114 protein-coding genes and 1 tRNA gene (1 of these 115 only partly in view) are annotated in these 115,343 nt (G+C 30.5%); 60 read left to right on the top strand and 55 right to left on the bottom strand.

Annotation, left to right across the window (positions count from 1 at the left end):
* The 3 genes from der to F7018_RS10145 form a co-directional block, all read left to right on the top strand.
* Nucleotides 1–220, top strand: partial view of a ribosome biogenesis GTPase Der gene (gene der / locus F7018_RS10155; protein WP_150899956.1) — the final stretch only. It extends 1,085 nt beyond the left edge of the window; 220 of the gene's 1,305 nt are visible here — the last part of the coding sequence; its start codon lies off the left edge, out of view; its stop codon occupies nucleotides 218–220.
* Between the two features lie 76 nt (nucleotides 221–296).
* Nucleotides 297–3,071, top strand: coding sequence for an outer membrane beta-barrel protein (locus tag F7018_RS10150; protein WP_150899955.1), 2,775 nt, complete (start codon nucleotides 297–299; stop codon nucleotides 3,069–3,071).
* Nucleotides 3,072–3,214: 143 nt separating this feature from the next.
* Complete coding sequence (locus F7018_RS10145) at nucleotides 3,215–5,605, top strand: GAF domain-containing protein (RefSeq protein WP_150899954.1); 2,391 nt, start codon at nucleotides 3,215–3,217, stop codon at nucleotides 5,603–5,605.
* Nucleotides 5,606–5,621: 16 nt separating this feature from the next.
* Here the strand turns inward: F7018_RS10145 and F7018_RS10140 are convergent, their stop codons facing one another.
* Nucleotides 5,622–6,830 carry a Pycsar system effector family protein gene (locus F7018_RS10140; RefSeq protein WP_150899953.1) on the bottom strand — a complete coding sequence of 403 codons (1,209 nt, stop codon included), beginning with the start codon at nucleotides 6,828–6,830 and terminating at the stop codon, nucleotides 5,622–5,624.
* Nucleotides 6,831–7,019: 189 nt separating this feature from the next.
* Here F7018_RS10140 and msrB point away from each other — a divergent pair, with 189 nt between their 5' ends.
* From msrB to F7018_RS10055, 17 genes are all read left to right on the top strand, one after another.
* On the top strand, nucleotides 7,020–7,481 hold the full coding sequence (msrB, locus tag F7018_RS10135; RefSeq protein WP_150899952.1) for a peptide-methionine (R)-S-oxide reductase MsrB: 462 nt from the start codon (nucleotides 7,020–7,022) through the stop codon (nucleotides 7,479–7,481).
* Nucleotides 7,471–8,010 (top strand): peptide-methionine (S)-S-oxide reductase MsrA, encoded by a 540-nt coding sequence (msrA, locus tag F7018_RS10130; RefSeq protein ID WP_150899951.1) that lies wholly within the window; start codon nucleotides 7,471–7,473, stop codon nucleotides 8,008–8,010. Before msrB ends, msrA begins: the two co-directional genes overlap by 11 nt.
* A 1-nt stretch (nucleotide 8,011) precedes the next feature.
* Nucleotides 8,012–8,251, top strand: a complete 240-nt coding sequence (locus F7018_RS10125; protein ID WP_150899950.1) for a glutaredoxin family protein — start codon at nucleotides 8,012–8,014, stop codon at nucleotides 8,249–8,251.
* The gene (locus F7018_RS10120) at nucleotides 8,230–8,751 is read left to right on the top strand and encodes a peptide-methionine (S)-S-oxide reductase (protein ID WP_150899949.1); all 522 of its coding nucleotides are present in this window, start codon (nucleotides 8,230–8,232) and stop codon (nucleotides 8,749–8,751) included. The genes F7018_RS10125 and F7018_RS10120 overlap by 22 nt, the downstream gene beginning before the upstream one ends.
* Nucleotides 8,748–9,971: a bifunctional alpha/beta hydrolase/OsmC family protein gene (locus tag F7018_RS10115; protein WP_150899948.1), complete on the top strand. Its 1,224-nt coding sequence runs from the start codon at nucleotides 8,748–8,750 to the stop codon at nucleotides 9,969–9,971. The genes F7018_RS10120 and F7018_RS10115 overlap by 4 nt, the downstream gene beginning before the upstream one ends.
* A 6-nt stretch (nucleotides 9,972–9,977) precedes the next feature.
* Nucleotides 9,978–10,247 carry a hypothetical protein gene (locus tag F7018_RS10110; protein WP_150899947.1) on the top strand — a complete coding sequence of 90 codons (270 nt, stop codon included), beginning with the start codon at nucleotides 9,978–9,980 and terminating at the stop codon, nucleotides 10,245–10,247.
* Between the two features lie 5 nt (nucleotides 10,248–10,252).
* Nucleotides 10,253–11,110, top strand: coding sequence for an alpha/beta fold hydrolase (locus F7018_RS10105; protein ID WP_150899946.1), 858 nt, complete (start codon nucleotides 10,253–10,255; stop codon nucleotides 11,108–11,110).
* Complete coding sequence (locus F7018_RS10100) at nucleotides 11,100–12,665, top strand: protein adenylyltransferase SelO (RefSeq protein ID WP_150899945.1); 1,566 nt, start codon at nucleotides 11,100–11,102, stop codon at nucleotides 12,663–12,665. Before F7018_RS10105 ends, F7018_RS10100 begins: the two co-directional genes overlap by 11 nt.
* 181 nt (nucleotides 12,666–12,846) lie before the next feature.
* Nucleotides 12,847–13,452, top strand: coding sequence for an SRPBCC family protein (locus F7018_RS10095; RefSeq protein ID WP_150899944.1), 606 nt, complete (start codon nucleotides 12,847–12,849; stop codon nucleotides 13,450–13,452).
* A 100-nt stretch (nucleotides 13,453–13,552) separates the two neighbouring features.
* Complete coding sequence (locus F7018_RS10090) at nucleotides 13,553–14,329, top strand: SDR family NAD(P)-dependent oxidoreductase (RefSeq protein WP_150899943.1); 777 nt, start codon at nucleotides 13,553–13,555, stop codon at nucleotides 14,327–14,329.
* A 50-nt stretch (nucleotides 14,330–14,379) separates the two neighbouring features.
* On the top strand, nucleotides 14,380–15,288 hold the full coding sequence (locus F7018_RS10085) for a helix-turn-helix domain-containing protein (RefSeq protein ID WP_150899942.1): 909 nt from the start codon (nucleotides 14,380–14,382) through the stop codon (nucleotides 15,286–15,288).
* 5 nt (nucleotides 15,289–15,293) lie between these two features.
* Nucleotides 15,294–15,965 (top strand): NAD-dependent epimerase/dehydratase family protein, encoded by a 672-nt coding sequence (locus tag F7018_RS10080; RefSeq protein ID WP_150899941.1) that lies wholly within the window; start codon nucleotides 15,294–15,296, stop codon nucleotides 15,963–15,965.
* A gap of 3 nt (nucleotides 15,966–15,968) precedes the next feature.
* A complete protein-coding gene (locus F7018_RS10075; protein ID WP_246175139.1) occupies nucleotides 15,969–17,099 on the top strand; it encodes an MBL fold metallo-hydrolase in 1,131 nt (376 codons plus the stop codon).
* A gap of 26 nt (nucleotides 17,100–17,125) precedes the next feature.
* On the top strand, nucleotides 17,126–18,145 hold the full coding sequence (locus F7018_RS10070) for an XdhC family protein (protein ID WP_150899940.1): 1,020 nt from the start codon (nucleotides 17,126–17,128) through the stop codon (nucleotides 18,143–18,145).
* A gap of 4 nt (nucleotides 18,146–18,149) precedes the next feature.
* Nucleotides 18,150–18,728: a nucleotidyltransferase family protein gene (locus F7018_RS10065; protein ID WP_150899939.1), complete on the top strand. Its 579-nt coding sequence runs from the start codon at nucleotides 18,150–18,152 to the stop codon at nucleotides 18,726–18,728.
* 95 nt (nucleotides 18,729–18,823) lie between these two features.
* Nucleotides 18,824–22,528: a ShlB/FhaC/HecB family hemolysin secretion/activation protein gene (locus F7018_RS10060; RefSeq protein ID WP_150899938.1), complete on the top strand. Its 3,705-nt coding sequence runs from the start codon at nucleotides 18,824–18,826 to the stop codon at nucleotides 22,526–22,528.
* Between the two features lie 64 nt (nucleotides 22,529–22,592).
* Complete coding sequence (locus F7018_RS10055; protein ID WP_150899937.1) at nucleotides 22,593–22,964, top strand: DUF423 domain-containing protein; 372 nt, start codon at nucleotides 22,593–22,595, stop codon at nucleotides 22,962–22,964.
* Here F7018_RS10055 and F7018_RS10050 read toward each other — a convergent pair.
* The 3 genes from F7018_RS10050 to F7018_RS10040 form a co-directional block, all read right to left on the bottom strand.
* On the bottom strand, nucleotides 22,947–23,807 hold the full coding sequence (locus tag F7018_RS10050; protein WP_150899936.1) for a hypothetical protein: 861 nt from the start codon (nucleotides 23,805–23,807) through the stop codon (nucleotides 22,947–22,949). The genes F7018_RS10055 and F7018_RS10050 overlap by 18 nt on opposite strands.
* Before the next feature lie 98 nt (nucleotides 23,808–23,905).
* Nucleotides 23,906–24,235, bottom strand: coding sequence for a MerR family transcriptional regulator (locus F7018_RS10045; protein WP_150899935.1), 330 nt, complete (start codon nucleotides 24,233–24,235; stop codon nucleotides 23,906–23,908).
* A 20-nt stretch (nucleotides 24,236–24,255) separates the two neighbouring features.
* Nucleotides 24,256–25,224, bottom strand: coding sequence for a M23 family metallopeptidase (locus tag F7018_RS10040; protein WP_150899934.1), 969 nt, complete (start codon nucleotides 25,222–25,224; stop codon nucleotides 24,256–24,258).
* A 153-nt stretch (nucleotides 25,225–25,377) separates the two neighbouring features.
* Here F7018_RS10040 and alaS point away from each other — a divergent pair, with 153 nt between their 5' ends.
* Nucleotides 25,378–28,023 (top strand): alanine--tRNA ligase, encoded by a 2,646-nt coding sequence (gene alaS, locus F7018_RS10035; protein WP_150899933.1) that lies wholly within the window; start codon nucleotides 25,378–25,380, stop codon nucleotides 28,021–28,023.
* A 66-nt stretch (nucleotides 28,024–28,089) separates the two neighbouring features.
* Nucleotides 28,090–28,728, top strand: coding sequence for a hypothetical protein (locus tag F7018_RS10030; RefSeq protein WP_150899932.1), 639 nt, complete (start codon nucleotides 28,090–28,092; stop codon nucleotides 28,726–28,728).
* On the opposite strand, the gene F7018_RS10025 is transcribed toward F7018_RS10030, so the two are convergent.
* From F7018_RS10025 to F7018_RS09920, 22 genes are all read right to left on the bottom strand, one after another.
* On the bottom strand, nucleotides 28,723–30,018 hold the full coding sequence (locus F7018_RS10025) for a cryptochrome/photolyase family protein (protein ID WP_150899931.1): 1,296 nt from the start codon (nucleotides 30,016–30,018) through the stop codon (nucleotides 28,723–28,725). The genes F7018_RS10030 and F7018_RS10025 overlap by 6 nt on opposite strands.
* Nucleotides 30,008–30,493, bottom strand: coding sequence for an SRPBCC family protein (locus tag F7018_RS10020; RefSeq protein ID WP_150899930.1), 486 nt, complete (start codon nucleotides 30,491–30,493; stop codon nucleotides 30,008–30,010). The genes F7018_RS10025 and F7018_RS10020 overlap by 11 nt, the downstream gene beginning before the upstream one ends.
* 1 nt (nucleotide 30,494) lies before the next feature.
* A complete protein-coding gene (locus F7018_RS10015; RefSeq protein WP_150899929.1) occupies nucleotides 30,495–31,037 on the bottom strand; it encodes a glutathione peroxidase in 543 nt (180 codons plus the stop codon).
* Complete coding sequence (locus F7018_RS10010; RefSeq protein ID WP_150899928.1) at nucleotides 31,038–31,562, bottom strand: CIA30 family protein; 525 nt, start codon at nucleotides 31,560–31,562, stop codon at nucleotides 31,038–31,040.
* Nucleotides 31,563–31,573: 11 nt separating this feature from the next.
* Nucleotides 31,574–32,251 carry an SDR family NAD(P)-dependent oxidoreductase gene (locus F7018_RS10005; protein WP_150899927.1) on the bottom strand — a complete coding sequence of 226 codons (678 nt, stop codon included), beginning with the start codon at nucleotides 32,249–32,251 and terminating at the stop codon, nucleotides 31,574–31,576.
* Nucleotides 32,248–32,472 carry a hypothetical protein gene (locus tag F7018_RS10000; protein ID WP_150899926.1) on the bottom strand — a complete coding sequence of 75 codons (225 nt, stop codon included), beginning with the start codon at nucleotides 32,470–32,472 and terminating at the stop codon, nucleotides 32,248–32,250. The genes F7018_RS10005 and F7018_RS10000 overlap by 4 nt, the downstream gene beginning before the upstream one ends.
* On the bottom strand, nucleotides 32,469–33,164 hold the full coding sequence (folE, locus tag F7018_RS09995) for a GTP cyclohydrolase I FolE (protein ID WP_150899925.1): 696 nt from the start codon (nucleotides 33,162–33,164) through the stop codon (nucleotides 32,469–32,471). Before folE ends, F7018_RS10000 begins: the two co-directional genes overlap by 4 nt.
* A complete protein-coding gene (locus tag F7018_RS09990) occupies nucleotides 33,127–33,543 on the bottom strand; it encodes a 6-pyruvoyl trahydropterin synthase family protein (RefSeq protein WP_150899924.1) in 417 nt (138 codons plus the stop codon). The genes folE and F7018_RS09990 overlap by 38 nt, the downstream gene beginning before the upstream one ends.
* A 2-nt stretch (nucleotides 33,544–33,545) precedes the next feature.
* On the bottom strand, nucleotides 33,546–33,812 hold the full coding sequence (locus tag F7018_RS09985) for a TIGR03643 family protein (RefSeq protein ID WP_150899923.1): 267 nt from the start codon (nucleotides 33,810–33,812) through the stop codon (nucleotides 33,546–33,548).
* Complete coding sequence (locus F7018_RS09980; protein WP_150899922.1) at nucleotides 33,809–34,228, bottom strand: hypothetical protein; 420 nt, start codon at nucleotides 34,226–34,228, stop codon at nucleotides 33,809–33,811. The genes F7018_RS09985 and F7018_RS09980 overlap by 4 nt, the downstream gene beginning before the upstream one ends.
* A 1-nt stretch (nucleotide 34,229) precedes the next feature.
* Nucleotides 34,230–35,690 (bottom strand): cryptochrome/deoxyribodipyrimidine photo-lyase family protein, encoded by a 1,461-nt coding sequence (locus tag F7018_RS09975; protein WP_175578706.1) that lies wholly within the window; start codon nucleotides 35,688–35,690, stop codon nucleotides 34,230–34,232.
* A gap of 81 nt (nucleotides 35,691–35,771) precedes the next feature.
* Nucleotides 35,772–37,184, bottom strand: a complete 1,413-nt coding sequence (locus F7018_RS09970) for an SDR family oxidoreductase (RefSeq protein WP_150899920.1) — start codon at nucleotides 37,182–37,184, stop codon at nucleotides 35,772–35,774.
* Nucleotides 37,185–37,796 (bottom strand): flavin reductase family protein, encoded by a 612-nt coding sequence (locus F7018_RS09965; protein ID WP_150899919.1) that lies wholly within the window; start codon nucleotides 37,794–37,796, stop codon nucleotides 37,185–37,187.
* Entirely contained in the window at nucleotides 37,796–39,106 is a 1,311-nt protein-coding gene (locus F7018_RS09960; protein WP_150899918.1) for an ABC1 kinase family protein, read from the bottom strand. Before F7018_RS09960 ends, F7018_RS09965 begins: the two co-directional genes overlap by 1 nt.
* Nucleotides 39,103–39,756, bottom strand: a complete 654-nt coding sequence (locus F7018_RS09955) for a TetR family transcriptional regulator C-terminal domain-containing protein (protein ID WP_150899917.1) — start codon at nucleotides 39,754–39,756, stop codon at nucleotides 39,103–39,105. Before F7018_RS09955 ends, F7018_RS09960 begins: the two co-directional genes overlap by 4 nt.
* Nucleotides 39,757–39,761: 5 nt before the next feature.
* Nucleotides 39,762–40,241: a TspO/MBR family protein gene (locus F7018_RS09950; RefSeq protein ID WP_150899916.1), complete on the bottom strand. Its 480-nt coding sequence runs from the start codon at nucleotides 40,239–40,241 to the stop codon at nucleotides 39,762–39,764.
* A complete protein-coding gene (locus tag F7018_RS09945; RefSeq protein WP_150899915.1) occupies nucleotides 40,231–40,929 on the bottom strand; it encodes a lycopene cyclase domain-containing protein in 699 nt (232 codons plus the stop codon). Before F7018_RS09945 ends, F7018_RS09950 begins: the two co-directional genes overlap by 11 nt.
* Nucleotides 40,926–41,372 carry a sterol desaturase family protein gene (locus F7018_RS09940; protein WP_150899914.1) on the bottom strand — a complete coding sequence of 149 codons (447 nt, stop codon included), beginning with the start codon at nucleotides 41,370–41,372 and terminating at the stop codon, nucleotides 40,926–40,928. Before F7018_RS09940 ends, F7018_RS09945 begins: the two co-directional genes overlap by 4 nt.
* Before the next feature lies 1 nt (nucleotide 41,373).
* Nucleotides 41,374–42,216 carry a phytoene/squalene synthase family protein gene (locus F7018_RS09935; RefSeq protein WP_150899913.1) on the bottom strand — a complete coding sequence of 281 codons (843 nt, stop codon included), beginning with the start codon at nucleotides 42,214–42,216 and terminating at the stop codon, nucleotides 41,374–41,376.
* Nucleotides 42,200–43,681: a phytoene desaturase family protein gene (locus tag F7018_RS09930; protein WP_150899912.1), complete on the bottom strand. Its 1,482-nt coding sequence runs from the start codon at nucleotides 43,679–43,681 to the stop codon at nucleotides 42,200–42,202. Before F7018_RS09930 ends, F7018_RS09935 begins: the two co-directional genes overlap by 17 nt.
* A gap of 77 nt (nucleotides 43,682–43,758) precedes the next feature.
* On the bottom strand, nucleotides 43,759–44,721 hold the full coding sequence (locus tag F7018_RS09925; RefSeq protein ID WP_150899911.1) for a fasciclin domain-containing protein: 963 nt from the start codon (nucleotides 44,719–44,721) through the stop codon (nucleotides 43,759–43,761).
* Between the two features lie 210 nt (nucleotides 44,722–44,931).
* Nucleotides 44,932–45,825, bottom strand: a complete 894-nt coding sequence (locus F7018_RS09920) for a MerR family transcriptional regulator (protein WP_150899910.1) — start codon at nucleotides 45,823–45,825, stop codon at nucleotides 44,932–44,934.
* 113 nt (nucleotides 45,826–45,938) lie between these two features.
* Here F7018_RS09920 and F7018_RS09915 point away from each other — a divergent pair, with 113 nt between their 5' ends.
* Complete coding sequence (locus tag F7018_RS09915; RefSeq protein WP_150899909.1) at nucleotides 45,939–46,889, top strand: GSCFA domain-containing protein; 951 nt, start codon at nucleotides 45,939–45,941, stop codon at nucleotides 46,887–46,889.
* A 9-nt stretch (nucleotides 46,890–46,898) separates the two neighbouring features.
* On the opposite strand, the gene F7018_RS09910 is transcribed toward F7018_RS09915, so the two are convergent.
* A complete protein-coding gene (locus tag F7018_RS09910; RefSeq protein ID WP_150899908.1) occupies nucleotides 46,899–47,180 on the bottom strand; it encodes a rhodanese-like domain-containing protein in 282 nt (93 codons plus the stop codon).
* Between the two features lie 47 nt (nucleotides 47,181–47,227).
* Nucleotides 47,228–48,970, bottom strand: a complete 1,743-nt coding sequence (locus F7018_RS09905; RefSeq protein ID WP_150899907.1) for an aromatic amino acid hydroxylase — start codon at nucleotides 48,968–48,970, stop codon at nucleotides 47,228–47,230.
* A 113-nt stretch (nucleotides 48,971–49,083) separates the two neighbouring features.
* On the opposite strand from F7018_RS09905, the gene F7018_RS09900 reads away from it, so the two are divergent.
* The 7 genes from F7018_RS09900 to F7018_RS09870 all read left to right on the top strand — a co-directional run bounded on the left by F7018_RS09900 (nucleotide 49,084) and on the right by F7018_RS09870 (nucleotide 58,326).
* Nucleotides 49,084–49,857 (top strand): M48 family metalloprotease, encoded by a 774-nt coding sequence (locus F7018_RS09900; protein WP_150899906.1) that lies wholly within the window; start codon nucleotides 49,084–49,086, stop codon nucleotides 49,855–49,857.
* Between the two features lie 95 nt (nucleotides 49,858–49,952).
* Nucleotides 49,953–50,210 carry a hypothetical protein gene (locus tag F7018_RS09895; protein ID WP_150899905.1) on the top strand — a complete coding sequence of 86 codons (258 nt, stop codon included), beginning with the start codon at nucleotides 49,953–49,955 and terminating at the stop codon, nucleotides 50,208–50,210.
* Nucleotides 50,211–50,562: 352 nt separating this feature from the next.
* On the top strand, nucleotides 50,563–54,495 hold the full coding sequence (locus F7018_RS09890; protein ID WP_175578705.1) for a GEVED domain-containing protein: 3,933 nt from the start codon (nucleotides 50,563–50,565) through the stop codon (nucleotides 54,493–54,495).
* A gap of 146 nt (nucleotides 54,496–54,641) precedes the next feature.
* Entirely contained in the window at nucleotides 54,642–56,159 is a 1,518-nt protein-coding gene (gpmI, locus tag F7018_RS09885) for a 2,3-bisphosphoglycerate-independent phosphoglycerate mutase (RefSeq protein ID WP_150899903.1), read from the top strand.
* Between the two features lie 10 nt (nucleotides 56,160–56,169).
* A complete protein-coding gene (locus tag F7018_RS09880; protein WP_150899902.1) occupies nucleotides 56,170–56,706 on the top strand; it encodes a thioredoxin family protein in 537 nt (178 codons plus the stop codon).
* Between the two features lie 29 nt (nucleotides 56,707–56,735).
* Entirely contained in the window at nucleotides 56,736–57,554 is an 819-nt protein-coding gene (map, locus tag F7018_RS09875) for a type I methionyl aminopeptidase (protein WP_150899901.1), read from the top strand.
* 1 nt (nucleotide 57,555) lies between these two features.
* Nucleotides 57,556–58,326, top strand: a complete 771-nt coding sequence (locus F7018_RS09870; protein WP_150899900.1) for a class I SAM-dependent methyltransferase — start codon at nucleotides 57,556–57,558, stop codon at nucleotides 58,324–58,326.
* On the opposite strand, the gene F7018_RS09865 is transcribed toward F7018_RS09870, so the two are convergent.
* A complete protein-coding gene (locus F7018_RS09865) occupies nucleotides 58,323–59,297 on the bottom strand; it encodes an FAD:protein FMN transferase (RefSeq protein WP_246175137.1) in 975 nt (324 codons plus the stop codon). The two genes, F7018_RS09870 and F7018_RS09865, sit on opposite strands and share 4 nt — an antisense overlap.
* A gap of 132 nt (nucleotides 59,298–59,429) precedes the next feature.
* Here F7018_RS09865 and F7018_RS09860 point away from each other — a divergent pair, with 132 nt between their 5' ends.
* From F7018_RS09860 to F7018_RS09810, 11 genes are all read left to right on the top strand, one after another.
* Entirely contained in the window at nucleotides 59,430–60,278 is an 849-nt protein-coding gene (locus tag F7018_RS09860) for an OmpA/MotB family protein (protein WP_150899899.1), read from the top strand.
* A 169-nt stretch (nucleotides 60,279–60,447) separates the two neighbouring features.
* Nucleotides 60,448–60,903, top strand: a complete 456-nt coding sequence (rplM, locus tag F7018_RS09855; RefSeq protein WP_150899898.1) for a 50S ribosomal protein L13 — start codon at nucleotides 60,448–60,450, stop codon at nucleotides 60,901–60,903.
* A complete protein-coding gene (rpsI, locus tag F7018_RS09850) occupies nucleotides 60,903–61,289 on the top strand; it encodes a 30S ribosomal protein S9 (protein ID WP_150899897.1) in 387 nt (128 codons plus the stop codon). The genes rplM and rpsI overlap by 1 nt, the downstream gene beginning before the upstream one ends.
* Nucleotides 61,290–61,409: 120 nt before the next feature.
* On the top strand, nucleotides 61,410–62,174 hold the full coding sequence (gene rpsB / locus F7018_RS09845; protein WP_150899896.1) for a 30S ribosomal protein S2: 765 nt from the start codon (nucleotides 61,410–61,412) through the stop codon (nucleotides 62,172–62,174).
* A gap of 90 nt (nucleotides 62,175–62,264) precedes the next feature.
* Nucleotides 62,265–63,233 (top strand): translation elongation factor Ts, encoded by a 969-nt coding sequence (gene tsf, locus F7018_RS09840; protein ID WP_150899895.1) that lies wholly within the window; start codon nucleotides 62,265–62,267, stop codon nucleotides 63,231–63,233.
* Between the two features lie 110 nt (nucleotides 63,234–63,343).
* Entirely contained in the window at nucleotides 63,344–64,054 is a 711-nt protein-coding gene (pyrH, locus tag F7018_RS09835) for a UMP kinase (RefSeq protein WP_150899894.1), read from the top strand.
* Between the two features lie 47 nt (nucleotides 64,055–64,101).
* Nucleotides 64,102–64,656, top strand: a complete 555-nt coding sequence (gene frr, locus F7018_RS09830) for a ribosome recycling factor (RefSeq protein WP_150899893.1) — start codon at nucleotides 64,102–64,104, stop codon at nucleotides 64,654–64,656.
* A gap of 97 nt (nucleotides 64,657–64,753) precedes the next feature.
* On the top strand, nucleotides 64,754–67,117 hold the full coding sequence (locus F7018_RS09825) for an efflux RND transporter permease subunit (RefSeq protein ID WP_150899892.1): 2,364 nt from the start codon (nucleotides 64,754–64,756) through the stop codon (nucleotides 67,115–67,117).
* 77 nt (nucleotides 67,118–67,194) lie between these two features.
* The gene (gene asnS, locus F7018_RS09820; RefSeq protein WP_150899891.1) at nucleotides 67,195–68,628 is read left to right on the top strand and encodes an asparagine--tRNA ligase; all 1,434 of its coding nucleotides are present in this window, start codon (nucleotides 67,195–67,197) and stop codon (nucleotides 68,626–68,628) included.
* Nucleotides 68,629–68,711: 83 nt separating this feature from the next.
* Complete coding sequence (gene rpoN, locus F7018_RS09815; protein ID WP_150900133.1) at nucleotides 68,712–70,175, top strand: RNA polymerase factor sigma-54; 1,464 nt, start codon at nucleotides 68,712–68,714, stop codon at nucleotides 70,173–70,175.
* Entirely contained in the window at nucleotides 70,175–70,777 is a 603-nt protein-coding gene (locus F7018_RS09810; RefSeq protein WP_150899890.1) for a hypothetical protein, read from the top strand. The genes rpoN and F7018_RS09810 overlap by 1 nt, the downstream gene beginning before the upstream one ends.
* Here F7018_RS09810 and F7018_RS09805 read toward each other — a convergent pair.
* The 6 genes from F7018_RS09805 to F7018_RS09780 all read right to left on the bottom strand — a co-directional run bounded on the left by F7018_RS09805 (nucleotide 70,772) and on the right by F7018_RS09780 (nucleotide 75,103).
* On the bottom strand, nucleotides 70,772–71,446 hold the full coding sequence (locus tag F7018_RS09805; protein WP_150899889.1) for a porin family protein: 675 nt from the start codon (nucleotides 71,444–71,446) through the stop codon (nucleotides 70,772–70,774). The two genes, F7018_RS09810 and F7018_RS09805, sit on opposite strands and share 6 nt — an antisense overlap.
* An 83-nt stretch (nucleotides 71,447–71,529) precedes the next feature.
* Complete coding sequence (locus F7018_RS09800) at nucleotides 71,530–72,000, bottom strand: ExbD/TolR family protein (RefSeq protein ID WP_150899888.1); 471 nt, start codon at nucleotides 71,998–72,000, stop codon at nucleotides 71,530–71,532.
* An 18-nt stretch (nucleotides 72,001–72,018) separates the two neighbouring features.
* Nucleotides 72,019–72,645, bottom strand: coding sequence for an ExbD/TolR family protein (locus tag F7018_RS09795; RefSeq protein ID WP_150899887.1), 627 nt, complete (start codon nucleotides 72,643–72,645; stop codon nucleotides 72,019–72,021).
* Between the two features lie 6 nt (nucleotides 72,646–72,651).
* Nucleotides 72,652–73,089: a hypothetical protein gene (locus tag F7018_RS09790; protein WP_150899886.1), complete on the bottom strand. Its 438-nt coding sequence runs from the start codon at nucleotides 73,087–73,089 to the stop codon at nucleotides 72,652–72,654.
* Between the two features lie 8 nt (nucleotides 73,090–73,097).
* A complete protein-coding gene (locus F7018_RS09785) occupies nucleotides 73,098–73,817 on the bottom strand; it encodes a MotA/TolQ/ExbB proton channel family protein (protein ID WP_150899885.1) in 720 nt (239 codons plus the stop codon).
* Nucleotides 73,818–74,071: 254 nt separating this feature from the next.
* Nucleotides 74,072–75,103: an asparaginase gene (locus tag F7018_RS09780; RefSeq protein ID WP_150899884.1), complete on the bottom strand. Its 1,032-nt coding sequence runs from the start codon at nucleotides 75,101–75,103 to the stop codon at nucleotides 74,072–74,074.
* Between the two features lie 97 nt (nucleotides 75,104–75,200).
* Between F7018_RS09780 and F7018_RS09775 the strand changes: the two genes are divergently transcribed.
* The 5 genes from F7018_RS09775 to F7018_RS09755 all read left to right on the top strand — a co-directional run bounded on the left by F7018_RS09775 (nucleotide 75,201) and on the right by F7018_RS09755 (nucleotide 80,643).
* Nucleotides 75,201–75,899: a zinc metallopeptidase gene (locus F7018_RS09775; protein ID WP_150899883.1), complete on the top strand. Its 699-nt coding sequence runs from the start codon at nucleotides 75,201–75,203 to the stop codon at nucleotides 75,897–75,899.
* A gap of 208 nt (nucleotides 75,900–76,107) precedes the next feature.
* A complete protein-coding gene (locus F7018_RS09770; RefSeq protein ID WP_150899882.1) occupies nucleotides 76,108–78,480 on the top strand; it encodes a TonB-dependent receptor domain-containing protein in 2,373 nt (790 codons plus the stop codon).
* A gap of 69 nt (nucleotides 78,481–78,549) precedes the next feature.
* Complete coding sequence (locus F7018_RS09765) at nucleotides 78,550–79,557, top strand: sensor histidine kinase (RefSeq protein ID WP_150899881.1); 1,008 nt, start codon at nucleotides 78,550–78,552, stop codon at nucleotides 79,555–79,557.
* A gap of 4 nt (nucleotides 79,558–79,561) precedes the next feature.
* Nucleotides 79,562–80,326, top strand: a complete 765-nt coding sequence (locus tag F7018_RS09760) for a LytR/AlgR family response regulator transcription factor (RefSeq protein WP_175578704.1) — start codon at nucleotides 79,562–79,564, stop codon at nucleotides 80,324–80,326.
* Between the two features lie 44 nt (nucleotides 80,327–80,370).
* Entirely contained in the window at nucleotides 80,371–80,643 is a 273-nt protein-coding gene (locus F7018_RS09755) for a hypothetical protein (RefSeq protein ID WP_150899879.1), read from the top strand.
* 55 nt (nucleotides 80,644–80,698) lie between these two features.
* Here the strand turns inward: F7018_RS09755 and lepA are convergent, their stop codons facing one another.
* On the bottom strand, nucleotides 80,699–82,495 hold the full coding sequence (gene lepA, locus F7018_RS09750) for a translation elongation factor 4 (RefSeq protein ID WP_150899878.1): 1,797 nt from the start codon (nucleotides 82,493–82,495) through the stop codon (nucleotides 80,699–80,701).
* A 103-nt stretch (nucleotides 82,496–82,598) separates the two neighbouring features.
* Between lepA and dusB the strand changes: the two genes are divergently transcribed.
* Entirely contained in the window at nucleotides 82,599–83,600 is a 1,002-nt protein-coding gene (gene dusB / locus F7018_RS09745) for a tRNA dihydrouridine synthase DusB (protein ID WP_150899877.1), read from the top strand.
* A gap of 3 nt (nucleotides 83,601–83,603) precedes the next feature.
* Here dusB and F7018_RS09740 read toward each other — a convergent pair whose 3' ends face one another.
* The 6 genes from F7018_RS09740 to F7018_RS09715 form a co-directional block, all read right to left on the bottom strand.
* Nucleotides 83,604–84,806, bottom strand: coding sequence for an ABC transporter permease (locus F7018_RS09740; RefSeq protein WP_150899876.1), 1,203 nt, complete (start codon nucleotides 84,804–84,806; stop codon nucleotides 83,604–83,606).
* A 37-nt stretch (nucleotides 84,807–84,843) separates the two neighbouring features.
* Nucleotides 84,844–85,239, bottom strand: coding sequence for a 30S ribosome-binding factor RbfA (rbfA, locus tag F7018_RS09735; RefSeq protein WP_150899875.1), 396 nt, complete (start codon nucleotides 85,237–85,239; stop codon nucleotides 84,844–84,846).
* 21 nt (nucleotides 85,240–85,260) lie between these two features.
* A complete protein-coding gene (locus tag F7018_RS09730; protein ID WP_255689061.1) occupies nucleotides 85,261–85,905 on the bottom strand; it encodes a response regulator transcription factor in 645 nt (214 codons plus the stop codon).
* Nucleotides 85,906–85,974: 69 nt separating this feature from the next.
* A complete protein-coding gene (locus F7018_RS09725; protein WP_150899873.1) occupies nucleotides 85,975–86,727 on the bottom strand; it encodes a sensor histidine kinase in 753 nt (250 codons plus the stop codon).
* 616 nt (nucleotides 86,728–87,343) lie between these two features.
* Nucleotides 87,344–87,994, bottom strand: coding sequence for a hypothetical protein (locus F7018_RS09720; RefSeq protein WP_150899872.1), 651 nt, complete (start codon nucleotides 87,992–87,994; stop codon nucleotides 87,344–87,346).
* Nucleotides 87,995–88,262: 268 nt separating this feature from the next.
* Nucleotides 88,263–88,889: a hypothetical protein gene (locus tag F7018_RS09715; RefSeq protein ID WP_150899871.1), complete on the bottom strand. Its 627-nt coding sequence runs from the start codon at nucleotides 88,887–88,889 to the stop codon at nucleotides 88,263–88,265.
* A gap of 96 nt (nucleotides 88,890–88,985) precedes the next feature.
* Between F7018_RS09715 and mce the strand changes: the two genes are divergently transcribed.
* The 6 genes from mce to F7018_RS09685 all read left to right on the top strand — a co-directional run bounded on the left by mce (nucleotide 88,986) and on the right by F7018_RS09685 (nucleotide 92,658).
* Nucleotides 88,986–89,387 (top strand): methylmalonyl-CoA epimerase, encoded by a 402-nt coding sequence (gene mce, locus F7018_RS09710; protein ID WP_150899870.1) that lies wholly within the window; start codon nucleotides 88,986–88,988, stop codon nucleotides 89,385–89,387.
* Between the two features lie 62 nt (nucleotides 89,388–89,449).
* The gene (locus F7018_RS09705) at nucleotides 89,450–90,328 is read left to right on the top strand and encodes a cell division protein FtsX (RefSeq protein WP_150899869.1); all 879 of its coding nucleotides are present in this window, start codon (nucleotides 89,450–89,452) and stop codon (nucleotides 90,326–90,328) included.
* A 6-nt stretch (nucleotides 90,329–90,334) separates the two neighbouring features.
* Nucleotides 90,335–90,577, top strand: coding sequence for a DUF3098 domain-containing protein (locus tag F7018_RS09700; protein WP_150899868.1), 243 nt, complete (start codon nucleotides 90,335–90,337; stop codon nucleotides 90,575–90,577).
* 2 nt (nucleotides 90,578–90,579) lie between these two features.
* Nucleotides 90,580–91,389 (top strand): undecaprenyl-diphosphate phosphatase, encoded by an 810-nt coding sequence (locus F7018_RS09695; RefSeq protein ID WP_150899867.1) that lies wholly within the window; start codon nucleotides 90,580–90,582, stop codon nucleotides 91,387–91,389.
* The gene (truB, locus tag F7018_RS09690) at nucleotides 91,389–92,084 is read left to right on the top strand and encodes a tRNA pseudouridine(55) synthase TruB (RefSeq protein WP_175578703.1); all 696 of its coding nucleotides are present in this window, start codon (nucleotides 91,389–91,391) and stop codon (nucleotides 92,082–92,084) included. The genes F7018_RS09695 and truB overlap by 1 nt, the downstream gene beginning before the upstream one ends.
* 34 nt (nucleotides 92,085–92,118) lie before the next feature.
* A complete protein-coding gene (locus F7018_RS09685) occupies nucleotides 92,119–92,658 on the top strand; it encodes a hypothetical protein (protein ID WP_150899866.1) in 540 nt (179 codons plus the stop codon).
* A 3-nt stretch (nucleotides 92,659–92,661) separates the two neighbouring features.
* Here F7018_RS09685 and F7018_RS09680 read toward each other — a convergent pair whose 3' ends face one another.
* The 3 genes from F7018_RS09680 to F7018_RS09670 all read right to left on the bottom strand — a co-directional run bounded on the left by F7018_RS09680 (nucleotide 92,662) and on the right by F7018_RS09670 (nucleotide 94,899).
* A complete protein-coding gene (locus F7018_RS09680; protein ID WP_150899865.1) occupies nucleotides 92,662–93,138 on the bottom strand; it encodes an ABC transporter ATPase in 477 nt (158 codons plus the stop codon).
* A gap of 91 nt (nucleotides 93,139–93,229) precedes the next feature.
* Entirely contained in the window at nucleotides 93,230–93,820 is a 591-nt protein-coding gene (locus tag F7018_RS09675) for a thioredoxin family protein (RefSeq protein WP_150899864.1), read from the bottom strand.
* A gap of 110 nt (nucleotides 93,821–93,930) precedes the next feature.
* On the bottom strand, nucleotides 93,931–94,899 hold the full coding sequence (locus F7018_RS09670) for an NAD-dependent epimerase/dehydratase family protein (protein ID WP_150899863.1): 969 nt from the start codon (nucleotides 94,897–94,899) through the stop codon (nucleotides 93,931–93,933).
* 182 nt (nucleotides 94,900–95,081) lie between these two features.
* On the opposite strand from F7018_RS09670, the gene F7018_RS09665 reads away from it, so the two are divergent.
* Nucleotides 95,082–95,609, top strand: coding sequence for a hypothetical protein (locus F7018_RS09665; RefSeq protein WP_150899862.1), 528 nt, complete (start codon nucleotides 95,082–95,084; stop codon nucleotides 95,607–95,609).
* On the opposite strand, the gene F7018_RS09660 is transcribed toward F7018_RS09665, so the two are convergent.
* From F7018_RS09660 to F7018_RS09650, 3 genes are read right to left on the bottom strand one after another with little or no spacing between them, the layout of a single operon-like run.
* The gene (locus tag F7018_RS09660) at nucleotides 95,593–96,066 is read right to left on the bottom strand and encodes a regulatory protein RecX (RefSeq protein ID WP_150899861.1); all 474 of its coding nucleotides are present in this window, start codon (nucleotides 96,064–96,066) and stop codon (nucleotides 95,593–95,595) included. The two genes, F7018_RS09665 and F7018_RS09660, sit on opposite strands and share 17 nt — an antisense overlap.
* 17 nt (nucleotides 96,067–96,083) lie before the next feature.
* Complete coding sequence (locus F7018_RS09655) at nucleotides 96,084–96,797, bottom strand: LytR/AlgR family response regulator transcription factor (RefSeq protein ID WP_150899860.1); 714 nt, start codon at nucleotides 96,795–96,797, stop codon at nucleotides 96,084–96,086.
* A 6-nt stretch (nucleotides 96,798–96,803) separates the two neighbouring features.
* Complete coding sequence (locus F7018_RS09650) at nucleotides 96,804–97,883, bottom strand: sensor histidine kinase (protein WP_246175135.1); 1,080 nt, start codon at nucleotides 97,881–97,883, stop codon at nucleotides 96,804–96,806.
* 211 nt (nucleotides 97,884–98,094) lie between these two features.
* Between F7018_RS09650 and F7018_RS09645 the strand changes: the two genes are divergently transcribed.
* On the top strand, nucleotides 98,095–100,422 hold the full coding sequence (locus F7018_RS09645) for an outer membrane beta-barrel family protein (protein ID WP_150899859.1): 2,328 nt from the start codon (nucleotides 98,095–98,097) through the stop codon (nucleotides 100,420–100,422).
* 84 nt (nucleotides 100,423–100,506) lie between these two features.
* On the opposite strand, the gene F7018_RS09640 is transcribed toward F7018_RS09645, so the two are convergent.
* From F7018_RS09640 to F7018_RS09625, 4 genes are all read right to left on the bottom strand, one after another.
* The gene (locus tag F7018_RS09640; RefSeq protein ID WP_150899858.1) at nucleotides 100,507–103,968 is read right to left on the bottom strand and encodes an efflux RND transporter permease subunit; all 3,462 of its coding nucleotides are present in this window, start codon (nucleotides 103,966–103,968) and stop codon (nucleotides 100,507–100,509) included.
* A 23-nt stretch (nucleotides 103,969–103,991) separates the two neighbouring features.
* Nucleotides 103,992–105,173 (bottom strand): efflux RND transporter periplasmic adaptor subunit, encoded by a 1,182-nt coding sequence (locus tag F7018_RS09635; RefSeq protein ID WP_150899857.1) that lies wholly within the window; start codon nucleotides 105,171–105,173, stop codon nucleotides 103,992–103,994.
* A 13-nt stretch (nucleotides 105,174–105,186) separates the two neighbouring features.
* On the bottom strand, nucleotides 105,187–106,509 hold the full coding sequence (locus F7018_RS09630; protein WP_150899856.1) for a TolC family protein: 1,323 nt from the start codon (nucleotides 106,507–106,509) through the stop codon (nucleotides 105,187–105,189).
* Between the two features lie 132 nt (nucleotides 106,510–106,641).
* Nucleotides 106,642–107,247: a TetR/AcrR family transcriptional regulator gene (locus F7018_RS09625; RefSeq protein ID WP_150899855.1), complete on the bottom strand. Its 606-nt coding sequence runs from the start codon at nucleotides 107,245–107,247 to the stop codon at nucleotides 106,642–106,644.
* A 126-nt stretch (nucleotides 107,248–107,373) separates the two neighbouring features.
* Here F7018_RS09625 and F7018_RS09620 point away from each other — a divergent pair, with 126 nt between their 5' ends.
* The 5 genes from F7018_RS09620 to F7018_RS09600 all read left to right on the top strand — a co-directional run bounded on the left by F7018_RS09620 (nucleotide 107,374) and on the right by F7018_RS09600 (nucleotide 110,630).
* A complete protein-coding gene (locus F7018_RS09620) occupies nucleotides 107,374–108,345 on the top strand; it encodes a polyprenyl synthetase family protein (RefSeq protein WP_150899854.1) in 972 nt (323 codons plus the stop codon).
* A 51-nt stretch (nucleotides 108,346–108,396) separates the two neighbouring features.
* Nucleotides 108,397–108,470: transfer RNA gene (locus F7018_RS09615), tRNA-Ile, on the top strand.
* A 168-nt stretch (nucleotides 108,471–108,638) separates the two neighbouring features.
* The gene (locus F7018_RS09610) at nucleotides 108,639–109,094 is read left to right on the top strand and encodes a nuclear transport factor 2-like protein (RefSeq protein ID WP_150899853.1); all 456 of its coding nucleotides are present in this window, start codon (nucleotides 108,639–108,641) and stop codon (nucleotides 109,092–109,094) included.
* Between the two features lie 46 nt (nucleotides 109,095–109,140).
* A complete protein-coding gene (locus tag F7018_RS09605; protein ID WP_150899852.1) occupies nucleotides 109,141–109,806 on the top strand; it encodes a DinB family protein in 666 nt (221 codons plus the stop codon).
* Nucleotides 109,807–109,808: 2 nt separating this feature from the next.
* Nucleotides 109,809–110,630, top strand: coding sequence for a hypothetical protein (locus F7018_RS09600; protein ID WP_150899851.1), 822 nt, complete (start codon nucleotides 109,809–109,811; stop codon nucleotides 110,628–110,630).
* Nucleotides 110,631–110,747: 117 nt separating this feature from the next.
* On the opposite strand, the gene F7018_RS09595 is transcribed toward F7018_RS09600, so the two are convergent.
* The 3 genes from F7018_RS09595 to F7018_RS09585 all read right to left on the bottom strand — a co-directional run.
* The gene (locus F7018_RS09595; protein WP_150899850.1) at nucleotides 110,748–112,676 is read right to left on the bottom strand and encodes an OmpA family protein; all 1,929 of its coding nucleotides are present in this window, start codon (nucleotides 112,674–112,676) and stop codon (nucleotides 110,748–110,750) included.
* A 10-nt stretch (nucleotides 112,677–112,686) separates the two neighbouring features.
* Nucleotides 112,687–113,607, bottom strand: coding sequence for a PorP/SprF family type IX secretion system membrane protein (locus F7018_RS09590; RefSeq protein ID WP_150899849.1), 921 nt, complete (start codon nucleotides 113,605–113,607; stop codon nucleotides 112,687–112,689).
* Between the two features lie 23 nt (nucleotides 113,608–113,630).
* Nucleotides 113,631–115,343 (bottom strand): T9SS type B sorting domain-containing protein (locus tag F7018_RS09585; protein WP_175578702.1); only part of this gene is annotated, 1,713 nt, incomplete at its 5' end.

Here is a 115,343-nt window from a genome sequence, read left to right as displayed (position 1 = left end):
GCTGGAAATTATGGAGCACAACCCTCCTCCAGCAACGAAAGGAAAGTATATAAAAATCAAATATTGTATGCAACTACCTACGCACACACCACAATTTGCATTTTTCGCCAATTTACCTCAATATATTAGAGATCCTTATAAACGTTATTTAGAAAACCAATTACGTGAACACTATAACTTTAATGGTGTACCTATTAGTATCTATTTTAGACAAAAATAGGTTTAACATAAATTAACTTTTTTAAAAGTAGTTTTTTCATTCCTTTGTACATAGCTCATAACTTGCTACAAAAACTATGAAAAAACTACTTTTTATTTTGAGCTTATTTCTTATTGGAAATATTTCGGCTCAATCTTATCAATTTAAGATTACAGGAAAAATTAATTCTTTTAAAGAAAAGAAACCAATAGAAGCAGCAACTATCCATTTAGAAAGAGTTAAAGATTCTTCCGTTATTTCTTACACGATTTCTAACGAAAAAGGAAACTTTTCCCTAAAAGGCAAATCGTTTCATAAAGATTTAAAACTGTTTATTTCTTTTGTAGGAATGGATAATTACACCAAGCTAATTTCATTAGATAAAAAAACAGACTTCAACCTAGGACTTATCAATATAAAAGAAAGTAGCAATTTATTAAACGAAGTTATTGTTAAGTCTAGAGCTCCTATTACAATAAAAAAAGATACTGTAGAATTTAATGTCAAATCTTTTAAAACAAAAAAAGATGCTAATGTTGAAGATTTATTAAAAAAACTACCTGGTGTTGAAGTTGATGAAGAAGGAAAAATAACTGTAAATGGAAAAGAAGTAAATAAAATTTTAGTTAATGGAAAACCTTTTTTTGGAAATGACCCTAGTATAACAACCAAAAACTTAACTAAAGAAATTATTGAAAAAGTTCAAATTACTGATACAAAATCGAAATCTGAAGCATTCACAGGGGAAAAAGGTGATTCAGAAAGCAAAACAATTAACCTTACCATAAAAAAAGAGAATAATAAAGGTTGGTTTGGTAGAATATCAGCCGGTGGAGGAACAGATAAACGCTATGAGGCAGCCACAATGGTTAATCGCTTTGACAATAATAAACGATTTAGTGTTCTTGCTAGCTCAAACAACATTAATTCACCTGGTTTTAGTTTTGGTGAGATTCAAAAAATGTTTGGAGGCGGTGGTAGTACATGGATTAACGGAAATGGAAGCTTTAGCATCAATGGAAGAAATTTTGGTGGTGGAAGTGGAATTATAAAATCAAAAACTGCTGGAGCTACATATGCAGATGAATATGGAAAAGAACTAGACATTAATGCTAATTATTTTTATTCAGGAAGTACCTCTAATAATAAATCGAGAAATAATAGAGAATACACTTTACCTGACAGAAAATATTTTACAACATCTTCATCAAATTCAGATAATGAAAATCATAACCATAGCATAGATACTGAATTGGATATAGAAATAGATTCTACTTTTCTCATAAACATAAAGCCTTCTTTTGTTTATAATAAAAGAGAAGGTAACAATAGTACACAAGAAGAATCTTTAGACGAAAATAAAATACTAACTAATAGTTTTACTAGTAACTCATACTCAAAATCTGTAGCTAATAATTTTAGGAATAAAATAGACATCACAAAAAAGTTAGGAAAAAATGGTTCATTCATTAAAGCCTATATTATTAATCAAGTAGATAAATCTGATTCTAAACACTTTAATAGATCTACAATCAATATTTTGGGAACTAATCCTAGTATAGAAAATAGAGATCAAAAAAGTACAACAACTAACAATTTAAATAGATTAAATTCTAAAATTACCTATAGGCTTCCTATAATAGCTAAAAAGTTCTTTTTAGACACGAAATATACTTTTACACAAGATGAAAGAGATAATAAAAGAGGAACCTTTGACTTTAATAACACAACTCAACAATATTCAGATTTTAATCAAGATTTAAGTTCTGATTTCACATATAATAATATTGTTAAAACACCAGCCTTAGAATTAATATACAATACAAAAAAATGGCGTTTTAATATTGAAACAGGATTAGTAAATAGAACCCTAGAAAACAAGGATAAACTTCGACCAAATTTAAGCTTAAAAAGGGAATTTAATAACTTATCATTAAGATCTAACTTCAGATATAGGTTTGATTCTAAAGCCTCATTGTCTTTTAACTACCGTATAAACAACAGAGTCCCAAACCTTAATCAACTACAACCGTTTTCTAATGTAAACAATCCTTCAAATATTATTACAGGAAACCCAGAATTAAAACCTACACAAAATCACAGAATGTATATTAATTTTAACAAATTTAATTGGCAGGCTGGGACAGGAATTTGGTTTTATATTAGTGGTAGTGTATTTAAAGACCAAATTGTTTCTAACACAACAATAGATGCTGATTTACGTAGAAATACCACTTACGAAAATATTGATGGAGGTTACGATATTTGGAGTGGTGGTAATTATACTAAAAAAATAAAACTAGATTCTATTACTAGCTTAAAACTTAGAGCTGGTGCTAACATAAGCGCTTATAAAAACTTTAATATTTTAAACAGTGTAAAAGAAGGAGCAAGAACTACAGCACTTAGACCAAATCTTGGAATTACCTTAAACTGGAACAAGTTAGTTTCTATAGAAACTAGATATGACATCTCTTTTTCAAAAACAAAATACGATATCAACACCAATCAAAATCAAGACTTCACTAGACATTCATTACGAATATTAACAAGGACAAATTTCCCCAAAAAGCTTGAATGGAGAAATGATATTAGATATACTTATAATCCAAATGTAATTGACTTTAATAAAGCTGCTTGGTTTTGGAATGCAACATTAGCATACTCGGTTTTAAAAGACAAGGGTACCATTAGTTTAAAAGCATATGACTTACTAAATCAAAACACAAATGCACAACGTAGAGCAATATCTAATTATGTAGAAGACTCACAAAGTACCGTTTTACAACAATATTTTATGTTAGGGTTTAGTTGGAAATTTAATAGCCTAGGTAAAAAAGGAAAAGTTAGAGAATATGATTTTCATTTCTAAAAAACAACTATAATTACAAGAGCCATTATTGTTGAAATAATGGCTTTTTAATGTTTTATATAGCATTTTCGAAAGCAAAACAACCAAAAAACGACAAACTGTATACAATTTCGTAAATTTGCATATAGAAAGAAAGGAAACAAATGAAAATAAGGCAACCAAAAGATTTAAAGAACGTAGAACTACCAATGCAACTTCAAGTTAGCTTTGAAAAGATCTACCAAATGATTAGTGGTTTTGCTAGTGAAGAACAGAAAGACCACCCTTATCATGCTTCGGCAAACATTATGGTAAAGGAAATTCAAAAGTACCCAGAACTTATTACCGGATTTTCTGACTTGTCTTTATTAAAAAAGTATGAAGACATCATAGATCTTTTATTAGAGAATTTATTCCCTATTATTTTAACTAATAATGAGATAAAAGCCGCTACAATGCCTTTTACTTTCACTTCTTTTAAATTCACTGAGAGATTTGAAAACATTATTCAAAACGCTGGGGAAGATTATGATTTAAGAATTAGAGATTTTGAAGAAGGTACCATGTATATTATGGCTTGTACTCTAATTTTAGGATTAGTGTATAACACTCACATTGATTTAAAAAGACCTTTTTTCTTTGATATACCTGATAAAACAGCAGGAATCACAAAACATTATCGTGTTGCTTTTAACGGCGATTTCATGGAAATAACCCCAACTGAAAAAGCACCAAAACTTACAGAAGAAGATATCAAAATATTGTTAGATAATTTTGACAACCCTGATGTTTGGAGAGAAAAATTCCCTCCGAATTCGTATATATTCAAAGGCTTTGGCATCATGAATTTGTTTGATGTAACTGCTGACGAAACAATCTCATCTATCAGAAATACTTTGTTAGAAAAGCATGACGATAGTATTAATGAAAAACTTCAAAAAGACTTACGTGAATTTTTCAATATTAAAGATTTAACTACTGGGTTTTCACTTTTTGATACATCTCATTCTAAATTAGAGTCAACACGTATAAAAAAATCTGAAAGCCTAATTTTAAATGACGAATGTGCAATTAATTGCGATCTTTTTTTCTGTGATTATATTTTAGAAAAAGTTTTTCATCAAACAGAAACGATAGCCATTTCAGATGTTGAAAAATATGGTAGACAGTCTGATCAAAATTTCTTTTACAAACGTTTAAAAGAAAAAAACATTGGAAGTATTTTACTAATCCCAATAAAAGCCTCTAACAGTAACGATCTTGCTTTAATAGAAATTGCTTCTCCAAGACCTTATGAATTAAATTCATTAAATCAACAAAAATTAAAAGATTTAATTCCAGTTTTCGAAGCTGCTATTGAGCGTTCTGCTGATGAATATCAAAATGTTTTAGAAGCAACCATTCAGGAACATTACACTTCTATTCATCCTTCAGTAAAATGGCGTTTTTATGAAGCAGCTGAAAATTATCAGACTGATATCTTCAACAAAGAAGAAGATATTAAACTAGACCAGATTGTTTTTGATAACGTTTATCCTCTTTATGGGCAATCTGACATTAAAGGATCGTCTATAGCTAGAAACAATGCTATAAAAGAAGATTTAACAACTCAGCTTAACTTAGGGATTTCAGTTCTAAAAGAAGCTTGTAAATCTGAAAAACTACCTATTTACAACGAATTAATGTTCCGCATTAAAGAATACTCACATGAGGTAGAAATTGGATTAAAAGCTGGAGACGAAATTGGTATTTTAGATTTTTTAAAACGAGAAATATATCCTGTTTTTAATCATATCAAAGAAATAAACAGTGAGTTACATTCCTTAGTAAACACTTATATGGATCGTTTAGATCCTAATTTACAGGTAGTATATGAAAAACGTAAAGCTTACGAACATAGTGTGACTTTATTAAACAATAAACTTGCTAAGTTTATAGACTCTAAACAAGAAGATGCACAAAAAATGTTTCCTCACTATTTTGAACGCTATAAAACTGATGGTGTTGAATACAATATGTATATAGGACAGTCTTTAACAAAGACAAGAAAGTACGACGACTTATATCTATACAACTTAAGATTATGGCAATTACAAGTTATGTGTGAAATGGAAAACGTTGCACATACTGCACGTAAATCTATGGAACACGATTTACAGGTAGCCTCATTAATTTTAGTGCATAGTAATCCGTTAGCTATTAAATTTAGAATGGATGAAAAGCAATTTGATGTAGATGGTGCTTACAACATTCGCTATGAGATTATAAAAAAACGTATTGATAAAGCACATATAAAAAACACAAATGAACGTTTAACTGTTCCAGGTAAGATAGCTATTGTATACTCTCAAGATAAAGATGCTGATGAATACTTAAAATACATTAAGTATTTACAGTCTAAAAATCAATTAGGAGAAATTGAAAAATTAGAGTTAGAAGATCTACAAGGAGTATCTGGTTTAAAAGCCTTACGTGTTGAAGTTATTTATCAAAAAGAATTTGACAGTCAAAAAACAATCACAATAGATCAATTAATGGATGAGTTTAAAGCATAAACTCATCCATTTTATTTTATGAAGCAGCAGCAGCTACTTCTTGTATTTGAAACGCTATTGCAAATGCCATTACACTTACTATGATACCAATCATAAATACAGTGTACGTAGTTCTTAACAATTTATACTTTCTGTTTAAAACCAATCCTAAAAAGTATAAGTCTTTGGTAAGTGAACCATACAAATAATCGCGATCTTTCATCATTTCATCCATAGCCCATTCAAATTCAGGTAATTTCATTTGATGAAAATTTCCAAAGAATAATAAATTCACCTTTTTATTCGCTACGTCTTCTTTTGTAAACTTGCCTTCAGTTACATTAGGTCTTGTTGCCATTACCGATAAAATAATAGACGCTACAGTAAATGCAATAAATACTATTGAAGGTATTATTAAATAATGATTTGACGGATTATCTAACTTAGGAATCAACGTAGATAATGCCATAGAAATAATAATAGCATTAACTGATAATAAAATATTAGCTTTTGTATCGGCAATATCACTTAAAGTTATATGATTTCTTAAAGCTACACGAAACATGGTCTCAATACCTCTTTCTGGTAACTCAACCTTATTTTTTTTAAAATCTAGCTCGTCTTTTTTCTGCTTAAGCTTAGTATTCTCTTGCTTTATTTTTTTCTGAGTTTTTAATAATTGAGCTAGGTTTTTACTTTCGGTCTTACTCCAATTTTTAGCAGCAAAATCTGTGTAAAAACGATGCTTAGTCATAAACTTAATATTTTCTTCATTCCATTCAATATCAGAAACAACATGATCCTTAGTTAACTCCCACTCTTTTCTTAATAAAGAAGTATAATCACTAAAGTTCTTACTTCCTAAATGCGCGCAGTCCGCATCGCGAATTATTTTTTCTCCTTCAGTTTTAGGCTTAGTTCCCATCTTGGTTGCCATTATTAAACCAGAAACCTCAGCAATAATAGCTTCAGAAACACTTTTCCCTTTAAGAAAACTTTCAGCTATTTTCACACTTTCTTCCTCATGATTATCCATAGATACAGTATATCCAGTATCGTGAAACCATGCTGCTAAAATTAAATTATTAGCAGAAGCCTCTTCAACTTTTAACCCTTCAATCAATTCTTTAGTTTTTTCAACTACGCGTTGCGTATGAAAAAGGTTGTGATATACAAATGAAGGTTTCAACTTTTCATTCAAAAAGTTTACTACAAAATTCTCCGCTTCAATTAATAAATTTTCCATCAAAAAGGTTTTTGCTAAATTAAAAATAATATTTAACTCTAGTTAAACGTAAGTTTATTGAGTTTAGTACGACTACCTTATTGTTAAATGCTTTAAAATATAGTACAAGATCAAAATTATAATTGATTATGTACTATATTTTTTGTTCAAAATTTTCATATTTTTAATTAAAACAGAAAGGACTATAATATGCTAACTTGGAACAACATTATTCATTTTGCTGTCAATGGAAATCCAACTCCAAATAAAAGAGTTGAAAAAACTGAAGCTGAATGGCAACAACTATTAACTCCAGAACAATTTAGAATTACACGTTTAAAAGGAACTGAACGTCCTTTTTCAGGTGAATTGTGTTCTGTTTATGACGAAGGACAATACAACTGTATTTGCTGTAACACTCCTTTATTTGATTCAACAATTAAATTTAACTCAAGTTCAGGATGGCCTAGTTTTACACAGCCTATTAAAGAAAACGCTATACAATACCATCGCGACACCACACTTGGAATGGTACGTGTAGAAGTTTTATGCAACACTTGTGACGCTCATTTGGGACATGTTTTTCCAGATGGCCCTGAACCAAGTGGATTACGTTATTGTATTAACTCAGAATCTATGCAACTAGAAATGGAGGACAACAATGGAAAATAAAGACATACAAATCGCCACTGTTGGTGGTGGTTGTTTTTGGTGTACTGAAGCAGTATTTCAAGAAATAAAAGGAGTTCTAAAAGTTGTGTCTGGTTATTCAGGAGGAAATGTACCTGGACACCCAACTTATAGAGAAGTTTGCTCTGGTTTAACAGGACATGCAGAAGTTATACAAATAACTTTTGATGCTGATATTATTTCGTATCAAGAAATATTAATCATTTTTATGACAACGCATGATCCTACAACACTAAATAGACAAGGTGCAGATAGAGGAACTCAATATCGATCGGTGATATATTATCATAATGATGAACAAAAAGAAATCGCTGAAGTAGTTTCAAAAGAGGTTGCTCCTTTTTATGAAAACCCAATTGTTACAGAGATAAGCCCTTTAGCTACTTTTTACGAAGCAGAAAAGGAACATCAGGATTATTACGCTAGAAATCAATCACAAGGGTATTGCAGTTTTGTTATTACACCAAAGTTGTCAAAACTCAGAAAATTACATGCAGATAAACTGAAATAGTATGGTTAAATTATACGGAGCACAACGTTGTCATAAGACACAATACTATCAAAATTATTTAAAAACGCGTAACATAAGTTACGCGTTTTTCGATGTTGAAAAGAACGAACTATATGCTGAAGAATTGCGCAATTTATACGAAAACAGAAGGTTAAACTTCCCTACAATTACCATTGGTAAGAAAAGACTTAGAAATCCGACAGATAAAGAGTTAAACAAATGGTTACAAAAACTAAAATAGCATTTGGAGGAGGTTGTCATTGGTGCACAGAAGCCGTGTTTCAATCTTTAGTAGGCGTAAATAACGTAGAACAAGGTTTTATTGCTTCTACTAATGAAGATAATACATTTTCAGAAGCAGTTATTGTACACTTTAATCCAGAAGAAATTTCCTTAGAAACATTAATTGAAATTCATCTTCATACACATAAGAGCACATCACAACATTCAATGAGAAAAAAATACAGATCGGCAGTTTATGTATTTTCAAAAGAACAAAAGTTAGATGCTACTCAAATAATAAAAAGTCTACAAAAAAGCTTTCATCAAAAAATAATTACACAGGTATTAGATTTTGTAGAATTTAAAGCTTCAGATGAAAGGTTAATAAACTACTACTATTCAAATGCTAAAAAACCTTTTTGTGAAAAATTTATCAACCCAAAACTAAAAACACTTTTAGCTAATTTTTCTAAACATGTAAATAGAAATAAGCTAAATCATGCAAGTCCATCATTATGAGAATAACAAAACTTAATATTACCAATAAAAAAGGTTACAAGCTACAGGCTTATTTAGAACTACCAGTAAATCAAAAACCTAATTACTATGCCATTTTTGCACACTGTTTTACTTGTAGTAGTACTTTAGGAGCTGTTAAAAACATTAGTCGTTCTCTAACAAAACACGGTTTTGGAGTCATCCGTTTTGATTTTACAGGTTTAGGAAGAAGTGAAGGAAACTTTTCTGAAAGTTACTTTTCAGCAAACGTTGATGATCTTATTGCTGTAAACAACTATATAACCGAGCATTTTGAAGCTCCATGTTTATTAATAGGACATTCATTAGGTGGTGCGGCCGCTATTGTTTCTGCTTCTAAATTAGAGAATATAAAAGCGGTAGCTACTATTGGAGCTCCTGCAGATGTAGCACATGTAAAACATTTATTTTCTCACGGAATTGAAAATATAGAAAATGAAGATTCAGTTGAAGTAAATATTGGAGGAAGACCTTTTAAAATTAATCAAGAGTTTGTTTCTGATTTCGATAAAATCAACCTAGCAGAGGTTACCAAATCACTCCGCAAACCTATATTAATTTTACACTCTCCTGTAGATACAATTGTAGGGGTTAATAATGCTCAAGAACTTTATTTAAACGCTCATCATCCTAAAAGCTTTATTAGCTTAGATAATGCTGATCATTTATTATCTGACCCAAAAGACAGTATCTATGCAGGTAATGTTATAGGGACATGGGTAGCTCGTTATTTTCCTCAAAAAGAAAATACAATGCTAGAAACTAAAGGAGAGCAGCTAGTTGGTCATTTAAATTTGGTAGAAGATAATTTTACAACAACAATTCAATCTAAGAATCATACTTTAATTGCAGACGAACCTGCTTCTGTAGGAGGTGATGATTTTGGTCCTTCTCCTTACGAATATTTAAACGCTGGACTAATTGCCTGCACAGCTATGACTTTGAAATTATATGCAGAACGTAAAAAATGGGATTTACAAGAAGTCTTTGTTTATGTTACTCATTCAAGAAAACATAGTGATGATTTAGGAATTGAAATAGAAAAACCTACATACCTAGATCATATTAGTAAAAAATTAAAATTTGTTGGCAATTTAGATGAACAACAAAAAGAACGATTAAAAGAAATTGCTTCTAAATGTCCGGTACATAAAACTTTAGCCAGCCAAGTAATTTTTAACACAACAATCATAGAAAATTAACAAATTATGAACTTAATAAACAATTTAAAAAGCTATTTTAAAACAAGAACAGAAGGAAATAACACCTTAAATGCTCCTGAAGGTGTATGCCCTAACTGCTGGGGAAAACAGGAGTGGGAAGGAGAATTTTACAAGAAGATTAAAGTAAATAATATTACACCAGAGCATAATACATATGATAATTTTATTCATGAAGTAGCCTCTAAACTTGATAAAATTACCTTAAAAGAAGATATTTTAATATGCGAAACTTGCAATGTAAGTTATAAAAATTAACAGCAATGGACTATTCTGATTTTAGAGAATCTCAACAATTTTTCAATACTAAAGATGGGAAAATAGCCTATATCGATCAAGGAACTGGACCTACCTTGCTTCTACTCCATGGAATTCCAACATCTGGTTGGTTATATAGAAAAATGATTCCATTATTAGTAAAAAAAGGATACAGAGTTATAGCTCCTGATATGCTAGGTTTTGGAACAAGTGATTCGCCCAAAAGCTATGATGCTTATATTGAAAAAAAGCAAGCAAAGCGAGTTTTAGCGTTAATGGATTTTCTAAAAATTAAAGAATGGACACATATTTTTCATGATGCAAGTGGTTTATGGACTTGGGAATTATGTAAACTGAGCCCTGAAAGAATAAAAAGACTTGTAATTTTAAACACAATTATATATACCGAAGGCTTCAAGCCTCCTATGCGATTTGGAAAAAATATTTTTACTAAAATAGTAATGTCATTATACACCTTTAAAATAACGAACAATCTTCTCATCAAAAATCTTTTTAAAATGGGACTTGTAGAGAACATACTATCCAAAACAGATTTAGAAGGATATCAAAAACCATTGTTAGAAGGTAAAAATAAAGCTATGTATTATTTTTTTTCTAGAACATGTCATAACCTTCCTAACTATAAAGAAGTATTAAACAAACTACAAATACCTACCATGGTTATTTGGGGAAAGGAAGATGAGTTTTTAAAATGGACTCCACAAGAAATGTTAGTTTCAAAAGATTTAAAAATTAATCGTAAGAATATTCATCAAATAGACGCTAAACATTTTATACAAGAAGAAAAACCAGAAGAAATTAGTAATTTTATCCATTCATTTATTCAAGATAATGAAGCTTAAAAACCACGATACTTTTAATACTGAATTGCCTGCTGATAAGATATTAGAAAATTCACGCAGACAAGTTTTAGATGCTTGTTTTTCTTATGTAGAACCTAAAAAAACGGCAAAACCACAATTATTGCATGTTTCCGAAGAAATGCTAGAAGCAATTGGTCTAACTTCAGAAGATGCTTCCTCTAACAAATTTCTAAATATATTTACTGGAAATGAAGTTATAGAAAACACACATCCATATGCAATGTGTTATGGCGGACATCAATTTGGTAATTGGGCTGGACAGTTGGGAGATGGACGTGCTATTAATTTAACTGAAGTTGTACACAATAATAAGCGTTGGGCAATTCAATTAAAAGGAGCTGGAGAAACTCCTTATTCAAGAACTGCCGATGGATTAGCTGTATTACGCTCGTCAATTAGAGAATATTTATGTAGCGAAGCAATGTTTCATTTAGGAATTCCAACTACTAGAGCTTTATCTCTAAGTTTATCTGGCGATCAAGTTTTACGTGATGTATTATACAATGGAAATCCTGCTTATGAAAAAGGAGCTATTGTTTCACGTTTAGCGCCAAGTTTTATTCGTTTTGGAAATTTTGAAATTCTAGCTGCACGCAAACAGTATTTAATACTTCAAGAGTTAGTTGATTACACTATAAAACATTTTTACCCAGAGATTACATCAACAGGAAAACAAAAATATCTTGACTTTTTAACGCAAATTCGCAATCGTACAATAGACATGATTGTACATTGGCAACGTGTTGGTTTTGTTCACGGTGTAATGAATACAGACAACATGTCAATACTAGGGTTAACTATAGATTATGGACCTTATGGCTGGTTAGAAGGTTATGATTTAGGATGGACTCCTAATACTACAGACAGGCAACATAAAAGATATCGTTACGGAAATCAATCACATATTGGACTGTGGAATTTATTCAAACTAGCCAATGCCTTATATCCTATTATTGAAGAAGTAGATCCTTTGCAAAAAATATTAGATGAGTATTCTGATATTTATAATGAAAAATATCTTCAAATGATGAAGTCTAAAATTGGAGTATTTTCTGAACATAAAGACGATAAAGAATTAATTGGTCGTTTAGAGGAAACATTACAACTAACAGAAACTGATATGACTATTTTCTTTAGAAAACTAGCCAATGTTTCTATTGAAGATAATGTTGATGTTGCTTTCAAAAAAGTTGAAAACACTTTTTATACACCCAATGAAATTACTCAAGAAATAAAAAATTATTGGGAAGACTGGTTTAATCGATATTTTAAAAGATTACAACAAGAAAACAGTTCTGACACTGAAAGAAAACAAAAAATGAATTCAGTAAATCCAAAATATGTTTTTAGAAACTATATGGCTCAATTAGCAATAGATGACGCTGATAAAGGCGATTATAAATTAATTGATGAATTCTACACATTATTTAAAAATCCTTATTCAGAACAACCAGAATTCGAAAAATGGTTTGCAAAACGACCTGAGTGGGCACGTCATAAAGTTGGTTGTTCTATGCTAAGCTGTAGCTCGTAAAACACTAAATTAATATTATTACAAAAACACCTCTTTGAATTATGAGGTGTTTTTTTATGCTCCAATTTTGCATCTGTAATATATATACAAGCATCAGTAAAATGTATACATACACCCTATCAAACCATTATAATTTTACACCATAAATAACTGAAAGTTAAAATCGTAAAATTTAAAATCAATGAAAAAACTAATAGCTTTTATATTCCTATTAACTACAATTAATGGAATTTCACAAAACAGAAACTGGAGTACAAAAACATCAAAAGATGGAAAAACTGTTGTTAAATATGACATTGTAAAAAACAATGGCAAAACACATATTTATTATACAGCAGAAACCAAAGGAGATGTTTCAATAGAAAAGATTGAAAACTATTTTTCCGTTTCAGAAAACCATAAACAATTTTTAGAAAACACTACAAAAAGCGAACAAGTAAAGAAAACATCCGATACCGAATGGACTACCTATTATTATTTTGATGCTCCTTGGCCAATGCCTAATAGTGATGCTGTCCTAAATTTTAAAACAACTAAAACAAATACTACAATTGCTTTTACAGGAACTTCAGCTCCTAAAAGTTATAAAACGATAGATGTAAAACGTATGGAAACATATAACATCAAATACAGTTTTGAAAAAATTAATGACAATTCCACTAAAGTTATCATCTCGGCAGATTTTGTTCCTATTGGCTCAGTACCAAAATGGTTATTAAAAGGTTGGTTTCCTAAAGGACCCGCTGGAATTGCAAGTAGATTACTAAAAGAAGCTTCTAAACAGTAAAATGTATACATCAATCTGTAATATATATACACCTAACCCACTCATGTACAATAATTTTGCATTGTAAACAACAATTAAATAAAACATAAAAACATATATCATGAAAAAAGTAGCATTAATCACTGGAGCTAGTAGTGGAATTGGGAAAGAATTAGCTATAATTCATGCTCAAAAAAAAGGAGATCTAATTCTGGTTGCTAGAAGGTTAGATAAATTAGAAGAACTTAAAATTGAATTAGAAGTAAAATTCGGCATCACCGTTATAACCATAGCTAAAGATTTAAGCATACCAAATGCAGCTAAAGAACTATATAATGAAATTCAAGAAATGAACGTTCAGGTTGAGTTCTTAATAAACAATGCAGGTTTTGGTTTACGTGGTAAATTCCATGAATTGCCTTGGGAACGTCAACAACAAATGATAAACTTAAATATGATTGCTTTAACAGAGTTAATGTATTTATTTTTACCAGCAATGGTAGCTCGCAATAGAGGTAAAATTTTAAACACTTCATCAACAGCTTCTTTTATGCCTGGGCCTTTACAAGCTATTTACTTTGCAACTAAATCATATGTTACTTTTTTAAGTAATGCTATTGCAGAAGAATTGCACGATACCAACGTTACTGTAACCAACTTAATGCCTGGCGCTACTGAAACTGAATTTGCAAAAACTTCTGGTATGGATGAAACAGGATTATTTGAAAAAACGGTAACTGCAAAATCTGTAGCTGAAGATGGTTATAAAGCAATGGAACAAGGGAAATTAGATGTTGTTTCTGGATTAACTTTTAGCCAAAAGTTAATGATGAAATCAATTCCTTTTACACCTAAAAAGACCATCTTAAAACAAATACGCAAAATGCAAGAAGTCTAAATAGTGTATATTGTATTATAAATTAAAACTTGATTAGCGTTTAAAGAGACATGAAAGAAATAATTCATATAAAATCTATTACTGAAATTAATAAAACCTTTGGTTCACCAGCTCCGAAACACCCATTAATTGCCATTATGTGGGCTAAAGATTTCCCAGATTTTAGTCAATTTTATGGTATTAAATACAACTCTGATTTATTTACAGTATCTCTAAAAGATGGTATTGAAGGTGTAATGGGATATGGACGTAACAATTATGACTTTCAAGAAGGAACAATGGTTTTCTCTAAACCTAATCAAGTAGTTTCAATAGAAGAAAAAAAAGTAGCCAAAGATGCTAAAGGATGGACCCTAATATTCCACCCAGATTTAATTAGGAAATCTGAATTAGGTAAAACGATAAATCAATATTCATTTTTTGATTACGAAGTACACGAAGCACTACACTTATCTGAAGAGGAAAAAGATATATTAACCGACTTAGTACAAAAAATTGAATTAGAAGTTAATCAAAATATCGATAAGCATAGTCAGAAGTTAATTATATCTACCCTTGAACTTATTTTAGATTATTGTAATCGTTATTACGACCGTCAATTTTATGTTCGTACCAATCTTCATCAAGATCATGTAACAGAACTCGCAACATTACTTCGTGAATATTTTTCATCAGACAAACCTTCAAAACTGGGACTTCCATCGGTAAAGTATTGTGGCGAACAATTAAACATGTCTCCAAACTATTTAAGTGATTTATTAAAAAAAGAAACAGGGAAAAGTGCTAAAGATCATATTTATGCTTTTGTAGTAAACAAAGCAAAAAACAAACTATTAGGCACAACAGATTCTGTTAGTGAAATTGCTTACGATTTAGGTTTTGAATACCCACAACATTTCAGCAAACTTTTTAAAAAACAAACAGGAACAAGCCCCGCAAAATACAGATCTCAAAATTAAAAATCATGAAAAGAGTAATTATTACGGGATCTACCGGTATGGTAGGAAAAGGCGTATTATTAGAATGTTTAGATGATGTCAATATTGAAAAAGTATTGGTAATTAATCGTTCTACTTTAAATATCCAACACTCAAAGTTAGAAGAAGTTTTACTAAAAGATTTTTCACAACTATCATCTATCAAAGATAAATTGATAGGCTATGATGCTTGTTTCTTTTGTATGGGGATTTCTTCCGTAGGGATGAACGAAGAAAAATACACACAAATTACATTCAATATTGTCAAGGTTTTTGCTGATGTTTTGCATAAAATAAATCCAAATATGGTTTTCAATTACGTTTCTGGTGCTGGAACAGATAGCTCAGAAAATGGAAGTAGTATGTGGGCTCGTGTAAAAGGAAAAACTGAAAATTATATTTTTAACAAAGGATTTAAAGATGCTTATGCATTTCGCCCTGGAGCCATCATTCCAGAAAAAGGAATCAAATCGAGAACCAACTGGTATAGTATTATTTATATACTTCTAACTCCTTTTTTTGGTTTAATGAAAAAATCAAAAAACATTACAACTACTACAAAAATCGGTTTAGCGATGATAAACTCTTTACATCATACACAAATCTTAAAACATTTAGAAAATAAAGACATAAATGTCTTAGCTGAAAAGCTTTCTTAACTCATGAAAAAACTTTTTAAAAAAATGACAATCGCAGTTATTTCAATAATTGCAATTTTTATAATTGCATACCTACTATTTGTTAATTTCAATCCAGTATTTGGAGGAAATGTTTCAAAAGAATTGCAAGCAGAATATGTAAAATCTAAAAACTATAAAAACGGTAAATTTCATAATATTGGAGGGATAGAGCAAAAAATGACATTTGACAAAACCATCGACATTTTAAAACAAATGTTATTTGAAAAATTTCCGAATGCTAAACCTAAAAAAGAACTTCCAATATTAAAAGCTGATTCTACTAATATTGCTAATTATAAAGAAGCAAGTAGACTTCTTTGGTTTGGACATTCAGCATTTTTATTACAAACCAATAATAAAAACATTCTAATAGATCCAATGCTTACAGAAATGCCTTCTCCTATTTCAAGAGATGCGCAACGAAGATTTAATAAAGAAATTCCAATTGAAATTGAACAGCTTCCCAAAATAGACATTATCCTAATTTCACACGATCATTATGATCATTTAGATTATGAATCTATTAAACGTTTAAAAAATAAAGTAGCACATTATATCGTTCCTTTAGGAGTTAGTACACATTTAAAAGCTTGGGGAATACCTGATAATAAAATTACTGAACTAGATTGGTGGCAAGAAATTGATTATAAAAACATAAAATTTGTTTGTACTCCTTCCCAACATTTTTCGGGAAGAAGATTCGAAAATAACGGAAGTACATTATGGAGTTCTTGGGTTATTAAAACTGAAACAGATAATTTATTTTTCAGTGGAGATAGCGGTTACAATTCGCATTTTAAAGAAATTGGAAACAAATATGGTCCTTTTGACTTAGCCTTAATGGAATGTGGACAATACAATAAAATGTGGCCTGAAATACATATGATGCCAGAAGAAACTGTACAGGCTGGAATAGATGTACAAGCAAAAAAAATGATGCCTATTCACTGGGGAGCATTTCGTTTAGCTATGCACGATTGGAACGATCCTGTTATAAGGGTTTCAAAAAAAGCAGCGGAGCTCAACCTCCCTTTAGTTGTTCCTAAAATAGGTGAACCAATCATAATTGAAGATAAAATTAAAGCGTATTCAACATGGTGGAATAACGAATAAAAATACTTTTTGTAAATTGATGGCTTATGACATACGAATTCAAAGAAATTATTCAACAAACTATACGAAACCAACAAAACAACATTCATAATGTTTTGGCTACTGTAGTTGATTTAGATGGATCTTCCTATAGAAAACCAGGTGTTAGAATGTTACTTTCTTCCGACGGAAACATGATAGGTGCAGTAAGTGGTGGTTGTGTAGAAAAGGAAGTACAAAGAAGAGCACAAACAGTTTTTGAAACTGGAGTATCTAAAATAATAACTTACGATGGTCGCTATCGATTAGGTTGTGAAGGTATTTTGTACATACTACTTGAGCCTTTTAAAATTTCTTCAGAATTTATAAATGTATTTACCAACAGTTTAGAAAATAGAGAATCATTTAATATTCAATCTTTTTATAAAAAAGAAGATGAAGCATACGGAAACTTTAGTTCTATAATTAAATTTCAAAACAATAAAAACTTTTCTTTTTTTGAAGGAAATGAACCTGCAAACTTTAAAGATTTACAAGTATTCTCTCAAACCTTATCCCCATTATTTCGTTTATTGATTATTGGAGGAGAACACGATGCTGTAAAACTATGCAAACAAGCTGTACAACTAGGCTGGGAAGTTGATGTAGTTACATCAATTAAAGACCCAAAACAATTATCTGATTTTCCAGGAGCAAAATCGGTAATAGCACAAACTCCAGAAGTTATCGATTTGAAAAACATTAACCAAGATACAGCTGTGGTTATTATGAATCATAATTTCACATACGACCTACGTTGGTTAATTAAACTACAAGAACAAAACCCTGTTTATATAGGAATTTTAGGAGCAGCCAAACGACGAGAAAAACTATTCAATGAGCTGTTTGAATTTTCTCCTGAAGTATCCGACAATTTCCTTGAAAAAATCCATACCCCAGCCGGATTAAACATTGGCGCAGAAACACCCGAAGAAATAGCCTTGTCTATTTTAGCAGAAATACTATCAGTAATTCGTAAAAAAGAGGTGTTCTCATTAAAAAAAGTAACAGGTCGAATTCATAGTTAACTATATGCAAAAAACCGCAATTATCTTATTAGCAGCAGGAAATTCATCAAGAATGGGAACTATAAAACAAGCACTTCCATATAAAAAAACAACTCTTTTAGGTTGGTCTCTTAAAACCGCAATACAATCAAATGCTAATAGTGTTTTTTGTGTTTTGGGAGCTAATAAAAAAACTTTAGAGAAAATAGTACAGAAAAACGAAGTTCCTATCATTATAAATCCGAATTATAAAAAAGGGTTAAGCTCAAGTATAATTGCAGGCATACTTCAAGTTGAAAAAAACTATGATAATGTATTAATTATGTTGGCTGACCAACCAAATATTACCAGTGAATATCTTAATGAGTTAATCAAAACATCTTCTGAAAATCCAGAAAAAATTATAGCTTCAAACTATAATGAAAAAGCAGGAGTTCCTGTAGTTTTTCCAAAAGCATATTTTAATGATTTAAAAACATTAAAAGGAGACAATGGTGCAAAGATGTTTTTGAAAGAAAATCTTTCCACAATTATTAAAATGCCTCCTACTAATTTGGTTGATATTGACACACTTAAAGATTATAAAAACTTAATCGATTCTTAGCTTTTAAAACAAGCTGCTAAAACCGTTTATTTTATAGCCACTTTGTAGCTCTAATGGTAAAAAAGAGGTAAATTTACACTACTAAACACCGAACCATGAATTCAGTAAAATCATTTCTATATTTTATAACAATTATGTTGCTGATTGGTTGTGCTTCTTACAATGCAAAGTATGCTGATAAGACAGCTCCAAAAACAGTAACTACCAATAAAAAAATAGCACATTCCTTTTATTTAATTGGAGATGCAGGTAATGCAGAAATGGGAAAAACAATCCCGTCTTTAACCTACTTTCAAGAAGCCTTAAACAAATCAGATAAAAATTCGACAGCTTTATTTTTGGGTGATAATGTATATCCTTATGGAGTACCTAAAAAAAGTAGTAAAGAAAGAGCCTTAGCTGAACATAGAATACAAACACAAATTAATGCTGTAAAAGACTTCAAAGGGAAACCAATTTTTATTCCTGGGAATCACGATTGGTATAACGGATTAAAAGGATTAAAGCGTCAAGAAAAAATAGTAGAAAAAGCCCTAGGTAAAAATTCTTTTTTACCAGAAGATGGTTGTGGTTTAAAAAAGGTTGAAATAAACGATGACATAACATTAATTATTATTGATAGCCGTTGGTTTATTGCCGATTGGGACAAACACCCAACTATTAACGAAGACTGTGATATTAAAACTCGTGAACGTTTTATTGATGAAGTTTGGGGATTATTTAAAAAGAACCGTTACAAAAATGTTGTGGTAGCAATGCATCATCCAATGTTTAGTAATGGACCTCATGGAGGAAGTTATTCTTTTAAAGACCATATGAAACCATTTCCTATTTTAGGAACATTAAAAAACGGATTACGTACTCATGTAGGAATTCAAACCGATATTTTTAATAAAAACTACACTGATTTTGTAAAACAACTACAAACTATTGCTGGTGACTTTAGACAAAATATTGTTTTTGTATCTGGTCATGAACACAATTTACAATATATTGAAGACAACCCAGTAGACGAAAATATTCTTAATTACGGGAAATTCAAACAAATAATTAGCGGTTCAGGCTCAAAAGAGTCAGCTGCCTTAGCAAACTATGGAGCTCAATTTACTTATGGAAATCATGGATATGCTATTTTAAATTATTATACAGATGGTTCTGCTATTGTTGAATTTTATTCGGCAAATGAAAAAGATGGAAACAAATTATTATTTAGCAAGGAAATTATAAAACCTAAAAAAACACAAGAGTATAATAGCTTCCCAGAATATGACGCTCACAAAGAATTCGTAGAAACATCTATTTATGATAAAGAAAGTACAGAAGTAAGTGGCTTCCATAAATTTATGTGGGGCGATTTACATAGAGAAAAATATGGCAAAAAGGTAAAAGTTCCTGTTTTAGAACTTGACAAAGTTTACGGTGGTTTAAAACCAATTCGAAGAGGTGGAGGAAATCAAACCAACTCACTACGATTAGAAAATCCAGATGGTAAACAATATGTTTTACGATCTATTGTAAAAGATGGAAGTCGTATTATGGGTGGTATTTTAAAAGGTACATTTTTAGTAGATGTAGTTCAGGATATCTTTACCATGTCGCATCCTTATGCAGCATTTGTTATTCCAGATATGGCTAAATCGGTAAATATTTACCATACCAACCCTAAGTTATATTACATGCCTAAACAACCAATTTTAGGGCAATACAATGATATTTTTGGAGGAAGTTTATACTTACTAGAAGAACGTCCTGCTGGAGATAGGAGCGAATTAGACAACTTTGGAAACTCAAAGAAAATAGTAAACACCTTTGATGTTTTAGAGAAAATAAGAAAGAATGGTAAACACTCAGTTGATCAAGATTGGGCTATACGTTCTCGTTTGTTTGACATGGTTATTGGTGACTGGGATAGGCACGAAGACCAATGGCGTTGGGCTTCTTTTAAAACTGATGATGGAAAAACTTTTTATCGCCCTATTCCAAGAGATAGAGATCAACCTTTTTCTAAATTTGATGGAGTTATGATTCCACTTTTTCAACAGTTTGCTCCTTTAGTAAAAAACATGCAAACTTTTGAAGATGATATTAAAGACATGAAATGGTATAACAACTACCCTCGATTCTTTGATGCTGAATTTTTAAATAAATTAACTCTAGACGATTGGTATAAACAAGCCGATTACATTCAAAAGAACTTAACTGATGAAGTAATTGAAAATGCTATTAAACAACTACCTAAATCTATTTATGATATTGATGGTGAAGAAACCATTGCTAAAATAAAAGCACGTAGAAACAAGTTAAAAGATATAGCTAAACGTTATTACGAAAAACAAGCAAAAATTGTTTATGTAGTTGGAACTGATAAAAAAGATAAATTTATTATCAAACGTTTAAATGATGATGAAACCAATGTAACTGTATTTAGAAAAGATAACGAAATTTACAATCGTACATTTAAAACAAAAGAAACTAAAGAGGTACAATTATATGGTTTAAATGGTGATGATGAATTTTTAATTTCAGGAGATGTAAATGATGGTATTTTATTAAGAATCATTGGTGGACAAGATCATGATGTTTATACAGATGAATCTAAAGTTTCTGGATGGAGTAAGAAAACAAAAATCTACGATTACAAATCGAAGAAAAACACAGTAAATCCAAGTTCTGAAACTGCCGATTTACGTTCTGATAATTACTTCAAAAACACGTACAATCACCGTGATATTAATAATAACACAACCGTAGTTTTTCCTAATATAGGAAGCAACCCTGATGATGGTTTCTTTTTCGGAGCTACGCTTACATATACCAAACAAGGATTTAAAAAACGCCCATTTGGAAGTCAACATATAGTTTCTGCAAATTATTACTCATCAACAAGTGGTTATGATGTTGAATACAATGGAGAATTTACTGAGTTTATTGGAAACTGGAGTTTACATTTAAAAGCAAAAGTTACTAGCGACAATTATTCTATCAACTTCTTTGGATGGGGTAATGACTCTTCATTCTTAATGCCTACTGGAGACATGGATGAGGATTTAGATTTTTATAGAGTAAAAAGAAGCGAATTAAGCTTTACTCCTTCATTATTAAGAAGGCTTAGAGGTGGTAGTATTGTAAAACTATCAGCTTCTGTTGAAGGTTATGAAATTCAAAACACTCCAAATAGAAATATTACCAATTTTAATCAATCACCAATTAATATTTTCGACACAAATTATTTCTTAGGTGGTGAATTAAGCTTTACTCATAATCGAGTAGATAATGCTAGTTTTCCTACGAAAGGAATGAATTTTGAAGCATCTATTGGAGCTAAAACAAAGTCGGATGATTTTGATAGACGTTTTGGATATATTAAAAGTTCATTAGCTTTTTATCAAAACTTGGTACAAAACCGTTCTTTAGTTTTTGCTTCAGAAATTGGAACTCACATCAATATTGGAAATAGATTTGAATTTTACCAAGGAGCAACTTTAGGTGGTGATAAAAGCTTAAGAGGTTTTAATCGTCAACGTTTTACCGGTACAGAAAGCTTTTACCATTCAAATGATTTACGTTTACGTTTTGGACGCTTAAACACTGGTATTATGCCAATGAAAATAGGAATCACTGGAGGATTTGATTATGGACGTGTTTGGTCTCCATACTCTCCAAACTCTACTACTTGGCATACAAGTTATGGTGGATCTGTTTGGTTAAGTGGTATCGATTTATTCACCATGAATATCTCATATTTCCAAGGAAACTCTAACGAAGACAGATTTGCCTTCGGAATTGGATTCTCTTTTTAATTCGTAATTATTAACTTAAAATATAAAGACTTTACATTGCATTCGTAAAGTCTTTTTTCTTCTTATGATAACACAACAAACTATATTAATTTCTGGAGCTATTTTCGGAATGTTAGCTGTAATTTTTGGTGCTTTTGGAGCACATGCTTTAAAAAAGATATTATCAGACGATCAATTAAAATCGTTTGAAACTGGAGTAAAATATCAAATGTATCATGCAATTGTATTGCTTTTTGTAGGTACAAACTTTTCTACTCCAAATCAATTAATGGGTTGGTCTTTTATTTTAGGAATCATCCTTTTTTCTTTTAGCATTTACGGTTTGGTATTGTCTGATGCAAAAGGTAAAAAAATGAAGTTTTTAGGGCCAATTACTCCTTTAGGTGGCTTATTATTAATTGTTGGTTGGGCAATGATGTTATTGAGCTTTATTTAAGCTAAACTCATACAACATTCCTCCTTCTAAATGGTCTCTCTCATCAGCAATAAAGAGGGTATTGTTATCTTTAAAAGCAACACTCTCTTTTTGAGAAACATGTCCTAAAGGAAGTTCTTTTACATCTCCTGACATAAAATTATCACCTGTAAAATTTGTAAATACATAAACCGATTGGTGATTTAACAAAACAACTTTTTTCCCATCTGGTGATATTGCTGCGGAAGTAATCCAACAATGAAAATCGCTACAAGCTTCAAAAGATGAAACATATTTTGCTGTGTAACGTCCTTTTACTGCTGGAATTTTATATAAACTAGTTTCTCCGTAGTTTCCTTTTACTCTGCTTTTAGTAAAAATGTATAACGAACCATCTTTATACAACAAGCTTTCAGCATCAAAAAAACGTTTCTTCTTTTTAGGTGGAAACTTTTCCTGATTAGGATATGAGAACTTTATTTTTTCAACATCAACCTCATCATTATTTAATAAATCTTCATTCTTAATTTTCAAGATTTTTAAATTCTTTCTCTTGTTACCATTGTTACCAAAATCAGCAATATACAAGTTCCCTTCATCATCAGAAGTAAGATCTTCCCAATCGTGGTTTTTAGCGTTTACAACTACTTCTCTTATAATATTTCCTTTGGTATCAACACCGTAAATAACAGGAGCATTCCCACTATCATTAAGCATCCATAATAAATCTGAATTCTTAATTTTTTGAACTCCAGAAACTTCTTCTAAAATATCGGGTAAACTGGCTAATACTTTTAATTGTCCAAAATTTTGACAACTAGCAATTAACAAAAATGATAGTAGAATTAGGCTTTTTTTTATCATTATAAAATGAGTTGAATTAACAATTTCTAAATTGTATGAGTTAGAAAAACACAACAATCTAATTACTTAAAGTAAGCAACTACATTTTCTATTTTTTATTATAATTGATTCTTGATTTTTTGCAATTCAGCTTTAACCGCTTCTAATCGACTAATAATTTCGTGGTTATTAACAACCTCTTTAGGATTTTTCTTTAGTTTTTGCCTCGCACCATCTAAAGTAAAACCTCTTTCTTTGACTAAATTGTATATTAATTTGAAGTTTTCAACATCTTCTTTGGTAAATAACCTATTCCCTTTTGCATTCTTTTTAGGTTTAATTACTTCAAATTCATTATCCCAAAAACGTATTAAAGAAACATTTACTCCAAAAGCTTTGGCTACTTCTCCAATCTTATAATATCTTTTATCAGGTAAATCAATATACATTATTCATAGCCAATTAATGATTAATCGTAAGATTGTCCTTTTTGTTGAGATGCTTTTTGCATTGCTACGAACTCTTCAGGAGTTAAATCGCCATAGTAGTAATAAATAGGATTTACAGCTCTCCCGTTTTTGTGTACTTCATAATGTAAGTGAGGAGCAGCAGAACGCCCAGTATTTCCAACATAACCAATTAAATCGCCACGTTTTACTTTCTGCCCTTTCTTAGCTACAATCTTACTCATGTGTGCATAAATAGTTTCGTAACCATATCCATGATCTATATAAACTACTTTTCCAAAAGTAGAACTACGATGTGCTTTTTTAATCTTACCATTTCCAGAAGCAAAAATTGGAGTACCAGTTGGTGCAGTAAAATCCATACCGTTGTGCATTCTCCAAGATTTTAATATTGGGTGCAAACGCATTCCATAACCAGAAGCCATTCTTTTTAAATCCTCGTTTTTCACAGGTTGAATAGCTGGTATCGAAGCCAACATTTTTTCTTTTTCTTTTGCTAAAGAAACAATTTCATCTAAGGACTTAGATTGTACCACCATTTGTTTAGCTAATACATCTAAATCTTTAGTCACATTTTTTACCATTTCAGAATTATCAAATCCTTCTAAATGTTTATATCTATTTACTCCACCAAACCCTGCTTTACGCTGTTCTTCTGGAATAGGACTTGCTTCAAAATAAGTTCTGTAAATATTATTATCACGTTCTTGTAACTCTCTTAAAACATTAGAACTCTCTTCCATTTTCTTTGAAAGTAACTCATAGTGTAATTTCAAATTATCTAACTCTCTCTTTTGAGCTCTTTCTTTAGGCGACATTAAGAATTGGCTAAACCCAATAAAACCGAAAAATGCAATTAATAAAGCACTTATAATTCCTAAAAAAGATTTCTTATAAGTTTCGCTTTTTTTAGCTTCTATTTTTCGATATGATAAAGTCTCTGGGTCGTAATAATATTTTACTTTCGCCATAATGCTAAATGTACTATTTTTGTGCTCTTTAAACGAGCAACTTGTTTTAAGGGGTTATGTTTAGAAACTCACAAATTTACAAAATGTTTTAAAACTTCTTTTCTAAAGCAGTTTTTTAATGATAATTTAACAGAATTAAGATACTAGAGTTGTATGAAATCTCAGGATATTAGAGCTAAATTTTTAGAATTTTTTAAATCAAAACAACACGACATCGTTCCTTCGGCACCTATGGTGTTAAAGAATGATCCTACTTTAATGTTTACCAACTCTGGTATGGCGCCTTTTAAAGAGTTTTTCTTAGGGAATGCCACTCCAAAAAATAATCGAATCTCAGATTCTCAAAAATGTTTACGTGTTTCTGGTAAGCATAACGACTTGGAAGAGGTTGGTTATGATACTTATCACCACACCATGTTTGAAATGTTAGGAAACTGGAGTTTTGGTGATTACTTTAAAAAAGAAGCAATTGCTTGGGCTTGGGAATTATTAACCGAAGTTTATAAAATAGATAAAGACATTTTATATGTAACTGTTTTTGAAGGTGACGAAAAAGACGGTACTAAAATGGATCAAGAAGCATACGATTTATGGAAACAATACATTTCTGAAGATCGTATCTTAATGGGAAATAAAAAAGATAATTTCTGGGAAATGGGGGATCAAGGTCCTTGTGGTCCATGTTCAGAAATTCATGTTGATATTCGTTCGGCTGAAGAAAAAGCTAAAATTGATGGTAAAACATTAGTTAACGAAGATCACCCTCAAGTTGTTGAAATATGGAACTTAGTTTTCATGCAATTCAACCGTAAAGCTAATGGTTCATTAGAAGATTTACCTGCTAAGCATATTGATACAGGTATGGGATTTGAGCGTTTATGTATGGTTTTACAAGATGTTCAATCTAATTATGATACAGATGTGTTTACACCGTTAATTAGAGAAGTTGAAACAATTACTGGAATTTCTTACGGTAAAGATGAAAAAATAGACATCGCTATTCGTGTAATTGCAGATCACGTTCGTGCCGTAGCTTTTGCTATTGCCGATGGTCAATTACCTAGCAATAATGGTGCTGGTTATGTAATTAGAAGAATTTTACGTAGAGCTATTCGTTATGGATTTACTTTCTTAAACAAAAAAGAACCATTTATATACAAGTTAGCGGAAACTTTATCTCACCAAATGGGAGATGCTTTTCCTGAAATTAGAAAACAATATTCATTAGTTCATAATGTAATTAAAGAAGAAGAAGCTTCTTTTTTAAGAACAATTTCTACTGGAATACTTAATTTAGAATCTAGTATTAAAGGTAAAAATATTATTAGCGATGTTTCTATTTCTCCTGTAGAAAAAACAGTTTCTGGTCAATTAGCATTTGAATTATATGATACTTATGGGTTTCCTGTAGATTTAACCCAGTTAATAGCTAAGGAATACGGATTTACAGTAGATCTTGATGGTTTTAATAACGAAATGAAAAAGCAAAAAGATCGTTCTCGTGCTGCATCAGCAAGTGAAACTGGTGACTGGATTGTATTAATTGAAGATGAAGTTGAAGAATTTGTTGGTTATGATACACTTAGTGTTGATGTAAAGCTAACTCGTTATAGAAAAGTTACTACCAAAAAAGATGGAGATCAATACCAATTGGTATTCAACATGACTCCGTTCTACCCAGAAGGTGGTGGACAAGTTGGTGACAAAGGTTATATTGAGTTTTCTAATGGTGATGTTATTTATGTAGTAGATACTAAAAAAGAAAACAACGTAATTATTCACTTTACTAAAAACCTTCCTAAAAACTTAAATGAAACGTTTAAGGCTGTTGTAAATGATGAATTTAGACGTTTATCTGCAAGCAATCATACTGCTACGCATTTATTACATCAAGCATTACGTTCTATTTTAGGAACACATGTTGAACAAAAAGGATCGTTAGTTAGCCCAGATTATTTACGTTTTGACTTTTCTCACTTCTCAAAAGTAGACAAAGATCAACTACAAGAAATTGAAGAATTTGTAAATGCTCGTATTCGTGAAAACTTACCTTTAATAGAAAGAAGAAGTATTCCTATGCAACAAGCTATTGATGAAGGTGCAATAGCATTGTTTGGTGAAAAGTATGGAGATAGTGTTCGTGCTATTAAGTTTGGACAATCAATGGAATTATGTGGAGGTACTCACGTACAACAAACAGGTGATATTTGGTATTTCAAAATAAAATCAGAAGGAGCTGTTGCTGCTGGTATTAGACGTATTGAAGCAATTACTAACGTAGCTGTTGGAGAATATTTTGAAGATGTTGAACGTAATTTTACTGCTGTAAAACAGTTACTAAAAAACCCTAAAGATGTTGCTAAGTCTGTAAACAACTTACAAACTGAAAATACTGCCTTAAAAAAGCAAATAGAGCAGCTTTTAAAGGACAAAGCTAAAAACATGAAAGGAGACATTAAAAATCAATTAGAAGAAGTTAATGGTGTTCAGTTCTTAGCTACTAAAGTAGATTTAGATCAAAATAGTATTAAAAACCTAATGTTTGAATTAGGTGGCGAACACAAAAACCTGTTCTTATTATTTGCTACTTCAGCTACTCCAGAAAAAGCAATGTTAACTTGTTATATATCTAAAGAGTTAGCTAACGAACGTGGTTATGATGCTGGTAAGGTAGTACGTGAATTAGGAAAATATATCCACGGTGGTGGTGGTGGACAAAATTTCTTTGCTACTGCTGGTGGTAAAAACCCAGGAGGTTTACCTAAAGTATTAGATAAAGCTAAAGAATATGTAGTGTAACTACTAGTTTATAAAATCATTAAAAAAGGTTCAAAGAAATACAAACTTTGAACCTTTTTTATTTTTATGAAAAAAAAAATGGAAAAAGAATATAAAAATTTATTAGCTCCTATTGGCATCCCTATCATTCTCTATCTTCTTAAAGAAAAATTTGATTTTGATATAAACTTATACATAGATAAAATCCCTTCTAAATATTTTACAATTTTTCTTTCTTGCTTGTTAGTCTTTTTAATACTTAGCTTCTTTTTTAAAAAAACTAAAAAACATAGAGACGATAACATTATAATTTTTGCGAGTCAAAATGATTACTCAAGTAAAGATTCATCTATAGTGTTTCTAACTATTTTATCAATTGGATTATGCTTATATATAATGTTTACAAAATCTCCTAACATAAATATTATTCTACTATGGGCAATCTTATTTTTTCTAGGTGTCTCTAATAGTTTTTTAATAAAAACTGCCAGTTTTGAAATAAAAGAAAAATCTGTTTACTACAAAAGTGGAAAGGAAAAACGAATATTTAACCTTTTTAATTTAAAAGAATTAAATATATCTCCTAATGAGATTAGAGTTCTATATCATGATAATGAAAAATTAATTTCTTTCCTTGAAATTAAAGAAGAGGATTATAAAGAAATCAAATCTTGGTTTCAAAGAAATCTACCTGAAATTATAGTTTCAAAAAGTAAAGCCTTATAAAACTTTCGCTAAGGCTTCTTTATAAGTGCTAATTGCTCGTTCTCTTGCAAATTTGTGTTCTACCATTGGTTGTGGATAGGTAAGCTCTTCAAAATCTTTTACCCATTTCTTCACATACACTAAGTTTTTATCAAACTTTTTTAATTGTTCTGATGGATTAAAAACTCTAAAGTAAGGAGCTGCATCGCACCCTGTTCCTGCTGCCCATTGCCAATTCCCATTATTTGCAGACAAATCATAATCTAATAGTTTTTCTGCAAAATATGCTTCTCCCCAACGCCAATCGATAAGTAAATGCTTACATAAAAAACCGGCAGTTATCATACGTACTCTGTTGTGCATATACCCCGTTTCATTCAGTTCTCGCATTCCTGCATCTACCATTGGATATCCTGTTTCTCCATTACACCATTTTTCAAAATCCTCTTTGTTGTTTCTCCATGGAACTGCATCATACTTTTGCTTAAAATTATGAGTAACTACTTTTGGGAAATGATAGAGAATTTGCATAAAAAACTCACGCCAAATCAATTCATTTAAAAAGGTACTATTTAACTGAAGTGCTTTTTTTACCATTTTCCTTACGCTTACTGTTCCAAAACGCAAGTGTGGAGAAGTATAAGAAGTCGTGTTTTTTGAAGGGAAATCTCTAGTTTCATCATAAGTAGCTATTTGGGTTAAATTATAAGGCTTTACCCTTATAGCACTCTCTTTAAACCCAATAGTTTCTATGGCAGGAAACGCTTTTGAAATCTCTAAAAAATTAGAAAACTCAAGTTTATATTCTTGTGTATCTTCTTCTTCCTTAAAAACTTTTAACCATTTATTTTTATAAGGCGTATAAACGGTATAAGGAGTTCCGTCATCTTTAACAACCTCATCTTTTTCAAAAATTACTTGATCTTTAAACGAATTGAACTCTATTCCTTTCTCATTTAAAAAGGACTGTACTTGAGCATCTCGATGTATTGCATAAGGTTCGTAATCTTTATTTGTAAAAACCTTTGCTACCTCATACTCTTCAACTAATTTTTGCCAAACATCTATTGATTTTCCTTTTAAAACCAACAGTGATGATTGATGCTGTTTTAATGTTTCATCTATATTTTTTAACTCTTGATGAATAAAGTTTACACGAGCATCATCCTTAGGCAACTTATCAAGAATATCTTCATCAAAAATAAAAATAGGTAGCACTTTATAACCAGAACTAAGCGCTTTACTTAACGCCTTATTATCATTCAATCGTAAATCTCTACGAAACCAAAAAACAACTATCTTATTTTCCATTAAACAATTTTTCTAAAGTACTGTATCTGTGTTCGAAAATATTTTTAAGCTGTCTTTTTATAAAAACACTTTGTGCTATGTGTCCTAAAAAACCAAATGGAATTTTATACGAAATTTTGTCTTTCATTAATGTTTTTCCTTCTGATAATTCTTCAAACCAATGCTCGTGATGCCACATTTTATAAGGTCCAAAACGCTGTTCGTCAATAAAAAACTGTTCATCTTTAACTTGTGTTATTTCTGTAACCCAACTAGACTTTACACCTGGTAAAATTCCTACTTTATAAGTTATAATTTGCCCTGCATAGGCTTTTTTATCCACTTCAGATGTTATTTGAAACCCCATATGTGATGGTGTTATCTTTTCTAAATTTTGAGGAGCACTAAAAAAACTCCATGCTTTTTCAAGAGAAACATCCAACACCTGTTCTGTAGTTAAAGTATATATTCCTGAGTGTTTTTTGATTTGAACCACTTTACAACAGTTTAGTTATTTTACTACTCATAGGTTTTGTTATAGAATAAAACACATCTATCAACCTTCCCTCTTCATCCACAAGGTATTTTTGAAAATTCCATTTTACAGAAGAATTCATTTTTCCGTTTTTAGACTTTTGTGTAAGCCATTGATAAATTGGATGTTGATTTTCTCCTTTTACTTCTATTTTTTCTGTCATAGGAAAATCGACTCCATAGTTTAACCTACAAAATGATTGTATCTCTGTTTTTGTACCTGGTTCTTGAGCGCCAAATTGATTACATGGTAACCCTATAACCACTAATTTATCTTTATACTTTGTATACAACTCTTGCAATCCATCATATTGATTTGTAAATCCACATTTAGAAGCTACATTAACAAACAATATCTTTTTTCCTTTGTATTCCTTTAAATTCAAATCATCTCCTGATATTCCTTCTATTTTTAGCTTATACAAAGATTCTTTAGGTTCTTTTGTTTGTGCATTTCCTAAAAAACTAAATAGTGTCATAAGTATTGTTATTTTTAATAATTTCATTTACCTGATGGTTATTTTTTCTATTTCTAGATTGAATGATTCATTCTTTTTATTTCCTATAAGTATTGCCATTTCCTTTAACTGATCTCCAGAAAAATTCGCTAAATCTAATGTATATCCTCTAAATGACGGATAAAAGTCTGCTAAAGGTAATTCTATTTCTTGGTTTTCGGTAGTAGTTTGAAACTTATGCACATACCAAAAACGTTGACTTCTACTTGCTTTCAACCTTAACTGATATTCTTTACCGTCACCTTTTAAATTTAGCACAATTTTTGATTTTTCACCATCCAAATTGATAGCTAATGGTAATCTAGTCATTGCAAATCCGCCATTATTTTCTGTTGACACTTCTCCTGAAAAAACTGCTTTACCTTCTTTGTTTACCTCCATTGATGATTTCGATAATCCTCCCATAACCACATCGTTTGTGATATACCATTTTTGAGAATTTTGTGCTTTATCAAAAACCACAATTTCGTCACTAACAAAGAAAAAAACACTTATTAATATTAACCACTTCATTTTTTCTTATTTTAATTTTTTACACTTACTATTCCTGCATCTATCGGAATTATTTGTCCAGTTATTCCTGCTGTTTTATTCGATAACAAAAAGCAAGCTAAATCTGCCACCTCCGTTGGTTCTAATATTTTTTTTAACGGATGTCTTTCTTTCATTATTTCTTGTTGCTTTTCATTCCTTAACAATCTTGCCGCTAAAGTTGTATCGGTTATTGTAGGTGCTATTGCATTAAAGCGAATCTTTGTAGCATATTCTGCGGCTAAGGACTTTGTTAATCCTTCTATTGCCGATTTACTACATGCAATACTAGCGTGAAAAGGCATTCCTAATTTTGACGCTACTGTACTAAAAAAAACTACACTACTGTTATTTTTAGACAATACGTCTTCATAAGCTTTTATGGTTTTTATTGCCCCTTTTACATTGATATTAAAATCATTTTGAAAATCATCAAGAGTTAAGCGTTTAAATGGTTTTAAATTGATGCTTCCAGGGCAATAAACTAAACCATGTATTTCTTCCAATACAGGTAACTCATCTGTTGTAATATCACATTCATAGTTTATGATGTTGGAATGTGTTTCTGTAGAAGTTCTACTTATATTAATAATTTTTGTAGTTTCTTTTAAACTATCTACTATTGCTTTTCCAATACCCTTACTTCCTCCTACTACTACAATTGTTTTCATAACCTACCTTTTAATCTTTTTTCTACCTTTTGCTTAATTAATGTTAGGCGTTTCATGATATCCATCAAGCTTTTATCTTTCGTTTTTTTATAGATTTCATTTATTGATAAAATGATTTCTTTTGCTTTTCTTGATGCTAAAATTTTATCATTTCTAGTTCTTAACTTCTTATGATTTTTTTCAAAATCTAATGCTTCTTGAATTAAATTTACTGTACTCATTTTAAATAATTTTGAAGTTCAACAATTTTCTTTGATGTATTAAAACTACCTCCATAAAAACAGGTTACTGTTTCTGAAGAATCGTCTTTTACTCCTCTTGATGAGACACATAGATGTTTTGCTTCTATAATAACCGCTACATCTTCTGTTTCTAATATTTCTTGTAAATCTCTTGCTATTTGGTTAGTAAGTCGTTCTTGTACCTGAGGTCTTTTAGCATAATACTGTACGATTCTATTTAGCTTAGAAAGCCCTATTACCTTCCCTGATGAAATATAAGCCACATGTGCTTTTCCCATTATGGGTACAAAATGATGCTCACAATTTGAATAAAAACTAATATTTTTTTCAACCAACATTTGGTTGTACTGATACTTGTTATCAAACAACGCTATCTTAGGTTTATTAGCTGGATTTAGCCCTGAAAAAATCTCTTCAATATACATTTTAGCAACTCTTTTGGGTGTTCCTTTTAGGGAATCGTCAGACAAATCTAGCCCCATTGTTTCCATTATTTCCTTGAATAAACCTGCTATTTTTTCCTTTTTTTCTTCATTAGAAATCAAAAAAGCATCTGGCACCATTGGTGTTTCTATTCCTGTGTATAAATGATCATCACCTATTTCTTCAACACTCAGTCCTGTAAAGTTGCTTTTAGTAGGGATATTCAACAAAGTTTCTTGGTGTTTCATAAAGTTTAATTTTAATTTCTAAATCGTTACGAAGTACGCTTCGCAACTTATTGTAAATCACTATTGCTATGTTTTCTACCGTAGGATTCAACTTTTTAAATTCTTCTACTTCTATGTTTAAATTCTTATGATCAAACGGCTCTAATATTTCTTCTTTTATATGTTTAGATAACTTTTTTGTATCTATTACATAACCTGTATCCTCATCAATTTCTCCAATTATTGTTACTTCCAATTCATAGTTATGCCCATGGAAATTCGGGTTATTACATTTTCCGAAAACTTCTTTATTTTTTTCTAAAGTCCAATTTGGATTATGCAGTCTATGTGCTGCATTAAAATGTTCTTTTCTTGTAATTCCTAGTTTATGTTTCAACATAATTATCGTTTCGAAACCTTATTATTACTAATATTCCTTTGCCTACTACATTTAAACCTTCCTTTTATAAAGGTTCTTTTAAGCTCATGTTTTGTTTTTCTTCCTTGAACTCTCTTTCTCCATAATCTAAAACTTGATGGCTTAAGTTGTTGTCTCATTAAAACAATCACTTCTTGTTCTTTTAAACCAAATTGATATTGAATTGCATCAAATGTTGTTCTATCTTCCCAAGCCATCTCGATTATTCTATCTAACATTCTTTCATTCATAAAAAATGATTTTGTGTTTTTACTCCCTTCAAATTCATCATTTTATCTATAAACTTTTTATTTTCTTTAAATTTTATATCCTTACGAAACCTTATAAAACTATTGTCTGAATGAATACTAAAAAATGTATCATTAAACACTACTAACTTATAGTAAGGTACTACCAAACAAAACCTTCTCATTTGCTTTGTTATATAAACTATCACTCCATTAGGTCTTAACTCTATGCTACCGTAGTCTAATTCATTCACTTTGGTTAATATTTTTTGGAGATTAGCACTTACTTCTTCCACAATCATTCTTCCTGAGCCTACTCCTCTTAACCTTAGCGATTGGATAAAACTTATTGGTTTTCCTACTAATGAATTGATTTCTGCTAAATCATCTTTATCCGTGTATGTTATATTGAAAAGCATATTATTTAATTATGTGTTTGTTTATAATTCTTAAGCTTTCTCTTATTACGTCTGGATCTTTTTTTAATCCCCAGATAATATCCGATGCTTTTTTTCTTGATGCCTCTACATCCACTATTGGCTTTGGATAATCTTTTCCTAAACTAAAACCATAAAGTTTTTGTTCCAATTCGGTCATTTTAAAAGGTTGATGCTTGAACATTAATGGTAAATCTGCCAACTCCGGCACCCATTTACTTATAAATATGGCATCTGGATCATGCTCTAATCCATTTTTTATTGGATTATAAATTCTAATAGTATTGATACCTGTTTCACCTGCCTGCATTTGCAGTTGAGGAAAATGAATTCCCGGTTCGAAGTCTAAAAATAACTTTGATAAATATTTAGATGCTTCTTGCCATGGCTGCCATAAATTATGTGTAAAAAAGGACACCAACATTGCTCGCATTCTAAAATTTAAATACCCCGTAGTTATTAAACAACGCATACAAGCATCTATAAAAGGGATTCCTGTTTTACCTTCTTTCCAACCTTTTACATATTTTTCTGTTACATCTTTTTTTAATTTTCGAAATCCCTTATTTATACTTTCTCTTTCCATGACACACTCCATTTCAAACTTTTGTATAAAATGTGCTTGCCATCGCAATCGAGAAGCGAATGCATCTAAAGCTCTTTTATTTTGCACTTTTGGTCTTATTGTTTTTACTTGTTGAAAAACTTCTCTTACTGAAAGATTTCCCCACGCTATATATGGCGATAATCGACTACAACTTTCTCTTGCTTCATTAGGCTTTGATATATGTCTTGCATAATTTTTATAACGATTATTGAAAAAGCTATGCATATATTTTATACCAGTAGCTCTACCTCCTACTTGAAAATTGCTCTTTTCCGTACTTAAGTCTACTTCTTTTAAGTTTTTTGTTAAAAGGTCAATTTCTTCACTTCTTATAAAATCTGCATTTGTTGGTGTAAAAGAAAAGGTTTCTTTTTCCATATATGACTCCCAATCTTCTTTCCAATGCTCTCTATTTTTTCTACCTCGAAATACTCCATTATGGATATTCTCTTTCCATTCTATCAAATTGTTTACACAAAATCTTTTAAATGACTTATCTCTATTGTAGGTTTTTAAAATTCCTGTTTCTAAATGCGAATAAACTTCTGTAATATTTTTTTGTGATTTTAAATACCTAAAAAAAGGAATCACATCCGATTTCACTGATAGAACTCTTGTATTGTATTTCAACAATTCAGAGTTAAGATCTCTTATCGATTCTTTAATAAAGTTCCAATGTCTTTCTGAATAATGCTCATCACTCAAAAGACTATTTTCAAAAAGATAAACAAATAGCACTTTTTTATCAGAATTAAGAGCATTATAAACCGCTTCGTTATCTTGTAAACGAAGATCTCTCTTAAACCAAACTACTACTATTTTCTCTTTATTATCCAATATTTAAACTCTTTAACTCTCATTCTGTTTAAGATAATCAAAAAACACTTAAACAAAAAATTAACATTCAAAAAAATATACCTATTTAGACAGATAATTTATTAAACCTCTAAAAATAAAACCATGAAAAGGCAATACTAAAAACCAATACATTCTACCTAATATCCCTTTAGGTCTGAATACTGCTCTTTGATATAATTTATTCTTCACTATTTTATATTCTAGCCAAGCTTCTCCTGGCAATTTCATTTCTGCAAAAAGCAACAATCTTTTATTCTGTTGGTCCGCTAATAATACTCTCCAAAAATCAAGTGCATCGCCAGGTTCTAGTTCTGTAGGATGTCTGCGACCTCTTCTTAACCCCACTCCTCCAAAAACCTTGTCAATATAACCTCTAATCTTCCATAAGGTATTAAATCTATACCAGCCCGTTTTTCCTCCTATGCTCCAAATTTTATGTAATGTTTCTGGCTCATCTTTAACATACCTACTCCTAACATCTTTAAAGCATCCAAAATGAGGCAACTCGATATAGTCGCTATATTCTTTTTTAAAAACACCACTTATTTTTGCATCTTTCCAACTAGAAATCATTGAATTTTGGGCTATTTTCTTAAAAGCCCTATCAACTGCTTCTTTGTAAGTAATTGGTTTTACACTTATTATTTTATTTATATTACTTTCTCTTCCAATCACTTCTACTTTCATACTATCTACCAAAGTCTTAGCTAAATTAAACGAAGTTGAAGTAACAAAATACAACCAATATGATGATAATTTGGGAGTTAACACTGGTAAGGTTATAATGATACGCTTTAATTTTCTTACTTCTGCAAACTGCAACAGCATTTCCTTATACGTTAACACTTCAGGCCCAAAAATATCATATGACTTATTATACACTTTTTCATTAAAAAGCGATTTTGTTAAATATGATAACACATCTCTTATTGCTATAGGTTGTGTTTTTGTGTGCAACCATCTTGGAGCGACCATTATAGGAAGTTTCTCCACCAAATCTCTTATAATTTCAAAAGAAGCACTTCCACTTCCAACTACTATACCAGCTCTAAACGTAGTTAAACCATATTCTTTACTACTTAATATTTGTTCTACTTTGTACCTTGACTGTAAGTGCTTTGAAAGCGAATTGTCATTTACTATTCCACTTAAATATATAACCTGCTTACATGTTGTTTTTTCTACCAACTCTTTAAAGTTTTTAGCACATTTTTCTTCCAAACTTTCAAAATCGTCACTACTGGTAGACATTGAATGTATTAAATAGTATGCTGCATCTATATCTTTTGGTAATTGATTTTCTGGCTTTAGAAAATCTATTTCAACAAAACTTATCTCTTTTTTAGCTTTTAACTCTAAAGGAATTCTATTTAAATCTCTCACACAACACACAAGAGTATGTCCTTCTTGAAGAAGGATTGGAATTATTCTCTTACCAACATATCCTGTTGTACCTGTGATTAATATTTTCATTTATTTTGGTCTTTGATACGACAATCTTTTAAATTCTTTTGCTACCATATAAGTATCCAACCCATTAATTGCTGCTACATTTTCTTTGGAAAGATTTAAAAAACCATCTTCCGACAACATAGTATCTTCGAAATATAAATCGGTTACCTCTCCCAATACTAAAACTGTATCATTAGCTTTTATATGATATTCCTCTAGGTATTTCATTCCTAATTGCAAAGGGGATTCTTCTACAAAAGGCGCTTCAAAATTATTTTTATACTCGGATGTTAAATTAGTTTTATCAAACTCTGATATTTCTGCCGAATATTTTGCTGATGTATGATGCGCTTCTTCTATCATACCTTCACTTATTGCATTAATTGTATAAAACCCTGTTTCTTTAATGTTGTTATAGGTATTTCTGACTACTGTAGTAGGGCGCAAGACAAATCCTAAAATAGGTGGATTTGAGCCATAATGAACTACTGAACTAAATACCGCAACATTGGTTATCCCTTCTTTGGATTTAGTTCCTATTAAATTTGCCGATTTGTACCCTGAAATACTATTCATTAGGTTTATTTTATACAAATGCGGAAACGCTTCTATTTCTTTTCTTGTAATATGCATTACAGGTTTTTATAATTATTTATTTTGATTTTTTTTGATTTTAAATCGTGCATCAAATTATACAATCCGAAAAAGGTTCGATTTATATAAATAAAATGCTTGGAACCTCTATTTCCATTCATCTTTTTTAACTCGGTACTTTTAGCATACTTTTGTCCTAAGTCTGCTATTCTTCCGAAAAACTCATCGTTTGAAAAATCAAATTCTTCTTTTTGAAAAGGCTGTGTAAATAAAGATAACATTTCATGAAAAAGCCCTTTAAAGAACTGTTTTTCTTCTTCTGTATCGTCTTTTCTTAAGATTTCAAGTTCGTATAATTTACTCTCAAAAAAAGCTGGATTTTCTATATTCTCTTTTTTTGCTAACTCAAAATAAGGAACGTAAAAATCTTCAGGCACCGACTTCATACAACCAAAATCTATAACAATCAATTCGTTTTTCGGAGATACCAAGAAATTTCCTGGATGTGGATCAGCGTGAACTTTCTTTAAAACATGCATTTGATACATGTAAAAGTCCCATAAGGCTTGTCCTAATTTATTAGCTTTCTTCTCATCAAGATTTTGCTCTGTAAACTCTGATAAATGAATACCATCCATCCAATCCATTGTAAGAATTCTCTCTGACGAATATTCTTGATAATAGGCTGGAAACTTCAAATTAGGAATTTGAGCGCATGCATTTGCTACTTCATTACTTTGCTTTAACTCTAAGACATAATTTGTTTCCTCAAGTAGCTTATTTTCTACTTCTTTAAAATATTCATCAGAACCCTCTCCTTTTATATTGAACATTTTCATAGCCATTGGCTTTACTAATGCTAAATCAGATGAAATACTATTTGCTATACCAGGATATTGAATTTTTACTGCTAGCTTTTTATCTTTAACAGTAGCCTTATGAACCTGACCTATACTTGCTGCATTTACTGATTCGTTTGTAAACGTATCAAAAACCTCCTCTGGAGTTTTCTTAAAATATTTTTTAAATGTTTTTACAACTAAGGGACCAGATAATGGTGGTACTGAAAACTGCGATAATGAAAACTTTTCTACGTAAGCATTTGGGAGTAAATTTTTCTCCATACTTAACATTTGAGCTACTTTTAATGCAGAGCCTTTTAATTCCTTTAACCCGTCGTAAATATCTTCTGCATTGTCTTTATTTAACTGGTCTCTAGCTTCTTCCTCTGTTTGTGTTAACTTATTCCCATAATACTTGGCATAATTAACTCCAACTTTTAACCCTGTTGTTACCAACTTTGTAGCTCTTTCTATTTTTGAAACGGGGATTTTATTTAGCGTTTTCATACCATGGGCATTTTTTCTTTCCACAAAAACTTAGCTAAATCTATCACACTTTTTACTGGTGCTATTTGCTGTATATCGAAACTTGCTTTTACTGATTTCTCTATAAAAACATCTGTTTTCTCAAAATTTGGCGATTCATCATCAATCCAAAACTTGAGAATCATTAATAATTGAATCCAATAACTTTCTGCTATTGTTTTATCCTGAACCTTGTTAATTTTATCATTTTTAAAATCAATCTTTTCAAGAGATATTCCATCTATAAAATTGATAAACTCTTTTCTTAACTCCCTTAAAACTGAAAGCTTGTTAAAATCTAACTTATTATTTTTTAACTGAAGTAAAACATAAGATCTATTTGCAGTTAACAACTCAAAAAAAGTAAAATAAAAACTTAATAGCTTTTCTTTTGAACCATAATCTTGATAGGCTTCTGTTTTATGAAGCATATGAATTGTTTCTTTAGCAAACGTTTTAAAAATTTGCTTCTCTAAACTTTCAAAACTTGAAAAAAACTTATAGAAATCTCCTTCTTCAAAATTGTTATTCCTTGCAAACTCAAAAATAGAATGTGGTTTTCCAGATATTAGAACTGAGTTCATATACCATTCTATAATTATTTCTGGTGTTATTTTTTTCTTTCTACTCATAATTTCTAATTATTAAATACTACATAAGCGTTTAAACTTGTAGCGATTGTCATCCAAACTAAATATGGCAATATTAATAGTGTATAAAGTTTCATTTTTCTACAATACTCAACTGTAAAATATCCTATTAACAGCCATAATGCGGTTATTATAATTAACCCTAAAACTGTATAATGCTGATTGAAGAAGAAGTAATTCCACATAACATTCAAAATCCATTGAACCATGTATAAGTATGCAATAAGAAACCCTCCTTTAGTTAGTTTAAATCTGAAGCTTAAGTTGGTCATATAAAATGAAAAGCAAAACATAATAAAAAACCAGGCTGCTCCAAAAACCCAGTTTGCTGGCGTCCAAGGCGCCTTATTTAACGATTTGTACCAATCTGTTTGGGGGCCATTATTCATTAACCATACCCCAACGATTAATGCCAAAAAGTTTAAACTTAAAAAAATTAAAAAACGGATAACTTTACTAATTCCCATAGACTTTTGTTTTAAAATGATTAAATATTAACTGTATTGAAAACAATAAGTTAAATGCATAAAACACATCTTCAAGGGGAATCGTAAATAATCGAACATTTATATTTTCTGAGTTGTTATACCAAACAACTGGGCTCTCTATAAAACTTCCTGTTAAAATTCCATTTACAATAAAAAAAGGAACTAAAATTATCAGAAAACTTGGAAAATATTCTTGTAACGCAATTAAATGCTTTTTTAAACTATAAAGCATTAATGATAAAAATAATAAAAAATTTACTACCGTGTAAGTTTTATCTAAATTAAAAATCAATAACCAAAAAACAATTATTATTGTCATCACACTTATGATAATAGTCTGTGTTCTAGATAATTTTAATTTTGGTTGATAAATTCTTAACATCTCATGCGTAAACAAACACGCATAAGGTATGCAGATAAAGAACATCCATTCTTCTATTGGCATTTGCAGTATTTTTGCTCCTAAAAAATAGGTTTTGTTAAATCCCCAAACACCATAATTTGTAAAAATTGCATCCCAAACTAAAAAAGGAATCGCAACTATAACTATACTAAGAAAAACAATTTTTGCGTATTTAATAAAGTGTATCTCTTTTTCAAAAATACTATACAGTAAAGGTATACTTATACTTCCTAAATTTAATATTAAATACAGGTAATTACTCATTGTCTTTTCTTAAAATATTTAAATGGCACGAACAACATACCAAAGCACTCTCCTTCTTCTTTACCTAAGTGTTTGTGATGTATCTTGTGTGCTTTTCTTAATCCTCTTAAGTATCTATTCTTTGTATTTTTAAACCAATTAAACCTTCTATGAATTAATACATCATGTATTAAAAAATAAGCTATCCCATATAAAAGAATACCCAAACCAATGAAAAACAGAAAATTTAATTCTGGTCTAATTCCAAAGTAAAATAGTAGCATACTTGGTATTGCAAAAACCACAAAAAAGGCATCATTTTTCTCAAACACATGCGGATAACCTGGTTGATGATGATCCTCATGCAAAAACCATCCAAAACCGTGCATTACATATTTGTGAGTACACCATGTAACACCTTCCATTATTATAAAAGTTAGTATTGTGACAGCTGTAAATATCATTCTAGATTAGTTTTAATTTATATTTCACATAGCTCCTAGCCAATAAATTAATTTTCATTGGATTAGAAATTCTTATTCTAGTATCCATAATTTTAGACGATGGAGTTGCTTTCAATTTCTTTAAAAGCTTTTTGTAATATCTGTATGCTATAAAAACTCCAAACTTAGCTTCTACCGGTAGCTTTAAGATACCATTTTTAAAAGCGTAATCAAAATCTTCCTCAATTTCTTCAATTATCATTTCTTTTGAAGCATCATTTAGTTTTTCTAAATTAACATTTGGAAAATATGATCTATTTAGCACTTCATAATCATCTTTTAAATCTCTTAAAAAATTAACTTTTTGAAATGCCGAACCTAAACGCATTGCTGCATCTTTTAATTCATTATATCGTTTTTCATTTCCATTAACAAAAACTTTCAAACACATTAACCCTACAACATCTGCAGAACCATAAATGTATTCTTTATACTCTTCTTCTGTTGTGTATTCTGTCTTATACAAATCTGCCCTCATACTTTTCAAAAAAGCTCCTACCAAATTATCTGAGATATTATAGGTATTAACTGTATGTATAAATGAATTCAAAATAGGATTTAGACTAATACCTTCCTTCTTTGACGAGTAATAATCTTTTTCAAATTTTGTTAAAAGTTCTTCTTTATTGTACTGATGAAAAGAATCTACAATTTCATCTGCAAAGCGGACAAAACCATAAATATTATAAATAGCTACTCTTACTTTTGGCGCTAACATTCTGGTAGCTAACGAAAATGACGTGCTATATTTTTGTGTGACTAATTTACTACACGAATACGAAACCTCATCAAATAGTTTTTTCATTTTGGTGGTTTTTAATGATTAAATCTGAAGCTATTTTTCCTGAAATTAATGAAGGGGGAACACCGGGTCCGGGAACCGTTAATTGTCCTGTAAAAAATAAGTTCTTAACTTTTTTACTTTTTATTTTAGGTCTTAAAAATGCTGTTTGGGTTAAAATATTTGCTAAACCATAGGCATTTCCTTTGTACGAATTATAATCTTCAATAAAATCGTTAACACAGTAACTTTCTTTAAAAATGACTAAATCTTTTAATGATTGCTTTGTTAACTTTTCTAATCTTTCAATTATAATGTTAAAGTATTTTTCTCTTAAAGCAGGAGTATCTTCTATCCCTGGGGCTAAAGGAATTAGAAAAGTAGCTGCTTCTTTATTAGTTGGAGCAAAAGAACCATCGGTTATCGAGGGGAAACTTGCATAAAACAGTGGTTCTTTTGGCCAACTCGGTTGATCATAAATTGTTTTGGCATGTTCATCAAAATCTGTATCAAAAAATAACGTGTGATGACATACATTTTTCAGCTTTTCATTAAAGCCTACATAAAATAATAAAGATGATGGGGCAAAAACTTTCTTTTCCCAATACTTTTCAGAATATTGCCTGTATTCTTTAGGCAAAAGTGTCTCTGTATGATGGTAATCTGCACCGCTTAATACTATATCAGTGTCAATAAAATTACCATTCACTATCAACCCGTTTGCATCTCCTAATGGGTTTACACAAATCTCTTCGACATTAACTTCAGTTTTAAAATGCACTCCTAACGAAACTGCCAAAGAAACCATTCCCTCTATAACTTTATACATACCTTCAACAGGATGCCAAGTACCTAGGGAGAAATCGGCATAATTCATAAAGTTATAAAAGGCTGGTGTATTACTTGGTTTTGCGCCCAAGAATAAAACTGGGAACTCTAATATTTGAATTAATTTTTTGCTTTTTATTTTTTTTCTTACCTGCTTTCTAATTGTTGAGAAAAACTGAGTAATTTTCCCTATGGTTACCGGCGTTATTAGTTCTAATGGGGATATACCTGGTTTATAAACTAAATCGTTTATAGATACATTGTAATTATATTCTGCCGACTTTAAAAAACGCTTTAGGTATTTTGAACTTCCTTTTTCTTCTTTTTCAAACACCTCATAAATTTCTTCTAAATTACCGGGTATTGTAATCGAATCAAGAACATCAAAATACACTTGATAAGCTGGTGTTAACTTGTTTAATTGATAATAATCAGAAGGTTTTTTATTAAAATCGGAAAAAAATTTCTCAAAAACGTCTGGCATCCAATACCATGTTGGCCCCATATCAAATGTAAAACCATCTCTTTTATACTGTCTAGCTCTTCCACCTACTGTTGAATTCTTTTCATAAACTTCAACCTCATACCCTGCTTTAGCAAGATAACAAGATGCTGCTAACGACGAAAAACCTGAACCTATTATTGATATTTTTTTTCCCAATTTTATATATATTATAAATATAACTTAAAAACGATTAACAAAAAAGCAAAACACACTCATATACAAACAATTAACAACTAAGGCAACAATACATTGTTTATAGCATGAATAACTCCATTAGTACCTTGAACATCTGTTGCAGATATCACAACTGATTGACCTGATGATGTTTCTAATTTTGCTCCATTTGACAAATCAACAGTTACTTTTCCCCCACTAAACATAGCTATCTCTTGATTGTCGGTTAATTGATTTGCTTGAACATTACCTCCTGCAAAAACATGGTATTTTAAAACTGCTTCTAATGTAGCTATTGGAATATCTGATAGCGAATTCCATGAAGCATTACTATCTAGCAAAGCTTGAAAAGCACTATTCGTTGGCGCGAAAATGGTATATGGCCCTGACATCTTTAAGAGCGACACAAAATCGGTTGTATGTCTAGTATCTGTTAATGCCGCTACAAGAGATGTAAAACCATTATTATTTAAAGCTAACGTTACTACATCTGCTGGCAACATTACTTTATCTATAATATGCACCACTCCATTAGTTACCGAGATATCGGTTGTTATGGGCTTTGAATCTCCATTAAACTCAACCTCTCCTGTAACCTCTACTTGTAACGACAGAGGCTCATCATTAGGCCCTGTTGCCAATGTATTCACATAAGTATCTGACAAATCATTCTTCACCACTTTACCACTTAACACATGGTAAAGTAAAACCGTCTTTAAGGTCTCTAAAGGAATATCATTTAATGAATTCCATGAATTATTTGAATCTAATAAATCTTGAAAAGCCTTGTTATTAGGAGCAAAAACTGTAAAAGGACCGTCTGCTTGTAGAGCAGAAACTAAATTGGCTCTTTGTAAAGCTGCGACTAAACTGCTTAAGTCAGATGTTTTTATTGCTTTTTGTACAATATCATCATTATCAGTAATTACTGGATCATCATCACTACAGGATGTAAACAAACAAATACTTAGAAATAAAACTAAGAAGAAGGGTATCCTCGATAAATTTTTTGTAAATAACATAATTGTATTGTTTAATTAGTGCTTACTCTCTTTGTTTTACAGTCTGTTTTTTAGCTTCCTCAGACATTGTTTAATCTTTTTCTTAAAAGCATAAACAAAATAAATTTTAATAAAAAAATAGTTCTGACTAGCAAAACACATTTCAAAACTACAAATAATGTTTAACAAAAACAAAAAAAGATTAAACAAAGTTGTTTGTAACAAAAAAAACTAGAGCTCGCTAAGCAACTCTATTACTGATGGATATATAGAAATATTTGACTTAAAATCAATACCAGCAACATCCATTGCTTTTTTTCCTACAGCCATTAATTCATGTTCAGTACCTTTTAACACATCTTCTATTTCATAAAAATAATCTACTACCTTATCATCATAAGGACGCACAGTCATAGAAGTAACAAAACAAACTTTAGATTTACTTTCAAAAAAGTAATTCAAATTATTCAAGGGTAAGCTTTGACCCAAATAAATTGTTTGATAACCTCTTAACACAAGTTCATAATTCAAATACATCAACCCCAATTCATGAACTTCATTTTCTGGTAAAAAAAGCACATATGTTTTATCGGAATTCACTATTGAATGCTCAAGATTCTCAATATTTATCTGTATTTTCTGAATAATTAAATTCGAAATAAAATGCTCATGAGCCGGCAGCAGAGTATCTGTTTGCCAAAGCAATCCAATATGATTTAAAAAAGGAACAAAAACATCTTTGAATATACTCCTAAAGGTTTTCTTGTGAAGTAATTTATTATATGTATTATTAAACAAAACTTTATCAAATTGAAACATTGCTATCTTAAAAGAATTGATAGCTTCATCATTTACAGCATACTTAAACGCTAACTCCCTAGCGTTAACTTTTATTTGATCATTACTCATCTGAGCAATTTTAGAAATCTTAAAGTTGTGTTTATTCAACAACACTACATTTAACAACTTCATTAAACTTTCTGAAGAATAATATCTGATATTTGTATTAGTCCTGTTAGGCTCTAATAAATTATATCTTTTTTCCCATATCCTAATGGTATGTGCCTTCACCCCTGAGATGTTTTCAAGGTCTTTAATCGTAAATATGCTTTTTATATTGTTCAACTTATTTCAAATAATAATAAACAAATATAGTCAATTTTAAATAAAACAAGGAAATTGATTAATTTTTAAAATAACAATAATTATTTTTGACTTGTACAAATAGCTCTCTTTTTATGATATTATCAACTCAGATACCTATTAAAAAAAACCTCCACAACCCAATCAGTTACAATTCAGAAATTACTTTAATAGGCTCTTGCTTCACAGAGAATATTGGTAAAAAACTTACTTATTACAAATTTAGAGCTATTCAAAATCCATTTGGTATTTTATTTCACCCAAAAGCTATTGAAAACTTAATTACAAACACTATCAATGAAAAGAAATATTCAGAAAAAGATATCTTTTTTCACAACGAAAGATGGCATTGTTTTGACGCCCACTCCAACTTAAGCTCCACCAACAAGAATGACTTATTAGACAGCTTAAATAACAATACCCAACTAACTCTTGAGTACTTAAAAAACTCATCACATTTAATTATAACACTAGGTACATCTTGGGTATACAAACATATTTCTTCTGACAAAATTGTAGCGAATTGTCATAAAATTCCTCAGAAAAAGTTTTTAAAAGAAATCCTTTCTATTGATGAAATTCATGAAAGTTTAGACGCCATAAATACTCTTATTAAATCTATAAATAAAGACATCTCTATAACCTATACCGTTTCGCCAGTTCGTCATTTAAAAGATGGATTTATTGAAAACCAACGTAGCAAAGCTCATTTAATTTCTGCTATCCATCAAATAACTGACAACAGAAAAAACATTGACTACTTCCCTTCTTATGAAATTATGATGGATGAATTACGTGACTATAGATTTTATAAACAAGACATGATACACCCCAATGAAACAGCTATAAATTATATATGGGAAAAATTTAGTAGTGTATTTTTTAATGAAGAAACTCAAAAAACAATATTACAAATTGATAGCATCCAAAAAGGTATAGCTCACAAACCTTTTAACCCTAAATCTGAAGCTCACCTTAAATTCTTAAATAATTTGGAACAAAAAAAGGAAACACTTCAAAAAGCATTTCCTTTTATAAAATTTTAAATTCGGTATTTATTTAACCAAATACTGATCTACATTTTGCCAAGGACCTCCATTAATTACGTCAATTCCATGACCTTGTAAAAACTGTGTAGCTTGTCCACTTCTTCCTCCACTTTTACACACAGCTATCACTGGTTTATTCCAAGATTTAATTTCTTCAACATTTAAAGGTACTACTGTTAAAACCATATGCTTCGCTCCTTCAGAGTGTCCTTCATTCCATTCTGCTAAAGTTCTAACATCTAAAACTACTGCCCCTTTATTTAAATATTCTTGTATTTCGTTTGTCATATCTTTCTTCCTAAAAAAATTTAATAACCCCATTTGTTTTTTAATTCTTACGACAACAAATGTAGTCCGTTTTCTATTAAAGTACTGTAACTCTTGTTACTTTTTAATTTTTCTAAATAATCTCTCAACTCTTCCTTTACCAAATATCTCTTATTTAAAGCTAATTCATACAACTCTAAAACCAACAACCAATCTTGAGAAAACTCAGTCTTTAAAACGTTAAAAATTGAAATTATTTTATCTTCAGTTACTTTATTTTTTTCTCTAATATCTCTTACTTCTTCATATAAATTATAAAGTTTCTTTTGCAAATCACTATAGATTATTTTATCAGTTTTGGTTTCAGAAACTTTTCCTATATCTTCAAAAGAATCAACATCAGCAGGTCCAGAATAAGCTGAAACCAACTCTTTCCCTATTGCCATATCATAAATTCCCCACTCTGGTCTGAATAAGACTTGATCTTGATAAGTTACTGTACAATCTTTTAAAGATATTATTAATATTTTCCCTCTTAAATCGCGAGTTCCAGTAATTGCTCTTCCTTTTACAACCACACCACTCTCGAATTCTAAAGTCATTTCTTCACCTTCATATATTCCATACGCTTTTAAATCACGTGGACTCATATCTTCAATAGGCAAATTAATTCCTTTTAACTTCCCTACTGGACTTCCAAAACCTTCTGCATGGTAACTAATTCCATGCCCAATCAATTCCTTATCTCTGTTTGCTAAAGCTGTTGGACCTGTTGTTTGGATATAAGCTACTTTTCCTTTTTTATCTTCTATAACATTAGTAAATATTCCAGAAATTTGAATTCCTGTACTTAACTCAACTGTACCTAAATTTTTAGAGTCTATTAATTTTTCAACACCCTTCAAGCCACCAGTTCTCAACGCCATTGTATTAGCAAACTCATTTAGCACTAGACTTAAATATGCAAAATCTGGTGTAACAAATAATTGAGGTTGTGGCTTTGTTATATCAAAACTAACATTTGCAGCTTCTATAGAATAAGGCACTTTTTTCACCTCATCTTGCATACACCATTTACTCTCTCCTATTGACGAAAGTAAACCAGCTCCATAAATTTTAGGATCATTTAATTCACCTATCAAACCATACTCTACGGTCCACCAATGTAAATTTCTTATTTGTGCCATTTCTGACATTTCTCCCATATTATCTTGCAACCACTCTACTTTTTCTTGTGCTTCATCAATTTCTTTCTGTGTAGAATTTGGATTCTCTTTTAATATGGATAACAACCTAATTGCCTCATACATTTCATAATCTTTAGCTGAAGAAATAGCTTTCGAACCAATTTCACCAAACCTACGTAAGTACTCAGAATACTCTGGATTTGCTATAATTGGAGCATGTCCTGCAGCCTCATGAATAATGTCAGGTGCAGGAGTGTAAGCAATATGATCTATAGTTCGCATATCTGAAGCTATCACTAGCACATTGTATGCTTGAAACTCCATAAAAGCATTTGGCGGAATAAAACCATCAACCGAAACAGCTGCCCAACCAATCTCTTTTAAAATACGATTCATTCCTTCCATTTCAGGAATATTCTCAACCGAAATACCTGTTTTTTCTAATCCGTTCACATATGAAGAATGAGCTACTTTACCTAAATAATCTACATTCATCCTCATCACATAGCGCCAAACCGCCTGGTTTTGTGCCGTGTACTCTTCATAAGGCTGTCTTACTACAAATTTATGTAAATGCTTAGGTAATTTTTTCGTGATTTCGTTTAACTCAAAATGAGGCTCCATATAGTTGTTTGTTTTGCTGGGTAAATTTAAGTTTTTTCTTGTTTACAAAAAATCGACAATTGTTAAATTATATATTTTGTACCTTTACTTTTATCACAAAAAATCAAAAAAACATGAGAAATCGGGGGAGTTTAAGAATTAGACTTTTAATTGGTGCTGGTATTGCTTTATTTGCCCTAGTAAAATATTGTTCAAGTGCTGAAACCAATCCTTACACTGGAAAAAAACAACATATATCTATTTCTCCTAAACAAGAAATAGCTATTGGATTGAATAGTGTTCCACAAATGAAACAACAACATGGAGGCTTGTATCCTAGCCAACAATATCAAGATTTAGTAGATAAAATAGGTAAAAAACTTGTTGACAATAGTATCGCTAAACAATCTGGTTATCCTTTTGACTTTCATTTACTACGAGATGAAAGAACTATTAATGCTTTTGCCTTACCGGGTGGACAAATTTTTATCACTTTTGCTTTATTTTCTAAATTAAAAAACGAAGATCAATTAGCTGGAGTTTTAGGTCACGAAATAGGTCATGTTATTGGGCGTCATTCTGCAGCACGTATGGCTAAACAAGATTTAACTCAAGGTATATTATCAGGAGCTGCTGTTGGTTTTGACCCTAGTACAGCACAAGGAATGGCTGCTATTGCAAATGTTATTAACATGAAATATGGTAGAAATGATGAATTAGAAAGTGATGAATTAGGCGTTAAATTAATGGTAGACGCAGGCTATAACCCAGAAAGTTTAATTGGTGTTATGGAAATTTTAAAAGCTGCTGCTGGACCTAATAGAACTCCTGAGTTTCAAAGCACTCATCCTGATCCAGAAAACAGAATTGAAAAAATTAAAGAAGCCATTCGTAAATACAAGAAATAACTTCATAAAAAGCTTTTAGTAAACCTAAAAGCTTTTTTTTTGTAACATTTTTACCAAAAATACTACCTATAGTATATAACCAAAAAATAATAGCTATGAGTTTTGGAGGTGCTGTATCGGCAATGATAACTAGTTTAAAAAACAACAAAAGAAATCGGGTATCTGCTTTTGAGAAAATTGAAGGCTATGAAACTGATACTAATACAAAACTTCATTTTGATAAATCAGCCTCCCAACAACAACTTAACGAGATAAAGAATAAGATTCAAAAAGAAAATCAACGAACCCTAATTAAAAGAATTATATTTTTTATACTCTCCCTAACTACTTTAGCTTACCTCATATATTTTTAAACAAGAGTTAAGCCAATAATTCTATTTAATATATGTAATACATTTCCTCCCTTCTTAAAGGGAGTTTTTATCTACTTTCAAAAAATTACTTTTATCAATTTTTATTAACATATGTTAATTTTTTAAAAAATCATTATGATTTCTGTTAAAATAATACCAAAACAAGTTTAAATACATCAAAAACAAAGAGTTAACAGAAGATAACTTTGTTTACTAATCAAATTATTAATTAGAAATCATGAAACATTTCAACCCCCACTTATGCTTTCATTTACTATTAATTTTAAGCATTTTCCCCCTTAAAGAACTACACTCTCAAAACGTAAAAAGTTCTTGCGGAACAGACAAAGCAATGAAAGAATTATTCGAAAAAAACAAAAATGCTAAAAACGAACTAAATTCTTTACGATTAAAAATCTCCCCCGAAAATCAAGCAAAAAAAACTAGTTCCCCATCCTATGTGATACCTGTTGTTTTTCACGTTTTTGGTAAAAATTACAATTCAGGAACTGTAGTTACTCAAGAAATTATTGAAGATGCCTTAAAAAAAACGAATGAAGATTTTCAAGGCTTAAATAGTGATTACAACACCATTGACGCTCCTTTTGATGTTATCAAAAAACCTCTAGACATTACTTTTAAACTAGCAAAAATTGACCCCAACGGAAACCCTACTTCTGGTGTCATTTTTTACGATAAAGCTTCCGGCATGGGAAATTACAATTCTCCAGAAGTAAAGAATGTTGCTTGGGACAACTACAAGTACTGTAACATATATATTACTAGAGACCTTTATGGCAATGGTGATTTTTACAATTCTGGAGTTGCATGGTATCCTAACAAAACCATGTCTGATCTAAACATTGCAAGAATTGTTTATAATGGAAGTTATTTAGGAAATAACACTAACGAAAACTTTCGATCTGTTCTTACACATGAGTTTGGTCATTATTTAGATTTACCTCATACTTTTTATGGTGCCGTTTGCTCTACTGATCCAAAAGCTGGTGACGGAATTGCTGATACACCTTCTCATAAGAAAAATTCATCAGGAACAGGATGTCAGGTTATTAAAAACTGTTTAAACCAAGAAATTAATAATGAAAATTTTATGGATTATACAGATTGTTACAAAATGTTTACTCAAGGACAAGTAAACAGGATGATTAATGCTTTAGAAAACTCACCTACAAGAAACATCTTGTGGACTGAAAAAAATCTAATTGCAACTGGTGTAAATACTAACTTAGGACCAAGATTAATAACTTCAACATCTCAAGTTAAAGAACGATATTTAAACGATGGTGTTTTAGAAACCTCTATTGAAGTTTCTTGTGAAGAATGCACATTTACGAAAAGTTCTGGAACCATGAATCTTTCTACAGACTATACAGTTCAAAATCTTCCAGAAGGAATAACCACCAAAGTTGATATTATTAACAATACAAAAGCTATTATCAATTTTAATGGAACCGCTACAAACCACTCTGCTTCTAACTCAATAAATAATTTAGCATTTAAATTCAATTCTTCAATTATTACAGGTGGAAGCTCAATTTTATACAAGGATTCTATCGAGAACATTTCCGTAAAGTTTAACGACCCTTACACAGAGTTTTGTAACATTAATATTCGATACAGAACTTACACTCACATTACCAATGTTTCTTTTAACGAAAACAGTAATACTACAGGATACGATGGCATAAGCAACTATGCACCAACAGTAAAATTTAAAGTTAAAAAGAACAAAACATACCCACTAAGCATTACAACCAATAAAGGAGCGGGTGGTGCAAATGATAATTTAAGAATTCAAGTTTGGGCAGATTGGAATTCAAATTTTGTATATGAAGACAACGAACTTATAGTTAGTCACCCCTATAAAAATACTCAAACTGATAATAACGGGAATTACACCTACAACACAAGTGTTCAAATTCCTAACTCAGTTAAAATGGGCAACATTGCCTTTAGAGTATTAGCACATTATGTACAAAGCAACGAAGGTGATTCAGCTTGTTCTACAATAGATAGTGGAGAATCTGAAGATTATGGCCTTTCAATTGTTCCTGAAAACACTCCTTTTGAAGTTGATTTCTTTGGACAACCTACAACCGTTAACCTATCTGAAGAAGCTCAGTTTAACGATTTTTCTATAGCTGCTAATGGAGATAGTTTAAAAAGCTGGAAATGGACTTTTGAAGGTGGATCGCCTACTAATTCTACAGAAAAAAATCCAACAAATATTTTATTCCCTATTGAAGGTACTTATGATGTAACTTTAGAAGTAACTTCTACAAACGGTTTAAAAAAGACCATTAAAAAAAGTGATTACATAACTTCAAGATTAAAATACTGTAAATCATACCCAAACTACGGCACTTACTTTAGTGTGAACAAAGTCAATTTTAATACCATAAACCACGAACCAGGGAAAAGCAACTATTATAATTATTACAATACCATTTCAACTGATTTAAAAACTGGAAAAATCTATCCTATAACCATTAAATCAGAAAAAGGAAATGGAGGTGATTCGGACGTTAACAAAGTAAAAGTTTGGGCCGACTGGAATTATGATGGTCAGTTTACACAAGACGAATTACTAATTAATAAAGAAGTAAAATCCAATAACTATGATCAAAACGGAGAATATTCATTTACATCAAACATAACCGTCCCTAACAATGCGGCTGTAGGTAAAAAAATTGGACTTCGAATTACTGGTCATTTTGTTGATGGTAAAGGAGAAACTTCATGTGGTGCTTATGATAGTGGAAACACTGTTGACTACAGTATTTTAATAAAAAAAGGAGACGGGAACACCACATCTTCAATAGTTTCAATTTCTGATGACACCAAAGAAGAAGGAGCTGAATTACAACATTTAGTTACCTTAGACAACACAACTGTTGAAGAAACAAAAATAGCTTTATCTATAAATAATGCCACTGCCATTAATGGAACTGATTTTAATAACCCAACTTTTACAAATGGAGTTACTTACAACCAAGGAGAAATTACAATCCCTTCTGGTGTAAAAACATTTACAATAAAAGTTCCAACTATTGACGATTCTATAGTTGAATCTAGCGAAAATTACAATATTACTGCTAACTCAATTACAGCTACTGGAACCATAACCGACAATGACTCCTCTTCTTCTAATTATTGTAACGCTTCAAACCTTAGAAACGATTCTTACATTACAAATGTGACCTTCGGATCAATTAACAACAGTAGTGGATACAACTCATATTCAAATTATTCAAACATTTCAAATACATTCGCTTCTGGTCAAACATTCAATTTAAAAATTACAACCAAAAACGATCATTGGACATACAATGCTATTGGTACTTGGATTGACTGGAATAATGATGGTGAGTTTTCAGATAACGAAAGAGTATACAAAGCATATAAGGCTGGGCCATATTCAAAAGACATAACTATCCCTGACAACGCTGTAAAAAACACTACTCTTCGAATGAGAATACGATATGCTTACGGTTCTGAAAATAAGATTACTCCATGTGGTGAAGACACTTACTTTGGTGAAGTTGAAGATTATTCAATCAAAATATCAGCACATTGTTATGCTAGTACACTTAGAAATGATTCATTTATAACCAATGTATCATTTGGAGCAATTAACAATTCAACAGGATTTAATTCATATTCAAATTATGAAAATCTATCACATACTATTTCACCTCAAGAATCTTTTAATTTAAAAATCACAACTAAAAACGATCATTGGACATACAATGCTATTGGTACTTGGATTGACTGGAATAATGATGGTGAGTTTTCAAATAGTGAAAGAGTATACAAAGCATTTAAAGCAGGACCATATTCAGTTAACATTTCAACACCCAACAATGCTGTAAAAAACACCCCACTTAAAATGAGAGTTCGATACGCATATGGAGCTGAATACAAAATAACACCATGTGGCGAAGACACTTATTTTGGTGAAGTTGAAGACTATACAATCTTAGTTGAAAATAATTCTGTTGCACGAACTAATACTACTAATTTAATTGAGAATATAAGGCTTTATCCAAATCCTTCTGACAGTTTTATATTCCTTAAATTCGAAACTAACAAAAACGTACAATACGAATTAACAAACATACAAGGTAAAATTATTATGAAAGCTGATAAAACCCCTAATCAAAATCAAATTAAAATATCAGTAAAAGATCTTCCTGTAGGCATTTATTTCATAAAAGGACAACAAGAAAACAAGATATTCCAAAAGAAATTCTTTGTAAAATAAACTTCCTAAAAGCATTTTAAAAGACTACTTCGGTAGTCTTTTTTTATTAGAAAACAATACTCATTTTCATCTTATGCAATCGGTTTCGTTAATTTTTAAAAAAGCACTTAAAATCTTTCTTACTTTTGTTTTGTAAAACACACCAAATGAACAAAAAAGTAATCTTAATGATACTTGATGGTTGGGGAATTACTCAAGACCCAAAAGTATCAGCTATATATAATGCAAAAACACCATATATAAATTCATTATACGACAAGTTTCCGCATGCCGAATTACGTACTGACGGGGAACATGTAGGACTACCAGAAGGTCAAATGGGGAATTCTGAAGTTGGACATATGAATTTAGGAGCTGGAAGAATTGTTTATCAAAACTTAGCTAAAATAAACAAAGCTGTAAAAGAAAATACTTTAGCTCAAGAAACAGAATTATTAAAAGCATTTGATTACGCTAAAAAAAATCAAAAAAACATTCATTTTTTAGGATTGGTTTCTAATGGAGGTATTCATTCACACATTGATCATCTAAAAGGCCTTCTTGACGCTGCTAATAGACATGAGCTTAAAAATGTATACTTACATGCTTTTACTGATGGTAGAGACTGTGATCCAAAGTCAGGTAAGTATTTCATAAACGACATACAAGAACACATGCAAAAAACTACTGGGGAATTGGCTTCAATTACAGGTAGATACTATGCAATGGACAGAGATAACAGATGGGAAAGAATACACCTAGCCTATGATGCATTAGTTAATGCTAAAGGAACTTTATCTTCTAATGCCACTGAAAGCATACAACAAAGCTATGATAGTGATATTACTGATGAATTTATAAAACCAATTGTAATGGTTGATAACAACAATCAACCAAAAACTACAATCAAAGAAGATGATGTTGTTATTTTCTTTAACTTTAGAACTGATAGAGGTCGTCAATTAACAGAAGCTTTAAACGAAAAAGACTTCTCAGAATTCAACATGAAAAAGTTACCTTTATACTTTGTTACCATGACAAATTATGACGAAACTTTTAAAAACATTAAAGTAATCTATAACAGCAACAACATAGAAAATACGCTTGGAGAAGTTTTAGAGTCTGCTAATAAGAAACAAATTAGAATAGCAGAAACAGAAAAATATCCTCATGTTACATTTTTCTTTTCAGGTGGTAGAGAAGAAGAATTTAAAGGTGAAAAACGTTTATTATGCCCATCTCCAAAAGTTGCTACTTACGATTTAAAACCAGAAATGAGCGCTTATGAAATTAGAGATGCTATTGTTCCTGAGTTAGAAAACGGAGAAGTGGATTTTGTATGCTTAAATTTTGCTAACGGAGATATGGTTGGACATACGGGAGTTTTTGAAGCTGCAGTGAAGGCTTGTGAAACAGTAGATACTTGTGTTAAAGACGTTGTTACATCTGCTTTAAATAATGACTACACCACTATTTTAATTGCAGATCATGGTAATTGTGAAACAATGATAAACCCTGACGGAACTCCTCACACGGCGCATACCACTAATCCAGTTCCTATGATTTTAATTGACAAAGAATTAAAGTCTATAGAAAATGGAGTATTAGGCGACATTGCTCCAACAGTATTAAAACTAATGGGAGTAAATCAACCAAAAGAAATGACACAACATTCACTTATTTAAAACAATAATGATGAGAAAAATCGCATACATACTTTTTACAGCTTTTATAGTTTCATGTGCTTCTGCGCCTAAACAAAAACAATTAGCTACTAAAGATAAAGACGGAAATTTAGTTGGTATTGCTACTAAAAAAGATTTCCAACAAGAACCATACGGTTCAGAATGGTTTAATGATTTTTATAGTTATTATGAAACAGATCAAAACACCATTAATAAATTAAAGCCATATTTAAAAGATGTAAAAATCAAAGGGTTTATGGGAACTTGGTGTGGAGATAGCAAAAGAGAAATCCCTAACTTCTACAAACTATTAGATGAAGCTGGATTCAACTATAAAAACTTAGAATTGGTAACCGTTAATCGAAGTAAAAAAGCAAATGGTTTGGAAGAAGGATTCAATATTCTTAGAGTCCCAACTTTTATTTTTTATAAGGACGGAAAAGAGATTGGTAGATTTGTAGAACATGCTATAGATGGCAGTACAATAGAAGACGATATTTTAAAAATCGTTTCTGGACAACCTTACACACATCCATATCAAAAATAACCGTAAATTTGCGCTTCAATATTTTTAACATGATCAAATCAAAAACTAGAGAAGAAATAGAATTAATGCGCGAAAGTGCATTGGTAGTGTCAAAAACTTTAGGAATGCTTGCTAAAGAAGTAAAACCTGGAGTAACTACTTTATATTTAGATAAACTTGCTGAAGAATTTATTCGTGAGCAAGGTGCTATCCCTGGTTTTTTAGGACTTTACGATTTCCCTAACACACTCTGTATGAGCCCAAACTCACAAGTTGTACATGGGATTCCAAACAAAACCCCTTTACAAGAAGGAGATATTATTTCTATTGATTGTGGAGCTATTAAAAACGACTTTTATGGAGACCACGCTTACACATTTGCTGTAGGTGAAATAGCTCCTGAAACTCAAAAATTATTAGACGTAACAAAAGAAAGCTTATACGTTGGTATTCGTGAATTGAAAGTAGGAAATCGTGTTGGAGATGTTGGTTTTGCTATCCAAAACTATACAGAAAAACACGGATATGGTGTTGTTCGTGAATTAGTTGGTCACGGATTAGGAAAAGTTATGCATGAGGATCCAGAAATGCCAAACTATGGTCGTAGAGGTCGTGGTAAAAAATTTATTGAAGGAATGGTAGTTGCCATAGAACCTATGATAAATATGGGAACTCAAAAAATACTACAACATAAAGATGGATGGACAATTACCACTTTAGATGGTAAGCCTTCTGCTCACTTTGAGCATGATGTAGCAATTGTAGATGGTAAACCAGAATTACTTTCTACTTTTAAATACATTTACGAAGCTTTAGGTATTGAAAGCAATGAAGAGGATGAGTTTAGACAACAACCTTTAGTTTTATAAAGTGTCCTTATTTAAAGCCATACTAAACACAATACCTAGACCCATTTTAATAAAAGCTAGTTATTGGGCACGCCCAGTAATAGCTTGGTGGTTAAAAGGTGATAAATTTACTGATCCTATAGACGGTAAATCATTTCGCAAGTTTTTACCATATGGATATGGTATACAAAGAGAAAATGCATTATCACCATCAACTCTCTCACTAGAAAGGCATCGTTTATTATGGCTCTATTTACAAAACGAATCTGATTTTTTTTCTTCAGAAAAGAAATTAAAAGTACTTCATATTGCTCCTGAGCAATGCTTTCTCGATATTTTTAGAAAGCAAAAAAACTTAGAATACATTACTTCAGATTTAGAATCGCCAATAGCAGATGTAAAAGCAGATATTTGCGACTTACCTTTTGAGGAAAATTCTTTTGATGTTATTTTCTGCAATCATGTTTTAGAACATATTCCAAACGACACCAAAGCAATGCAGGAGTTATACAGAGTAATGAAAAGTGGTGGTTTCGGAATTTTTCAAATACCACAAGACCTTAATAGAGAAACTACTTTTGAAGACGATTCTATTACCGACCCAAAAGAACGCGCAAAAATATTTGGACAATACGATCATGTACGAGTGTATGGACGCGACTATTTTGACAAACTTCGCTCTATAGGATTTAAAGTCGATAAAATTGATTTTACAAAAAAAATCGCTCCAGAAAAACTAGAACGATTTGCTTTAATGAAAGGCGAAATTTTACCTGTTTGTTTCAAGAGTTAATTTACATACTCTTTTAATTCATTGTTTTTATCGTTATACAACAAAACAACTTTTAACTCAGGATGTTTTGTTAAAAATTCTTTAGTTTTTTCTAGCCCCATAGCTAAAAAAGCAGTTGCGTAAGCATCTACATCAGCACAATCCCCTTTCATTCTTACAGAAACACTTAATAAATTACTTTCTTGAGCCAATCCTGTTTTAGGGTTTACTGTATGTACAATCTTCTCTCCTTTATCGTTAATTTTATACTTTCTGTAATTTCCAGAAGTAGCCATAGACTCATCTATCAAATTAATTTCTTTTTGAACAGACCTCGTACCATCTACATTTGGTTTTTCTATCGCCACTCTCCAAGGCTTACCTTTTTTACTACCACGAGCTCTAATTTCCCCACCAATTTCAACAATGTAGTTCTTAATATTTTTTTGTTCTAAAAATCTCCCTATAACATCAACTCCATAACCTTTTGCAAAAGCATTTACGTTCAATTCAATATTAGAATTATCTCTGTAAACCCTTCTTTCTTTTAATGTAACCTTATCAAAACCTACTCCAGACATAAGTTCTTTAATTTCTTCTTCAGATAAGTTTTTCTTTTCTTTTCCAGAACCAAAACCATACGCATTAATTAATCTACCAATAGTAGGATCAAAATACCCATCAGTTTCATTATAAATCTTTCTAGCCTTTTCAAAAACTTCTACAAAAAAATCATCAACAACTACAGTACTATCCCCTTTATTAATTTTAGAAATATCTGAAGTCGGCATATAGGTAGACAATGACTTATTTATCAAATTAAACAAACTATCAATTGATTTCTGATGATTTTCCTCATTCAAATAAGTAATATGATATGTAGTACCAAAAACATCCCCTTGTAACCTTATTTTATTTAACTTCTGTTCTTGTTTGCATGAAACAAGAAAAAACATCATGATACTAGTTGCGTAAATTATATTTTTAAACATCTTTCAAATTTAACTGCAAAAATAATTCATTCTTACTTCATAAAAGATTGTTAATTCTCTTTTTTGTATCATCATTTTTTTAAATTTGCTTTATCATTATATGTAACATTACATCTGAAAAATCAGAATAACATGAAGAAAATATTTTTATTTCTTACCGCAACTCTTTTATTAGCATCTTGTGCTTCTACAAAAGAATTAGATGCTTTAAAAACAAAGCACGAAAAAACAAAAGAAGAATTATTAGCTGTAAAAGCTAACTTAACAAAATGTTTAGTTGAAAAAGATGGTTTCCAAGATAAGGTTTCAAATTTAGAAGCTACTGTTAGTGACTTGAAAAAAGACAAACAAAACACATTACAACAAGTTGAAAACTTAACTGTTTTAACTAAAGGAGCTAATGACAATATCAAAGAAACATTAACTCAATTAAGTAAAAAGGACAAATACATCAACAGAATTAGAGCAGCTGCTTCTAAGAAAGACTCATTAAACTTAGTTGTTGCATTTCACTTAAAGAAAGAATTACAACAAGGTATTGATGATCAAGATATCGAAGTAAATGTTGAAAAAACAGTTGTTTTCATTTCTATTTCTGATAAGTTATTATTCAAAAGTGGAAGCTATACAGTATCGGACAAAGCTTCAAAAGTTTTAGAAAAAGTAGCTACAGTTGTAAACGGACAACCAGAAATGGATGTAATGATTGAAGGACATACAGATAATACACCTGTTGCTTCTGGATCTGCTTTAAAAGACAACTGGGGATTAAGTGTTTTACGTGCAACTTCTATTGTTCGTGAATTACAAGATAAATACAAGGTAGCTCCTAGCAGATTAATTGCTGCAGGTAGAGGTAGTTTTGCTCCTTTAGTAGCAAATGACACTCCTGCTAACAAAGCAAAAAACAGAAGAACTAAGATTATTATCTTACCAAGATTGAACCAATTTTTTGAATTGCTAGAACAAAAAGCAGAGTAATTTAAAAGTTCTATTTATATAAAATAAAAAACGTGCAAATTGCACGTTTTTTTTATATCTTAAAATTAAACTAACCTACTATTTGTCAATCAAATAATTAATCGTACATTTGCACACCTTTTTTAAGGATCAAATTATATATTAATAAACAAAAACTAATCGTGTAATTATGAACACATTAAGTTACAAAACAGTATCGGCTAACAAAAACACTGTTAACAAAGAGTGGGTTTTAGTTGATGCGGACGGGCAAACGTTGGGTCGTCTAGCTTCTAAAGTAGCAATGCTAATTAGAGGTAAATACAAGCCAAACTATACTCCTCACGTAGATTGTGGAGATAACGTGGTTATTATCAACGCAGAGAAAATTAACTTAACTGGAAAAAAGTGGACTGATAAGTCTTACATCCGTCACACAGGATATCCAGGAGGTCAAAGATCATTAACTGCTACAGAAATGTTCGAAAAAGATCCTACAAGATTAATCGAGAAAGCAGTAAAAGGAATGTTACCTAAAAACAAATTAGGTAGTGCGTTATTCAGAAATTTATATGTTTACGCAGGTACAGAGCACAAACAAGACGCTCAAAACCCAAAAGCTATTAACCTTAACGATCTTAAATAATGGAAACTGTTCACAAAATAGGTAGAAGAAAAACAGCTGTTGCACGTGTTTACGTTTCTCAAGGAAGTGGAAACATCACTGTTAACAAAAAAGATTTAAATAACTATTTAACAACTCCTACTTTACAATATAAAGTAAAGCAGCCTTTAATGTTAACTGACAACTTAGAGTCTTATGACATTAAAGTAAATGTTTATGGTGGAGGTGTTACTGGTCAAGCAGAAGCTATCCGTTTAGCAATTACTAGAGCATTAGTAGCTATCAACGAAGAGCACAAAGCAATCTTAAAGCCAGAAGGATTATTAACTCGTGATCCAAGAATGGTTGAGCGTAAGAAATTCGGTCAGAAGAAAGCACGTAAGAAATTCCAGTTCTCTAAACGTTAATCGTTTATTAGAGCTGTTATTTATAAAACAATTTATAACAAACAGTTTAGTATCTAAATATTTCAGACTTTATAAACTACTGGAATATTGCGAAAACAGAACGTAAACACATTTATTAAAATGGCAAACATTCAAGAATTATTAGAAAGTGGCGTTCACTTTGGTCACTTAACAAGAAAATGGAACCCAAACATGGCTCCATACATTTATACAGAGCGTAATGGTGTTCACATCATCGATTTGTATAAAACATCAGCTAAAATTGAGGAAGCAGCAAATGCTTTACAAAAAATAGCTAATTCTGGACGTAAAATCTTATTCGTTGCTACTAAGAAGCAAGCTAAAGATATCGTTGCAGATCGTGCAACAAACGTAAACATGCCTTACATTACTGAGCGTTGGCCAGGTGGTATGTTAACTAACTTTGTTACTATCCGTAAAGCTATTAAGAAAATGGCTACTATTGATAGAATGAAGCAAGATGGTTCTTTTGATGCATTATCTAAAAGAGAAAAATTACAAATCAACCGTCAGAGAGCTAAATTAGAAAAGAACTTAGGATCTATTTCTGATATGACTCGTTTACCTGCTGCTTTATTTGTAATTGATGTAAAGAAAGAGCACATTGCAGTTGCTGAAGCACAAAAATTAAACATTCCAATCTTTGCAATGGTTGATACGAACTCTGATCCAAGACCAGTAGATTACGTAATCCCTGCAAATGATGATGCTTCTAAATCTATTGATAAAGTTTTATCATATGTAACTGATGCTATCGCTGAAGGTTTATCAGAAAGAAAAGCTGATAAAGAAAAAGCAAAAGCTGAAAAAGCTCCAGCTAAAGAAGAAACAACTTCAACTGAGGTTAAAGAAGAAGCAAAATAATTTAAATTTAAAGGTTTCATTACATTGGAACCTTTAAATTTTTACAACTTTGTACAATAAAATATTTACAACTAAAAAATAACAATAGAGATGTCAGTAAAAATTAGCGCTGCAGACGTAAAAAAATTAAGAGAAAGTACCGGAGCTGGTATGATGGATTGTAAAAATGCATTAGTAGAAGCTGGTGGTGATTTCGATAAAGCAATTGAAATTTTACGTAAAAAAGGACAAAAAATCGCTGCTAAAAGAGCAGATAGAGAGTCTACTGAAGGTGTAGCAATTACTAAAATTAGTGATGACAACACTTACGGTGTTGCTATTGTATTAGCATGTGAAACAGATTTCGTTGCTAAAAATGATTCTTTCAAAGATTTAGCTTCTCAATTTGTTGATATTGCTTTTAACACAAAAACTAAAGAAGAATTTTTAGCTGCTGACTTCGGTGGAATTACTGTTGCTGAAAAGTTAATCGAGCAAACTGGAGTTATCGGTGAGAAGATTGATATCACTTCATTCGAAAGAATTGAAGCACCATTCGTAGGAGCTTATACTCACGTTGGTAAGATTGCTGCAATGGTTGGTTTAACTGCACCAGTTGAAAACTCTGCTGTTTTAACTAAAGATTTAGCTATGCAAGCTGCTTCAATGGGAGCTACTTCATTATCTTACAAAGATTTTGATCCTGCATATGTTCAGTCTGAAACTGAAGCAAGAATTGCTGCTATTGTAAAAGATAATGAAGAATTAGGTCGTTTAGGTAAAACTTTAAAGAACGTACCTCAATTCGTATCTAGATTACAATTAACTGATGAAGCTTTAGCTAATGCTGAAGAAGCTGCTAAAGAGCAATTAAAAGCTGAAGGTAAACCAGAGCAAATCTGGGATAAAATCTTACCAGGAAAAATGGAAAGATTTATTTCTGATAACACAACTTTAGATCAAGAACAATGTTTATTAGATCAAAAGTTTATCAAAGACGAAAAGAAAACTGTTGCTGAATACGTTGCTTCTTTTGGTGATGTAGAAGTTAAAAACTTCGTAAGAGTTACTTTAGGATAATTCTCAACAGAAATTTTATATAAAACCATCCATTTTTTGGATGGTTTTTTATTTTATAAAAAAACAAACTCAAAAAAAATACGTAGTTTTGCACAACTTTCAACAAGACTATGCAATATAAAAGAATCCTTTTAAAATTAAGCGGAGAAGCTTTAATGGGAGAACGTCAATATGGTATTGACCCAAAAAGACTTAAAGAATACGCTCAAGAAATTAAACAAGTAGTAGACAGAAATATTCAAGTTGCCATTGTTATCGGTGGTGGTAATATTTTTAGAGGTGTTGCTGGAGCTAGTAATGGTATGGATCGCGTACAAGGAGATCACATGGGAATGTTAGCTACTTGTATCAATGGTTTAGCCTTACAAAGCGCTTTAGAAGACGAAGGTGTTCATACTCGTTTACAAACAGCTATCGAAATTAAAGAAATAGCAGAACCATATATTAAAAGGCGTGCAAACCGTCATTTAGAGAAAGGGCGTGTTGTTATTTTTGGTGGAGGAACTGGAAACCCTTATTTTACAACAGATACTGCAGCAGTTTTAAGAGCTATTGAAATTAATGCAGATGCTATCTTAAAAGGAACTAGAGTTGATGGTATTTACAATGCCGATCCAGAAAAAGATAAAGATGCTATAAAATATAACAATATATCTTTTAAAGATGTTATTGAAAAAGGCTTAAAAGTAATGGATATGACTGCCTTTACTTTGAGTGAAGAAAACAAATTACCAATTATTGTTTTTGACATGAATACTAACGGTAACTTATTAAAGTTAGTTTCTGGTGAACAAATTGGAACAATAGTTGATAACGAATAAACCGAAATAACCTCTTTCAAAAACAGAGGTCAATAAATACGAACAAAATGAACGAAGAAATTGATTTTATTTTAGATTCGGCCAAAGAGGCAATGAATAATGCTATAGAACACTTGGTAAAAGAATTACGTAGTATTAGAGCTGGTAAGGCATCTCCTTCAATGTTAGCTAACGTACAAGTTGACTACTATGGAGCAGCGACTCCATTAGGACAAGTTGCTAATGTAAGCACACCAGATGCAAGAACAATTACTATTCAACCATGGGAAAAGAACATGTTGCAAGAAATAGAAAAAGCTATTATGATTGCAAATTTAGGTTTTAATCCTATGAACAATGGTGATAACATTATTATTAGCGTTCCTCCATTAACTGAAGAGCGTCGTAAAGATCTTGCTAAACAAGCAAAAGCTGAAGCAGAACATGCTAAAGTTGGTGTTCGTAATGCTCGTAAAGACGCTAACAATGAAATCAAAAAAACTGATGCTTCTGATGACATGAAGAAAAATGCAGAAACAAGCGTTCAGGATTTAACAGATAGTTTTGTTAAAAATATTGATGAAAAATATTCTGTAAAAGAAAAAGAAATTATGACTGTTTAGGTCTCTTTATAAACATTATAAAAAAGAGTGTTTTTAAGACACTCTTTTTTTTCGTTTAATTGTTTCATTTACCCTAACTTTGCTAAAATTTTTTTGAATGACTTTTTGGACTAAAATCGCAGGATTTTTACTACGAAACCGATACTTGGTTTTAATTACTATAGCTGTTATTACGGGACTTTTAGTCACTCAGATGAAGTATATGCGTTTTTCATATACTGAGGCAAATTTGCTTCCTAAAGACCATGAGGCAAACATTCAATACGACAAGTTTTTAGAAATTTTTGGTGAGGAAGGGAATTTAGTAATCCTAGGTGTAAAAGATTCAACAATTTTTACCCCTCAAAAATTTAACGCTTGGAATAAACTTGTAAAGAGTTTAGACAGCGTAAAACAAGTTGACTTTACTGTTTCAGTAGCTGATGTTAAGCAACTGAAAGCAGATAGAAAAAAAAGAAAATTCATTGTAGAACCATTATTTGATAAGGTTCCGTCTACAGATGAAGAAGTTAACAAAATAAAGAAACAATTATTTGAAAAACTTCCTTTTTACGATAATCTATTATATAACGATCAAGGTACTTTACAAACTGCTATTTATATTAATAAAGACATTGTAAATACACCTGCTCGTCGAGATTTTATTGCGGAAATTTTAATTCCTACTATAGATAAATTTGAGAAAGATAATGATATAGATGTTCGTGTTTCTGGAATGCCTTATATACGTACTGTAAATTCTCAAAACATTATTAATGAAATGGGAATATTTGTAGTTGGTGCTTTACTAATTACTGCTATTATATTCTTTTTCTTTTTCCGTTCGTTCAGAGCAACGTTCATAACTCTATTAGTAGTAGGTATTGGTGTAGTTTGGGCATTTGGATTTATTGGTTTATTCAGATATGAAATCACGGTACTTTCTGCATTAATTCCTCCATTAATTATTGTAATTGGTGTACCTAATGCGGTATTTTTAATTAACAAATACCAGCAAGAAATAAAAAAACACGGTAATCAAGCAAAGTCTTTACAACGTGTAATTTCAAAAATTGGTAATGCTACCTTAATGACAAACATAACAACAGCTTCTGGTTTTGCAACCTTTGTTTTTGTTAAAAGTCAATTATTAAGAGAATTTGGTATTCTAGCATCGGTTAATATTATTAGTATTTTCATACTTGCTTTATTAATCATTCCAATCTTATACAGTTTTATGCCTCTTCCAGAGAAAAAGCATTTAAACCACTTAGAAAAAAGGTGGATGGGGAATGTTGTTTCTTGGATGGAACGCATGGTAAAGCAACAAAGAATTGCAATTTACATTACTACGGTAATCGTTATCATATTAAGTATGATAGGATTATTTCAAATCCGAGTTTCTGGTAGTTTAATTGAAGACATGCCAAAAGGTATGCAGTTTTATAAGGACATCAAATTTTTTGAAAGCGAATTTGGAGGTATTATGCCTTTAGAAATTTTAATAGACACCAAAAGAGAAAAAGGTGTTATGAAACTTTCTACTTTGAAAAAGATGGAAAAGTTAAATGAAACCATTGAAACTTTCCCTGAATTATCAAAACCTATTTCAGTAACTAACTTAGTTAAATATTCTAAGCAAGCATATTATAAAGGAAATCCAAAATACTATCAACTACCAACGAGTCAGGAAAAAGCACACATTTTTGCTTATACTAAAAACTCAAATAGTAACGCTGGTATGTTGAAAAACTTTGTAGACAACACTGGTCGTTATGCACGTATCACTACTTTTATGAAAGATATTGGTACAGATAAAATGGACATTATTCAAGATCGTTTACAAGCTGTTATAAAGAAGCAGTTTCCAGACGAAAAGTTTAAGGTTTCTATGACTGGTAAAGCATTAGTGTTTTTAAAAGGAACTAACTATTTAATTAAAAACCTAGTTATTTCTTTATCATTAGCTATATTATTGATTTCAATCTTTATGGCATGGATGTTCCGTTCTTACAAAATGATATTTATATCATTAATACCAAATATGCTTCCTTTATTAATTACTGCAGGATTAATGGGATTCTTTAGTATTCCTATTAAACCTTCAACAATTTTAGTATTTAGTATTGCTTTTGGTATTTCAGTTGACGATACAATTCACTTTTTAGCTAAATACCGTCAAGAATTACTAGCTAACAATTGGAAAATAAAGCCAGCGGTATATGCTGCTCTTCGCGAAACAGGAGTTAGTATGTTTTATACTTCAATAGTATTATTTTTCGGTTTCTTAGTTTTTACAGTTTCTAGTTTTGGAGGAACAATTGCCTTAGGTGGTCTTGTCTCTGTTACTCTTTTATTAGCAATGGTATCAAACTTATTATTACTACCTTCTTTATTACTTTCTTTTGAGAAAAAGATTGCGAATAAAAAGGTTTTAAAAGAAACTAACTTTAAAATTTTACCTCCAAAAGAAGACAAATAAAAGTTTATTCGCATTTTATATATCAACATTGCTCAATTCTTTGTAAAAAAGTATCTTTGCTCTTCAATTTTTAAAAGATGAAAAGAAGTAGCGTTAAAGAATTATTACATTCTGAAAAATTTTTACAAGAAGTACATGTAAAAGGATGGGTTAGAACTTTTAGAAGCAATCGTTTTATTGCTCTAAATGATGGTTCTACTATTAATAATATTCAATGTGTTGTCGATTTTGAAAATACAAATGAAGAACTTTTAAAAAGAATAAATACTGGCGCTGCAGTAAGCATTACAGGTACATTAGTTGAAAGTCAAGGTAAAGGACAAAAAGTTGAAGTTCAAGTGACAGATTTAGAAATCTTAGGTGATTCTAATCCTGATGAATATCCAATTCAACCAAAAAGACATAGTCTTGAGTTTTTACGTGAAAATGCGCATTTACGCATTAGAACAAATACATTTAGTGCTGTTATGAGAGTGCGTTCAGCTTTATCTTTTGCTGTTCACAAATATTTTCAAGAAAATGGTTTTAACTATGTAAACACACCTATTATTACTGGATCTGATGCTGAAGGTGCTGGTGAAATGTTTCATGTTACAAACTTTGAAGCTAACAAAGCTCCATTAAATGAAGAGGGTAATGTAGATTACACTCAAGATTTCTTTGGTAAAGAAACAAACTTAACAGTATCTGGTCAATTAGAAGCTGAGACTTATGCAATGGCACTAGGTAAAGTATATACTTTTGGACCTACATTTAGAGCTGAAAATTCTAATACAACACGTCATTTAGCTGAATTTTGGATGATTGAGCCTGAGGTTGCATTCAACGATTTAGATGCTAACATGGACTTATCTGAAGATTTTATTAAGTCAGTTTTAAAATATGTATTAGATAACTGTAAAGATGATTTAGCATTTTTAGACAACCGTTTAACGCAAGAGGAAAAATCTAAACCTCAAGCGCAACGTAGTGAAATGACTTTAATTGAAAAGTTAAACTTTGTTGTAGATAACAACTTTAAACGTGTTTCTTATACAGAAGCTATAGATATATTACGTAACTCTAAGCCAAATAAGAAGAAAAAATTCCAATTTCCTGTAAACGAATGGGGTGTTGATTTACAATCGGAGCACGAGCGTTATTTAGTTGAAAAACACTTTAAATGTCCAGTAATCTTATTTGATTATCCTGCAGATATTAAAGCATTTTACATGCGTTTAAATGAAGATGGAAAAACTGTACGTGCTATGGATGTTTTATTCCCTGGTATTGGAGAAATGGTTGGAGGATCACAACGTGAGGAGCGTTTAGATGTATTAAAAGAGAAAATGGCTGCTTTAGATATTCCAGAAGAGGAATTATGGTGGTATTTAGATACTCGTAAATTTGGTACAGCTGTGCATTCAGGTTTTGGTTTAGGATTTGAACGTTTAGTATTATTTACTACAGGTATGAGTAATATTAGAGATGTTATCCCATTTCCTAGAACACCTCAAAACGCAGAGTTTTAAAAAAATCATAAAACTTATAAACACAATCGTCATTCCTTATAGAATGGCGATTTTTTTTTATGCCTTTTCTTATATTTGTAGATATGCTAAAACAAGGTTTACATCATAAATTATTACAAAAATTATCTCCTCAACAAATTCAGTTGATGAAACTAATTCAATTGCCTACGCAAGCATTTGAAGAACGTTTAAAACAAGAAATAGAGGAAAATCCAGCTTTAGATACTGGTAAAGAAGAACCTGAGAGTTTTGAAGATACTTTATCTAATGATTCTGAGTATGATGATACTGGAAATGAAAAAATTGAAACAGACGATATTAATATCGATGAGTATTTAAGTGACGATGAATTTCCTAGCTATAAAACTCAAGCAAATAACTATTCATCTGATGATGATGAGAAACAAGTTCCTTATGCAGCTGGAACTACCTTTCATCAATCCTTAAAAAATCAATTAAACACTTTTAGAATTGATGATGAAGAACGTGCTATTGCTGAATTTTTAGTCGGAAGTATAGATGACAGTGGTTATATCCGTAGAGATATTATTGATTTAGTAGATGATTTAGCTTTTACTCAAAACGTATTTACAACTGAAGAAAAAGTAACAACTGTTTTAAAAACTGTAGTTCAACGATTAGACCCTATTGGTGTTGGTGCTTTGGATTTAAAGGAATGTTTAATTATTCAACTTAAATCTAAACCTGAAAAGAAAAGTACTTCTTTAGCGATAAATATTCTCGAAAATGCTTTTGATCATTTTGTAAAGAAGCATTATAAAAAGCTTCTTGAAAAATTTGACATTGATGAGGAACAATTAAAAGAAGTAATTACTGAAATAAGTAAATTAAATCCAAAACCTGGAAGTTCGTATGCTGGTAATAATAAAATAGCAGAACAAATTGTTCCAGATTTCTCTATACGCATTATTGATGGTAATTTAGAACTTACTTTAAATTCTCGAAATGCTCCTGAATTACATGTTTCTAGAGAATACAACAACATGTTGAAAGGATACAGTAAATCTAAAGAAAAAAGCAAAGCTCAAAAAGATGCTGTATTATTTATAAAACAGAAATTAGATGCTGCTAAATGGTTTATTGATGCTATAAAACAGCGTCAACAAACGCTTTTAGTTACCATGAATGCTATTATGCATCGTCAAGAAGAGTATTTCTTAACTGGTGATGAGCGTAAGTTAAAACCGATGATTTTAAAGGATATTGCTGATGAAATTCAAATGGATGTATCAACAGTATCAAGAGTTGCTAATAGTAAATATGTTTCTACCCCATATGGTACCAAGTTAATTAAAGACTTTTTCTCTGAATCAATGAAAAATGATCAAGGAGAAGACGTATCAACTAGGGAGATTAAAAAGATTCTAGAGACAGTTATTAATGAAGAAGAAAAGAGAAAACCTCTAACTGATGAGAAATTATCTAAACTCTTAAAAGAAAAGGGGTATCCTATAGCTAGAAGAACTGTGGCTAAATATAGAGAACAGTTAGACATACCAGTAGCTAGATTACGTAAAGAAATATAATGGAACGTTGGTATAAGTTCATATCAACCATTCTACACCCAATTGTAATGCCTACGATTGGGATTATTCTTTATTTTATATTAACTCCAATTAATTTAAGTTCGCGACAACAGTATACCATATTGGGAATTGTTTTTATTGCCACTTATATTATCCCACTTCTTTTATTAGTTTTTTTAAAACGTATAAACTATATAAAATCATTTAAAGTACATGGAATTAAAGAACGACGAATTCCTATATTTTTTATGATGACATTGTTGTTTATGGTTGGTAAGTTCTTTGCTGAGATAAGTATTATTAGAGATTTATCTTATTTATTTTTTGGTGTTGTACTAGGCTTAATTGTAATTTACTTACTCTTTATATCAAAAATAAAGAGCAGCTTACATTTATTGTCAATGGGAGCAGCAACTGGTTATTTTTTATTATTCCAACAAATACACAATATCAATATCCTACCTTTAATTATAGTTTTTATTTTGCTTTCAGGAATATTAGCAGCCTCAAGATTACACTTAAAGGCTCATACTAGTAGAGAAGTATATATTGGTTTTTTTATTGGCTTAATTAGCCCTTTTTTAGCTTTCTATATATTATAACAGATAAAAACTCAAACCAAACTTAATTACCTTAGTATTTATTGGATTTCCGTTTAACACAGCATTTTTAAACATAGATGTTAAACCATAATAGGCATGAAAGTTAAAAGTACCATATCCAGCTGACAATATTAAACCTGTTTGAAATTTATTGAACTGAGAAATGTTTGAAAAACTAATAGTAGTACCAGCAGCATTATTATAACGAAAAACATTACTAAAATTATAACTTAGTTTAACCCCTGTATAAATTCTCCAAAAAGAATATGTTTTAGCAGTTGAAGTTCTCCATCTAAACTGAATAGGTATTTCAATAGCATGTGTTTTTAACTTATTAGCTGTAATTGTATTATTAACCTCAAATACATTCCTATCAGTTTCTGAAATATTTAAACTATGATTAAAAGAATCAAAAGCGTATCCTAAACCTACTCCAATAGCTATTTTCCCACTTTTAACAATAGGAATATCTTTTATATAACCTCCTGAAAAACCAAAAGAAAAACCACTTTTTGCTACTTCTAAAGGCTGTTTATTTAACACATTATATGTTACATCAATATATAACTGATCTTCCCAATACTTATCTCCTATTTGTAAAGAATCCTTTTGAGAATAAGCAGTAATAGTTAAAAATAGTACAAAAAATGCTTGAATGTAGTTTTTCATAATTATCTAACGCTAAATATAGTTTTTTTGTATAAAAAAAGAGCAACCATAGGATTGCTCTTTTTTAATTTATTTAAAAGTAATTACTTTTGAATTTCACTTGCTTTGTGAGTAGATAAACTTAACTTAAGAGCATTTACATCTCTTAATTTCTCACGAATATCAGCTAAAGTACCAACACTCGATTCTTTATCTGCTTTAATAGAAGTTGTCATAAAAGGAACTTCAGCTTCTGATACGTTACCTCTTTCTAAGAAAATGAAAGCTGGTACATCATCAGGTGTTGCGATTTTATCGTTTAACTGAATTCTGTTATAACTAGTTCCATACTTAGCATCTTTTGCCTTACCCACGTAAATTGTACTTACCAAACTTTTACGTTCAAGTTTTTTAACTTCACTTGCACTTGGTAAACGTGGATTTTCAATTGCTAAATCTGTCTCTCTCATTACAGTAGTTACCATAAAAAAGAATAATAACATGAAAACAATATCAGGAAGTGAAGAAGTATTCACTGCTGGCATCTCTTTTTTCTTCTTTTTAAACTTAGACATACTTATATTGTTTTTATATTATTGAACATTAGTTGGTTCACTATCAGATATAATCTGTGGATAACTACTTTTTATATCTTCAACCTTCTTTCTTAATGACTCATCTTTTCTTGCACTTGCTTTAAAAGCTTTATCTAACTCTGTAAAACTCATACCATATTTTTGCTGGCATAATTTATTACGTAATTCAGTATAAGCTTTTAATAACTCGTTTTGTACAGCTACATAGATTCCATATTCAGTCCCCCTATCACTCTCTACAGAAATAATAGCTTTATTTGGGTGATCTGAAGATGTTGGATCTTTAGCTCCACTACAGTAGTTACAAGGTGCTCCTGCATCTTTTCCTGGCATTGGGTTTCCAACACCACCACCATTGTCTATAAACTTAATTGCCGCATCTTTTAAGTCTTTTAACTCCATAACCTCATCTTCTACAAGTAATTGGTTATTTCTGTTAATACTAACCTGAAAAATGTTTTTCTCTTTTACAATTGGTGGTTTAACATCAGTTTTTTCAGCTAACTTTTTAGGGATACCTGAATCCACATCCATTGTTGTTGTTACAAGGAAAAAGATTAGTAGCAAGAATGCAATATCTGCCATCGAACCTGCATTAATTTCTGGGCTTTCTCTTCTTGCCATAATTTTTTATGATTTAACGATTCCTTTTAATAAATCCCAAACAAAGAACACACTTGCAATAGCACCTAAAATAACACTAAAGCTAATTCCTGTTCCTACCCATTTAGAAGTTCCTCCTTGCACAGCTAATACGCTTCCATCTGCTCCAATAACTTGAGCATCTGAAGACATAAAGTACGAAATTGCAAAAAGTACTCCTAAAGCTACTAGTCCTAATAATGTTTTCTTTAATGCTGCAGGGTTTTTAAACATTCCCCATAAAGAAGCAACTATAGCTACTACAACTACTCCTATTAATAACCATGTTGAATAACTAACCAAAGGTCCAACAGCACTAGAAAGCGCCTCGACGTCTTCCTTATCTATTCTAACAACGTTTACAAATAGCCCCGCACCAATAATTGATATAGCAGCTATAAGTAATGTTAATACTTTACTATTCATATGATTTATTATTTTTTATACTTAGCTAATAAGTCAATTAAAGAAATTGAAGCATCTTCCATGTTGTTTACGATACTATCAATTTTAGATACGATATAGTTGTAAAAAATCTGTAATATAATTGCTACAACAAGACCGAATACTGTTGTTAAAAGTGCAATCTTAATACCACCTGCTACTACCGCTGGAGAAATATCGTTTGCTACAGCAATCTTATCAAATGCCTCAATCATACCAATTACTGTTCCCATAAATCCTAACATTGGTGCTAATGCGATAAATAAAGATAACCAAGAAACGTTTTTCTCTAATAATCCCATTTGAACTCCACCATATCCTACTACAGCTTTTTCAGCAGCTTCTAAACCTTCGTCTGCTCTTTCTAATCCTTGATAAAAGATAGATGCAACTGGTCCTTTTGTATTTCTACAAACTTCTTTTGCAGCTTCTATACCTCCTGAACTTAAAGCATCATCAACACTAGCTACTAATTTTTTAGTATTAGTTGTAGCCATGTTTAAGTAAATGATTCTTTCAATTGCAATAGCTAAACCTAATATTAAAGCTACCAATACAATCCCCATAAATTTAGGATCTCCTTCAATAAAACGTTGCTTTAACTCTTGGTGAAAAGTTTTTTCAGCATCAGCTGCCTGAGCATAAGTTGACTGAATAGCTCCTAAAAACATAAATCCTGTAATAGTTAGGATATTTACTACTTTTTTCATTTTGTTATAATTAATTTTAAATAGTTAACGGTTTAAAAATACAAATTTTACTGTGAACTACTTATTTTTTTATTAATAAGTAATTCTTTTCTTGTACTTATTACACTTTTTTATTTTTTCAGAGTGCCAAGTAACAAAAAATTGTTGGGACATTAAAAAAAAACAGTAGTATTTATATACTTACGGCTCATTTTTATTCTTTTAACTACTATTTCAAGTAGTTATAACGGTAAATTTAACGATTTATTTACAAATTAATCAATTTCTCCTCTTAATGAAGTTTCAAAATAGTGCTTAAATTCGTCTTTCGACAACTTTTCACCTAGTAAATACATCATTTTTGCAACCGCCGTTTCGGTTGTAATGTCTTTTCCGTCTACAATTCCAATACGTTTTAATTCAGAACTTGTCTCATAATGCCCCATAATAATGCTCCCTCCAGCACATTGGGTTACGTTTACAATGTAGATACCTTTATCAACAGCTTTTTCTAGTAAGTTTACAAACCATTTTTCTGTTGGTGCATTTCCAGATCCATATGTTTCTAAGATAACACCTTTCAAATTAGGTATATCAATAAAACTACTTACAACTGATTCTGTAATCCCTGGAAATAACTTTAAAATAGCGACATTATTGTCTAGTTTCTTTCTAAAAACTAATTTTTCTTCTTTTTTATTAGGTTTTAATAAAAGAGGATAATTAAAATTTAAGTGAACCCCACTTTCTGCTAAAGGAGGGTAATTCATGGATGCAAAAGCCTCAAATTGCTCAGCATTAATTTTTGTTGTTCTATTTGCTCTATACAATTTATATTCAAAATACAAACCTACTTCCTGAATGACAGGTTTATTATTTTCATATGTAGAAGCTACTTGTATAGAGGTAATTAAATTTTCTTTTGCATCCGTTCTTAAATCTCCTATCGGCAATTGAGATCCAGTAAAAATGACGGGCTTTTGCAAATTTTCAAACATAAAACTAATAGCTGATGATGTATACGACATCGTATCTGAACCTGTTAATACCACAAATCCATCAAACTTGTCATAGTTATCAGAAATAATTTCAGCTATATTGATATAATAATTCACATTCATGTTTGAAGAATCAATAGGTTCTTCAAAAGATATAGTAGAAATATCACAATGTAATTGTTGTAATTCTGGAATCTTATTTGAAATTTGACTAAAATCAAAAGCTTTTAATGCTCCTGTATTATAATCTTTAACCATTCCAATAGTTCCCCCTGTATATACAATTAAAATCTTAGGTTTATTTGTCATTTTGACATCTTATATTATTAAATTCTAAAATGGAATAATTTATGTTGTAAATTTATCAAACAAAAATGACACAAAAATTTTAAAACAATACTATATTATGTTAGGTTTTTATGCAATAATTGGTGTTATTACATTATTTAGTTGGCTAGTAAGTAATACGCTACAAAGAAAGTTTAAAAAATATTCTCAAGTACACTTAAGAAATAGCATGAGTGGTGCTGAAATAGCTGAGAAAATGTTAGCCGATCATGGAATTTTTAACGTAAAAGTAATTTCTACTCCAGGTAGACTTACCGATCATTATAATCCTGTAAACAGAACTGTTAATTTAAGTGAGGCTGTATATAATCAAAGAAATGCTGCCGCTGCTGCTGTAGCTGCACACGAAGTTGGTCATGCTGTACAACATGCTCAAGCATATCAATGGTTACAAATGCGTTCAAAACTTGTACCTATAGTTAGCATTTCATCACGATTTTCTCAATACATGGTTATTGGTGGTATTATATTAGGTGCTGGTGCTGGACAACCTGGCATTGGACAATTAATAGCTGTAGCTGGTTTAATATTTATGGCTTTAGGAACTTTATTTAGTTTCATCACTTTACCTGTTGAATATGATGCTAGTAATAGAGCTTTAGCATGGTTAGAAAACAAACACATAGTTACTAGAGAAGAATTAGCAGGATCTAAAGATGCTTTAAAATGGGCTGCTAGAACTTATTTAGTTGCTGCTTTGGGGTCTTTGGCAATGCTATTATATTGGGCGTTAAGAGTATTAGGGAATAGAGATTAACAAAGTTAGACTTACTAAAAACATTAAAAGCTTCGAAATATATTCGAAGCTTTTTTTATGACTTCAGAAAACCTTTTTATATCTAATTGCGTCTTTAAGGTTATAGGAAATAAAAATCTATTCACCGGAAAATTAACCCGTTTTATCAGATTTCCATTTTTTAATTTTCAATAAGAATACACTTTTGAAGTGTTAAATAAAAAAAGATATGAAAGCTATTACTACTATTTTATTCGTATTAATTACAATAATTACTGCTCAAGCTCAATACAGCATAAGCGGGAAAATTGTTGATAATCAGAAAAACCCATTACCTTTTATTAATGTTATACTATATAATGTAGATAATCCTGGACAACCTAAAGGGACTATTTCAGGTGAAGATGGAAATTATTCATTAAAAAATATTCAAAAAGGAAAGTACCGAATAACTGTTACTACTTTAGGCTTTAAAAGCGAAAAAGTAGCGGAATTTCAACTATCATCTAATAAAATTTTCAACTTTACTTTACAAGAAGAAAGTCAAACTTTAAATGAAGTTGTTGTAAAATCTAAAAGACCTGTAATAAAACAAACTGCTGAAAAATTGGTAGTTGATTTAGAAAAAACCGAAATGGTCAACTCTAATTTACAAGATGTAATGCGTAAAGTTCCTGGTGTATTAGTTACAAACAACGGAATTACAATAGCTGGAAAAAGCGGTGTAAGAATTCTAATTAACGGAAAAACTACCGAATACATGGATGTTCAAAGTTTACTTCGTGATTTTCCTGCTGATAATATTGCTAAAGTTGAAGTAGTAGAACAGCCCGGTGCCGAGTATGATGCTTCTGGTTCTGGAGCCATCATAAATATTATTTTAAAGAAAAATGTTCGTTTAGGTACCCATGGAAGTTTAACTGGATGGGTTGGTGAAGATGAAGGTTTTGAATATGGAACTAGAGCCTCTATAGCTAGTTATAAAAACAAATTAAATTGGCAAACAAGTATTAGTCATTCACAACCTACATGGAGAGATGATTTGTTTTTAGTTAGAACTGTTGAAAACGAAACCTATGATCAAGTAACCAAAGAACCATACAAACCAAACAACCTTACTTTTAGTGGTAACATAGATTATTACATAAACGACAAACATTCTTTTGGGATTGGTGGACGTTGGAATAACAGAAAATCCGACAGAATTGCAACTAGTAAAACTATTATTTCTAGCAGTTCAACAACAAATACCCTTTTTTCAGAAAATACTTTTGACAGAGATAGAATAGATTTCAATATTAACCCATATTATGAATATAAATCTGATACCGATAAACTATTTATAGATTTTAATTACATCGATTATAAAAATGATAACACCAATACTTTATCTGACGTAACAGGAAGTACGCTTCCTTTTCAAGACAGAAGATATATACAAGATGGAAAATATACTATTAAAACTTATAAAATAGATTATAGTAAAACTGTTTCTGATAATTTTAAATTCAGCTTAGGAAGTAAATATGCTATGGTAAAAACTGATAGTGATTTACAATCATTTTTAGAAAACAATTCAAATGGTTTTGATTTAGACCAAACCAACAGTAGTCGATTTTTAGTAGACGAAAAGATATTTGCAATTTACTCAAAAGTTAATGCTACTGCTGGAAAATGGACCTTTTCTGGAGGATTACGTTATGAAGATAGTAACACTGACGGAACATCTATTTTTTTAAAAAACGGTCAAATGGTAAACGAAGTAAAGAAAAGACCTATTAGCAAACTATTTCCTAGTGCATCAGTTAGTAGAAAAATAACAGAAAGTATTGGAGCTAGTTTATCTTATAGTTATCGAATTAGAAGACCTTCATATAATAGCTTGAATTCATTTGCTACTTTCTTAGATCCTTTTTCAGCTGGTGAAGGAAATCCAAGTTTAAGACCTGCTTTTACAAATAATTATCAGTTTAATTTAACTTACGATGGACAACCGTTTTTTACAGTAGGCTACAGTAAAACAAACGATGTTATTTTCGATTTAATAAAACAAAACAACACAACTGCTCAAATTAGACAACAGGCAGTAAACGTTGAAGATTTCACTAATTGGAACTTTAGATTATTCGCTCCTTTGAGTTTTGTTAAAGGTTTAGAAGGTTATACAGGATTTATCGTTAATAAAAACTCTTACAACTCAGCAATACACAATGTAAACTTATCTAAATGGAACTTATTTTGGTTTGCTCAAGCAAATTACAAACTACCTTGGGATGTAAACTTTGAGGTAAGCGCAAATTATGGAACTGGAGCTTTAGAAGGTCAAATAGAAGTTGATTGGTTAGCTGGTTTAGATTTTTCTTTCGGAAAAAAATTCTTAGACAACAAGTTAAAAGTAAATTTTGGATTTAATAAAATGTTAGACCGTGGTTTTAATGGAAGAATCGATTACGGTAATGGTACAGCCAAAGTAGAAAGTAATGGATCTCGTCAAAACATTCAATTGAGATTTGTATATAGTTTTGGATCAAAATTCGGAAAGAAAAAATCGAAACGTAATTCTTCTAGAGATGAAGAAAATAGAATTCAAGACAATAATTAATTTCTTATACTTTTGTTTTTATATGGACATCACAAAATTCACAACTTGTGATGTCTAACTTAAATTTCTATGAATACTAAACTCGATAAATCAGACTGGTTAATTCTCTTTGTTATATTCGGAGCAACTATTATACTTAATTGCTTTGATTACTACAGAGAGGGAAATAAGTTAATTGAATATATTGTTGACTTTCCTACTTCCACACTAATTTCTATAGCTATAATTCTAATTTTTATTCAAATATTAGTTCCTAAATTATTAATCAAACAAAAAAGGTTTCTTCTTTTTTTTATTATAGCTATATTATTACTGACCTTACTTGGTACTTTAGATAATATTATTGGAAGACTAAGTGCTGGCAAGTCTTTAAACCAAATATCAAATGTTTTTTTGTTTTTACAAAAAGGCTTATATAATGCAACTGACATGGTTGGCTTTCCTTTAGGAATATTATTGATGAAAAAATTCTATGAAGGTCAAAATCAGTTTTTAAAAATAGAAAAACAGCAAAAAGAAAGCGAATTAAAGCTATTACGCTCACAAATAGACCCTCATTTTTTGTTCAATAACCTAAATACACTTGATAGTTTAATAGATTCTGATTCAGAAAAAGCAAAAGAATACATTAATAGATTATCGTTAATTTATCGCTATCTAATTCAAACCAAAGACGCAGAAGTGATGGAGCTTTCAAAAGAATTGAAATTCGCTGAAAACTATATTTTCTTAATTGAAACTCGTTTTGGAAATGATTACAAATTCAATATTGAAAAAAAAGTAGTTGTATCAAATAAATTCATTCCTACTGGTGCATTACAAACTCTTTTAGAAAACGTAGTAAAACACAACAAAGCTAATAAAGAGCCTATAGAAACAAACATTACCATAACTGAAGGTTGGTTAACTGTAAAAAACACCAAAACCAATACTCCGAACAAGGAAAGTTTAGGTACAGGATTAGAGAATTTACAAACTCGTTATGAGTTATTATCTGATAAAAAAATAGCCATAGGAAATAACACCAATAAGTTTATTATATCTATTCCTGTCATTAAATTGAGTGATGAAAACTAACAATATGAATATTTTAATTTTAGAAGATGAAATACCTGCTTATCAAAAACTGATAAATTATTTGAAAGACTCTTTTGGAGAAAATTTTTCTCATGATGTAGCTCGCACAAATTCAGATGGAAAAAAGCTCTTAACAGAAAACACTTATGATTTTATTTTATCAGACATTCAATTGTTAGATGGTATTTCTTTTGATTTATTTGATGAACTAAACATCAACATTCCCATTATATTTTGTTCTGCACATGATGATTATTTGTTTAAAGCTTTTAACACTAATGGAATTGCTTACATTTTAAAACCTTATTCTAAAATCGATTTTAATAAAGCTATTAACAAATATCAGCAGTTATTTAAACAAGGAGATTACAACAAATTAAACCACGAAACCTTAACCAATTTAAAATCTGCTTTACAAGAAGAAAACTATTCTTACAAAAAACGATTTGTTATAAAGAAAACTAAAGGAATTCAGCTCTTAAATGTTGTGGACATTAGTTTAATAGAAGCATCAGGAGATTTTTGTATAGCTACCGACTTTAATGGAAAACGCCACAATATCTCTCAAACATTAGGTGGAACATTTAAACAATTAAATCCTTCTAAATTTTTCAAAATCAATAGAAGTGAAATTATCAATATAGATTATATCGAAAATATTGAGAACCATTTTAAAAACCGTCTACTAATTAGTATGAAAGGTATTAAAGAAAAACCTATGACTAGCTCTTCAACTACAGCGGATTTTAGAAAATGGTTGGAACAATAGATTGAAAAAAATATATTTGCAGCCTTAATCATTAACTTTAAACTATGAAAAAAATTATTTTGTCTATTGCTATGTTAACTTCCATAGCTTTTGTTGCTTGTTCTGATAACGATGATAATCAAAAAAAATGTATCTCATGTGAGTATTCAGGAGCAGGTACTACAAAGCCTATTAAAACTGAGTATTGTAATAATGGTGATGGAACAATGACAATTACTGTTGAGGGAATTCAAACTGTTACTTCTGATATTCCAGAAGGTAGTACTTTTGAAGACGTTATAGAAGCAGCTAAAACACAAGGTACAACTTGTAATTAAGAAATACTCATAACAAAAAAGCCTCAGTTAAATTAACTGAGGCTTTTTTTATATTCTAATCATTTAATTTCAATACTGCCATAAACGCTTGTTGTGGAATTTCTACATTACCAACTTGACGCATACGTTTCTTTCCTTTTTTCTGCTTTTCTAATAACTTACGTTTACGAGAAATATCTCCTCCATAACACTTAGCCGTAACATCTTTACGAAGTGCTTTCACTGTTTCACGAGCTATAATTTTTGCTCCAATAGCTGCTTGAATTGGAATATCAAATTGTTGACGTGGAATTAATTCTTTTAACTTCTCACAAATTCTTTTACCAATAGAATATGCATTACTATCATGTAATAAGGCAGAAAGTGCATCAACAGTTTGTCCATTTAATAGCATATCTACACGTACTAATTTAGATTTTTGCATTCCAATAGGCGAATAATCAAAAGAAGCATATCCTTTAGAAACTGTTTTCAAACGATCGTAAAAATCAAATACAATTTCTGCTAAAGGCATATCAAAAATTAACTCAACACGTTGAGGAGTTAAATAAGTTTGATTTACAATTTGTCCACGCTTTTCAATACAAAGGCTCATTACTTGACCAACAAAGTCAGATTTTGTTATAATAGAAGCTTTAATAAACGGCTCCTCTACCCTATCTAATTTCGATGGATCTGGTAAATCTGTTGGATTATTAACAATAATAATATCATCAGGATTTTTCTTTGTAAAAGCATGATAAGATACGTTAGGTACCGTTGTAATAACAGTCATGTTAAATTCACGCTCCAAACGCTCTTGAATAATTTCCATGTGTAACATTCCTAAGAATCCACAACGGAAACCAAACCCTAATGCTGCTGAACTTTCAGGTTGAAAAACTAAAGATGCATCATTCAACTGTAGTTTTTCCATTGAAGCTCTTAACTCTTCATAATCTTCAGTATCTACTGGATAAATCCCAGCAAATACCATTGGTTTTACATCTTCAAAACCATCAATAGTATCGGTAGTAGGGTTTGCAAAATCAGTAATAGTATCTCCTACTTTTACTTCTTTAGCTGTTTTAATTCCTGTAATTAAATACCCTACATCTCCTGTTTTAATTTCTTGCTTAACAACTTGTTCTAACTTTAAAGTACCAACTTCATCAGCTCCATACTCTTTCCCTGTTGCCATGAATTTAATACGCTGATTCTTTTTAATAGAACCATCAATTACTCTAAAATAAGTCTCAATTCCTCTGTAAGAGTTGTATACAGAATCGAAAATTAATGCTTTTAATGGCGCATCTGGGTTTCCTTCTGGAGCAGGAATTTTATCAATAATTGCGGCTAAAATATTATCAACTCCATAACCAGTTTTACCACTTGCATGAATTACATCTTCTGGCTCACAACCTAATAAATCTACAATATCATCTGTAACCTCTTCAGGATTTGCTGATGGTAAATCTACCTTGTTTAAAACTGGAATTATTTCTAAATCGTTTTCTAACGCTAAGTATAAATTAGAGATAGTTTGTGCTTGTATACTTTGTGCTGCATCTACAATTAACAAAGCACCTTCACAAGCTGCAATAGAACGAGAAACTTCGTAAGAAAAATCTACGTGTCCCGGAGTATCAATTAAATTTAAAATATAATCTTCTCCATTATATTTATAATCCATTTGAATTGCGTGCGATTTAATCGTAATTCCACGTTCACGCTCCAAGTCCATATTATCTAGTAACTGATTTTGCTTTTCACGTTCTGACACAGAACCTGTATAGTCTAATAAACGATCAGCAAGTGTACTTTTACCATGATCAATATGTGCAATAATGCAAAAATTTCTAATTTTCTTCATTCGTCGTATTTCTAACTTCTTATAGTCGACAAAGATACTTTATGTAAAATGCATCCACAAATAAAAATTTATTCAATAAAAAAATAAAAAGTAACTTTGCAGCATGGTAAAAATTGGAGATATAGAACTTCCTGATTTCCCGCTTTTATTAGCGCCGATGGAAGATGTGAGTGATCCACCGTTTAGAGCTTTATGTAAAGAAAACGGTGCAGATGTGGTTTATACTGAATTTATTTCTTCGGAAGGACTAATTCGTGATGCTGCAAAAAGCGTAATGAAATTAGATATTTACGAGAAAGAACGCCCTGTTGGAATTCAAATATTTGGAGCTAACCTAGACTCTATGCTTAAAACTGTAGAGATAGTTGAAAAATCAAATCCAGATATTATTGATATTAATTTTGGTTGTCCTGTAAAGAAAGTTGTTTCTAAAGGTGCTGGTGCTGGTATTTTAAAAGATATCGATTTAATGGTTAAACTTACAGAAGCTATGGTAAAACACACCAAACTTCCTGTAACTGTTAAAACTCGTTTAGGTTGGGATCATGATTCTATAAGAATCGTGGAAGTAGCTGAACGTTTGCAAGATGTAGGATGTAAAGCTATTGCTATACATGGTCGTACTCGTGCTCAAATGTATAAAGGTGATGCCGACTGGAAACCAATAGCACAAGTAAAAAACAATCAAAGAATGCATATTCCTGTTTTTGGAAATGGTGATGTTACTTCTCCTGAAAGAGCAATGGAAATGCGTGATGAGTATGGTTTAGATGGTTGTATGATTGGTAGAGCTTCTATAGGATACCCTTGGTTTTTTAATGAAGTAAAACACTTCTTTAAAACTGGCGAACACTTAGCAAAACCTACCATAGCACAACGTGTGGAAATGGCTCGTCGTCATTTAGAAATGTCTATTGACTGGAAAGGAGAACGTTTAGGTGTTGTTGAAACAAGAAGACATTATACAAACTACTTTAAAGGTATTCCTCATTTTAAAGATTATCGTATGAAAATGGTTACTTCTGATGATCCTAAAGATGTTTTTGCTACTTTTAATGAAGTGGAAGCTAAATTTGGAAACGCTACTATTCCTGAAATAAAATAAGCTTTATTTCTCAATAAATGCTTTTGATATTCTTGAGCTTGCAATTTTTGCCGCTACATAACCTAGTATTGAAATTGTAAGCATTACTATGAATAAATTAAACCACCTAAACTCTACGGGATAGGCTAAAGTTTCAGTAATCATAAATAATTCGAATTTTTGCTGAATTAACACCAAAACAATTCCAATTAAAAGCCCAATTCCCATTCCTACTAGTGTCAATAAAAAGCCCTGTAAAACAAAAATTCTTTTTATTTTATCTACTGTACTCCCTAAATCGACTAAGGTTTTTAGGTTTTGTTTTTTATCAATTATCATCATAATAATTGAACCGATTACATTAAACAATGCAATAGCTATAATCAATGTAAAAATTAAATAAGAAATAAAATTTTCTGTATTTACTACTTTATAATACACTGTATTTAATTGCGCTCTCGTTTGCACCTTGAAAGCTTCTCCTAAACTTTCCTGTAAACTAGATTGATAGTTGTCTAAATCGACTCCTTCTTTTAGCCTTAATTCTATAGCTGTAAATTGATTGTCTTTATAATTAAGCAATTTCTGAGCTAGTTCGACTTCTGTAAAAACAAATTTACCCTCAAATTCTTCTGAACCTTTATAGACGCCTATTATTTGAACTGGCACAGAATTAAAAGCATTATTTGGATTTACAAACCCCTTTCCTGGCTTGGGAACCAAGATTTTTAAAGGTTCACCAAAATTCATTATTCCTAATGATAGTTTATACCCAATACCATATCCTAATACGGCTGTATTTCTAAATTCTGGATCTATCCATGTTCCAACTCTTAAAAGAGAGTCTACAGGTAAAATTTGATTATAGTTTTGCTCTACCCCTTTTATATAAGCTATTTGATTTTTATCCTTATAACTTAAGAAAACACGCTCTTCTATTACTTTAGATACAGCTAACACTTCATCGTTTTCTATTATTTTTTGATAAATATCATCAGAATATTCAATGGTTTTACCTTTAACCATTGATATTTTAATATCTGGATCTGAATCTTGAAGTAAAGAATCACTAAATGTTCTTAATCCTGAAAAACCTGATAAAATTATAAACAAAGCTAAGGTTCCAACAACAACACCAAAAACAGTTATAAAAGTTATAATGTTTATTGCATTGGTGCTTGCTTTCGAAAACAAGTATCTTTTAGCTATGTATAAAGGAAAATTCAACTATTAATAAATCTAAGTAGCAATGTAAACAAATTTATTAACGTTTTTGACGACGTGGTAAAATCTCTGGATTCTTAATTGGATCAACGTCTCCTCCTTTTAAAGACTTATCAATATCTTCAATATAATCTAAACTATCATCACCAAAAAACAATAACTCTGGCATTCTCCTAAGTTGGTTTTTTGTTCTTTGTGCTAATTCATGGCGTATTAAAGGCGTATTAGATTTAACACCTTCAATAATTTCATCTCTTTTTTCAGAAGGAAAAACACTCAAATACACTTTTGCTACTCCTAAATCAGCAGTAACAGAAACTTTTGATACCGATATAATCACTCCCTTCATTCCATTTTGCGCAGCACGCTGCAAAACATCTACTAAATCTTGTTGCAGTACTCCTGCAATTTTTCGTTGTCTATTTGTTTCTTCCATGCTGCAAATTTAGGCATAAATTTACGGAGTGTAAATTTTATTTTTTATAGCGTACATTACTAAGCCTACTCTGTTTCTAACATTTAATTTAGTAAACAAACTATCCCTATAACCATCGATAGTTTTGGGACTTAAAAACATTTTGTCTGCTATTTCTTTATAGGTTAATTCTGAACAGGCTAATTTCATAAAGATTATTTCGTTTTCTTTAAAACGAATAGAATTTTTACCATTCTTACCTGATACTGAATCTAATAATAAGTTTGTAACATTTCTGGTATGAAAGAAACCGTTATCCATCATTTCTAACAGTGCTCTTTCTAACACTTCTTTTTTAGTATCTTTTAGCAAATAACCAACGGCTCCTGCTTTAAGCATTTTTAAAATAGTACCATCTGCATCTTCTACAGATAATGCCATCACATGTACATGTGGGTGATTTTCTACAATCCATTCAGTAGTTTCAATACCATTCATTACTGGCATATTTACATCAACTAAAACAATGTCTGGAATATTTTTAGGTGATGCGGAAAACTTCTCCGAAACTTCTTTCCCATTTTTACATGTATATAACACTTTAAATTTATCAAAGGTATTTACCATACCTTCAATTGCCTGTGATAATAGAGTGTGATCATCTACAACAACAACTGAGTATTTCATAATTACGTAGGTTAGGTTATTATCTTGTTGTGAGGGACAATATAATGAAGGGACAATGTACTACAATTCTTAAATATAATAATTTATTATTAAACTGGTTCCTTTTTGAGGTTCCGATTTAAATTTTGCCTCGGCATTGATAAGCTTTGCTCTCGCTTTAATATTCTGTAAACCAATACCTTTCAATCTTACTTTTTTCATTTCAAAACCAACACCATTATCTTTTGCTTCAATCTCAATAGCATCTTCTTTGTAATTTAAAAACACCTCAAGCTTAGTAGCTTTTGAATGTTTTATCGTATTTGAAAAAAACTCTTGTAAAATTCTAAAGATTATGATTCCGTGTTTTTGATTTATTTCTCTTTCTTCTCCTACTACTTCAAAACTAGACTCTATATAATTTAATCTATTAAATCTTCTCAATTCTAGTTCTATTGCTTCTCTTAATTTTATAGCATTAATAAAATCTGGATTAATTGATTTAGATAGCGCTCTTATTTCTGTTAAACTTTTAGCTATAGTATCTGCAATCTCATTAATGTTCTCTGGGGAGGCATGTTGCATTTGTATTTTAGCTAAAGTTAGGAGTTGTCCAATATTATCGTGCAACTCCCAACTTATATTTCTTAAAGTTTCTTCTCGTATTTCTATTTGTGTTTCAGCTAATTCTCTTTCATATCGTTTTCTGTTTTCATTACGCTCCATTAAAAGCTTATTCTTTCGATTTTGAAATACTGTAAAAAGAGAAACCACAAACAATACTCCCAAAACAACTAAAATAGTAGATATAAATACAATTACCTGACTTTCTTCCAACTCCATAATAATCCAATTAAGAAACAACTATGCATAATTATAGTTAAAAAATACTGTATTTTATATAAAGACAAAAAAACATTTCCTTTTTTAAAAAAATTAACTATTGCCGTTAGGGGCATTGTACCAATATAATACAACAACAAACCTGTAGTTATCCAAAAAAACACATTCTTTTTATAATTTAATACTTTTTCTGATAACAAAAACTCTCTTAAGTATAGCATTAACACTATTCCTATAAAAACTGCTCCAAAAACTGGGGCTATCGTATTAAATTTTGTAGAAAAAACCTCTAATCCATAAAAAAAAGAACTAGATAGTAGAATTAAATTATACAAAATAGCAAGTCTCTTTATAATTTTTTTTGTAAAAACATTTTGTGAAATATCTCTATAGAACAAAAACAACACATTAAACTCTAATAAAACCATTAGATTATAAAAAGCGTTATTTAAACCATATTTAAAAAACACAAGACCAATTATATCAAAAAAAACATACAAAAAAGAAACACAATAAAATACCTTATATACCTAAACCCTATAGCTTTACTAAAAAAAGCAAAAGAAAAAAAGGATACAATCGCAAAAATCAGAGCTATATCATTTAATCTTAACATTTAGTATGGCGGTTGTAAATACCCTCTATTTCCAGCTCCACTCAACTCATTTGAATTTCCAATTGGCAATTCTATACTATAATCGTAATCTTCTCTTTTTCCTTCATTAAACTCTTCCATAGAATTATAAATCCAGTTATATCCATTTTTAGCTAACATTTCTTTAAACGTAACTAACTTTCCTTGTGTAAAAGATTGTAAAGGATCAAAAGCTACTTGTTTACCATCAATTGTTGTAGTTGGGATATAAATTAAATCCTGGTAACTTTTTCCTGTTCCATTATAATTAGGCATAGCAGCTGAAATAAAGCTAATTCCTGATATTTCAATCCCTGCTTTTTCACTCAACTTCATTATTCTTCCTAAATACTTTAAAAACTGATTATAATCATAAGTATTAATACGTGAATCCTCATACCCCAAAGCTTTTTCTAAAGGTGCAATTCTTGTAGTATCGTAAGTTCTTAACATATTTACTATCTTTTTATAATCTAGCATTTCAGGAGTTCTTCCTTCATCAGAATAACAAAATGTACCATCTGGAATTTGTGATTGCCAATCTTCACACTTACATTTATTTTTTTCACAAGAAGCCATAAAATTCAATGTAAAAAAAATGATTAACATTTTTAGTAGGTTAGTTTTTTTCATAATAAAAATAATATTTAAATTCACTTTAAATATACTAGCTTATTTTCAATTATATTTACCTTAACCTAACACTTTTCTTACAAGGCATTCTATCAAACACTTAAGTTTTATTACTTTTTTAAAATACAGGAAAAACACCTATAAGATACAAATGAATACACTCTTGTGTTTTCAATATTTTTACTCTTGTAATATTACCTTCTTACATATTTCAAAATAAAAAAAGGCTTACAAATCGTGAGCCTTTCTAAATTATATATCTATATATTTAATATGGTGGTGATAATTGTGACCTATTTCCATTTGCACTTTCACTATCAATAAGCTCATCTCGCATTAATGAATTTTTCTGTATTTCTTTACTCTTTATTTTCCTATTATTATAATCTTCTTTGCTATCATATACCCAACTATAACCATATTTACTTAATATTTCTTTCATAGTTACAATTTCTCCATTTTTGGAAGCGTCTGGAGCAAAGGCTATATTTCTCCCATTAATTTCCGTGGTTGGCATAAATATATTAGTTTGGTAATTAGGGATACCATGAGAAGAATCTTCAGGATAAGAAGCAGACACTATATTGATACCTGTTAACTTTATTCCTTTTTCTTGAGATATCTTTTTCACATAATTCAAATAAGCTTCTAGAGTTTCAATTGTATAAAAATTTATACGAGTATCTTCCCTTCCTAAAGCCTTTTCTAAAACCGGTTTTCTGGTTTCATCATAATGCTCTAACATCTCAACCACTTCTTTATACATTAGTAAATTTTTAGGCTTTGTAGTTTTTACCGCTTTTTCAATTAAAACTTCACTTGTTTTATCTTGTGTACATGATAGTAAAGTAGCCACACCTAAAGATGCAACTAATAAAAATTTTATTGTTTTCAATTCGAATTATAGTTTATAAATTAATATTGGGTTTAATTTAACATTTATTTTTTTACAAACTGAAACAGATACATTTTTCTTTTATACTTTTACCTTATGGATAAAATTGAACACATTGGTATTGCAGTAAAAGATTTAGAAAAATCAAATCAACTTTTTGCTGCTCTTTTTGGAGAACCGCATTATAAAATTGAAGAAGTAGCTAGCGAAGGTGTTAAAACCTCATTTTTTAAAACTGGACCTAATAAAATAGAACTTTTAGAAGCAACTAAACCTGATAGTCCTATAGCTAAGTTCATAGAAAAAAAAGGAGAAGGAATTCACCATATTGCTTTTGCAGTTACAAACATTGAAGCAGAAATAAAGCGTTTACAAAAGGAAGGGTTTACGGTATTAAATGAAACCCCTAAAAAAGGAGCTGATAATAAATTAGTCGCTTTTTTACATCCAAAAACCACCAATGGCGTTTTAATTGAATTATGTCAAGAAATTGAATAATTCGCTCAACAGGAATTACCAAATATTTGTATCTTGCAATGTTAAAATTACAACATTAAATAATGACAACCTCTTTTGATTCTTTTCAAAAACGACGCTTACAATCATCTTATGTTTCCGTAGTAGTTAGTATTGCGCTAGTGCTTTTTATGATTGGAATTTTAGGTTTGGTTTTATTAAAATCTACCAAAGTTGCTAATCACTTTAAAGAGAAAGTAGTAATGACTCTATTTTTAAAAGATGATGTTACTACTAAGCAATCGAAAAGCTTTAAAGAAACTTTAAAGAAAAAAGAGTACACAAATAAAGTTATTTATATAACTAAAGAAGAAGCTGCAAAAACATACAAAAAAGACTTAGGTGAAGATTTCTTAAAATTTTTAGGTGACAACCCTCTAAAAAACGGGTTAGATATTTATCTTAAAGCAGATTTTGTAACTCCTGAAAAAATGGGTGAAATTGAAAAATCTTTTGAGAAAAATAAATTGGTAGCTGAAGTAAATTATGACAAACCTTTAGTTCGATTACTAACACAAAACATTCAAAAAATTAGCTTTTGGTTGTTGGTATTAAGTGGTTTCTTTGGCATTGTTGCTATTATTTTAATTAATAGCTCTATTCGCTTATCTATTTACTCTAAAAGATTCAATATAAAAACCATGCAAATGGTTGGTGCGACCAAAAGTTTTATTCGTAGACCATTTATATGGCAAAGTATTAAGCTAGGTTTATTGGGAGCATTTATCGCGTTAAGTGGAATTGCTCTTCTAATTTATTACATAAATAAATATATTCCTACCCTAGAAATGCTATCAGATTACACACCTTTACTATATGTTTCAGGAGGCGTAATTTTTGTATCATTTTTTATTACTTGGATAAGTACGTTTTTTGCCACACAACGTTTTTTAAACTTACAAACTAACGATTTGTATTACTAAGATTTTATGAAAAAAGATAACTTAACAAAACAAGAATTTTTATTCGGTAAACGCAATTACATAATCATGTTAATTGGCTTAGCTGTTATAGCATTAGGGTTTATTTTAATGGCCGGTGGTGGTAGTGACGACCCTAAAGTATTTAATCCTGAAATTTATAACTGGCAAAGAATTCGTTTAGCTCCAACTCTTGTTATTATTGGATTGGGTATTGAAATTTATGCTATTTTTGCCAATCCAAAAAAATAAGCATGGGATTATTAGAGGCTATTATCTTAGCCATTATTGAAGGCATCACTGAATATTTACCTGTTTCTTCAACAGGACATATGATTATTGCTTCTTCATTTATGAGGATAGCAACAGATGATTTTACAAAACTATTCACCATAGTTATTCAACTAGGTGCTATTTTATCAGTTTTAGTATTGTATTGGAAACGCTTTTTTCAAAGTTTCGATTTCTATTTAAAACTGTTAGTAGCATTTATTCCTGCTGTTGTATTAGGACTGCTTTTAAATGATGTTATCGATAGTTTATTGGAAAGCCCAATAACAGTTGCAATTTCTCTAATTATTGGAGGTCTAATTTTATTAAAAGTTGACGATTGGTTTAAAGCCAACGAAGAGTTTGATGAAAAAAATCCGACAGCTCATACAGAAATAAGTTATGCTACTGCTTTAAAAATTGGTTTTTTTCAATGTTTAGCTATGATCCCAGGGACTTCTAGAAGTGGTGCTAGTATTGTAGGTGGTATGACTCAAAAAATAAATAGAAAAACAGCTGCTGAATTTTCTTTCTTCTTAGCGGTTCCTACTATGTTAGGTGCTACTGCTAAAAAAACCTATGATTATTATAAAGCTGGTTTTGAATTATCTTCTGAACAAGTAAACCACCTTATTATTGGTAATGTTGTTGCCTTTATTGTTGCTTTAATAGCTATAAAATCGTTCATAGATTACTTAAGTAAAAAAGGATTTAAAATCTTCGGATACTACCGTATTATATTTGGAATTGCCTTATTACTAATTCACTTTTTCGTGTATAAACTTTCTATATAATGCTGACTGCTGAAGACTATAAAAACGGACAAGTTTTATTAATTGACAAACCTTTAGAATGGACTTCTTTTCAAGTTGTCAATAAATTACGTTGGCATATTCGTAAACGTTTTGATATTAAAAAAATTAAAGTTGGTCACGCAGGAACTTTAGACCCTTTAGCTACTGGCTTGTTGATTATTTGTACTGGAAAACAGACTAAAAACATCAACGAATATCAAGGTCAAATAAAAGAATATACAGGTACAATAACTCTTGGCGAAACAACTCCCAGTTACGATTTAGAAACTGAAGTAAACGAAACTTTCCCAACAGAACATATTACTGAAGAATTGATTCATAAAACAACAAAACAATTTATAGGGAAAATTCAACAAAAGCCACCTATTTTTTCAGCAATTAAAAAGGATGGTAAACGTTTATACGAATTAGCTCGTAAAGGAGAAACTACTGAAATTAAATCGAGAGAAATTACTATTTCTGAATTTGAAATCACTAATATTAGAGCAAACAAAGTTGACTTTAGAGTTGTTTGTAGTAAAGGTACTTACATTCGTTCTTTAGCTTACGATTTTGGTTTAGCCCTAAATTCTGGAGCTCATTTATCCGCCTTAAGAAGAACCAAAATTGGAAATTTCTCTGTTAGTGACGGATTAAGTATTGATAATTTTATAAAATCTTTAGAAGTGGAATAGTTTTTGTCTCATAGAGCAAAAAACATTTACTTCTATGAAAAAAACTACACTACTACTCTTTATAATTTTAGTTATTAGCTTTAAGATTAATGCTCAAAATAAAAGTAAACGCCCTTTCTTTACTGGATCTTTAAGTACTACTTTTGGAGTTAATCAAAAATACAAATTTGGAGAAGAAGGGAATGGACCCTTAATTGTACCTAAATCTATTTTATTAAGAACTGGTTTTGGATATCAATTTAATGATCGCTGGGCTTCTACTTTTAACATAGGCTATGATCATCATTTTACATACGCTATTAACTCTATTCCAATGTATGCTAGTATACGCTATAACTATATAAAAAAAGCCAGTCGTGCTTGTTTTATTGAATATAGCTACGGACAAATGTTTCGTCCTTCCAATCGATTTTCAAATGGCAACTATTACAAGATTGGTTTTGGAATCCTATCCCTTAGCAATAGTAATTTTAACGGATTGATACGCTTAGATTTTCAAAGAAAAAAAATAGCGCAATTTAAAAGTGGAAATCTAGACAGTATTTCTCTTGGTATTGGTTTTACTCTATTCTAATTTTTAAAGAAAACGACTATACCAACTCTCTGTAATTGGTACTTCCCAATAATTATCTAACTCGTGTTTTGTTTGAACTAAGTTATCAAAAACAATGGTTTTACCAGTTACAGATTTGTTTTTTATTAATTTTTTAAAATCTTTTAGCTCTTTATATTGAGTATATTCCCCTTGCTTAAAACAAACATTCATTTTATCTAATAACTCAATATCGTATTCTTGCTGTAATTGTAATACAAAAGCTACTTGCTTATCAATTTCCGCATTAGATAACTGTATATTGTCTTCTACAGAAAAAATAATAAATCGATTGTACCTTAACTCAAAAGACACTTTAAAATCTTCTTCAGACTTCCACTCTTCTGAAAATGTTTTTAGTTTTTCCTTTAAACCTTCTATTTCTTGTGGATAAAACTTTCTACTAGATGGATAAATCCAAACTTTAGCTTCTTCTGATAACGTATTGAAATCTACTAACATAATTATTCTTTCTGTGCGGCAAATATACAGAAAACAAAATCCTCTTCTTGTTAAGATTCAAGAAGAGGATTTACTTTATAAAAAAGGGTTATTATTTTAATAATGAAAGAATATCCTCTTGCACATTATTCCCTTTATTTTTATTGTACCAAACTTGTAAATCTTTTTTAAAATCTGCATCTAAACTTCCGTGCTCAGTCTTATAATCAGCAACCATTTTAGTAGCTATTGATGGTCTTGGCCCCCAAGTATTAACCACCTCATTTTCTTTATCTAATGCAATTAATTTAGGAATAGACCTTCCTCCATTAGTTAAAAACTTATCCATTAATTCTAAGTTTTCATCTCTTAACACTAACTTTAATTGAATGTTCGGATTTTCTTCTGCTATTTTATTAATAACAGGTAAATTCTGAGCCGCATCCCCACACCAACCTTCTGTTAAAACCAACCAAGTTTGTGGTTCTTTTACATCCTTAACCTTTGCTATAGTTTCTTCAGAAATTTTTATAGTTTTATCTAAACGCTTCATTCTTTTATCGTTTAATAAACTATAATTTAATAAGGCATCAGATTGAGTTAATCCAGTTGACTTTCCTTGTTCTAACAACTCTTTTACAAGAGTTCTATATTCAGGATATGAAATGGCTTTTTGTAAACTACTTTCTATAATTTCTTTCATCTTAATAATCTTATTATACTACAAATGTACTAGTTCCTCTTAATGTATACAGTAACCTAAGTTACGAACTACAAAAACGGAATAATATAGACGTAAAGATGATTAGAAGCTTACACTTCCTCTAATTTTTGACTTTCTAGAGATTTCAAATTACTTATAATATCCTTAGTCATCGATGCTAAATCATATTCATGCTGCCATCCCCAATCTTTTCTTGCTTCTGTATCGTCAATTATTTGAGGCCAGCTATCAGCAATTGCTTGTCTAAAATCTGGGTTATAAGAAATTGTAAATTCAGGAATGTATTTTTGAATTTCTTCAGCTATTTCTTTTGGTGTAAAACTAATAGCTGATAAATTGTAAGAAGTTCTAGTTTTTATTTTTTCAACATCAGCTTGCATTAACTGTATTGTTGCTTTAATAGCATCATTCATATACATCATTGGTAAACGAGTATTTTCTGATAAGAAACATTCGAAAGTTCCCTTTTTTAATGCTTCAAAGTAGATATCAACTGCATAATCTGTTGTACCCCCTCCTGGTAATGTTTTCCAACTTATAATTCCCGGATAACGAATACTTCTTACATCAACCCCATATTTTTCATGGTAATAATTACACCAGTGTTCCCCTGCAACTTTGCTAATCCCATAAACTGTTGAAGGCTCCATAACTGTTTGTTGTGGTGTATTAATTTTTGGCGATGTAGGTCCAAAAGACGCCATTGAACTTGGCCAGTATACTTTTTCAATATGTTTTTCTCTTGCTAACTCTAAAACAGCTAATAAAGATGTCATATTTAAATCCCAACCCTTTAATGGATATTTTTCTGCTGTTGCCGACAACATTGCTGCCATCAAGTATACTTGGTTCACCTTATATTTTTGAATTACCTTAAAAATATCTTCCTGACTAGTTGCATCAATTATTTCAAAAGGACCAGAACTCATCATTTCTTTTCCTCCTTCTCTAATATCTGAAGCTATTACATTATCATTACCATAAATAGAACGTAATTGTTGTGTTAATTCTGTTCCTATTTGCCCACAAGCTCCTAAAACTAATATTGTGTCATTCATTTCTAATAATTCAAAAATATAGTGTGGCAAAGTTATTAAATTTCATATTTCACAAAAAATATTTACACTTTTTTAACTATCAACAAAACAAGAACTTAATTACCTGATTACAAACTTATAATTCTATTTTCATTTTTAAATCAAGTAAAATATGTACTTTTATACTTTTAATTTATCGTTTAATGAGACCTTTTCAAATTCTTATATTTTCTTTTTTAATTGTTTTTACTTCTTGTAAAAAAGAAAAAAATCATAATAAAGAAACTATTCAGAAAACAGATGTTAACACTTCTGCAAAACATGCTGAATACACAGTACTTGACAAAGAGTCTATACAGGAAATTAGAAACTGGAAAGAATATTTTATAACTGAAGAATTTTTAGCTCAATTTAAAAATATTAGTCCTACTGACGCTTTAAACAACGCTATAGAACTAAAAGATTTAACAAAACAATTGAAAGACAGTTTAAATATTGAAACTTTAAAAACCCCAGCTTTTAAAGCTCGTGTTAATGTTTTTGAAAATGAAGTTTTAAGGCTTGCCGACATGACATATATTCCTTCTATATCTTCAAAAAACGTTAATAGTCAAGTTGAAAAAATGCTTTCTCTTTTTGGTAGTATGAATGATAAAATAAATGCTGTTTATGCTAAAAAACGTTTTGACAAAGCGGTAAAATTGGATAGCTTATTTAACAGTTTTGAATAGTATTAATAGCTTCGTAAACTAAATTACTTTCAAAACCTCTGTATAATAAATAATCGGCTACTTTTTTTCTTCTTTTAAATAAGTTTGTTTCAGACACTAATTTATTTTTCTTTTCCACTAAAGAATACAATGTAGACATATACTCTTCTTCATCAATTTCTTTTAATGCTATTTTAATATTGTAAGTAGAAATATCTCTCATTTGAAGTTCACGAGTTATTCTTTGCTTTCCCCATTTTTTAATTCTGAATTTGCCTCTAGCAAAACTTTTAGAAAATCGTTCTTCATTTAAAAAATTTTCTTGTAATAGATGTAGTAAAATACTATCCTTAGCCTCTGGAATTAAATTATATTCTGATAATTTTTTCTCTACTTCTTTATGACACCTATCTTGATATACACAAAAACTCTCCAACTTTCTTTTTATTTCTTCAACGGAAATAACCTGTTTCTTCATAGAACAAAAGTACTATCCTATTTCCAGTTATTTAAAAAAGATATCACCTTTTCTTTATAACTTGCCCCTATTGGAATTTCAGTTGAATTTACCTCTATATCATTAACCGTAAAAGCTGATATTTTATTAATATTTATAATGTAAGAACGGTGAACTCTTAAAAAATTCTCTTTTTTTAATTCCTGCTCAATTTCACTAATTCTATATTTAGAAACTATTCTTTTATTATCTGCTGTATGTATTTTTATATAGTCTTTTAAACTTTCAATAAATAGAATATCGTTAATAATCACTTTATGATGTTTATTTCCCGATTTTACCAACATAAAATCATCTGTTTCTTTTTCTTTATATTGAATTGATTGTGATTGTTTTTTTTGATCTCCTAAATAACGATCTACAGCCTTAAAAAAACGTTCGAAAGTAATAGGCTTTAATAAATAATCTATCACACCCAAATCATAACTTTCTATAGCATAATCTCTATATGCTGTAGTAAATATAGTTTTTGGCGGACTCTTTAATGTTTTTAAAAAATCTATCCCTGTTAAATTTGGCATTTTTATATCTAAAAACAACAAATCTACTTCTTGAGTATTTAATATTTCAAATGCTTTTATAGCATTATTACATGTAGCTACTATTTCTAATGCATCAATTTTAGAAATATGTTTTTCTAGCAATTTTATTGCTAAAGGTTCATCGTCTACCACCAAACACTTTATTTTCATATTTCTCTATTCTTGATTAATTTTTAAAGTAACAGTAAATCTATTTTCACTAGGTTTAACATCTAGCTCATAATTATTACCACATATTAAATCTAATTGTTTTCTAATATTAGACAAACCTATACTATCTTTTCCTTTAACCTCATAAGCATCTACTACCGTATTAGTTATTACAAATTGAAACTTTAAATCTTTACTTGAAATATCAATATCAATTTCTGGAGAACCACTATCTTCTCCCGCTCCGTGTTTAAAAGCGTTTTCTACCAAAGACAATAGTATTAAAGGTGGAATTTCTATGTCATTATCTATATTTTCTGTAAAACTAACTTTTAACCTTTCATCATAGCGTAGCTTTTCTAATTCTATAAAGTTTTTTAACAAGTCTATTTCACTAGATAATAACACATATTTTCCATTACAACGGTACAATACATGATCTAAAATCTCTGATAATTTACTTATTGATGTTGATGTTTTAGGTGAATTAACCACAGAAAGCGAATAAATATTATTTAATGTATTGAATAAAAAGTGAGGATTCAGCTGCCCTTTTAAAGTCTTTAATTCTATTTCTGATTTCTCTTTAGCTAAAGCTAGTTTTTTTGACTTTTCTCTTTCATCTTCAAAATAATATTTCACTGCGACAAACACTAAAACATTTAATAAAATAGTAGGAATATATTTTGCCATTAGCCATCTATAATCTGAAAATATTTCCTGAATAGACTCTTGTTCAAATGGAGGCGTTCTTACAAAAGGTTCTGCAACGTGTACCACTAAGATCCTACTTAAAACCCCAAATAAATAAAACGCCAATAAAAAAGTTAGTATTGATAACAAGTATTTTTTGGTTTTTATGAATTTAGGTATCCATAAATATGCTACAAAATAAGCTGCTAATATTTGAGTTAAAAAACTTATACAGTTAAAAATTAAAGCTTCAATAATTGTATAATGTTGGTCTTTATCATTAATTATCACATCTCTTAAAAGATCTAAACTAAAAAGTATTAGCCAAAATAAAACATGACGAGAATATTGATTCTTTCTTATGTGGTCAGAAAATTTATGTAGTGCATCCATATAAAACAAAAATAAAATCTATTCTTTCAACTTCTAATACAAATAGACGAAACTTGTTTTTAAACACCTAAACAAGCTATTTCACCTCCCTAACTCTTCTACTTCTTTAAAACAGTTGTAAACGTCGATTTTTTAAACTCATTTGTCGATTATTAAACTTCAACTTCTTAAACCAATTCATATTTGCATCACAATACAAATAACAAACAAAATGAAAAAAATACTCTTCCTTCTTTTATTAATAAGTACTATTGGTACTTCTGCTCAAATAAACCTTACTGGTAAGGTGGTTGAAAAAAATACGCAACATCCCTTAGAATTTGCCACTGTAATTTTAACCAATCCAGAAAACAACAATGTGATTGCTGGCGAATCAACTAATAGCAAAGGAGAGTTTTCTATCAAAGCTAAAAAAGGAATCTACAATGTTAAAATTGAATTTATTGGCTTTAAAAGTCATACTATAAATAATTATTCACTTACTAAGAATCAATCAATTCAAACTATATTTTTACAAGAAGACTCTGAAGCACTAGACGAAGTTGAAATAGTTGCTGAAAAATCTACAACCGAATACAAATTAGACAAACGTGTTTTTAATGTTGGAAAAGATTTAATATCAAAAGGAGGATCTGTAAATGACATTTTAAACAATGTTCCTTCTGTTAATGTTGATATTGAAGGAGCCGTGAGTTTACGTGGTAATTCTAATGTTCGTATTTTAATTAATGGTAGACCTTCTGTGTTAACAGCAAATAACGGATTAGAATCTATTCCTTCAGAAAACATTGAAAAAGTAGAAGTAATTACCAACCCATCTGCTAAATATGATGCTGAAGGAACAGCAGGGATTATCAATATTATTTTGAAAAAGAATAAAAAGGGACGCTTTGGAAGCTCTCTTCAACTAACCACTGGTATACCAGATAATCATAGTATTAATTATAATGTTAATTATAAAAAAGAAAAGTTTAATTTGTTTTCTAATATCGGGTATCGTTATTTATCATTCGACGGAAACGGTTACTTAAACAGAACCAATTTTACGAATAATGTACCTGTTTCTTTTTCTAACAGAACTACTAATAGCACTAGAAGTCGTAGAACATTTAACCTTTATTTTGGAAGTGATTATTACATTAACGACAAAAACACACTAACCTTAAGTTATTATTACCGAAATAACACAAGCAAAAATAATGTTGATTATACCTTTAACTTTTTAAATGCTCAAAAACAAGTTGACAATATTCTTACTTCAAATGAATCGTATAGAGAACCTCAAAAAGCCAATCAAATTGAGCTTAACTATGTAAAAACCTTTGATAAAAAAGGACAAAAACTTACAGTGAATTTTCAATATGACTTTTGGAATGATGATGAAAACGAATCGGTAGAAGAGCAACAACAATTTCCTACTACCTCAGCAATCAACTTATTAAGAAGTAGAGATATAGAAAGTAGTAAAGATTTCTTATTTCAATCTGACTTTAAACTCCCTATTACAAAAAAATCACATGTTGAAATGGGTATAAAGGGTGAAATAAGAAACATTGATAGTGACTATAAAGTTTGGGATAACAATGTAGTAGTAGATACTTTAAATAATTTATTAAAATATAACGAACGTATTTACGGTGCCTATATCCAATATGGAAATAGAAAAAACAAATTACAGTATTTATTAGGGTTACGTGCCGAACATGCAAACACAGGAAGTACTGATAGAAGAGATGAATTTAGAACTTCTAAAAGTTATACCGATTTATTTCCAACTGCTCATTTAACTTATAATTTTAATCAAGCTACCAATGTACAAGTAAGTTATAGTAGAAGAATTAGACGACCAAGCTTTTGGCACTTAAATCCTTTTGGAGGAATTTCAGACAGAAGAAACATCCGTGTTGGTAACCCAGATTTAAATCCTATGTACACAAACTCTTTTGAGTTAGGTTTATTAAAACGATGGAAAAAATTCACTTTAAACCCATCTATTTACTACCAAAGAACAACAAATGTTTTTGAAACTTTAATAACCCCCAATCCATTTGGAGCTTTAGTATCAAAACCAATTAACTCGGGTACAGAAAAAAGGTTTGGTGCTGAATTAGCTATTCGATACTCTCCTTTTAAATGGTGGCGATTATCTAGTGAATTTAATTACTTTTCTTTTGACCAAAGAGGTCTATATACTGTAGATGATAGCACATGGTCTACACGTTTAAATTCAAGAATGAAGTTTTCTAAACTAACTATTCAATCTAGTTTTAATTATCGTGGAGAAAGACAAAGTGGACAAATATTTACTGAAGCTCAATACAGAGCAAATATTGGAATTAGCAAAGACTTTTGGGAAGACAAAGCTACCGTAACTTTAAATATGAACAATATTTTAGACTCTAGAGTAAGTAGACAATTAATTACTGGTGAAAATTATACTACTAATAACTATAGTAGACCTATTGGTAGATTTACATCAATCACTTTTACATACCGATTTAATAGAACTAAAAAAGATAGAGATCGCTTACCTGACTAAAAAACAATTAAACCAAAACTTTAAAAGCAAGAATGGCTAAAAGTGTTTTACTTTTAGCCATTCTTTATTGTTAACAAAAATTAATTATAAACTACGTAACCACATTTTAAACTTAGTAATTAAGTAGAATAAAATAGGGACTACAATTAACGTTAAGAATGTTGCAATGAATAATCCGTAAATTACTGTCCATGCTAATGGCCCCCAGAAAATTACGTTATCTCCTCCCATATAAATATGAGGATCAAACTCACTAAACAAAGTATAGAAGTTAATATTGAATCCAGTTGCTAATGGAATTAACCCTAAGATTGTTGTAATAGCGGTTAATAATACTGGACGTAAACGAGCTTTACCTCCTCTAATTACCGCTTCTCCTAAAGTTTCAACATCTACATAATCGCTTTCAGCAATCCCATTCTCCACTTTCTTTCTATCAATTAATAATTGTGTATAATCTAGTAATACCACTCCATTATTTACTACAATACCCGCTAATGAGATAATCCCCATCATTGTCATCATAATTACGAATGGTTTTGCTGTAATGATTAACCCTCCAAATACACCAATTAAACTTAAGAAAATCGCTAACATGATAATTCCTGGTTTAGAAACTGAATTGAATTGAAAAATTAATATTAAGAAAATTAATCCTAACCCTGCAAAGAATGCTCCCATTAAGAATGCCATTTGCTTGTTCTGCTCTTCAATTTGACCGGTATAATGAATCTCAACAGTATCTGGTTGCTCCGTAAATGATTTCATTTCACTTTCAATCTTCCCTACAATTGCTGCTGCATCAGTATATCCTGGTGCTAATGCTGAGTATAAGGTTACAACTCTTTTAGATTGTTTGTGTTTAATTGCACTAAACCCAGAAGTATTTGATTGTTTAGCAATTGCTGATACAGGAATTTCTTTAACCTGACCTGAAGCCATATCTCTAAACGTTATTTTCTGATTGAAAATAGCACTCTTATTATACCTATTATCCTTATTAAAACGCACATAGATATCATAATCTTCACCATCTTCTTTATAAATACCAGCTTTAGAGCCGAAAATTGCATTACGTAATTGACTACCAACTTGAGATGCACTCACCCCTAATTCTCCAGCTTTTTTACGATCTACATTTACTAACATTGATGGTTTAGACTTGTTTACATCAATCTTTAACTCATCAATACCTGCAATACTTTTCGAATTGATAAAATCACGCATTTTTTCAGCAGTATTAATCAATTCAGAATAATCTTTCCCTTCTAACTCAATATTAATAGGATATCCAGCTGGTGGTCCTACCGCTTCTTTTTCAACTGAAATTGCTAAACCTGGATAGATTCCTTTTAATGCCTCTGTTACTTTCTTTTGTAATTCTTTACTATCTGCCCCTTCACGGTATTTATACTCTCGCATTGAAGCAGTAATTTTTCCTCTATGTGGCATTTCTGCTGTTGAACCTCCATCTGTTTGTGGATTTCCAGATCCTGCCCCTACTTGTGACACAGCACTTTCTACTAAGAAATTATGGTCTCCATGCATATATTCTGGTGAATTCAACACATTGTATACACGCTCTTCCAAATCTTTCATAATCAGATTTGTTTTCTCAATATCTGTTCCTTGAGGATACTCTATATAAACAATAATCTGGTTAGGTGTATTGTCTGGGAAGAATTCTACTTTTGTTCTACCTTCATTACATGAAATTACAAAACCTATCATTGCTACAAAAAGCAAAATTAAAGTTCCAAAACTCACTCCAAAAGGCCTCCACCCTTTTAAAGATGCTCTTAATACTCTTTCATAAAAACGCTCCCAACGTGGTAATACTTTATTTTGAAAAGCATTTGCCCAAGGTCTTAATGCAATTCTATATACCCATAACATAATCGCTGTAAATACCATAATTGTACCTAAAGCTCTGTAAGCTCCTCCAAAAATGACAATTAACAACCCTATTATTGCCATGATAGATGATAAGGTAATAATTCTCTTTAATGGCATGTTCTTATCTTCTACACTCATAAACTGAGATACCATTACTGAGTTAAAGAAAATTGCAACGAATAAAGACGAACCTAATACTACCGATAATGTTACTGGGAAATAAATCATAAACTGCCCCATAACTCCTGGCCACATTCCTAATGGAATAAACGCCGCTACCGTAGTTGCTGTTGAAATGATAATAGGAAAAGCTATTTCTCCAATACCTTTTTTAGCCGCTTCAATTCTTGGCATTCCTTCATCCATTAAACGATATACGTTTTCTACAACTACAATACCGTTATCTACTAGCATTCCAAGTCCCATAATTAATCCAAAAAGAATCATGGTGTTCATCGTATAACCTAACCAACTTAAGATCATTAACGACATGAACATCGACATTGGAATTGCAAATCCTACGAATAATGCATTTTTAAATCCAAGGAAAAACATTAGTACTAATACTACTAAGATTACCCCGAAAATAATATTGTTTACTAAATCATCTACTTGTCCTATGGTTTTAGATGATTGATCATTAGCAATGGTAACTTTTAAGTTACTTGGAAATACATTTTCTTTAGCATCTTTTACAATCTCTTGAATCTTTTCAGCTGCTTCTACCATGTTTTTACCAGAACGCTTCTTTACATCTAGCATTACCACAGCTTCACCAAACTCACGTGCATAGGTAGTTTTATCTTTATCTTTAAAAGATACTTTTGCGATATCTTTTAAATAAATAGAATTTCCTTTTTCAGACTTTACCACAAAGTTTTGTAATTCTTGAGGATCTTCTATTTCTCCTAAAATTCGGATAGTACGACGTTGACCACTTGCAATTAAATTACCAGCTGACATTGTTAAATTTCCTCCATTTACCGAATTGATAATATCTTGGAAACTTACCTGAGCAGCCATCATTTTATAAATATCTACAGCTATCTCAACCTCTTTCTCTTCTGCACCACGGATATCTACTTTTTTAATTTCGTCTAAATCTTCTATTTCATCTTCTAAATACTCACCAAATTCTTTTAATTTATCTACTGGGTAATCACCAGAAATATTAATATTTAAAATTGGCATTTCTTCAGACATACTCAACTCAAACACATTAGGCTCTACTTTAGCCCCGTTAAAAGTTGGCCAGTCTTCACCTGAAGTTTCTTGATCAATCTCATCCTTTACCTTCTGCTTTGCTTGATCTACTGTAATATTTTCATCAAACTCAACAACTACCATCGAATAATCTTCTTGCGAAGTTGATGTAATTTCTACTACATTACTTACCGTTTTTAATTTATCTTCTAACGGATCGGTAATTAGTTTTTCTATATCTTCAGCTGTATTTCCTGGATATAATGAACTAATATAAATTTTAGTTTCTCTAATTTCCGGAAAGTTCTCTCTTGGCATACTTAAGAAGGCAGAAATACCCATAATAAGTATCATTACCATCATTACATAAATGGTTGTCTTATTATTAATTGCCCAAGAGGATAAACCGAATTCTTTATCGACTTGTTTTTTTTGTTTCTCAGTCATGTTAACTTGTAATCTTTAGTTGATTATTTTGCTTTAGTAGCTGCTAAGATTTTTACTTCTTGTCCATCTTTTACACTACGAGCACCTTCTTCTACAATTTGAGCTCCATTTTCTACTCCTGTTAAAACTTCAATTACATCTCCTTGAGTTTTCCCAGTAGTAATAATTGCTTGTTTAGCAGTTCCTTTTTGATCTTTAATATCTTTTACTAAATAGATATACTGCTCTCCTTTTGCATTTTCAGAAATAATACTTTGTGGTATTAAAATCGCTTTTGGATTTGTATAATCGTTGATTTTTAACTTCGCAGTTAAGTTTGGCTTGATGCTTCTGTCTTTATTTGGAACACCAATTTCTACTTTAAAAGTTCTGTTAGCTGGATTGATAAAGTTTCCTGCTTGACGAATCTTAGAATGTAATGATTTTCCTAAAATCGGGAACTCAACCTCAACACTTTTTCCTTTTTTGATTGAAGTAATATAGCTTTCAGGAACATCAGTTTCAATATACATATCACCTAAGTTCACGATTCTAAATACTTCAGCTCCCACTCCTGGTGCTACTACTGTTCCTTGCTCTTTAATTACATCGTCAATAACTCCTGTAAATGGTGCTTTGATTACAGATTTCCCTAACTGTCTCTTTAACTGATCAACAGCATTCTTTTGTGCTTCATATGAAGTTTTTGCTTGTAAATACTGAATTTCAGAACCAATCTTTTGTTCCCATAATCTTTTTTGACGTTCGTAAGTTGTCTTAGCTAAAGCAGCTTGCGCTTCTACCTGTGCTACTTGATTTCCTAAACCTCCATCATCTATTTTTGCTAAAGCTTGTCCTTTAACTACTCTTTGACCTTCTTTTACATAAATGCTTACTAATTGTCCTGCCATTTCTGGATACACTAAAACATTTTGTTTTGTTTGAACATCACCCTGTAATTCTAAGTAGTGAACAAAATCTTCTGTTTTAGCAGAAAACACTGTAATTAAAGGTATTTTTTTGTTCGTATCTAATTCAGAAATCTTATCGTTTAACTGCTTTATCTCTGCGGCTAATTCTTGTTGTTTTGTATCTAACTCAGCCTTTTTTGTTCTTATTTGAGCTAAATCATTGGTAGCAATTACATCTTGAATAGACTGCCCTTTATTTCCTCCACAAGAAGCTAAAAGTGCGGTTAGTAATACTATTGAATATATTTTTCTCATTATAGTTGACTTTTTATTTTATTGGTGTGTTTAATGCGTTATCTAATTTAGCTTTGTTGCTAATAATATTTAATATTGACTGTAAGTAGTTGTTTTGTTGAGAGTACAACTGATTACGTGCCGATAATAAATCGATACTAGTTGTAACCCCTTCATCAAACTTTATTTTTTGCTTACGCTCAATACGTGTTGCTAATGCTAAGTTCTTCTTAGCAGTTTCATAATTTTCTATACTCAATTGGTAATTGCTTTGAGCTTGCTCTGCTTGTAGATTTAATTTTTGCTTCGTTTCTGCTAAACGAATGTCAGCACTTTCTAATGCTATTTTTGCTTGAGCTGTTTTTGCACTTCTTCCTAAAGAACTAAAAATTGGAATGTTTATACCTACTCCAAAAACTGAAGTTGAAATCCAATCTTGAGATGAATTAAAAAAGTTAAAACTATCTGCATTTGCTAATCTTGAATAGTTTACATAGGCTCTTACAGTTGGCAAAGCTTTATTTTTTTCTAATTTCATTAACAAACGCTTAGCCTCTCTGTCGTTTTCAGCTATTCTAAAATCTATATGATTTTTAAGATTAAACGATTGTGCCAATAAGTTTAAATCCGTATTATTTACAACTAAGTCATCTAAACTATCAGTTAATTTCAATTTCGTATTGATAGGATTCCCTAACGATAAGTTTAACATCTGATAAGCAATCTCTCTATTTCTATCAGCATTACGTTGTTGACTAATAATGTTTCCCTGCGTAATTTTGAATTGCTCAACAGTTTCTTCCTCTGTCAATCCTTGTTTAAATCCTTCAACTGCTCCTTTTAATTGACGATCTACAGTTTTCTTATTTCCTTTCAAAATTTCAATACGCTCTTCAGCTACTAACACATTTCCATAAGCATTGATAACTGCTTCTCTGGTAGCTAATTCAGTTTTTTCTTTAGCTTGTTCCGAAATTTTTAAATAGGTTCTTGCTGATTGTAATCCTACTAAATACGATCCATCAAACAATAACTGATCTAAAGTAACCGTTCCTGTAACATTATGTTTTGCTCCAAAATCTACAGTTCCATCTCCATTAAAATCGACTCCTGGGAATTGTTGCTTTAAATTATTTTGATAGTTTATCACTCCGCTAATTTGAGGAAAACCTATAGCGGTAGTCTCCCATTTTCGTTTTTTGGCTGCCTCAATATCGTTCAAAGCAACTTTGTTATTATAGCTATTCTTTATTGCAAATTGTATGGCTTCTCTCATAGATAAACTCATTTCTTTTTCTTGAGCATTTGAACTCAATGCAAAAAAGAATATGCAAACTGCATAAATTATTCTTCTCATGTATTCCTAATAGTTTTGTATTTGGTGTTTTAACTTTTAATCCCTGCTTAATAAGTATCCTTTTGTTTTACTATTCCTTTAGGAGAAATTAAAAAGAATACTTTGAAATATTAATTTTCTTTTATTATGTACTTATATGGTGTTATTTTTTAATTCTCTTTCTAAAACTTCTAATCCTTTTTTAGTAGCAATGGCTCGTATATGATATTCTAATACTTCGTACTCTACCTTCATCAGTTCATCCATTCTTTCTCCGTAATAATCGCTATCAAAAATTCCGAATATTAATGTGAAATAGAAGTTTGTTACTAATTCCTTTTTTATTTCTGGTCTATATAAACCTTGTTCAATCCCCTTTTCTAAATTATCGCTATTACAATCTCTGAACATACACACTTCTCTTTCTATAAGATTTGTATACGATTCTGGATAATATTTTTTTAACTGAAACATTGGTGAGGTCTTCGCATTTTTAAACATTTCTTTAAAAACCTTCTTTACAGCAAACTCTTCTTCAATTGCATTATACTTTTGTTCTTTTATTAACATAATAGTATCATCAATTGCTTTCTGAACTGCTTCTATAGAAGCATCTACCAAATCTGATTTGTTTGAAAAATACTTATATAGCGTCTTCTTTGATATTGCCAAATCACCTGCAATATCGTCCATCGTTACACTTTTGAACCCATAGTTCAAAAACATTTGCCCTGCCTTTTCTAATATTTTATCTCTCATAATTCTGGGCAAAGGTACGTCAGGAAACTTTAGAAACAAAAAAAGTTTCCAGAGTTTTAAAGATTTTTTAACATTCTCTTAAGTATAGAATTTAAGTTTACCTTATTTTTACAAAAAATTTTAGATTTGGACATATTACAATATCAATCAGACTTTTTAACTTATTTAGAATCTCAAAAAATTGTTAGAGAACCAAAGAATCTTTACGAACCAATAGACTATATACTTCAACTAGGCGGTAAAAGAATTCGTCCTATTCTTACACTTATTGCTTCTGATATTTTTTCAGGGAACTTCTCTCAGGCTATGCCAGCTGCATTAGCTGTTGAAGTCTTTCATAATTTTACTTTAGTTCATGACGATATTATGGACGATGCTCCTCTAAGAAGAGGAAACGAAACTGTTCATGAAAAATGGGATATTAATACAGGAATTTTATCTGGAGATGCTATGCTAATTTTAGCTTATCAGTATTTTGAGAACTATCCTCCTGCTATTTTCCAAAAATTAGCTCAACTTTTTAGTAAAACCGCTCTTGAAGTTTGTGACGGACAACAATTAGATGTTGATTTTGAAACTAGAAACGATGTTACTATTGAAGAATACATCAAAATGATTACTCTAAAAACTTCTGTTTTAGTTGCTGCTGCCTTAAAAATGGGAGCTATTGTTGCTGAAGCTGATGAAGAACAGGCACAACATTTATATAACTATGGTTTAAATTTAGGTATTGCTTTTCAATTACAAGACGATTATTTAGACACCTACGGTGATCCTAAAACTTTTGGTAAACAAGTTGGTGGAGATATCATTGAAAATAAGAAAACTTTTCTTTATTTGAAAGCTTTAGAAGTAGCAAATAACGATGATAAGCAGAAACTTTTTGCTCTTTATAACGAAAATCAAGAAAATATTTCAGAAAAAATAAAGACGGTTACTAGTATTTTTTCTGACAATGACATCCCTAAACAAACTCACGAACTTATTGAGTATTACACTAATAAGTCTTTTGAATGTTTAACTCACTTAAACATTAGCGAGGATGCTAAAGGGGGGTTACGTATGTTTGGTGAAAATTTAATGAACAGAAAAGTGTAAAAAATTGCATTTTATTCAAAAAAGTTTTTATTTTTGCATCCCAATTTAACCGGTCCTATAGCTCAGTTGGTTAGAGCACCTGACTCATAATCAGGGGGTCCATGGTTCGAGCCCATGTGGGACCACCTTTAAAGCTTCACTTTTAGTGAGGCTTTTTTGTTTTTAAGTGTAAAACAAACAACAATTCATCTTACTTTTCCTTTTATAGAATAAGATTTATTTAACACTCTTTTATTTCTGTATTTATTAAATTGGTTGCCCTAAACACACAATTACCTTACACAAATTCTTTTATGAGAATATTCTTTTCATCTTTTTTAATTCTATGGACATTAAATCAAGCTATAGCACAAAATGCAACAAAAACACATAAAGACTCACTAAATACCATAATCCAGAAATACTATGATTTAAACCTAAAAGTATTTCAAGCCAATTCAAAAATTGAAGATGTCGATAAAATTTTTGAACTTTTCTCTGACGATTTCACCTACATACATCCAAAATACGGAGGCACCTATACCCGTGAAGATTTATATAATGGATATGTTAGAAACCAAAAAAATGGTGGTTACAAAGGAGAAGAAACTGCTGTGAAAATTGTAAATAAAATAATTGGTTTAAACGCTGCAGTTGTTCAAAGAAGCTATATTATTAACAAAAATGGTAAACTTAAAGATGAAGAACCTAAAATGACGCTTTTTGAATTTAAAAAAGGAAAAATTTTTAGAATATTTGAATATTGGTAATTACACCCCAAAAACAAAAACCACTATATATTTAACAATAAATTTTATGAAAAAACTACAAGAAAAATCTAGTCGTAGAGACTTTATTAAAAAATCATCTTTATTTACTCTCGGAGCAGGAAGTTTGTTAAGTTTCCCACAAGATATCTCAGCAGCTCCCTTAATGGGAAGCACAAACGACATTAATGTTATTGGCCCTAAAAAAGGTTTTTCTCCTCAAATAGGTACGCTCGTTTCTATGATGGACTGGATGCGAATGGTAATTTTACTACCTGTAAAAGGAATGAGTGTAAGCGATTTGGATTATTTAGTTGATGATAATGCAAACTCAATCGGTGCTATGCTATGGCATTTAGCTGCTACAGAAAGGTTTTATCAAATCCATACTTTTGAAGGAAGAGAATGGGGTGATTGGGATCAAGAGGATAAGGATAATTGGAGCATTGCTTCAGGACTTGGAGACAAAGCCCGTAAAAAAATTAAAGGAAATAACTTAGAATTCTATCTTGAAAAGCTAGAAAAAGTAAGAGAACACACCCTTAAAGAATTTGCAAAACGAGACGATGAGTGGCTAATGAAAGTAGATAAAAATTGGCCATGGGGACCTACAAATAATTACTGCAAATGGTTCCACGTATGTGAACATGAATCAAACCACAACGGACAATTTAAGTTTATAAAAAAACGTCTTCCATCTAGTAAGAAAAACTAAAAATGAACAAAACATTACTCATACTATTATTCTCCTTAATCACTTTTTTTTCTTGTAAAACAGAAAAAACAACAGAGATTATTGTTATTGGTGCTTTACACAATCCTGAGCCTAATTTTAATTCAGAAATTCTATTCAATATATTAGAAGATGTAAAACCTGATTTTATATTACGTGAATTAGATTCCGCTGCATTTACTCCTGATTTTAGACATAAAGTTGATTTAAAAAGCAATGAAGGAATGGCCTCAGAAATGTATGTTGAAAAACACCCAAACACCAAGTTAAGACCCTATGAGTTTGAAGGAAGAAATCAATATCGAATTAATATCGGTTCGCGTCCAACAGATAAATTCACCACAAGACTTTTAGATAGTTTAAACAAGGCTGGTTTATTATCTGAATCGGAAGCTAAAATTCATAACAAATACAAAGCACTTATTTTACCTTTAATTGATTTAGCTGCAAAATCCCCTGAAAACTTCAACAATTCAAAAACGGATAGTATTTGTGCAGAAAGACAATATTATCAATATCAGATGTTGAAAAAAATCACAAATAGCAGAGAAGAATTTGCTACACATTTTCACACTAAACCTAATGGAGAAAAAATTAGTTATAGAGATGGATATAAACTAGCTGGTGATTTTTGGGATTTAAGAAATCAGACGATGGCTAAAAATATTATGCGAATTTCTGAACAAAACCAAGGAAAGAGAATTGTTGTTCTATGTGGTTTTATGCATAGATATTATATTTTAAGTGAATTGAAAAGGCTAACTCAGAACAAAAATATTGTATTGAAAGAATACTACGATTTATAAAAATACTTTTTATTTTTTCAGTAGAGAGTTAACAACCAAACAAGCACAACACACTCAAAGCTTTACTAGAAATAGTAAAGCTTTTTTTATGCATTTAAACCTAATTAAAGAACTTAATTACTTTTCAAGATTCACTATATAAAAATAAGACCTTCTGTTTTTTTGATGTTCTTCTTCTGTACATTTATTTTGATTTAAATCATCACAATTGTTTAATAATTGTTCTTCTCCATAACCAATGGCACTTTCTATTCTTTCTTCTGAAATACCTCTTGAAATAATATAGTTTTTTGTAGAAATCGCTCTTCTTTTTGATAATTGCTTGTTATACTTTTTTGTTCCTCTACTATCGGTATGAGATTCTATTTTGATAATCATTTCTGGATTATTTTTCATAACTGAAACAATGTGTTCTAACTCATACTCCGCATCTTCTCGAATGTTATACAAATCAAAATCAAAGTATATAGGATTAATTACTATTTGATCTTCCACAATTAACGATTCTAATTGTAAATTAGTTATAATTGTTTTTTTGTTAACATCAAGTGTTTGTACTTCTTTTTGGTCATTTCTATAATCTTCTTTTGAGGCTATAACAACAAACTTTTTCTCACAATCTATTTCATCAAAAATATAACTTCCATCTTCATTTGTTCTTTCTGATTTTAAAACATTTCCTTTCTCATCAATCAGTTTTACCGTAGCATTTTCAATAGGTTCATTTGTACCTACTGCTGTTACAACTCCTTTGATACTTTCTTTACAGTTATAAATCATATAACTATAAATATCATCATCTCCTTTTCCTCCTTTTCTATTTGACGAAAAGAAACCACTTGTTTTTTCATCATTTATTACAAATGCAAAATCATCCAAACTTCCATTTACCGGAGCTCCTAAATTAACTGGTTTTGAAAAAGAATTATCCTGACTCCTTGATTCAAAAACATCTAAAGCTCCCAATCCTAAATGACCGTCAGATGAAAAATATAATGTTCCATCCATTCCTACATATGGAAACATTTCTCTCCCTTCTGTATTTATTATATTACCTAAATTTTCTGGCTTACTATAACCGTCATTATCTAAAATATTTACTTTATAAATATCTGTTGCTCCAATTCCTCCGGGCATATCAGAAACAAAATATAACGTTTTCTCATCCGGACTTAAAGCTGGATGCCCACACGAAAATCCATCTGCATTAAATGGTAATTCTTTTACATTTTTCCATTCTCCTTTTATATTCTCAGCCTTGAATATTTTTAAATGTGTTATACTATTTTTATCTCCTTTTAATTTATCATCATTATAATTGTCTCTAGTAAAATACATTGTTTTCCCATCTCTAGTAATAATTACATTAGATTCATGATAACGAGTGTTAATCGATTTCAACTTCTTTACACCTGACACATCTATCAATTCACTTTCATCATTGAATGCTTCTTCTGCTTCGTAAATATTTAAAAAAGGTTGATTATTCCATTTGTATAAGTTTTTATCAAACTTAGTTCCTTGGGGTTTTGTAGATGCGAAGTATAATTTATTATTAAAAATAAATCCTCCAAAATCGGAATACGCTGTATTTGATGACAGGTTATTAATATTTACAAACGTTTTTTTCTTCTTCGAATAATTCACAAAGTAATCTTTATTATTTTCCAAAGCTATAGCCCTACTATCGGTATTCTTTACTTTTTTTAATTTTCTCAACCAAGTATCAGACTCTTCAACTTTGCCATTACTTTTTAAAACCTGTGCGTATCTAAAAATGTATTCTGGTAAAACAATCGCTTCATGTTTTTCCATCAATAAAGCATACCATTTTTCTGCTTCTGTTGATTCTGTATTGAAATAATAAGCATCTCCCAATCTGCTTATTACTGCCATTGAAGTATCTCCTTTTTGATATATTGACTCATACAATTCAGCAGCCTTTTTATATGCATATTCCTTAAAATATCTATTGGCCGCATATTTCCTTTGAGAATATCCTAAAACCGTGTTTAGTAAAATTACTATGATTATAATTTTTTTCATTTTCTAAGCTTTAAAAGAATCTTGGTGATTTCAATACGTTTGGTTTAAAAATCTCATAACGCAACATCAGTTCATAAGTACCAGAATTATAATTCCTATAATTAGTAGTTGTTAAATCGTAAGCAAACCCAATGTGCAATCCTTTTGATGCTTGTAATCCTAATAGAGCACTAATAGAATCGTCCCATCTCCATGCTAGTCCTACTCTGAACTTTTCATTAAACAAAACATTTGCAGATAAATCGATTGAAATCGGAGCTCCATTCACCACCTTAGCTAGAGCTGCAGGTTTAAATTTTATACGTTCGCTTAAATCAAAAACATATCCTCCTATCAAAAAGAAATGCAATCGTTCTTCAGCTTCGTCTCCTCCATTAAAAGTATCATCGTAATGAGTAGTTCTTAAAATATTTGGAACTGCTACCCCCATATACCATTTAGGTTTGTGATAATAGATTCCTGCCCCTATAGTAGGTAAAAATTTATTCACGTTACTTTCAAATAAGATATCAGGATTTTCAGAAATTCCTTTTGACCAATCAATATTCAAATGTCTTCCTCCTAATTTTAATCCAAAAGCTAAATTTCCTTCATCACTAGTTCTTACTGTATAAGAAACATTAACATCCAAATAAATTTCACTAGAGGGTCCTATATTATCATTAGTTAGATTTACCCCTAACCCTACTCCTGAATATCCTAATGGTGTATCATAACTCAACGTTTGGGTATCAGGAGCTCCATCAACTCCCACCCATTGCGTTCTACCTAAAGCAGTAATAGTAGTATGCCCTCTTGACCCAACATAAGCTGGATTTACACTCATTGTATTATACATATATTGTGTATACTGCGGATCTTGCTGGGAATACACTTCAAGAGTCAGTAGTAAGAAAATTATAGTTATTATTTTAAAATGTGAATTATTCATATCTTTTTCTATTCAAATTATTTTTACCTGTTAATGTACAACCAGCCTACAATTGGCTTTTCATTATTCCCTAAGCTTAATACATAGTAATAAGTTCCTACTGGTAGTTTAACGTCTTTTTCTACAGTTGCTCTTCCATTTGAAGTACCATCCCAAGTATTATCATAACCTTTCTTCTTATAAACCAAATTCCCCCATCTATTAAAAATTTCTAGCGTATTATTTGGGTACTTCTCTATACAATCTATTTTAAACCTACTATTGACTGTATCATCATCATTAGGTGAAAACTCATTAAACACTGTTAAACAAATAGGAGTTACACTAGCTGATGAAGAATTATTTGAAGAATCACTATCAAACTGATCTAAATTAGACACATTAACAATATTCAAATAGTCTCCTGAGGATTTTACTTTTACAGTTAAATATAATTTGATTGTTTCATTTGGATTAAGCGTAGGTATTTGCCACAGTCCAATTATATCATCGTAAGTTCCAGAACTAGCTGTATAAGAAACAAACTCATATCCATCTGGTAAAACTTCTTCTATCTCAATATTGGTCGCAACACCTGGACCATTATTGGTTAAAGTAATAGTAAACATAACATTAGTATTAGCTCTAGGCTCAAGATTATCCACTTCTTTTATTAAAGCCAAATCTACACCTTGTAATAAGATTTCGACACTACCTTCATCATCTTCACTCTGATCTCCATCATCATTATCCACCTCACTATCGGTATCATATTGATCACTTTTAATTACTTGTGCTATATTTTTATATTCATCTACAATTCCTGTTGGAGCCTTTATTATAGCATCATATGTTAATTGCAATCCTGAGCTAGTTACCGTCAGATTAGACCAAGTAATTTTATTTCCAATTAGAACTCCTCCATTCGTAATCGAAGTTATATTCTCATAACCAACTGGTAAAACGTCTTCTACACTTACACCTGTTGCTGTATTAGCACCTGAATTATTTAAATCAATTGTAAAAGTGACTATATCACCAACATTTGGCATTGAGTTACTAATAGTTTTTTGTAAACTTAAATCAACTACCTGAGGAATAACAACAATACTATCTTCGTCATCTTCACTTTGATCTCCATCATCATTATTTACATTACTATCTATATCTCCACTATCACTTGCAGTAATCTGAGCTACATTTTTATACTCATTTGCTACTCCTGTAGGAGCCTTAACAGTTGCTTTATATGTTAAGTTAATTCCTGAAGTGGTTATTGTTAAACCACTCCAAGCAATTTTGCTTCCATTTAAAACACCCCCACTACTTATCTGTGTTATATTCTCATAACCAGAAGGCAAAATATCTTCTACACTAACATCATTTGCTACACTAGGTCCTTGGTTATTTATTTCTAAAGTAAATGTAACAACGTCACCTACATTTGGAGTTAAGTTATCAACTGTTTTAATCAAGCTCAAATCAGTACACTTTCCAACAACAACTGTTGATTTACTACTAGTAACACTCGTACATCCTGTTCCTGCATTGCTAACTACTACTTGATAATATAAAGTTCCTTCGGTTGAAGTTACTGGACTATAACTCGCTGTTGTGCCTCCTGTTCCACTGGTTACATCACTATAAGGTCCTGCTAAACTTGTTGACGATTGCCATTGATAAGTTAAACTTCCTACTCCTCCACTAGCTGCTACATTTAGAGTTACTGCGCCGTCTTTACAAACTGTCGTACTTGA

The sequence above is a fragment of the Tenacibaculum aiptasiae genome (genome assembly GCF_008806755.1).
GTDB classification, from domain to species: Bacteria; Bacteroidota; Bacteroidia; order Flavobacteriales; family Flavobacteriaceae; genus Polaribacter; species Polaribacter aiptasiae.
The sequence above is the reverse complement of the archived record's forward strand: the minus strand, read 5'-3'. Positions and strand labels throughout refer to the sequence as shown.

Bases quoted from the DNA above. Each gene is read 5' to 3' on its own strand.
- F7018_RS09655 (WP_150899860.1), bottom strand. From the start codon at position 96,797: ATGAAAATAAAGTGTTTGGTGGTAGACGATGAACCTTTAGCAATAAAA.
- F7018_RS09720 (WP_150899872.1), bottom strand. From the start codon at position 87,994: ATGAAAAAAACTAACCTACTAAAAATGTTAATCATTTTTTTTACATTG.
- F7018_RS09730 (WP_255689061.1), bottom strand. From the start codon at position 85,905: ATGAAATACTCAGTTGTTGTTGTAGATGATCACACTCTATTATCACAG.
- F7018_RS09775 (WP_150899883.1), top strand. From the start codon at position 75,201: ATGTTAGGTTTTTATGCAATAATTGGTGTTATTACATTATTTAGTTGG.
- F7018_RS09895 (WP_150899905.1), top strand. From the start codon at position 49,953: ATGAGTTTTGGAGGTGCTGTATCGGCAATGATAACTAGTTTAAAAAAC.
- F7018_RS09700 (WP_150899868.1), top strand. From the start codon at position 90,335: ATGAAAAAAGATAACTTAACAAAACAAGAATTTTTATTCGGTAAACGC.
- F7018_RS09860 (WP_150899899.1), top strand. From the start codon at position 59,430: ATGAAGAAAATATTTTTATTTCTTACCGCAACTCTTTTATTAGCATCT.
- F7018_RS09670 (WP_150899863.1), bottom strand. From the start codon at position 94,899: ATGAATGACACAATATTAGTTTTAGGAGCTTGTGGGCAAATAGGAACA.
- folE (WP_150899925.1), bottom strand. From the start codon at position 33,164: ATGAAACACCAAGAAACTTTGTTGAATATCCCTACTAAAAGCAACTTT.
- F7018_RS10015 (WP_150899929.1), bottom strand. From the start codon at position 31,037: ATGAAATTATTAAAAATAACAATACTTATGACACTATTTAGTTTTTTA.
- F7018_RS10125 (WP_150899950.1), top strand. From the start codon at position 8,012: ATGGTTAAATTATACGGAGCACAACGTTGTCATAAGACACAATACTAT.
- F7018_RS10000 (WP_150899926.1), bottom strand. From the start codon at position 32,472: ATGAGTACAGTAAATTTAATTCAAGAAGCATTAGATTTTGAAAAAAAT.
- F7018_RS09945 (WP_150899915.1), bottom strand. From the start codon at position 40,929: ATGAGTAATTACCTGTATTTAATATTAAATTTAGGAAGTATAAGTATA.
- gpmI (WP_150899903.1), top strand. From the start codon at position 54,642: ATGAACAAAAAAGTAATCTTAATGATACTTGATGGTTGGGGAATTACT.
- F7018_RS09770 (WP_150899882.1), top strand. From the start codon at position 76,108: ATGAAAGCTATTACTACTATTTTATTCGTATTAATTACAATAATTACT.
- pyrH (WP_150899894.1), top strand. From the start codon at position 63,344: ATGCAATATAAAAGAATCCTTTTAAAATTAAGCGGAGAAGCTTTAATG.
- F7018_RS10080 (WP_150899941.1), top strand. From the start codon at position 15,294: ATGAAAAGAGTAATTATTACGGGATCTACCGGTATGGTAGGAAAAGGC.
- F7018_RS09600 (WP_150899851.1), top strand. From the start codon at position 109,809: ATGAACAAAACATTACTCATACTATTATTCTCCTTAATCACTTTTTTT.
- F7018_RS09705 (WP_150899869.1), top strand. From the start codon at position 89,450: ATGACAACCTCTTTTGATTCTTTTCAAAAACGACGCTTACAATCATCT.
- F7018_RS10150 (WP_150899955.1), top strand. From the start codon at position 297: ATGAAAAAACTACTTTTTATTTTGAGCTTATTTCTTATTGGAAATATT.
- F7018_RS09795 (WP_150899887.1), bottom strand. From the start codon at position 72,645: ATGGCAAGAAGAGAAAGCCCAGAAATTAATGCAGGTTCGATGGCAGAT.
- F7018_RS09810 (WP_150899890.1), top strand. From the start codon at position 70,175: ATGGAACGTTGGTATAAGTTCATATCAACCATTCTACACCCAATTGTA.
- F7018_RS09630 (WP_150899856.1), bottom strand. From the start codon at position 106,509: ATGAGAAGAATAATTTATGCAGTTTGCATATTCTTTTTTGCATTGAGT.
- F7018_RS09865 (WP_246175137.1), bottom strand. From the start codon at position 59,297: ATGTTTAAAAATATAATTTACGCAACTAGTATCATGATGTTTTTTCTT.
- F7018_RS09805 (WP_150899889.1), bottom strand. From the start codon at position 71,446: ATGAAAAACTACATTCAAGCATTTTTTGTACTATTTTTAACTATTACT.
- F7018_RS10070 (WP_150899940.1), top strand. From the start codon at position 17,126: ATGACATACGAATTCAAAGAAATTATTCAACAAACTATACGAAACCAA.
- lepA (WP_150899878.1), bottom strand. From the start codon at position 82,495: ATGAAGAAAATTAGAAATTTTTGCATTATTGCACATATTGATCATGGT.
- F7018_RS10060 (WP_150899938.1), top strand. From the start codon at position 18,824: ATGAATTCAGTAAAATCATTTCTATATTTTATAACAATTATGTTGCTG.
- F7018_RS10090 (WP_150899943.1), top strand. From the start codon at position 13,553: ATGAAAAAAGTAGCATTAATCACTGGAGCTAGTAGTGGAATTGGGAAA.
- F7018_RS09675 (WP_150899864.1), bottom strand. From the start codon at position 93,820: ATGAAAGAAATTATAGAAAGTAGTTTACAAAAAGCCATTTCATATCCT.
- F7018_RS09765 (WP_150899881.1), top strand. From the start codon at position 78,550: ATGAATACTAAACTCGATAAATCAGACTGGTTAATTCTCTTTGTTATA.
- F7018_RS10055 (WP_150899937.1), top strand. From the start codon at position 22,593: ATGATAACACAACAAACTATATTAATTTCTGGAGCTATTTTCGGAATG.
- F7018_RS10030 (WP_150899932.1), top strand. From the start codon at position 28,090: ATGAAAAAAAAAATGGAAAAAGAATATAAAAATTTATTAGCTCCTATT.
- asnS (WP_150899891.1), top strand. From the start codon at position 67,195: ATGAAAAGAAGTAGCGTTAAAGAATTATTACATTCTGAAAAATTTTTA.
- rplM (WP_150899898.1), top strand. From the start codon at position 60,448: ATGAACACATTAAGTTACAAAACAGTATCGGCTAACAAAAACACTGTT.
- F7018_RS09925 (WP_150899911.1), bottom strand. From the start codon at position 44,721: ATGTTATTTACAAAAAATTTATCGAGGATACCCTTCTTCTTAGTTTTA.
- F7018_RS09645 (WP_150899859.1), top strand. From the start codon at position 98,095: ATGAAAAAAATACTCTTCCTTCTTTTATTAATAAGTACTATTGGTACT.
- F7018_RS09785 (WP_150899885.1), bottom strand. From the start codon at position 73,817: ATGAAAAAAGTAGTAAATATCCTAACTATTACAGGATTTATGTTTTTA.
- msrA (WP_150899951.1), top strand. From the start codon at position 7,471: ATGGAAAATAAAGACATACAAATCGCCACTGTTGGTGGTGGTTGTTTT.
- F7018_RS09985 (WP_150899923.1), bottom strand. From the start codon at position 33,812: ATGAATGAAAGAATGTTAGATAGAATAATCGAGATGGCTTGGGAAGAT.
- truB (WP_175578703.1), top strand. From the start codon at position 91,389: ATGCTGACTGCTGAAGACTATAAAAACGGACAAGTTTTATTAATTGAC.
- F7018_RS09915 (WP_150899909.1), top strand. From the start codon at position 45,939: ATGATATTATCAACTCAGATACCTATTAAAAAAAACCTCCACAACCCA.
- F7018_RS10110 (WP_150899947.1), top strand. From the start codon at position 9,978: ATGAACTTAATAAACAATTTAAAAAGCTATTTTAAAACAAGAACAGAA.
- F7018_RS09665 (WP_150899862.1), top strand. From the start codon at position 95,082: ATGAGACCTTTTCAAATTCTTATATTTTCTTTTTTAATTGTTTTTACT.
- F7018_RS10025 (WP_150899931.1), bottom strand. From the start codon at position 30,018: ATGGAAAATAAGATAGTTGTTTTTTGGTTTCGTAGAGATTTACGATTG.
- F7018_RS09605 (WP_150899852.1), top strand. From the start codon at position 109,141: ATGAAAAAACTACAAGAAAAATCTAGTCGTAGAGACTTTATTAAAAAA.
- rpsB (WP_150899896.1), top strand. From the start codon at position 61,410: ATGGCAAACATTCAAGAATTATTAGAAAGTGGCGTTCACTTTGGTCAC.
- rpoN (WP_150900133.1), top strand. From the start codon at position 68,712: ATGCTAAAACAAGGTTTACATCATAAATTATTACAAAAATTATCTCCT.
- F7018_RS10120 (WP_150899949.1), top strand. From the start codon at position 8,230: ATGGTTACAAAAACTAAAATAGCATTTGGAGGAGGTTGTCATTGGTGC.
- F7018_RS09650 (WP_246175135.1), bottom strand. From the start codon at position 97,883: ATGGATGCACTACATAAATTTTCTGACCACATAAGAAAGAATCAATAT.
- F7018_RS09935 (WP_150899913.1), bottom strand. From the start codon at position 42,216: ATGAAAAAACTATTTGATGAGGTTTCGTATTCGTGTAGTAAATTAGTC.
- mce (WP_150899870.1), top strand. From the start codon at position 88,986: ATGGATAAAATTGAACACATTGGTATTGCAGTAAAAGATTTAGAAAAA.
- F7018_RS09965 (WP_150899919.1), bottom strand. From the start codon at position 37,796: ATGCATATTACAAGAAAAGAAATAGAAGCGTTTCCGCATTTGTATAAA.
- F7018_RS09800 (WP_150899888.1), bottom strand. From the start codon at position 72,000: ATGTCTAAGTTTAAAAAGAAGAAAAAAGAGATGCCAGCAGTGAATACT.
- F7018_RS09960 (WP_150899918.1), bottom strand. From the start codon at position 39,106: ATGAAAACGCTAAATAAAATCCCCGTTTCAAAAATAGAAAGAGCTACA.
- F7018_RS09640 (WP_150899858.1), bottom strand. From the start codon at position 103,968: ATGACTGAGAAACAAAAAAAACAAGTCGATAAAGAATTCGGTTTATCC.
- msrB (WP_150899952.1), top strand. From the start codon at position 7,020: ATGCTAACTTGGAACAACATTATTCATTTTGCTGTCAATGGAAATCCA.
- F7018_RS09685 (WP_150899866.1), top strand. From the start codon at position 92,119: ATGAAAAAAACTACACTACTACTCTTTATAATTTTAGTTATTAGCTTT.
- F7018_RS09610 (WP_150899853.1), top strand. From the start codon at position 108,639: ATGAGAATATTCTTTTCATCTTTTTTAATTCTATGGACATTAAATCAA.
- F7018_RS09990 (WP_150899924.1), bottom strand. From the start codon at position 33,543: ATGTTGAAACATAAACTAGGAATTACAAGAAAAGAACATTTTAATGCA.
- F7018_RS10095 (WP_150899944.1), top strand. From the start codon at position 12,847: ATGAAAAAACTAATAGCTTTTATATTCCTATTAACTACAATTAATGGA.
- F7018_RS10065 (WP_150899939.1), top strand. From the start codon at position 18,150: ATGCAAAAAACCGCAATTATCTTATTAGCAGCAGGAAATTCATCAAGA.
- F7018_RS09595 (WP_150899850.1), bottom strand. From the start codon at position 112,676: ATGAAAAAAATTATAATCATAGTAATTTTACTAAACACGGTTTTAGGA.
- F7018_RS09695 (WP_150899867.1), top strand. From the start codon at position 90,580: ATGGGATTATTAGAGGCTATTATCTTAGCCATTATTGAAGGCATCACT.
- F7018_RS10115 (WP_150899948.1), top strand. From the start codon at position 8,748: ATGAGAATAACAAAACTTAATATTACCAATAAAAAAGGTTACAAGCTA.
- F7018_RS09725 (WP_150899873.1), bottom strand. From the start codon at position 86,727: ATGGAGTTGGAAGAAAGTCAGGTAATTGTATTTATATCTACTATTTTA.
- F7018_RS10085 (WP_150899942.1), top strand. From the start codon at position 14,380: ATGAAAGAAATAATTCATATAAAATCTATTACTGAAATTAATAAAACC.
- F7018_RS10005 (WP_150899927.1), bottom strand. From the start codon at position 32,251: ATGAAAACAATTGTAGTAGTAGGAGGAAGTAAGGGTATTGGAAAAGCA.
- F7018_RS10140 (WP_150899953.1), bottom strand. From the start codon at position 6,830: ATGGAAAATTTATTAATTGAAGCGGAGAATTTTGTAGTAAACTTTTTG.
- F7018_RS10050 (WP_150899936.1), bottom strand. From the start codon at position 23,807: ATGATAAAAAAAAGCCTAATTCTACTATCATTTTTGTTAATTGCTAGT.
- F7018_RS09660 (WP_150899861.1), bottom strand. From the start codon at position 96,066: ATGAAGAAACAGGTTATTTCCGTTGAAGAAATAAAAAGAAAGTTGGAG.
- F7018_RS10145 (WP_150899954.1), top strand. From the start codon at position 3,215: ATGAAAATAAGGCAACCAAAAGATTTAAAGAACGTAGAACTACCAATG.
- F7018_RS09790 (WP_150899886.1), bottom strand. From the start codon at position 73,089: ATGAATAGTAAAGTATTAACATTACTTATAGCTGCTATATCAATTATT.
- F7018_RS09980 (WP_150899922.1), bottom strand. From the start codon at position 34,228: ATGCTTTTCAATATAACATACACGGATAAAGATGATTTAGCAGAAATC.
- F7018_RS09955 (WP_150899917.1), bottom strand. From the start codon at position 39,756: ATGAGTAGAAAGAAAAAAATAACACCAGAAATAATTATAGAATGGTAT.
- F7018_RS10105 (WP_150899946.1), top strand. From the start codon at position 10,253: ATGGACTATTCTGATTTTAGAGAATCTCAACAATTTTTCAATACTAAA.
- dusB (WP_150899877.1), top strand. From the start codon at position 82,599: ATGGTAAAAATTGGAGATATAGAACTTCCTGATTTCCCGCTTTTATTA.
- F7018_RS10040 (WP_150899934.1), bottom strand. From the start codon at position 25,224: ATGGCGAAAGTAAAATATTATTACGACCCAGAGACTTTATCATATCGA.
- rpsI (WP_150899897.1), top strand. From the start codon at position 60,903: ATGGAAACTGTTCACAAAATAGGTAGAAGAAAAACAGCTGTTGCACGT.
- F7018_RS09780 (WP_150899884.1), bottom strand. From the start codon at position 75,103: ATGACAAATAAACCTAAGATTTTAATTGTATATACAGGGGGAACTATT.
- F7018_RS09900 (WP_150899906.1), top strand. From the start codon at position 49,084: ATGAGAAATCGGGGGAGTTTAAGAATTAGACTTTTAATTGGTGCTGGT.
- F7018_RS09755 (WP_150899879.1), top strand. From the start codon at position 80,371: ATGAAAAAAATTATTTTGTCTATTGCTATGTTAACTTCCATAGCTTTT.
- F7018_RS09940 (WP_150899914.1), bottom strand. From the start codon at position 41,372: ATGATATTTACAGCTGTCACAATACTAACTTTTATAATAATGGAAGGT.
- F7018_RS09590 (WP_150899849.1), bottom strand. From the start codon at position 113,607: ATGAATAATTCACATTTTAAAATAATAACTATAATTTTCTTACTACTG.
- alaS (WP_150899933.1), top strand. From the start codon at position 25,378: ATGAAATCTCAGGATATTAGAGCTAAATTTTTAGAATTTTTTAAATCA.
- F7018_RS09760 (WP_175578704.1), top strand. From the start codon at position 79,562: ATGAATATTTTAATTTTAGAAGATGAAATACCTGCTTATCAAAAACTG.
- map (WP_150899901.1), top strand. From the start codon at position 56,736: ATGATCAAATCAAAAACTAGAGAAGAAATAGAATTAATGCGCGAAAGT.
- F7018_RS09625 (WP_150899855.1), bottom strand. From the start codon at position 107,247: ATGAGAGATAAAATATTAGAAAAGGCAGGGCAAATGTTTTTGAACTAT.
- F7018_RS09880 (WP_150899902.1), top strand. From the start codon at position 56,170: ATGAGAAAAATCGCATACATACTTTTTACAGCTTTTATAGTTTCATGT.
- F7018_RS10010 (WP_150899928.1), bottom strand. From the start codon at position 31,562: ATGAAGTGGTTAATATTAATAAGTGTTTTTTTCTTTGTTAGTGACGAA.
- F7018_RS10100 (WP_150899945.1), top strand. From the start codon at position 11,100: ATGAAGCTTAAAAACCACGATACTTTTAATACTGAATTGCCTGCTGAT.
- tsf (WP_150899895.1), top strand. From the start codon at position 62,265: ATGTCAGTAAAAATTAGCGCTGCAGACGTAAAAAAATTAAGAGAAAGT.
- F7018_RS09890 (WP_175578705.1), top strand. From the start codon at position 50,563: ATGAAAGAATTATTCGAAAAAAACAAAAATGCTAAAAACGAACTAAAT.
- F7018_RS09905 (WP_150899907.1), bottom strand. From the start codon at position 48,970: ATGGAGCCTCATTTTGAGTTAAACGAAATCACGAAAAAATTACCTAAG.
- rbfA (WP_150899875.1), bottom strand. From the start codon at position 85,239: ATGGAAGAAACAAATAGACAACGAAAAATTGCAGGAGTACTGCAACAA.
- F7018_RS09970 (WP_150899920.1), bottom strand. From the start codon at position 37,184: ATGAAAATATTAATCACAGGTACAACAGGATATGTTGGTAAGAGAATA.
- F7018_RS10045 (WP_150899935.1), bottom strand. From the start codon at position 24,235: ATGTATATTGATTTACCTGATAAAAGATATTATAAGATTGGAGAAGTA.
- F7018_RS10075 (WP_246175139.1), top strand. From the start codon at position 15,969: ATGAAAAAACTTTTTAAAAAAATGACAATCGCAGTTATTTCAATAATT.
- F7018_RS09825 (WP_150899892.1), top strand. From the start codon at position 64,754: ATGACTTTTTGGACTAAAATCGCAGGATTTTTACTACGAAACCGATAC.
- frr (WP_150899893.1), top strand. From the start codon at position 64,102: ATGAACGAAGAAATTGATTTTATTTTAGATTCGGCCAAAGAGGCAATG.
- F7018_RS09635 (WP_150899857.1), bottom strand. From the start codon at position 105,173: ATGAGAAAAATATATTCAATAGTATTACTAACCGCACTTTTAGCTTCT.
- F7018_RS09950 (WP_150899916.1), bottom strand. From the start codon at position 40,241: ATGGGAATTAGTAAAGTTATCCGTTTTTTAATTTTTTTAAGTTTAAAC.
- F7018_RS09680 (WP_150899865.1), bottom strand. From the start codon at position 93,138: ATGTTAGTAGATTTCAATACGTTATCAGAAGAAGCTAAAGTTTGGATT.
- F7018_RS09910 (WP_150899908.1), bottom strand. From the start codon at position 47,180: ATGACAAACGAAATACAAGAATATTTAAATAAAGGGGCAGTAGTTTTA.